Source organism: Vibrio sinus (assembly GCF_023634645.1).
Classification (GTDB): domain Bacteria; phylum Pseudomonadota; class Gammaproteobacteria; order Enterobacterales; family Vibrionaceae; genus Vibrio; species Vibrio sinus.
In genome coordinates, this window is sequence record NZ_JAMKMR010000001.1 from 173,014 (window position 1) to 288,356 (window position 115,343).

Genomic DNA, 115,343 nt, shown 5'->3' on the forward strand with positions numbered 1-115,343 from the left:
TGCAGATGCTGCACAGACTGCTGCTGACACCGCTCAAGCAGAGGCAGATACTGCACAGGCTGCTGCTGACGCTGATCCAACAAATACAGATCTCGCTGATGCTGCCGCTCAAGCTCAAGCCGAAGCAGATGCTGCTCAAGATGATGCAGACGCTGCACAGGCAGCTGCTGACACCGCTCAAGCTGAGGCAGACACAGCAGCCACAGCCGCTAATACTGCGGCTAATGAATTAGCTGACGCTCAGGTGGCAGCAGATACCGCACAAGCAGAAGCTGACGCTGCTGCTCAGGAACTGGCACAGGCTGAATCTGAAGTTGATACTTTAGAAACTGATCTGGCAGCTGCCGTGGAAGAACAGGCTACCACACAGGAAGAACTTGATAATTCAGCTCAGTTAGAAGCAGATACTCTAGCTTCAGCGGCTAATAAGCAAATTACCGATGAAGTGGTTGCTGCGACCCAAGAACTATTAGGTATCGAATAACAACTTCCACTCACCAAAACCGTACACAGTCTATTTATTAACTTCTGTGTACGGTTAGTTTAAGTCTAGGACGCATAACCATGATTTCTCTTTATCGAAATCCTATAAGCATTTTAATCCTGACAAATCCCCACGAATTTCTACTTCTAGACGTATTGATAAAAACTGAGTTATTACGATGAAGGCTTACCAAGCACCAAAAAATGATATGGTTTCTGCTTTTCCCGAGTTCCTTGCGGCTAGGCTATACGCGGTATGTACTTTCGTTGAATCAGGCATGACCGACCAACGGATCTCTGTTACCTACCTTGGCCGTAGACTAGAAAGCAGCTCTGATACTCACAAAAAGCACGATATTAAAAGTGCAGAGCGATATGAGGAGCTATGATGAAATTCATGGGGATTCCTCAGATTTTAATCATCATCTTATTAATGCTAAGTGGGTGCACTACCTTACCCAAAAGTGTTTCACACAATATAGAAATGGCGAAGAAAGGTGATGCACAGGCGCAATATAAATTAGGCCTGGACTACACGAACGGTTTTGGCGTGACTCAAAATTATGCAACAGCAACTTACTGGTTTTTAAAGGCAGCACAACAGGAACAGATCGATGCTCAGTTCATGGTGGGTGTTGCCTATGCCTCTGGTCGGGGTGTCGAACGTAACGAAAAATCAGCCTATGAGTGGTTTGATAAGGCAGCAAGTCAAGGCCATAGAGCAGCCTTATTTCAAAAAGCAGAAGCCTTAGCAAACGGACGTGGTACAAGTAAAGATATGGCAGCAAGCCGGAAATGCTACAGAAGGGCAGCGCAAAAAGGTCATCTGGAATCTAAATATGCACTTGGTGTTTTTATGATGACCGGACGAGGTGGTAAAAAAGATATAATCTCAGGTAGCGCATGGATTTTAGCTGCAGCGAACGATGGTCATACAGAGGCGCAAACCTTGTTTAACACAACAAAGAAAAACCTTTCTCCTTCTAACTTAGCGAGAGTAAAAAAATTGGCCCAAAAATTATAATCTGGGAACTACTCGGACACACACCATAAATGCTGAGCAAGTATGACTTATCAAGCGTTTGGGTGTATGTCTTTTTTAATTTCGTTCTCTAGTTTAAACCGAAACGACTTTCTGGGAGGAGGTCAATTACTGTTTGGTTAGTGACTTGGACCTGTTCTTAGTGAAGATTTATAGCTCTCTGGCATAGAGACAAAGAAAAACGCACTCAAGGAAAGGATAATGCTGCATGATAGCCAGCTAAATCCAATTCCATAGTGCTCAGAAATAAACCCAAATCCAACTGAAGCAATCACGCCGCCCAAGTTCATAACAAATGAACTCACTGATTGCATAGTGGAAAGGTACCGGGCATCCGTGTTGTCGTTGACTAATATCTTTTCTGAATTGTTTCCCAGTGTGAACAAGAAGAAAAATGCTAGATAGTACACTAGGAATGCGCTGACCCCAGACGTATTCGCTAGCAACGCCAATGTAATTCCAGCTAATAACCGACTGCTAATCATCAACTGCTTATGAGAATTGCCGAACAAACGCAGTACATAAATTGAAGCCACCGAAGAAAGTGCCGACACAAGAAAATATAATGCCGAGACAAGCCCATAGAAAGGTAATGCATCTTTCGATGAACCGTAAAGGGACGCTAAGTAAGGTTGCCATAAATTCTCTACACTGCTTAAAGTGATTCCGAAAACCAATATGGTAGGAAACATCCTTTTTAATACGCCATTTTTACAGGTGCTATCAAGTACCGAAACAAGGGTATGCTTATCTTTAGTCGCATTTCCCAGCCGCTTTGATGGTTTCTGCTCATCAATCAATACAGCACTGACAATGATTAACCCTATCGTCAATACCAGAACCAAGAGTATATTGCCCTCATAGTTCCCAGAATGATCAATGAATGGTATGTAACTTGAGTACTTGGCAACTTGCCCGCCAATTAAGCTTCCAGTCGCTAACCCAAGCGTCGTCATAACGTTAACTAACGCTAAACAGCTAAAATAGGTACGATTTCCGCTTGTGTTCTTAAAGGCGTCGTAAAACCAAGCATCGAGTGTGCCTGTATAAACAGCCCTAGACATACCCAATAAGCAAACTGAGATTGCAAGCTCTGTAAATCCTGAAGAGACATAAAACACCGAGTACCCAAGTATGCTTACGACCAACGATATCAAATAGGTGTGTTTTCTTCCGAATGTATCCGCAAATCGGCCTAAAGGGATGTCCAATACCGTTGTAGTCCCAATCCAAATCGCCATCAATACACCCACTTCAGATAGATTTAATCCACGGGCTTGAAATGCCAAAACAGTAACAGGAACCATAAGTCCTGTCGTAAACCAATGCAGATATTGCTGGAAACCAAATCGAATTGTTAGCCCTAACCCACTCATTGTAATCCCCTTGAAGATAAGTCGATTTCTACATGTACCATCGCCAAGCAGAATCGCATTTTGACCTGATTTTTCAATGGATTAATAAAAGGGATAGTTTTATGATACCAACCAGGTCAACCTAGGTAGCCAAGGAAAGAATATGAGCGAACAACTTCATAAGGAGATATGCCGGCTAGTGAAACAAGAACTTCGTAAGAACAATATCTCTTACCGAGATTTAGCCGTGCAATTGGATATATCAGAAGTAAGCGTAAAGAGGTTACTTAACAACGTTCAGCCATTATCACTAGATAGACTTATCCGCATCAGTGTACTTTGTGATATCCCGATCTCTTCTTTGATCACCCAAGCGGAAAAAAATATTGCAATGGTGCCAGTCTTCACCCATGAACAAGATAAAGCATTTGCAGATTGCCCTGCTCTTTATACCCTGTGGTTTAGACTGTCCGAACACCTGTCAGTTGAACAAATTATTGATACCTATCATCTAGACGTGGCATCCATGCATATCTATTTACGCAAGCTAGAGAGTGTCGGTTTGATAGAGCTTGGTATTAACAACAAAGCTAAACTATGCGTTCCTTCACATACTGCGTTTAAGAAAGGGGCGGTATATCCAAGTGCTTATAAAAATCAAGTACTAACGCGCTTAAAAGACAGAGTCGTGAATCTGCAAGAAAACGATACGAAAGCTTGCATGATGACGTTAAAAATAGAGCTGACCGAACGCGAATTTACTGAGCTGGCGATTCAATTAGATGAGTGGATGTTTAACAAACTGAGCGATAGTAAACGACTGCCAGAACAAGCGAGGCAAAAAACACGCCCGTATACTTTGGCGTTTATGGCTGCGCAAGGAAGCTTTTATGACGAGTTACCCGATATTCCAAGATGTTCGTTAATTAGAAATAAAATAGAGGTAAATGACAAGTGACTGAACAATTTGAAAACCAATTTCTCGCTTTTATCACAAACGAAATGCAGCAAGATCCTGCGCACGATATCAACCATGTCATCCGAGTGGTAAGTATGGCAAAATCGCTCTGTTACGAAGAAAAAGCCAACATTGACGTTGTCCTGCCCGCGGCTTATTTGCATGACTGTTTTACCTTTCCCAAAAACCACCCTAATCGGGCCCTAAGCTCAGTGAAAGCAGCAGATAAAGCATTGAGCTTTCTTAATTCATGCGGTTATCCAAAGCAGTTTGATAGCGAGATCCACCATGCAATCGTAGCTCATAGCTACAGCGCTAATGTAGTGCCTGAAACACTTGAAGCCAAAATCGTTCAAGATGCCGATCGCTTAGATTCTCTAGGTGCCATTGGTATTGCTCGGTGCATACAAGTTAGTGCCAGCTTTGGTTCTCAGTTATACAGCGCTGACGACCCTTTCTGCGATAAGCGAGAGACCCAAGATAAAGCCTTCACTGTTGATCATTTTTTCACAAAATTGTTTAAGCTCGAGTCCTTAATGAACACCGACTCGGCCAAAGCTGAAGCGAGCCGACGAACGCAATATATGAAGGGCTTTCTCAATCAATTAAAACAAGAAATAGAATGATAGGTTACTGTTGTACATCTAATACCTGAATAGCAGTTTGTAATGCATTAAACAAAATTCTCCAAGGGCGAAACCGACTACAATTAAGACAAGCAGGTCAATTCTAGGACTATGGATGTTAAATAAAGGGTGTGTTTGGCCAATTATGTTCGGTCAGTCATTGAATTTAAAAATGACGTTAACATGGCTCATACTAAGTTTCGTTATTTTGCTGTCTCTGCCCGGCAAAGCATACTCTGAGTCGATGACTGTAGCCATGGGTAATGTTTACAGAAATCCAGAACTCATAAAACAAGTTGGCGTTAAGTTAGAAGATGACCTCAGATACATCTATAGCTCTGCAGGTATAAACGTTGACTTTGTATACCTGCCTAGCGCAAGAGCCGTGAGAGGTACGATTCAGGGAAAATATGACGCGTTGGATCTACGAATAGGCAACATTGAGAACGAACCTGATTTAATTAAACTTGATGTACCGCTAGCTGATATAGACATATTTCTGTTCAGCACAGGCTCAGATTATTACTCAAAGCTATCAGACATAGAAGATAAAATTATTGTGGCTAACTTGGGTAACCAATATGCCGAGAAATTGAAGAAATACAAAAGGATGTATCGGGTTAACACTAGCATTCAAGGTGCCATGATGCTTGCAAAAGGAAGAGTCGACGTATGGGTAGCATCTAAAGTCATGTATCTTTCTTTAAAAGATCAATTTCCTGAAATAAAGATTGCCAGCCCTGTTATATCGCATGAGCCTCTTTACCATTATATCCATAAGTCTAAGTCTCACTTGTTGCCGCGGTTAGAAAAGGCAGCAAAACAGTTGGTGCAAGATAAGCGGAACAAGGCCAGCCAAAACTCTACCCCCCGACAGTAGTTATGGCTAAATAGCCATACCCTATCAAACTAATAGATAGGTTTTTCTTTACTTAATGAGAATGATTATCAATAATATTTATATATCGGAGAACACTTGACGAGGACAGGTTGATGATCAAGACAATCACTTTTGCGACTATTCACTTTTCTATAGCGACACTGGTTGCTTTTGCTTTGACGGGTGACTTTTTACTCGGCAGTTTGATTGCCATGATAGAGCCTTCAATCAACACTGGCGCTTTTTATATACACGAGAAAATCTGGCAGAGCGTTCCTGCTTTACAGAATCGGGAATCCATGACTCGTGTGAAAACGGCAAGCTTCGCGAGTGTTCACTTTAGTGTAGCGTTTATGGTTTCCTACATCATCACTGGTGATGCTTTCATAGGAGGCCTAATGGCCACCGTCGAGCCTGCGATTAACTCGATTGCTTATTTCTTCCATGAGAAAGTGTGGTTACGTAGAAGTCAGGCTATGAGTAAACAAACCGCCTATGCGTAGTTAGCGAACAGACATTTTAAGAAACGCTAGATAAAGAAAGGCCCCTATAGCCTAAGCCATAGGGGCATTTTCTACTGTGCAGCAATCCGGCTACTTAAGTGCTCCCTGCATCTATTCCATGATATTTCCGCTTATCCTTAAGCGCTTTCCATATCATCGCCATCCTAGCGGTGTCCTTAGCATCCAATGCTTGCCGATCTTCCTGATCAACGCTTCACTTATCCTTAAGTGATGTCCTTGCACCATCGTCCTGATGATGTGTTCTTCCTTGATTTTCCAACAATACGATAACACCATCCTAGTGACTATCTGTTGGAGATTCTATCCATGTTGATTATTCATCCCCTTTGAATAATCTCCCCCTCATCCCGAAGGTTGTCCCTTGTGTCCGCATCCTGCCGACACCTTTAATGTACCCCAACAAGGGAAACTTAACATCGCCATCTGTATATACTTGGCAAAGAAATGCATATCACAGTTTATTTTTTCATTAATTATTCAATAGGTTATGTGGCACTAGAGAAAATGGCAGTAGTTTCCAAACGTGAAACACTCACGACTTTGTAAGAGATATCTCACAATAAAACAGGCAAATATGGAAATTTACATACTTATAGCTAAATTAACTCGCAAGCAGGATCTAACTTAAAATTGTGGCATAGTAGGGCTAAGCCCATGTTCTTAAAGTTTTAATTAGGAATTCACTATGATCATTTCATCTCCTAGCGATTACAGGAAAGCAGCAAAAGCGAAACTACCCCCTTTTCTTTTCCATTATGCTGACGGTGGTGCCTACAGCGAACACACCTTGGTAAGTAATACGGCAGAGCTTCAGAAACTCTCACTACGACAACGTGTACTCAATGGCGCATCGGATTTAGACCTCAATATCGAATTACTTGGTGAAAACCTTTCTATGCCTGTTGCTCTTGCACCTGTTGGCCTGACTGGAATGTATGCGCGTCGTGGTGAAGTACAAGCCGCGCAAGCTGCTTGCAATAAAGGGATAGCCTATACCATGTCATCGTTGTCGGTATGCCCCATCGAAGAAGTCGCGCCAAAAATATCACGACCGATGTGGTTTCAACTCTACGTACTCAAAGATCGTGGTTTCATGAAAAACGTCCTTGACCGTGCAAAGCAATCCGGTGTGACCACTTTGGTATTTACCGTAGATATGCCCTTAGCTGGTGCACGATATCGTGATAAACACTCGGGCATGAGCGGGCCTGGTGCGCCTGCCCGACGGATTTTACAAGCCGTTTGCCATCCCAAGTGGGCAATCGATGTCGGGGTGTTGGGTAGACCTCATATACTTGGAAATATTTCCACTTACTTAGGCAAGCCAAGCGGTTTAGCGGATTACATGGGTTGGATCGGCAAAAATTTTGACGCATCTATAGGGTGGAAGGACTTAGAATGGGTCCGTGACTATTGGGATGGCCCCATGATCATAAAAGGAATACTCGATGTTGAAGATGCTAAAGATGCCGTCAGATTTGGCGCTGATGGGATAGTAGTATCAAACCATGGTGGGCGTCAATTGGATGGCGTTCCAGCAAGCGCACAAGTACTCCCTGATATTGCCAACAGTGTAAAGGGACAGATTAAGATATTGGTTGATTCTGGGGTTCGCAGTGGGCTCGATGTAGTAAAAATGCTAGCACTTGGCGCTGATTGTACGTTAATTGGGCGCTCTTTCTTATACGCCCTTGCCACTCATGGTAGGCAAGGCGTTGAAAATCTACTCGACATGTACGACAAAGAAATCAGAGTGGCGATGACCTTAACCGGCGCAAAACAGCTCAATGACTTATCCCTTGATTCCTTTGCACAGATCCATACTTATACCCAAATTACTTCGAGATGCGAGTTTCAGCGAGATAGATAAGGCTTCAATGCTAGGCAGGGATGTGAGGCATAGTCATTCTACGTCGAGCAGCCCTAACAACGCAGTGAAGCCTTATCTACTCGCCCTTTGGGAGCGGTGTGAGTGGCCCACTTTCGCGTCAAAGGCCTTTGAAATGGATGGCCATTCCTGCAGACCTTTCCCTTAAATTGGGCCACTCACATCGCTCTGAATCCTGCATCTTGAAGTAACTTGGGTATAAACCGTAATATCAAAGCCAGTCGGAAATTTTATCGATCAGTAACGCCCCTTCGGCAGGCTTAATGATGTAGTCATTCATGCCTGCTCCCTGAATTTTGTCTATCGAAATCTTGGAGCTATCTCCAGTATGAGCAAGAATTGGAATGTCAGAGTACGAATGAGCCGAATGTCGAATGGCATTAGTGGCTTCAATGCCATCAAGCCGAGGCATTTCAATATCCATTAGAACCAGATCCACTGGGTGCTTCTCTAGCTGCTGAATGGCCTGAGCACCATCTTGAGCTTGAATGACCTGATAACCTTGTTTCTCCAAGAAAATAGCTGTATATGTTCTCAACGAGTGATTATCGTCAGCAATCATGATGGTTTTCCCATATATTGCTTTTTTTCTCGGCACAAGATTTCTATCGGCGATGGGAGACTCAAACATAAGCTCGTCGAATACCTGTTGGCTATCTTGCATAAAACGAGACTTTTCAACAGGAAAAATGATCAGATGACGATCAAAATCGCTATGATAGGTATGATGCTCATCAAACAAATACACTATTCTGGCTTCAGTAAACGTTAGCTTAGACTCCAGTACTTTGAACTGATCCCGTTTACCCTTCATTGTATCGAGGTCGATTAAAATAATGTCAAACTCAAATTCATACTCTTGCTTTGCAAGCGCTACGCTCAAGTCAATACTATGTAATCGATACCCCTTGTAAAAAGATTGTTCAAAAAGATGGCGCTCCAACATGGATGTATTGCCAATATAGAGGATCGATTTATTTCTCATTAAATCCATTTTTAGCTTGCCTACGGTTGCTGAGTCATACCTTGGAAACGATAAAGTAAACTCAGTCCATTTACCTAGTTCGGAGCGACAAGATATATCCCCGCCCACTGCATGCATGACCTTTTTACAAAAAGGTAGCCCCAAACCGTAACTGTTACTCTTTCCTACTGTATAGAAATCTTTAAAAATGTGTTCCATCACATCATCTTCTATGCCAGCGCCACTGTCTCTAAAAACCAGTTGATTCCAGCCTTTAGAGCTTTTCAGAGTGATAGTAATATAAAAATCAGCAGACGTTTGATAATAAAACGCATTTTTCAACAAATTATACAGTGAATACCTTAAAAGGGTCTCGCTACCTAAAAACTCAAAGTCGTTGAGCGTGACCACTTTCACTGCTTGCTGATCTGAGGCTTTTTTATATGGGAAAGAGTGGATCGCACCATCGACCACTTCTTTCATTTGGTGCTTTCTAAATGTCGAGGTGGATACTCTGGTTTCATCGATAGACGTCAATAGCAAGTCGATGGTTTGGTTTGCATTTTGGATCGTATCACTCGCGTCATGGAGGATTTCCTCTATCAGACCTAGCTCTTGACTCGAGAGATGATAATAAGCACCGGCGGCTTTACCTTTACTAGGAATAATTGACTCAAGCACATCAAAGGACGCTTTTAACGCGCTGAGTGGATTACGCATTTCATGGGCAATCCCAGCACCAAACGATTTTGCGATGGAGGCTTTCGTCTCATGCTCCACTTGGTTTCTGAAATAAAACAGAGTTCCAAAAATATAAGTGAACGAAAATATAGGCAGATATTCCCAAACAACATGGATGACTGGTGGGTGTGGGTTGAAAACATACGCGAACAAATAGGCGATAAATATGCACAACGCAGCTTGAATCGCCATGACTTTTGTATCGTGCACTAACAAGATGTGCAAAAAGATAGAGGCCATAAACGACATTGTCCAGATGGTCGACCAATCGTTCATAAACATCATATAAGAAAAGAAAAACGGCAGGCAAAATCCAACCGTGAACAAATAATATATTGGTGTGTATTTTTGCAGTGGCTTAGGAAAGCATTTGCGAAATGCGATACCTGAGAACAACAATGCCCCAAGGCCACGCAGAAACAAACTTTCATAAGCCTGTGGGAATACATAAGACCACACGTAGTAGTACAAAGGAAAGCCGATGAACCCCATCCAGCCGACCAACGTCAAGTTGGGCTCGGAGTATTTATAAATTTTATTTATGACTTCCATAGGAGATTTAACCACATACGGCTTTTTACTAGCCAACAAACCAAATGACAACTTTCTTTCTTATCTAAGTATATCAAACAACTTGAACATGCAGGTTTCAGCAATGTAAACAACACCCCAAGTTGCCCGAGTATAAATCATACGCTCCAATAATCTATTATGATTATTGAGATTTAGTACACTTCCTATTATGCATCTTATTTATTTAGCTTCAGTGATAAGATCAGCTCAAAACTTTGATTTCACTTCCGTAACGACCAGAAATCACATCTACTCTGAGTGCAAGCTGCTCCTTGAGTTCACTTACATGAGAAATTATCCCGATTGTTCTTCCTCCTTGCTGTAAATCGATTAAAGCTTGTATCGCTAAGTCTAAAGATTCTTGATCCAAGCTGCCAAAGCCTTCATCAATAAACAAGGTATCGAGTCGAATTCCCCCACTGTAGGATTGCACCACATCAGATAACCCTAACGCTAACGATAATGCGGCCATAAACGACTCTCCACCAGATAAAGTAGCGACATCACGCCACTTTCCAGTATAACCATCTTCGACCATCAGCTCTAATCCTGAGCCCGCATTGCCTTTCGACTTTTCCCGTTTACGTTTCAAATTGTACCGGCCTTGCGTCATTTTGTTCAGCCGTTTCGAGGCCAAAATCAATACATCATCCAGCAACACGCCCAAAACAAATCGGTGAAGGCTCACTTTCGAGCCCGTTTTGCCATTTGCAACATCACTAAGCGTACCCACTACTTGATACGCTTTTTCTAGCTGAGCATTCTCCTGCTGAAGCTTTGTTAAGCTTTGCCTAGCATCACGTAATCTATCAACTCGAGATGACGCCGTTGTCACCTGCAGCAGCATGTCTTTCTCTTTTTGCTGACACTCGTTTCTCGTTTGCGAGATAGCAGCAAGTTGTGGCCTTTCTATTCCTGACAGCTCTTCACTCAAATTATCTTGTAAGGCATTTAAGGATGCTAAGGTATCCTGATATTGCCGTAGATACTGATCGATAGATTCCAACTCTTGCTGCGTTAAGCAGTAAGCTTGGAATTGCTGAACATCATCGAACGGACTATCGTTTAACTTGTTCTCCCATATTCGTGCAAACTCCTGTAGCTCCTCACCCGCTTTCTCCATTAGATTATCGAGCTGTTGCTGTTTTGCACATACTTGGGTTAAGTTGGATGTTGCTTGTTGAAACGCTTGCTCAGCTTTTTTATGTTGCTCTTTTATGCGGAACAGGGTTTGCTCAACGACTTGCAATTGATTTTGCAATGCTTGTATAGACATCCACTCTTTTGGTACATCTCTTCTTAACTCTATAAGCTGAGCTTCAATGGCTGCGGCCTCATGCTCTTTATTTTTGACGGTTAAGGCAAACCGCTCTTTGTCTTGGTTTTGTGAGTCAAGCTCAGCCTGTATGCGATGTAACTCTTTCTGTAATTTTGGTATAAGATCAGACTCAAGTTCATTGACCTCAGCTAAAAGCTTGTCCAGTTCGCGTTTAACGTGTTCATCAGAGCCATTCGAATTGCTCTGCAGATACTCCTCAACTGAAGCAAGCTTTTGCTCAACGGTTGCCTGAGACAATCGTTGCTGATTCAAAATTTCCCTATGTTCTGACGCTTGTTTCAAAAGTTCTTGGTATTGTTTTTTGGCTTGCTCAACCTCTGGCAATGAGACTTCCTCACCAAAAAACTCGGCGACTGAGGGATGTTCAGCACTCCCACAAACAGGGCACGCTTCACCGATTTTTAGCTGGCTAGCGAGTATCGCCGCCTGATTACAATGCCAGGAGTATTCCAAATCATTCGCCTTGGTCAATGAGTCCTCAACTTTAGCTTCGAGCGGTATAAGCTGAGTCGCTAGGAGCCGTGTTTTTTCATTAGCGGCATCTCGTTGGCTACAGAGTTCATGTTTCCTATCAAACTGAACAAGAATTGCGTTTAAGCGTTCCACCTTGTGCTTTTTTTCCGGCAATTGGCTCATTGCGAAATTCGCCAGCTCTAGCTGTTTTTGTTTCTCATTGAGTCGTGTATTTAACCCCTCAATCGTTGAGTTCGCCTCTTGTAAAGAAACTTGAGCGCTCTCTAAAGATGATGTCACCGCTTCCTGATGCTTGGTTACCTCAGATATACGCTCTAGCTTCTGTTGAATTGCATGCAAGAAACTGAGCTCTTGCTCATGCTTACTAAGGGTTGAATATTCCTCATTCGCTTTATCAAGGCTGGCTTGTGATTCGCCTACCACGCTGGTTAACATAGAAACTTGGTCGGAAAGGTTCGCTTGTTCCGTTTGATAACTAAGAATTAAACGTTCTGCATTTTGCACTTTCTTATAGGGATCCGTTAAATACTGTGCAGAGCGCGCGTTTTTCTTGAGTATCGTTTGTTTGTCGTATTCTGCCTTCGCATCTAAATGCGCTTTCAATTTCAGTTTGATTTCATCAAGCTCAGAAAACTTGCCAAGCATTTCTGTCGCGTTTTTCTCTTCAAGTATCGCTTGTTCATGACGATTTTTACTGTCGACATATAACTTTTGTAACTCATCCAAGTTCGCTGCTGCGCTGTTAGTTTGTTGCTCTAGGTCCTTTTCACTTTCAACTCCAGCGGAGTTTAATGCCCCTTTTATCTGATTATCGAAGCGTTCTTTTTGGTTTCGAATCTCTGATGTTTGGTCATACAGTGCTTTTTCGATGGAATTGTAGATATGCGTTTGAAAAAGCTGACCAAAAATGACCTCACGCTCTTTAGAGCTCGCCGTTAATAACTCACGAAACCGCCCTTGCGGAAGCACCATAACCTGCCGGAACTGCTTTACATTTAGGCCAATTAACTCTAAAAGGTGCTTGTTAACTTCCGTAGTACGGCTGGAAATAAGCGATTCATCGCCATCATTCATCTGAACTAGACTTGCTTTGTGAACGCGCTTGGTCTTTCCTTCACCACGCTTTTTAGGCAACCACTGTTCTGGAGAGCGTGTGACTTTCAATACTTTAGAGCCCAGAGAAAATTCAAAGCTTATTTCTGTGACCAAATCTGGCTTCGCGTAGTCACACCGCATTTGGTCACCGGTTCGTTCATTGCCCGTCGTTTCACCGTATAACGCATAACACATCGCGTCTAAAATAGAGCTTTTTCCAGATCCAGTCGCACCGTTGATGAGAAAAAGGGGCGCACTGCCAAGTGATTCAAAATTGATAGTTTGTGTATTAGAAAATGGACCGAAAGCCTGTATGGTTAGATTATGTGGTTGCATGTTATTGCTCGGTATAACTGGTTAACTTCTCAATGATATTTGTGACAATAGACTCTTGCTCTGTCGTTAGTCCGTCTTTTTGGACTTCCTGGTAGAAGTCTTGAAACATATCCAATTCATTGCGTTTCAACGAAGCAGCGCCTAGCTCTTCCTCATCCTCATCCTCCACCAACATACCCGGTTTTTCTAAATGCAAAACGTTGGGGTAGACAGACCTTAGCTTTTCCATAGGTTCGAGTATCGCGTGCCTATCCATTAACCTCACCAGCAAATAATCTTGGTTATTCTCGTCTGTTTTTCCTTGTTCAAGTATCTCTTCCATATAACCCTCAATCACTCTCATGTCATGAGGTGAGATAAGATTGATATGCTCGGCACTTTTGAAACCGTTCTCATCCAACTCCACTAAGGTCATGCCTTTTTTATGATACTGCTCAGAAAAGCTGTATTTCATTATTGAACCAGAATAGCGAATATACTCTTCCCCTTTCTTTTGCGGCTGATGAAGGTGCCCCAAAGCCACATAATCGAACTCAAGAAAATGGTGGTGGCTTATCCTATCAGAACCGCCTATGGACAATGGCCGCTCAGAATCTGACTCCATAGCACCATCAACAAAACAATGCCCGAGCAGCACATTGTGATGAGTGGCATTAACTTGTTGTTTTATTTGACCGATAAGAAACTCATGCGCTTCATCGTAGGTAGTAACCGATTGTTTAAAGTGATATCTGACGCTTTCGGGATCGTTAAAGGGCATAGCAAAAAATGATACTGGCCCTGCTTTCTTAGACTCTATCGTAATCGGACATAACATATCTTCAAATGAGCTGATAATGTGCAAGCCTGCATTTTTCATCTGTTTTGAGCCAAAATTCAACCTTGAAGCACTATCATGGTTTCCAGAAATCATAATCACTGGCGTTTCCAGTTCAGCACAAATAACATTTAACGTACTACTAAGCAGCTCAATCGCTTTTGTTGGTGGGACAGAGCGATCGTAAATATCGCCGGAAATAAGTAATGCATCCACCTCATTGTTACGAATGTAATCCACAATCTGTTGAAGTATTACTGACTGATCTTCGAGTAACGAAACATGATGAAACTGACGGCCAAGGTGCCAATCCGAGGTATGAAGAAACTTCATCGATAGCCTTAATGAAAATTAGAGTCAAGTACTGCCACATAGTATCAGTAATCGCAGTGGCCCACTCATTTTTATGCCAACGTAGCTGCAAAAAAATCAACACTTCCAGCCCTCGCTGACTTTTTAGACTGATTGAATGTGTCGAGCCCAAGACTATGCCTGGGCTCGATATTATTTACGCTATATAAATCCGCTTAAAATCGACGATTTTAGGTTCTCGCTGTTAAGCTGGTTTTCCAGTCGTGCATTTTTCTATCGCTTGTTTTAGCAATGCCAAGGCTGGCTTATCGCACTCAGGTAGGGTGATATTAGACTGCGATATTGGCGTAACACGTTCTCCCCAACGTACAATCCCGGCTCCCCAGGTAAGACCGGCACCAAAAGCGGCCATCAACATGTGGGTGTTAGGTTCCACTTTCCCCAGCTCCAGCGCTTCACATAGCGCAATGGGTACGGTTGCTGCCGAAGTATTACCGTAGCGCTGAATGTTAACAAACGCTTTTTCTCTATCTATTCCCGACATATCACACAGTGTTTGGATGATACGAATGTTCGCTTGATGCGGAATAACAATGTCAATATCCTCTTGCGACAACCCAGCTTGACTAAGTACCGTTTCTGCAGCGGTACCCATGCCTTTTACTGCTCGCTTAAATATCTCTTTGCCGACAAAATTGAAGTCCCAAAAGCCGTTATCTGCCGCGAACCGATCCATAGCAGTACCAAGTTTACTCACTGCCAATATCTCTCGCCCTTCAGAGTCACAACCGATTTTCGATTGTTGTAACCCCACCTGCTGAGTCGTTTTAGACAGTATCACCGCACCAGCACCATCGCCAAACAACACTGCCGTATCTCGTTGGCTCCAATCGATATAAAACGACAGCCTTTCAGCGCCAATCAATAGTATATTTCGATAGCTTCCTGATTGAATAAGCCTGGTGGCTGTCTCTAAACCATAAAGGAAACCAGTACAGGCAGCATTGAGATCAAAAGCTGCAGCATTTTCTATCGAAAGGCTCTTGGCTACATTTGAAGCGACATTAGGAAGTTGTGAGTCAGCAGAGCAGGTAGCAACAATGACCATGTCAATTTGATTTGCCGACACTCCGGCACAAGCAAGGGCATTTTTTGCAGCAACCGTCGCCATCTCGGACGTGTTAACATGGCTTATGCGTCTCTGTTCAATCCCAGTGCGTGACACGATCCACTCATTAGACGTATCCAAAAATGTACTCAAATCATCGTTGGTCAGCACTACTGGAGGAAGACACTTACCCCAACCAGTGATTTCTGCATAGTATTGTTCCATTTAATCCCTTATTTTTTTAGAGCTTACATACGACAAGTATACGATGTATTACCTAGAAATGGTTCTATGTAGTACCACTTTTGCGAATTTAATCGACGAAAACGTATGCGCAGCGTATTTAGTGAATAGTTAATTAAAGTAATAACAATAATATTAATTAACCAAATATTACGTATCGATTAATTGCTTATACCAAAGACTAAACTTCAAGTGAATATTTATCACCTCATTGCTTTCCTTATGCCTAATTTTATTCCAACCAAGATTTAAAATTCCAACAAAACATAGCTAATCTAGCTCGTAATATTTTATTTATCACCCTTAAATCTGAGTAAAAAACGCTAAGCAATGGAAATCTTCATCCAAAAATAAACATTATAACCAATGACTTATATAGCAAATGAGATTTAGATCACTTTTGTTGATCTGAATCAATTACGCTTAGCAGCCTTAGTTTCAAACTATATATAAAAGATAAGGGATTGACGAAAAAACATAAAAAGGAATTATGCTTATATAGTGAATAAAATCTCAAAATAATAAGATGGGATTTATAGTGAGGTCAACATGATTACTTTTTTTCAAATATTTATCTTATGTAAACCTTACTACTCTTTAATCATTCGCAAACACTTCGCTGCACAAAGAGCCGCCAGATGCATGTACCACCGCATCCAAGCTGTACATAACCTATCTGCTGGCTCTGTATTCTCAATGTTAAGTGCACCCAATATTGGTCCTCCAAAATAGTATTGGTCTAAACCTAAATATCTTAACTAACTGAATTATACGGATTACGACTCGATTCCTACGAATACTTTATTTGTCGTAATTGGCCCCGTGATCCTCGAAAAATATAAATGAGGCATAAAATGACTACTCACAGTAATAAACATTTAGCACTTGTTCTTCATGAATCCCAAGAAGAAGGTGTAGTAAAAAATTCGCTTAATCGATTAATTGAAGAACTCTGCACAGAAGGCGTTGAAGTAATGGTCGCCACGTCTTTCGACGACTGCTATTCCATTCTTAATGCAAATACAGCAGTGGACAGCTTACTGTTAACCTCTTCAATGAGCGGATCGCAAAAGGAAGAAAATCAACGCTTTTATACATTAATCAAAAAATTAAAACGTCGCCAAGAAAATGTGCCCGTTTTTCTACTGGCTGAACGTAAAAAAATTACGCTAAGTGTCAACAAAGAGCTTATGGAAAATATCGACGAGTTTGCTTGGCTACTCGAAGATACGTCTGACTTTATCGCTGGACGAATTGTTGCAGCAATGCATCGTTATAGAGATCATTTGCTACCTCCGTTGGTCAAAGCAATGATGAGTTATGACGATGTACACGAACATTCATGGGCCGCTCCTGGCCACCAAGGAGGCGTGGGCTTTACCAAAACACCAGCGGGTCGCCATTTCTACAACCATTATGGCGAAGGCCTGTTACGCAGCGACATGGGTATTGAGCGTGGTGCATTAGGTTCGTTACTCGATCACACAGGCGCATTCGGAGAGAGTGAAAAATATGCAGCGCGCGTCTTTGGCTCTGATTTTTCTTACTCTCTTGTCACCGGTACGTCAGGTGCAAACCGAACCATCATGCAGGCATCAATGAAAGAAGATGACTTGGTGATTTGTGACCGTAATTGCCACAAATCTATTGAGCAAGGTTTAATGCTCACCGGTGCTCGCCCTGTTTACATGGTTCCGACTCGAAACCGTTATGGCATTATTGGCCCTATCTATCCAGAACAAATGCAAAAAGCCACTCTACAAGCTGCAGCAGATGAAAGCACACTGACCAAGTCTTTTGCGGATCAACGCCCTGTGTACAGTGTATTAACCAACTGTACCTATGATGGCCTTTGTTATAACTCAAAACGAGCGGAAAAAATCCTCGAAGAAAGCTGTGACCGACTCCACTTCGACGAAGCATGGTACGGATATGCTCGCTTTAACCCAATCTACAACAATCACTATGCAATGCGTGGTGAACCTCAAGCAGATTACGAAGGGCCAACGGTATTCGCGACTCACTCTACTCACAAATTACTGAACGCGCTTTCTCAAGCTTCTTGGATGCACGTAAGAAATGGTAAGGGAGCCATTAGTCAAGAGCGGTTTAGCCAAGCCTATATGATGCACGCAACAACGTCGCCACTGTATGCGATTAGTGCTTCAAATGACATTGCAACATCTATGATGGATGGACAAAGCGGTTTGTCATTAACCAACGAGGTCATCCGAGAAGCCATCGATTTTCGCCAAGCCATGGGCCGTTTATACAAAGAGTGCGATTGGTTCTTTAAACCTTGGAACGCAGAAACAATTACTGATCCAGAAAGCGGCCAAGTCTACCCATTTGAAGAAGCCCCCGCTGAGCTATTAGCAACCAACCAAGACTTTTGGAAAATGCACCCAGAGGATACTTGGCACGGATTTAAAGACATGCCAGCAGACTGGTGTATGTTAGACCCAATCAAAGTAAGCCTTTTGTCTCCCGGTATGGGCGACGATGGCAACATCCTTGACTCGGGTGTTCCTGCATCGCTCGTAACAGCCTACTTGGGTCGATTTGGCATTGTTCCAACTCGTACCACGGACTTCCAAGTGATGTTCTTGTTCTCTATGGGTATCACTAAAGGAAAATGGGCCACACTGGTCAACACTCTACTTAAGTTTAAACAGCATTACGATGCCAACACACCACTGACCGAAGTGCTACCAAACTTAGTTGAATCACACCCAGAAGTCTATGCAGAGCTTGGTCTGAAAGATCTTGGTGACAAAATGTTTGCTTACCTTAAAGAAAGAGATCCTTCTAAACACTTAAACGAAGCGTACGAAATGCTTCCTGAGGCTGTCATCACACCGCGCAAAGCGTTCCAATCTATTGTCGACAATAACGTGGAATTGGTTCCCTCTACGGAACTCGTTGGCCGGGTCGCTGCGAATGCGGTTATCCCTTACCCACCTGGAATCCCAATGTTGATGTCTGGTGAAAGCTTTGGTGACGAAAATAGTCCTCACATCAAATACCTACAAAGCTTAGAAATTTGGGATAAAGAATTCCCTGGATTTGAGCACGAAACGGAAGGTGCTGAAGAAGAAAACGGTGTGTACCACGTGTTGTGTGTTAAAGCGCTTAACAACGACTAAAACAGGCCCCCGGAAGGATGCACCTATCTCGATACGTAAGTGCTCCTTCCCTAATTCATCGATTTTATACAGTTAAGGTTACATTATGACAGTCTCTAAAACAGCCAAACAAATCGGCGTGATAGGTGCAACAGGGGTCGTTGCTGGAAACATGATGGGAACAGGTATTGCACTCCTTCCATCGAGCTTAGCCAGCATTGGTTCTATCACTATCATTTCTTGGATCGTGACCACCATTGGCGCGTTAGCGCTGGCTTACGGTTTCTCTGTTCTAGGTAATAAAGATCCACAAGAAGGTGGCCCTGTCGCCTACTCTAGCGAATTATCGCCAGCATTAGGCTATCAATCTGGGCTTTTATATTTTCATGCAGGTTGGGTGGGCAACTTAGCCATGGCACTTGCAGGGGTAGACTACCTATCCGTTTTCTTCCCATCTTTAACTCAACCTTTATATGGTGGTATTGCCACCATCGTGGTTATCTGGCTTCTATCTTTTGTAAACCTTTTGGGTTCTGCTTGGATGAGCCGCCTTATTACAATTGCCATTGTCGGGATATTAACACCTGTCGTGTTAACGGGAACCATAGGTTGGTTCACCTTTGATCCTGCCACTTTCTCAGCTAACTGGCATGTACAAGCTCACGTGTCTTCAAGCTCAGCAGTGTTATCTGGCGTTATCCTATGCATTTGGGCGTTTCTCGGTGTAGAAAGTGCCTCAGTCAACGCTGGTTTGGTGAAAAATCCACGTCGTACGATACCAATGGCAACCATGCTCGGCACAGCTATTGCCGCATTGGTATATATCGCCTCATCTACCGCCATATCTGGCATGTTCCCAGCGTCAGAAGTCGCAGCTAGTGGCGCTCCATTCTCCTTAGCGTTATCTCATATTTTTGATAGCTTGGCCCCGGCTGGAATTTCTGTCGCAACCGAGCAAACCATCTCAGTGTGGATAGGCTATGTTGTGTCTGCATTAACGGCATTTGCATGTCTCATCTCCCTCGGAACTTGGATCATGATGATTGCCCAGGCCGCATCACGCTCCGCCAAAGATGGCGTGTTGCCTAAAGTCTTTAGCGAAGTAAATGAGAAAAACATTCCGGTGAAAGGCATTTTCATCCAAGCGACATTATCTACCGTACTTATGGCTGTAGTGAGCTTAATCGGGATTATTTCAAACAAAAATAGCCAAGATATGTTTGGTATGATCGCCTCTGTAACGGTTTTATTCTCCGTCTTCCCTTACTTCTACTCCATGATTCAGTGGATAAAAATTGAAAGGATGACCGCGAAGACAGTAAAACAGGCAATCTTCCCTATTGTTATGGCTGTCGTGGCCATCGCATGGTGCTTCACCGCCCTAACTGGTGCCAGTTTTGCCATCCTTGTCACTGCTATTTTGCTTATCAATGGAATGTTTATCCTCTATGCCGGTAAGGACAGAACACAGCTTGAGAAAAATATGGCTGAGTTAAGAAATCACGCCAGCACAGCATCTCATTAACGACATGCTAGCCCTGCCATTACACGGCAGGGCCAATATTCAGAACGATGGAGGAACGAATTTATACGTAAATAGTCACTCCCGCTTCAATTACTCTGTAGCTTGGATCCACGACAACAAAATGAGAAGGTAAATTATGGGGTCTTTATCATTACCCGTACTGATTGGGCTGATCGTTGTCTCAGTCGATAGTGTTAGAAACATCCCTTCGCTAGCAATATTTGGCAGTCAATTACCCATTTTCTTCGTGCTTGCCATATTGCTTTTTCTCCTACCCATTACTTTCGTTTCTGCTGAACTAAGCGCGTCTTTTGCAGGCGACAAAGATAATGGTGTCTATCATTGGGTTAAAGCGGCATTCGGTAACGATATGGGGATGTTTGCGATATGGAACCAATGGATAAATAGTTTAATCTGGTTTCCAGCCAACCTGCTTTTTATATCCAGCACTTTTTTCTCGATATTCTTCCCATCTATGTCAACTCACAAGCCCCTTATTGTTGGCACGATGATCACGATATTTTGGCTCATCACATTTCTCAATTTGAAAGGCGTAAAAGAGTCGGCCCGCGTTGCGTTTGTATGTATGTTCTTGGGTGTTATCCTACCCATTGCCACTTTGCTCATCTCTTCTCTGCTTTGGCTCTATCAGGGACTACCCTCTCATTTTTCTTTTGATGTAAGTTTTAATGTTGGCTCAGCATCTCATAGCCTTTCAGCGCTCACCGTAATTATTACCTCATTTCTTGGTGTTGAAATTTCTTCGGTGCATATTAACAAAGTCATTAATCCCAAACGAACGTTCACAATCGCCATTCTCATTGCCTCGCTTTTAATTGTTGCGATCATGTTCATCGGCTCTATCGCAATGGCGATGATGATTCCTGCTAGTCAATTGAACCTTTATGATGGTTTAGCGCAAACCTTTCACGTCATTTTTAATCGATTTGATATCGGCTATTTCTCGCCCATTTTACTCGGCATGGTAGTATTCGGCTCCTTAGGTGCACTAATCAGTTGGACCATTAGCCCTGCGATTGGTATGGCTCAAGCCGCTAGAAATGGTTATATGCCAGAGGCCTTAGCCCGAAACAACAAAAATGGTGCACCCAAAAATATACTCTTTATTCAAGCTAGTATCATCACTATCCTGTGCCTAAGCATGAGCTTATTTGAAGATTTGAATAACTTTTACTGGTACTTAATATCACTGAGTACCGCTATTTATCTTTTGATGTACATAGTGATGTTCCTTGCTGGTATCAAATTAAGACGACAACGTATTAGCACAGGAGCACTGATAAAAAACCATTTAACGTTCTATATAATTTCAGGTTCAGGGCTTATTGGTGTCATCGCGACATTTATTGTAGGTTTTTTACCATCGAAGCAAGTATTGTCTGGGACAAATATTTATCAGTACATTATGCAGTTCGGTGGAGGGATAGTAGTCATTTCTATGTGCTTCTTCTTGTTTATATGTTTCAAAAAACAAAGGCAATATAAGCGGCAAGAAAAAATCATGCTGTGAGCCTATCCTTAAGTTACTCACGCATATTTAGTCAAAATCTAATATTGCAAAAAAAGTCCGCAGCCGAAGAATATCATCAATCTTGTTTCGGCTGGTTCTTTTTAAATACTCATTTACCTTTTAAATATATTAATTACTTCAGATTCAATCTTTTCCAAAGTGTAAAAATTTAGTTTAAATAGTGTGATCAACTGTATATAAATTGAAGCACGTATATACTATGCTACAAAACGCACACTTTATCAGGGAATTAATATTCATAAAACTGGAATTTATATTCATTTATTCTTTCATTGTCCCTAAAATGCTGGTAAAGTGGCGTCCTGTAGAGTTTGGCGAGAAGGAGTTCACCGACTTATATTGACAACTGTTTAATATTTATAGGTAATTTATGGGCTCTCTTTCTCTCCCGGTTCTTATCGGCTTGATTGTTGTCTCAGTCGATAGCGTTAGGAATATTCCATCACTAGCCATTTTCGGTAACCACTTACCCATCTTCTTTCTTGCTGGCATTGTGTTATTTCTCTTGCCTGTTTCATTTATCTCAGCAGAACTAAGCGCAACATTCTCTAATGACAAAGATAACGGTATCTACCATTGGGTAAAACGTGCATATGGCAAAGACATGGGCATGTTTGCAATCTGGAACCTTTGGATAAATAGCCTTATTTGGTTCCCCGCTAATCTATTATTTATAGCCAGTACTTTTCTAACCATTTTCTTCCCAAATGTTGCTTCTCATCAGTCAGTGCTGATAACGCTAATGGTTGCCATATTTTGGTTTATTACCCTGTTGAATTTAAAAGGAATTAAAGAGTCTGCTCGCGTAGCCTATGCGTGTTTATTACTCGGTGTCATTTTGCCTATCCTTATACTGTTGGTATCCGCAGCGATCTGGCTTTTTAAAGGGCTACCCACTCACTTCACATTGAACCATGGCCTTGAGCTCGGTTCTGCGTCTCACAATATGTCTGCACTGATGGTCATCATCACCTCTTTCTTGGGTGTGGAAATTACCTCAGTTCATATTAATCGAGTTGCCAACCCAAAACGTACGTTTACCATTGCCATCTTAGTTGCAGCCATTTTGATTGTCGCACTGATGTTTATTGGTTCCATTGCCATGGCGATGATGATTCCTGCCGAGCACCTGAGCCTTTACAATGGCTTAGCGCAGACGTTCCGTGCCATCTTAGGTCAATTTGGATTGGGATATATGGGGCCAGCTATTCTTTGCATGGTAGTACTAGGCTCCGTTGGCGCGTTGATCAGTTGGACAATTAGCCCAGCGATTGGTATGGGTCAGGCAGCGCGAAACGGCTACATGCCTAAAGCGTTAGGTAAGTTCAACAAAAACGGTGTGCCCACTGCGATACTGCTTATTCAAGCGGTGATCATTACTGTATTTTGTCTTGCTATTACCCTGTTCAAAAACATGAATGACTTCTATTGGTATCTCATTTCGTTGAGTACTGCTATCTATTTGCTTATGTATATGGCGATGTTTTTCGCCGGCATGAAATTACGGAAACAAAGCACTCAAGCAGGAACTCTGCTAAAAAACAATGCGCTCTTCTATCTGATTTCCATCGCTGGCTTAGTCGGTGTTTTTGCCACCTTTATTATTAGCTTTATTCCTTCAAGCCAAGTGTTGCAACAAGAAACACTATCAAGCTATCTACTGCAATTTGGCTCTGGCGTTGTTGTTGTATCACTATGCTACTTTGGATTTGTATTCTATAGAAAACGTAATATCAAAAACCAAGGCGTTGAAGTTAGAGTGGTTGAAAACAACCTTTAATTAACGCTGATATACACCATTAAAGCCTCTTCTTAACTTGAAGAGGCTCTAATGGCTTAGAAATAGAAATAAAAAAACCGAGTATCAATATAACTCGGTTTCAAAAGATTCAGGTTTAGTATCTTTGGCTAATTAGAATCAAGCCCACGCTGGTGAGCGTAGCTCACTAAGTCCGCGACATTTCTTAGGTCTAGCTTGTCCATGATATTAGCGCGGTGATTTTCTACAGTTTTGAGAGTAATGCATAACTCTTCAGCGATCTCTCGGCTCTTATAACCAGTCGATATAAGCTGAACAATCTGACGTTCTCGTTTAGTGAGTAGAGCAGTATTCTCTCTGATCAACTCTTCCCGTCCGCCCTCTAACTCAGGCGTACAATAAAACTTACCGCCTAGCATCACTGTTTTTAATCCCGCCAGCAACGTCTGCTCATCACTATTTTTAGAAATAAAAGCAGATGCTCCCGCATCTATTGCTTCTTGTATAATGTGTTTGTTGCTAAGTGATGAAATAACGACGAAATTGATGGATTCCCACCTTCTTTTGATCTGGGTAATCACATCTATACCGTGCATCCCAGGGAGCATTAAATCTAATAAAATAAAATCTGGTGTTTCACGCAAGCAAAAATTGTATACAGCGCTCCCGTTATCTAACACACCAACGATATCAATAGCCGAATAGTTATCCAAAAGCTTACTTAGCGCGTCGGAGATTAATGGATGATCATCCACAATGAGAATTTTTGTTTTCGTCATTTGTATGGCACATATGAAAATGGATCTATATCCGAAGTATATCATGACAAAAAGAACTCGTTATAGGTATAAACCCCCACTCCCGAGTCAACACTATTTATTCTTTCACTAGCAAAATGCACGACAACGTCATTGTTCTTAAATTCAAGTATTTAAACGTACAACTTGGTCAATCAAATCAGTGGCAATAACACCCTGTTTTATCTGATTTTCTATTTGAACTGATATTGTATGTAAATCCTTCATTCCTGCGCTACCAGAAATACCTTTCAAAGCATGATTCGCCTTATCAAGCTCTTCTAAATCACCGCTTTTACGGGCCTCAATTAATTGGTGAATTACTGAGTCTATTTCCAACGTAACCTTATCTTTATTCAACATGGTACGTTGAACTTGGCTTCTTGGAGGTAAATCAATACCTCTTTCAATTTGATAGCTAATTATTCTCTCAACAATTTCAGATAGGTGAGTTAAGGACACGGGTTTAACCAGGTAGTCACACATACCGGCTTTAATGACCTCATCTCGTTGCCGTTTGTCAGCGTCAGCAGATACCGCTATTACCATACAGTCGGGATCAAGAATTTGGTTTATCGTATCTTTCCACTTTAAATACGTATCCCAGCCACTTATTCCCGGCATGCGCAAATCCAAGAAAACTGCATCATAAATACACTGTTGTCCCTGTGTTAATGCCTCTTCACCACTCGATGCCATATCACATGTATGTCCCAATTGATGTAATAAGGAACTTAGTAGAACTCGGTTTGTTTCGAAGTCATCGACCACAAGGAGTTTCAATGACCATGGTTGAATATCTGAGTCACCACATTGGAATGAAGGAGTACAGTTCAGCTGACCTGTAGATAAAAGACTCGCATACAACTTTCCTGGCTGAAGCTGGTTATTTTTCCCAACAGCACTAGACTCAGCCACTTCAAAGTTCACTTCCCACTCCCTTAATTGATGAGCAACTTCCTGGTGAACAACCACCTTATCCTTTTGAACTGACGAGATATTATTCTCTTGGATAGAGTTTGTTGGTATCACTGCAATAAATATGCTGCCAACACCAAGCTTACTTTCCACCGAAATAGAGCCCGACATAAGCTCAACCAGCTTCTTGGTTAAAGATAAACCTACACCCGTCCCTATGCTGTACTCATTTACCTTCTCATAACTCTCAAATATTCGTTCTCTGTCTGATTCTGCGATCCCTACACCTGTATCCTCCACAGAAAAGATAAGCTTTGAGTCCCTAAATGAGACTACTATGCGAATGTGTCCCTCATTGGTATATTTAACGGCGTTGCCAAGCAAATTTATAAATATTTGCCGAATACGCACTTCATCACCGGTAATAATCACAGGGACACTTTTTTCAACCAAGCAGCTGAGTTCGATCCCTTTTTTTCTAGCACTATTAACTATCGTGTTCACAGCTGAGTCGACAGCATCTAAGATATGGAAGTTTTCATTAGAAACTGACACCACACCCGACTCGATTCTTGATAAATCTAATAGGTTGTTCACGATATCCAACAATATTAACGATGACTCACTCGCGGTCGTGAGTGGGTAGTCATAACGACTTGCCAAACTTGAGCTCTGTAGTAGTTCAAGTGACATCATGACACCGTTAAGTGGGGTCCTTATTTCATGGCTAATATTCGCAATATGTTCGCTTTTTCGAGCATTCGCCTTTTCTGCTTGTTTTTTAGCGATATAGAGCTCATTCGTCCTCGATGCGACTTCTTCTTCTAGCTTTATACTTGATTTATCCAGCTCATTTAAAAGGTTGTTAAAGTGTCTGGCGAAACGCCCTAACTCATCACTACGATTGGTTGGCAGTCGCGTTTTAAACTTGTTGTCATTGGTGAAAGAGATCTGCCGGGTGAAAGAATCTAACGGTTCACTCAAGTCTCTTTTTATCTGGACATATATGTATATTAACAATATGACCGCGAGGCCAGACAAAAGAAATATAATATGTGATACAGAATTAAAAGCAGGTGCTATGATCTCTTCAACTGGATAAAGAATAATAACATAGAGTGGTGAACCTCTGATTTTCCTTTTTGCAACAAGATAGCTTTCTACACTATACCATTCATCCTTCGCCCTTATTTCTCCTTTTGTTTTAATTAATGATAGCTCCTTTGCATTCAACTTATCACTAGTATCGTCAAACTCTACCACCTGATGCCCTTTATAAAGATAAATAATATTAAACTTAATACCTCCTTTTTTACCCTCATCACTATTAGCTATATGGTTATCAGATTTATAACGATCATCACCACTAAGAAGTATGGATATTCCAACCATTATCCCATCCTTATTTTTGATATACATAGTAATGAGATTATTGTTATTGGTATCTTTACTTATGTCTCCCCAAGATAGGCCATAGCCGATTGAGTTATACGTCTTTATGATTTTATTCTTTCTGGTTATCGTTTTTTCTTGGCTTTCATCAGGGTCGCTAAACAAGTATAACTCGTTGTTTTCTTTGCTGTATACAAATGCATTATGATAATAGACGTTATGCGTGAGGCCAACTTCCGGTATAACGTAAATATCGGTCTTATTATTATCATCGACAAAGTGATTTAACATTACTTTCGAGTGCTTCGACAGTAACGTTTTCCAATGCTTTGACATCTGTTCTAAGCTTTCTTTTGCTGATATTATTTTCTTTTCTTCTTTGTTTCTTATTAACTTAGTCACTTCAGATAAGTTATTAATAGTATACGTTTTAAAATCAATATACGTATTTAGCATGATAAGAAAAGAGAAAACAAACAAAACAGAAAATGTAATAACAAGAGTTTTCTTTATGAGTTTTTTTGACAGTGAATTAGATATGGACATGGCCACCTTCAAGTACAAGAAAGGTTTACCACTTAATTATTAACATTGAAACTCAGAAGTCAATATCGAGTTATCACACCTTGATATGATAATAAATTGATACCAGGCTTTACCTAGATGCTTTATTTAGTGGTAAACACCTAGATAAAAAATAACCTGACATGTATATAATACGATTAAGGCTCTAGATAGACGATTGTTTATAAATTAAGACTATTTCAATAAGTATGAAAGCATGTGAGATAATTATTTACTCTAACCCAGATTGTGAATGGGCCTGGTTAAGCTGGGAGCTTATCTCATTGATAACACTTACTGAGAACATGCAAAATACCATTTCCTTAAAATGGAAACCTACCCTTTTAGAGAACTTAGAACAAGTTTTCCGTGAGCAAGAAAAGGTCGATACATATAACCCCCGCACGATTAGGCTCTATATATCCCAAGAAAACATATTTGTCCTTGATCAAGATGAGTATGATAGTTCTGGGGTATTGCTCACCAGATATTACAAAGAGTATTTTGCTTCAAGTTTGCCATCGGTAAGAGGTACCAGCAGAATAAAAATCATAAACACTATCAGTCAAAACTTACTGTTAGCAAGTTAACTGATTTTCAATCAATTCTAGTTAATATCTGTTCGAGCGTAGGCTGGCCTACGTTTAGCTCAGTTAAGAGTTGCAGCTGGTGATAATCCATTAAAAATTATCACCTCGCAACTTACACTTTGAATAAACTACAACTCTGCTTACTTACGCTTCAATAAAGAATATCCACCCAGCAACACTGAGGCACCAGCAAAGACTGCAAATACCGTAAATGAGAGTGTCATAACGTGCAGAAATGCGGCTTTGTGATATTTCAGCTCTCCGTCACCGATCATGATCGATGTGACAACCGTGGTAACTAGCATGCTCATCACCATACCGAGGCTTCTTGTTTTCGCAGCAATAGCGGAAGCGACACTGGTTTTGCTCTTGTCTACCGAGCTCATGATGATGGTCATATTTGGCGAGGAAAACAAAGCAAAGCCCACACCTTGAAATAACAATATAGCGATGATGTAAGTCAAGCTAGAAGTGTTGCTGATTTGCGTTGCCAGCAGCACGCTGATTAGAATACTCCCAGTCCCAACTGTGGCAAACACTCTTGGAGAATATTTATCGGACAAGCGGCCAGCAAAAGGAGCAAGGCAGGCCATCACGACAGAGCCAACAATAAGAATGCGCCCTGCTATCTCAGCGTCATAGCCACGCAAAATTTGCAAATATAAGCTGAATAAGAAAGTCGTACCAAATGCGCTTGAATATATAAGCATTTGTATTAATAGAGATTCTCTGAGTTTTACATTGTAAATAAGGGCACGAATATCAATCAGCGGATTGGCCGAATGACGTTCTAACTTTACAAATCCCGCTGCTACAACAATACCCGCGGCAATTAACCAATAGCCTACGTGACTTCTACTTAATAACGCTCCACCAAAGATTAGTAGCATTAAGCTAACGACGATCAAAACAGAACCTAGATAGTCAAAAATGGCTTTTTTCGAAGAGGTTTTCGACACAGCTTCACTGTGAATAGAGGTTGAGCTGAAAAACGTCGCAATAGCCAGTGGTATAAAGCTTATCCAGTAGACCCAATGCCAGCTAAGTGCTTGTGTGATAATGCCAGAAATAAAAGGACCACTTGCCAACCCTGCATATATCGCACCAATTGACATACCAAATGCCTTACCTCTATTTTGTGGAGGCACGACTTCGGTAATGATCGCCATACTGGTTGCTGCAAAGGCGGCTGAGGCTATACCTTGAAAAAACCGTACTACCAGCATCCAGGTAATACTTGGTACAAATCCAATCAGTAATGTACAAAGAGCAAAGAAACCTAATCCAAGTTTAAACAGGAGCTTTTTATCAAACATATCTCCAAGTTTTCCCATTGGAAGCAAAAACGCGGCGCTGCTACCTAAGTATATGGTTTCGATTAAACCTAGTGACACCGCATCTGCGTTAAAGTCATGGCCTATCGAGGGTAAGGTAACGCCAACACCAGAAAACATAAATGGGGCGGCAAATTGAGACAGAATAATGATATAGAGAAAGAGTGGGCTTTTATTATCGTTCATGCTAGACACCACAGAGAAAAGCATATTGTAACGTGTGGCAGGGTGATGTCGATGAGTTAGTTTAAGAAACTGATAAATTTCTGATATTTGATTGGAAAGCCCATCAAGTATACATACGAGATTCTCTGCACTACGTATTCCAAAGCAACCATTCAAAAGTAGCCATGCAAAGGCACAAAGGGAAGCTCAATGCTTCCCTTTGTGCATTAAACAATCAGTCTAAGGCAATGTTTTACGAGTAAAGATGTTAAGCACCACAGACAATATAAACCCGGCTAAAGCAATTAGGAATATCGTCTGGAAGACGTCATGATAACTGGCCGCAGCTTCAGTCAAACTCACTACTTGACCGTGCTCCGTTGCTACTGATGAAGCTGAAGCAATCCAGGCTGCAACGTAGTTCGCAATTGAACCACTGACTAACATGTAAATCCCTGCTAGCGTTCCGGTCGAGTTGGCCGGATTCAAGCGGGTAATGGCGGCTAAAGCAACAGGATCAATGAACAATTCCGCGACACCGATAAAACCAAGCCCAACGGTCACCCATAGCATAGAAGTGTGACCGGTTTGCATCGCCAATTTCGATGAGATATTGATAAGTAGAAAGCCCACTGTCAAGAACAAGAAGCCCGTGCCTAGTTTAGAGAGTGTTTTAGGCTTAACATTAAACCTTGCCAACAGTTTCCAGGCCCAAGCAACAATCACACCCCCAACGATAACGGCAAACGGGTTGATTGACTGATAAAAAGAAGCCGGAATCGCCCAGGAGAAAAGGTGCTTGTTAACCAACCTTTCGATAAACAGGTTAATAGAGCTTCCACCTTGTTGGTCAAATGCCCAAAACAAGGTACCAAATGCCATAAACAAGACAATTGCCCACATGTTTTTACGGCCTTCCGAATCACAGCGAGTGTAAATCTTTACCATCATACATAAGGCAGCCAACCCAACGATTGTTAGCACATAACCTGCCCATAAGTGAGCCAGCATAACAGCAAAGAAAGCAACACTGACGACCACACCCAATACCAAGATTAACGTGTTAGGTAGCCCAGCGGTCGATGACTTCATTGCAGCGGTATTGATACTTGCCACATCTTTAAAGGCTTTTTTACCCGATAAAAATACGACTAAACCAAGCAACATACCAATACCAGCAATACCAAAACCAGCATGCCAGCCATACACTTTGGCAAAATATCCCGTAGCGATAGGGGCGATAAATGCACCTATGTTGCTACCAACATAAGAAAGCGAAAAGCCAGAGTCTCGCATCGACTCGTGATTTTTATATAACTCTCCTAGAAGGCAGCTTGAGTTGGTTTTGAAAAAACCGTAGCCGACAATAATCAGCGCCAATGCACCGTACAAAGTCGTGTTATCCGTCGAAGGGATAGCAAGGACAGTATGACCCGCCACCATCAGTAAAGCACCAATGACAACAGACCAGTAGTTACCTAAATAGCGGTCAGCAATGATCCCACCTAAAATGGGCGTAACGTAAACCAGTGAGGTATATGCACCATAGAGTGCATAAGCATGCTGATCCGTAAACAATAATTTTTGAGTCAAATAGAGGATCAATAAGGCACGCATGCCGTAATAACTGAAAAACTCCCAGGTCTGTACACTGATGACGTGTAGGACACCTTTAGGATGTGAAGCATTGCTCATAAAGTAAAATTCCGTACTAACTTAAATTAATTAGGCAACAAAGTAATATGTGATTAAAAAATTTCGTTAGCGATAGGCTGACCAGAGGCTCACTTATCGCTATTTATTCCAAATCTCGGACATAAATAAGCAGCGATGGTTGCTGCACAATCTGAATGACATATCTACCCCAGCATTAAAGTGAATAAAAATTCAGAAAAGAAGAATACCGGATTTGCTGATAATTCCAAGGAATAATTTGAATTATTCACCTACTAATTTGCCGAATGATAAGATAAAAATACAAGGAACGGATTTTAAACGATACATATCAATAAATTAGAGCTGTAGCACACAAAATTCACTCTATATTTAGATCATTAGTGGATTCTAACTTTCTGATATTGATAAATAGCACAGGACAATGCATGAGTAATATTCATGCAAAACTGGAGAAGGCCTAGCAATGCTAGGCGCTTACTTATTCAAAAGGAAATCTTCGGTGATAGGGATGAATCGATCCGCGACATCGATCAAGTGCTGTGCTGTGAGGCCAGGTACGCCATAGACTTCGACTTCTTTGCTAAACTTCTCTTGAATTCTCTCAACAAGAATTTCGAAATCTCCATCACCGGAGACTAAAACGATGAGATCAACATCAGCTGCTAGTTCAAAAGCGTCTAGCGCAATACCAACATCCCAATCCCCTTTGCAACTTCCATCTCTTCTTTGAATAAAGGGTTTTAGCTTAACATCAAACCCTACGCCTCGAAGGATATGGTGAAATTGCCTTTGCTTAGGATCCTTACTAGAAATCGCATAAGCATTGGCCTGAATCACTTGGCGGTCTTGCGTCGCAACGTACCAAAATTGGTTATAGTCAAAACTGGAATGATATTTCTCTCGCGTTGTGTAGTACACATTTTGTACATCAACTAAAATCGCTACTTTTTTCATATGATTATCTTTGAACACGTTAAGATCAGCAATGTGTGTAGGATAATCGCAGAGACCTTATACATCAAACAAGTTTATCTTCTCAATCTACCCCAAGAGGTGAGTGTCTACGATAAAAATCCATGCTGCATTACTTTAATATTATGTTCAAACAGCTTATCTAAGAACTCTTCATTGAGGTCATAATTATGCATCGATAACACTGAAGCGGGAATGTTGAAAGGAAAAATCATCAGACTAATATAAGAAATTCGACAAAAACTTGGATCCATCCCCTCTTTCAACACCCCTTTATTAGATAGTTTAACTAACAAGGTTTCTCGGATTGCATGACTAAACTCGAGAAAAACCTGTTTGACTATTTGAAATTGAGCATTGGTTGCAGGTAGCTGCAGTGATTGAATCATTAAACGAGTAAAATAGGGAGATTTCTTCATTTCTCGGTAATATATTCTTAGCATTTCAATAAAGCTATCCTGATCACTTTCTTTTAACACCTGCTTAATTCCGACCCATATTGGCTCTAGAGTCTCTCTTATCATTGCCTCAAACAGGCCTTCTTTTGTCCCAAAATAATAATTGATTAAAGAGGGATTTAAACCGGCCATTTTTCCAATGAGCCTCACTGATGATTTTTCATAGCTATCTTGAGTGAATAACTCTCTTGCGCTATCTATGATTCTTTGCCGAGCTTTAAAGTCAACACTGGGCCGACCTACTTTTCTGATTTCCTGTTCCATAACCAAAATACCATTAGCAAACTACTACTTTATATGTAGTATCGTTTTATATTTAAATTTATTTTTGCCAACTTCAACTCATATATGCTCGGATCACCTAACGATGTTGAGCCTGAGTTTAACTACTCACTCGGAGTCGAACTAAATGTTTTACTTACATCCATTACCTTAACGGTATACGTTCTATTTGAATTGCCAATACCTGAAAGATATATATTTCCTTTTTTATCGGTAAGATAACTCTTTGTGCTTTTATTTACCAAAACGATCACTGGATACTCTTCTAACGGATGATCGTTGACTGAAAAAAACACTCTAGTTTCATTCTTCTTTGGGGATACTTCTATTTTTATCCGGTCATCTAGTGAATAAGTGCCAAGAAATATAGCAAAAATGGAAAATACAATAATTATGACTATCAGTAGTAGCTTATTAACTATTCTCATGGACATTTATTAATCAACAGATAATTCATAGTAGGATACGATCATATTGTTTAACGCAGAAGTTAACCACGATATTTTTCCATATAAAAACCATCGCACTAAAGAATAATTCAATGATAACTTTACATAGATGAATATATTCTGAATAAAACATTCAACTTCCGGTTACGCACATTGGCATGTATACCCAAGTTACTCAGGTCGAAAAATTAGATTTTAGATGAGGGTCACTTAACAAGCCTTCGCAGCTGTTGTTTTCATCAATAATTTTTTGAAAAGCCCAAATATGCACCTAGTATTATAGTTGCGTATGGCAATCGTTGGCTTGCCATCGAGCACATAATAATAACGAACAACTGGAACAATGTATGAGACACAAGGCTTGGCTAGTCGTAACCCTCACTTCTATCCTGATAATAGTTGGGGCTTTTATCATTGAAGTCGTAACACCCCCTCCTCAGCAAACAGCGGAGACGTCTTTTTTTAAGAATAGCAATGAGAACAGTGACACTTCTTCGCAATATACTGCCCCTTCAACTTCAGGTTATCCATCCGTAATAGCCCAAGATTCCTTTCGGCATGCAATTAGCCCAATACCTAAGACCCCGAATATCAACAAAAAATTGGCGAAAATCGGCTGGTTACTTTTCAGAGATCCAAACCTATCGTCTAATAGAAACATAAGCTGCGAAAGCTGCCACAGCCTTAATACTAATGGCGCAGAATACACTAATGTTTCCACTGGTGTCGGTGGTAAAGGAAGCCGTAATTCACTCACCGTATTTAACACTGCCTACAACTATCGCTTTTTTTGGGACGGACGCGCTAACAGTTTATTTGATCAACTTGATGGGCCAGTGCACGATATACGGGAAATGGATTCAAACTGGGCATTTATAGCAAACTATGTCACTCGCTCTCAGCTTTACTCAAAGTTATTCGAACAAGCAAACCTAGACATCAATGAACAAAATATAAAAGCGACGTTAGTCGAGTTCATGAAAGGATTGACCACTCCAAGTTCCCCATTTGATCAATATCTTCTCGGTAACAAATCTGCGCTCAATGAACAACAGATTCGAGGATGGGAGAGTTTTCAGAAAGAGGGCTGTGTCAATTGCCACCGAGGAGTCAATATTGGTGGTGGCATGGTCATGCGCTTTGGTTACTTTGGTGAAGATAAAATAGGAAAGCAGAGAAGCTCCGATACAGGAAAACACCGTACCACCAATAGACAAAAGGATATGTATTTATTTAGGGTTGCGAGTTTGAGAAATGTCGCCAACACCCCACCGTATTTTCATGATGGTAGAACTGAATCATTGCGAGAAGCGATTCAAATCATGGCAGAAAGCCAACTTGGTAAAACCTTTGATAAAAGCACTACCGAGGACTTATACGCTTTTCTTACCACCTTGACTGGACAGCGACCTGCTATTTTAGAGGAGTTTTCAAATGACGCGAACCACTAAGGCACTCTTTGCTGCGACTATTATTGTAAACTCCATACTCATCAGTGCATCCGTACTGCTTTACATGGAGTACACCCAACTGTCTAACTACCGCTCCGTCGTCGTAAATCTTGGCCATAAGATTATTGAGCTTAGAGATCAGGTGACTCAGCAAGCGTTGACCCCTACCTCAGATCCTTACCAAATTGCATCAAGTACAGTCAAGCTTGAGAAGCAAGTTGAAAACATGATGGAAAGCCACCAAACTTCCAGTTTAAGCACATTTGGTTTACATGACCAAGAAGCGTCCACCGCTTTGAAAAGTTTCGGCAATTCGTCATTAAAAATTGTCGATGCCATTGACCATGTAATTGGCTTACTTGTTGTAAAAGAATCAGTGTTGTCGTCTTTGGTGAAAAATATCAATGGTTTAGATTCGTCCAATACGTCTAGTACGCTAGCACAGCGCCAAGTTATATTAAGAACGATTACCTCTGAAAGCCTTAATGCAAACACTCATCCCGATCTTGCCCCACTACTAAGAACGTTTCGCGAAATTGAGTCGCAGAAACAGCGGCTTTTTGGCTACTTACTCGCTCCAAAAGTCACGGATTACGTGAACCGAACTGAGGAAACATTAGCTCAACTTTCTGCAAATGTGAGAAGTACGCTAACACAACTATTTGCAACGATTGGCCTGTTGATTGCAGGTTTTATCGCGTCGCTGTATATCGTCCGCATGAAAGAATTGCGCAAACACAATACTGCCTATCAAAAAGCAATGGACCGGGCTGAAAAAGCGAATCAAGCCAAGTCCATATTCTTAGCAACGATGAGTCATGAGTTACGAACACCAATGAATGGCGTCCTAGGAATGGCGCAGATCATGAAAGATGACTCAAACAATCCCAAAACTCGCGAAAATGTTCAGGTGATCATTGATTCTGGCCAACACCTTGTTTCCTTGCTAAACGACATATTGGATTTCTCTAAGATTGAACAAGGAAAAATGGATCTGGAGAAGGCCCCATTCTCTATTGATGATGTGTTAGAGCAGTCGAATCAAGTACTGAAACCGCTAGCAGAGAAGAAAGGCATTGAATTCATAGTGTGCAATCTCATTCCTCATGACCTCCGATTTGTTGGCGATGCATCTCGTATGCGGCAAATACTGTTTAATATTGCGGGAAATGCCATTAAGTTCACCAATAAAGGATCGGTGGAAGTACGTCTGATTCTTTGTAAAACACCTCAAACCCACGTTGAGTTAACCATTGCAGATACAGGGATCGGTATTGCTGAAGACAAACTCAAACATATATTTACACCTTTTGAACAAGCAGAATTGTCCACTACAAGAAAATTTGGTGGTACTGGTTTAGGGCTAGCCATCGTCAAACAAATCACGGATTTGATGGGTGGCACAGTCAGTGTCACTAGCGAGCTCAATGCAGGCACAACATTTACCTTGTCACTACCGCTGGAAGTGGAAAACCTGAGCAAGGGCTCGGAAGTACCTCGTGTTGAAAACCAACAAAACGAATCACATCATCAAGCTTTGGAAGTATTGTTGGTGGAAGATAACCAGGTGAATGCAATTGTGGCGCAAAAGTTTTTGCACCCATTGGGGCATAGTGTTGACTGGGTGAGCAATGGTGTGGCAGCGCTGAATGTGCTTGAAAAGAAACAGTTTGATCTCATTATTATGGATAACCATATGCCAAATTTAAGTGGTGTGGAGACAATCAAATCTATCCGCCACGAATTGCAACTCGATACCGTTATTTTTGCTTGCACCGCAGACGTGTTCGCCGAAGCTCACGATAAGCTTATTGATGCTGGCGCGAATTTTGTACTTACTAAGCCACTGCATAAAAATAACCTAGAAAGAGCAATCAAACAATTTGAGCCTGAATTTATAGAAAGCCAAGCGAAGCGCTCACCAGAGTCTAATGTTGTCACGTTAAAGCGTTATCCAATTGAAAACCTAACCTTAACTGAAGAGGAAATTTCAAAGAGCCCTCTCCTAGCCGACATGGGCTTCTCAATAGAAGAAAAAGTGAAGTTGCTTACCTCGTTAAGTGCAGAGCTTGAAAGCAAATCCGTGCGTTTAATCGAAGCTTATGCGGACGCCAATCCAGATGATGTACATAAGCTTGTACATGCGATTAATGGTATGGCGGTCCAATTTAATCTTCGGGAGATGGCAGCATTGTCTAAAGGGGCAGAAGATATCGCCAAGGATCACCTGATACCAGATCCAGAGTCGATGCAGAAACTCATCAACCTTATGAATGTGAACTGCCATCAGACCCACCGTATGCTCAAAGCATTGCAAACTCAGCAACACAGGGCTCCAAAAACGCCAGCCGCCAACAAACGCATATTAGTCGCTGATGACAATAATGTTAATGTCATTGTTCTCACGAAATTATTGGAGTCGATGGGTTTTGAACATTTTGATATCGCAAAAAATGGTGAGGAAGCGGTCAACCTTGTCAAACAGCACACCTACTACGCCATACTCATGGACAACCACATGCCCGTCATGACGGGTGTCGAAGCGACTAAGATTATTAAAAGCCACATTGCACCAACCGCGAATATCATTGCTTGTACTGCAGATGCAACCATTCAAGCGAATCAGGAATTTTTAGAATGTGGGGCTACAGACGTCATTCTCAAACCCATTAATAAAGAAAAACTGCTTGGTGCGTTAGCGAAGATAAACCAAGAAGAGAATGCAATCGGGGGAAATTAGTTGAGAAGAGATGGTGCCCCGGGCCGGACTTGAACCGGCACAGCGCGAACGCCGAGGGATTTTAAATCCCTTGTGTCTACCAATTCCACCACCAGGGCACGCAAAATTCTTTGCGATGCTGTGAACAATTAAGTCAGACACCATCTGATATCGTTAGTCGATATCTCAAATTGTGGAGGCGCGTCCCGGAGTCGAACCGAGGTCCACGGATTTGCAATCCGCTGCATAGCCACTCTGCCAACGCGCCAAGCTATATGCTTTTATGTAAGATGGTGCCCCGGGCCGGACTTGAACCGGCACAGCGCGAACGCCGAGGGATTTTAAATCCCTTGTGTCTACCAATTCCACCACCAGGGCACGCAAAATTCTTTGCGATGCTGTGAACAGTTAAGTCAGACACCATCTGATATCGTTAGCCGATATCTCAAATTATGGAGGCGCGTCCCGGAGTCGAACCGAGGTCCACGGATTTGCAATCCGCTGCATAGCCACTCTGCCAACGCGCCTTTGCTTTCAACACGTTAGCTAGCCAGCCCCCGTGTGCGGTGCATACTTTAATGATTCGCGGCCAGGTGTCAAATAAAAATATGAAATTTGCTTTCGTTTGCTGACAATTAAAGCAATATGATCGTTCTATAGTCGAATTTAACTATCTCACCACGTTTTGACTAGCCTTCCAACAAGCGTCGGATGATAGGACCAGCAGTGGTCAAACATAGAAATAAGCTCCGGATTACCATACTTAGACAAGCAAACGGCATGAAAGCGATTGCTCTTTCTCTTTAGCAGCTCGACTTGTTGCACGATTTCTTTGGGTTGTTTTGGCGCGATGAAGTCAGAAACCACGACTAAGTCAGCGTTTTTATATCGTGAAGAGTACATAAGCTCCACAGATTTAATCATCACCGGCTCTAAGTCTGTACCACCATGAAAGCTATAGGTTAAAAAGTCTCCAGCTTCTCTCAAACCATCTTGCTTGGTTAATTCATAGGTGATGAGTTCAGTTGAAAACAGCACGACGTAGCAATCCCTATCGTCTGCTAACGCAATTTGCATGAGTGCGTAGGCAATGGCTTTAGCACATTGCTCAGGAAACCCACTCATCGATCCCGATGCGTCAACACAAACAATAAATGGCCCTTTATCGATTTCCACTTTTTGATGACTCGGTTTGCTTGATTTCACTTTGCGTAACGTCCGAGATTTCCCTTCCATTCGGTAGTTCATCAAGCGCTTGTCTGCCAAATGCTTATAAAAAATGACTTCCAACTCTGGATAAGCCAAAAACATGGTTTCGTTCGGGAGCAAGCGATTCAGATCATCGCTCGGATGAATCCCAACAATATCATCTGTCGCTTCATCAGATTTCTCCTCAACCATTTTAAGCTCTTCGATGGGGGTGAGGTTTAAATCTGGATCCTCGACTTGACTTGCCATGCGGCCTAGCTTTTCAGCGATCTCTTGCAAAGCTTGATGTTTCTTCAAAAACTCGGCGTGACGTTTCATCACTTTAATATCGGTTTTACTCAATTTGGCAGATGCCATATCCCACAAGCGACCAATGCTTTTTTCATCTCCCGACTCGGAAACCTTATCCATGCTCTTCATGGTTTCCATGCGTTGATATAAATCTTTGAGCACTTTTTCCTTGCTGGCTTCTAATTCGGTGACTTGAGCCTTTCTGACGGCCTCAGACAGGGTTTGATACCACTGATCACAAAAATAATGCGGGAACATAGGGTTATTCACCCCTTTGTTTTTTTCTAGCAGCCGCCTCGCTTGCATGTAAAATGCCGAGTGCCACTCCAACTTCTGCACAACTTCATGAATGCTTTCGAAGAACTTCGCTTCATCCCAGTGGATGACCTCTTGATAAAGCGCCAGCTCTTTTTGAAAGCGCTCAGTTTCACATACCTTGGTGACACGCGATTTCACTCCGATTCGCCATCGTCTTAAATGTGTCTTAACTGAAGAACGAACTCCCCGATTTTCACTCATCATCATCACTTGGGAGCGGCCCATTAAATCATGCACCGCTGCATCAATGATTCCCGAGTCTGCGATTGAAATAATTAAGTTTAATCCATCAACGCCTAGCATTTCGTCACCTAAGAAAAGTAGTTATCAAGGTTCTTAATGCGGAAGATGGTTTTATCTGATGTCCCTTTAATTGATTCCAATTGTTGCTGAAGCCCTTGCAGACTTGCTTCCATCAAGGTGAGATAACTCGGTTCAATAAAACTATGGGGCAACGCGCCATGAAATTTAAGCCGCGCATCTCGTAGCTGTTCTTCTGCAACATTGAGCTGAGTCATTGCCATTTCTGCTTTTGTTAGCCATTCGCCATGTAAGGTTTTATCCAACCCTTCGTTCGTCACAATCCCTACAAGAATCGAACGATTGGCAATATCTTTGATAACCAAGCGATCCTCAGAATCTCTGTCAAACTTTAAACGAGTTAGGTTAGCATTGTGGTTAACGTAACCATAAGCCTCACCCTGCCCCTCTTTAATGACTTTGTCTAAATCAGATTTCGCCACATAAACCCAGCGGCTATCTCCTTTCTCTTTTTCAGAGACCGACATGTTGCTTTGCAGTACAACTAGCTTAATGAGATTCGATGCATTACCTACCTTGTAGAATTTTGCGTCCGCTAAGTTAAAGGAGTAAATCTGTTTCTTTCTGATCCCTGAGATAGATTCCATAGTCAGCAACATGCCATACTGTTCTTCAAGTTGACACTGAACGTCATCTAGCTCTTCCCCACTTTGCGAAAGGCTAATTTCTACCGCTTGCTGATTGAATGCGTGTTTTAGCGCGAACTCACGAATAACATTTCTCACTACATCACGAGAATCAGGACTGTTCCAAAGGCAATCTTCTAGCAGCAACAAGTCGAGTGGATTGATGCTGTCTCGACCATTAAAATACGCACTTGCTTTAAGTAATTTCGTCGCTTTCTTCCAACGTCTATCCGATACATAAAGCTCGTCATTGGAAAACTGCTCATCTGATTTTTCTTCGAGTAATGATTTGAGTTGGTAAAGCTTTTCAAAAATATCATCACTAAGTGGGAGCTCTTCTAGCTCTTTTTGCCACTTATGATATTCCGCATCAGTTATGGCCAACCCTTGTGGTATATCCGCCTCTTGCGGCGTACCGACCGTAAGCATTGATTTAAAATTCTGTTTGTTTTGGATACGATTAACAAAAACACGTACTAACATTCGATCATACAGTGCCTCTAAACCGCTATCTTCATCGGGCAGTTCATTCGATGCAGAGACCAATAGCCGCATCGGAACTTTCTCCACATCACTCCCATTTTTAAACGTTTTTTCGTTTACCACGGTTAGCAATGTATTCAAAATGGCTGGCCCCGCCTTCCAGATTTCATCGAGAAAAACCACTTGAGCTGTCGGCAAATACCCTTCCGTCAAACGTAGATAACGACCATTGTCTTTTAACTCCTGAATACTAAGGGGGCCAAACACCTCTTCAGGGGTTGAAAATCTCGTCATCAGATATTCAAAATAGCTTGAATTATCAAAAGCTTGAATCAAGCGCTTGGCGATTAAACTTTTGGCGATTCCCGGAGGACCAAGAAGAAATACACTTTCACCAGAAAGTGCAGCAAGTAAACACAATTTAATCGTATTTTCTCTTTCATACACACCATCGGACAGAGCGACGGATAATTTGTTGATCCTTTCAGAGAGCAAAGCTTGCTGAGAATGGGAAGCTTTGGAAGGGTTGATCATCTCTGCTCTCCTTGAAATAGAAAACCTTGTGTTCTTGTTTTCAACATATACATTTGTTACCACATTGTTACAAGTATAACAGCTAGGCCAACACGCGTTACCGTATGCATGCCAGTCCATCCATGAATAAGGGCCCGTTTACGATTGGTAAAGGTAAACAGGCCCCCGTGGTTATTTTACAGCTTTCAATCAAAAGTCATAGCCGTTAAGGTAGCTCAACAACACAAATAACAAAGAATCGCCATGAACAAACTAATCCATACATGGAAGCGCATCTCTCTAGTTGAAAATCAAATTATTCTCCCCAATAACAAAACTATCGAGCACACAACAATTGTCCACCCAGGAGCCGCCGTTATTCTTCCCATTACAAATTCAGGTGATATCGTTTTGGTGCGTCAATTTCGCCCTTCGCTACGCAAATGGTTGTTAGAACTGCCTGCTGGAACATTGGAAGAAAACGAAACAACCACAGAATGTGCAATGCGAGAGCTCAAAGAAGAAACGGGCTTCACAGCATCAAATCTAGTGGCGATTGGCCAAGTGACACCCATGGCTGGCTTTTGTGATGAAATTCAACACTTGTTTGTGGCAACAGAGTTAACCCACTCTTCAGAATTAAACTGCGACGACGATGAAGTTATCGAGGTCGTGACAATGTCACTTGATGAAATTGAACAATGTGTCATTGAAGATAAAATTACGGACGCAAAAACCATAGCGTGTATCAGCAAAGCCAAGCTATTAGGCTACCTATGAGGAGAATATGATGGACTTTAGATCAGACACCGTTACCCAACCTACCCAAGCCATGAGAAATGCCATAGCAAATGCAACCGTTGGGGATGATGTCTATGGAGACGATCCTACCGTTAATGAACTAGAGCAATGGGCAGCACAAAGGCATGGTTTTGAAGCTGCACTCTTTACAACCTCAGGTACCCAAGCCAACTTGCTCGGCCTTATGTCTCACTGTGAACGTGGCGATGAATACCTTTGTGGTCAACAAGCGCACAATTATTTGTACGAGGCGGGCGGCGCGGCCGTATTGGGCTCCATTCAACCGCAACCGATTGAAAATAACCCAGATGGGACCTTAGATATCGAAAAGTTGAAAGCGGCGGTTAAACCTGACGACAGCCATTTTGCTCGCACAAAACTACTGAGTTTAGAAAATACGATAAATGGTAAAGTTCTACCGCTGTCATACTTGCAGCGCGCTCGCGAGTTTGTCAACGAATATGGGCTATCCATGCACCTTGACGGCGCTAGAGTTTATAACGCAGCGGTTGCACTTGATGTAGACGTTACCGAGATTGCTAAATATTTTGACTCCATGACTATCTGCCTTTCAAAAGGGTTAGGTGCTCCTATTGGTTCACTACTCCTTGGCTCAAAAGAGTTGATTAGTAAAGCGAGAAGGCTGCGTAAAATGGTTGGTGGTGGCATGCGCCAAGCTGGCTTACTCGCCGCAGCAGGTAAAATCGCGTTAACCGAACATGTTCAACAATTAAGTGTCGATCACCAAAATGCAAAACTGTTAGCTCAAGGTTTGGCTACCCTGCCCGGCTTCAATATTAAAGCTGATCTTGTTCAGACGAACATCGTGTTTGCGAAATTAGACGACAGCGTCAACATTAAAGCCATCGCCGACAATCTAGCGGGAGATGGGATCACCATCACGCCAAGTAACCCACTACGCCTGGTTACACACCGAGATATTAGCAAACAAGATGTTGAGCAATTGATTCAAAAGCTTAATCAATATCTATAGTCAAAAAAGCACCCCTTGTCAGCGATTTTCCCACATCGGCTAAATTGCTGACATTTCTCTTACTTAGAACCAATATAACTTGTGCTGTCTTTTTCATGGTTTCTTTCTTTGCGAGAGTAAGAGGTATTTTCAATGGGGCATTCAACACCCAAACTCAGCTTCACTACACTAAAAGTTTCACTTTTATTCAGCGCGCTTTTTTCCATCAGCGCACCCAGCTTAGCGTCTTCTACACCATCGTTAAAAACTCAGATTGGGCAAATGTTGATGGTAGGCTTCGATGGAATATCCATCAATAGCCACTCTCCTATAGTTGAAGAGATGCCAAAATACGGCTACGGTGGCGTCATTCTATTTGATCACCAAGATGGTAAAACAAGAAACATCGCCAGCCCCAGCCAACTTCGCACGCTGACTCATGATTTACAGCAACAGGCGAAGCAGAATCAACTCCCACCATTATTTATCGCAACCGATCAAGAAGGTGGCCTTATCTCTAACCTAAAAGCGAAGAAAGGATTTCGATTTTTCTCAAATTTCAGCGAACAACAGCTAGGAACCACCAACTTCCCTCCTCTCACAAAATACCAAGCTTACACACAAGGGAAGCTTCTCAAAACGTCTGGTATCAACCTCGACTTTGCTCCTGTCGTCGACTTGAATATCAACCCTAATAATCCAGCGATTGGAAAACTCCAACGTAGCTTCGGTAAAGAAGTACCACGAGTGGTAACCATGGCTCAAGCGGCGATTACTGGGTATCATCACGCTGGAATTATGTGTACGTTAAAGCACTTCCCAGGCTTAGGTAGCGCTTCAAGTAACACCGATTTCAACTCGGTAGATGTCACCAAAACCTGGTCAAAAAAAGAGCTAATTCCATACAAAGATTTGCTCTCAACCCCACACCCATGCCAATTTGTTATGGTTACCCATCTTGTGAATAGGAAGCTCGACAATACAGGTCAACTTGCCAGCCTATCTTATCCAATTGTGACCGGATTACTGAGAGAACAACTACACTTCAAAGGGCTGATTATCACCGATAATATGGACGCTAAAGCGATCACCAATAAATATGAGATTAAAACTGCGATACAAAAAGCAGTTCTTGCCGGGAACAATATTATTTTGATTGGGGGCGCACAAGGCCACAGCCCTTATGCCGATGCAAAAATCGCATTTAATGCCATTTATGAACTGGCGAAATCATCTCCAACGGCACGAAAACAGATCGAGGAAAGCTATCAAAAAATCATGGCTGTTAAACAAGCCTATTTTGAGTCCAAAACTATTGACTAACCTCAAATATAGTCACCTCTTATGTGGAGGTGACTTTTCCGATACTAAACAAGAAGTCAAATCAACTTGATTGCTTAGCTTTTATATACAGGTTCTTGGTGTATATATAGTCTTGGGCATTGTGCATTGGGTAGCCACCAATCGAAGGAGACACCAAACGTGCTGTGACATATTGATATATCGGTGCTACCGGCATGTCACGAGCTAAAAGCTGTTCAGCTTGGTGGTAAAGTTTATTGCGTTCTGCGTCATTGGTGACCGTCATAGCTTTCGATATTAATGCATCATACTGGCTGTTATGATACTTAGAATCGTTTTCGGCGTTACTTGTCGTCATCAAGTTTAAGAACGTAGAAGGTTCGTTATAATCCCCAAACCATGATTGACGAGCAGCGATAAAGTCCCCTTGGCTTAACGTTTGCAGATAGGTCTTCCATTCCTGATTCACTAAAGTGACATGAACATCGAGCTCTTGTTTCAGCATCGCTTGAATGGCCGTGGCTATCTTCTTATTGTTGCCAGATGTATTGTATAACAAAGAGAAAGATAGAGGATGAGCCTTGTCATAACCTGCGGCTTTCAAAAACGCTTTCGCTTTTTCTACCCTCTCTTCTTGGCTCATTTTCTCCCAATTTGGGGTAATTGGTGTAAACCCTGCGACTATGTCAGGCGTTAAGTTGTAAGCAGGTATCTGCCCTTGCCCTAAGATGCTTTTGGTAATGATATCACGATCTATAGCATATGAGATTGCCTTACGAACTCGCACATCATTAAAAGGCTTTTTGGTGTTATTTAACCCGTAATAATAAACGGCTAAGCTTCCTGTTGTTTTAACGTCTTGAGGGTGTTCTTTTTGCAATCGCTTAAACTGATCAATAGGCATGGAATACGTCATTTGTTCTTCGCCCGCCAAAAAGCGATTCATGGCCGACGTTTGTTCCGTGTCAGACACATAGGTGACCTTGTTGATGACAGTGTTCTTGTTATTCCAGTAATACGGGTTGCGCTTCAATACTATGCGCCCACCAACTACTCGTTTCTCTAGTTCGTAAGCCCCATTTGACACCATATGGCTTGGTTGCGTCCATTTATCACCCCATTTCTTTATAGCAGGAGGATAAACCGGCATCATGACACTGTTCACCAACATTTTGACAAAGTAAGGTAGTGGTGAAGCCAGAGTAATTTCGAGAGTATGAGCGTTTAAGGCTTTCACGCCTAATGTATCTTTATCTTTTTTCCCATCAATAATTTCGGAAGCATTGGCGATGTTGCTTTCTTCCAGATACCAAGAATACGGTGAGGCTGTTGCAGGATCCACGGCTCGCCGTAGCGAAAAAACAAAATCCTGAGCCGTTACAGGTTTACCATTGGACCACTTTGCATTTTTTCTTAAATGGAATATATAGGTTTTGTTGTCTTTTGTTTCCCAACTCGATGCAACGCCAGGTATGGTATTGCCGTTGGCATCTAACGTGACCAGCCCTTCAAAAAGATCATTGGCCACATTGGCTCCCGGTATGCCTTCGATCAAATCCGGGTCAAGCGTAGCGGGCTCTGCACGATTGCCACGCACTAGCTCTTGAACTTTAGCAAGCTTGGTTCCCGCTGGCACTTCTGCCGCCCAAGATGATGTTGACGCTACGACAGCACCTGCACCCAATAATATACATGATGCGATCTTTTTCTTGTACATGCTCTAACTCCCATATATGAGTACTGCGTCCTTGCATGTGTAATTTTGCACATTCACGTTTGCTCATTCAGAGCAAACTATGTCCGTATGTCCTAGTATGTTTATGTTGTGTTTTATATATGTCGCTCAGTTGTAAACAATAACCGAATTGGTTCGGTAACTTCCGTGAATCAGTAGACTATTTTATACATACTGTTTGACAGGGAGTTGAGAGCAATTAGCGAGCCAAACCAAAAGCCGCTCCAAGATTTATGCTAAGAAAAACACTCATCATTATGATTATTAATGATATTTAATCCATTACTTAAGCTAAACAAGCATCGTCGCTCTCATGGTGCAGCACCATTTTGGTGCACATTGACTGAGAATGAAGCTGGTTAGTTTATTCTGGGTAACCTAGGACCACACTGTTTGGTTTTGTCGGAACGGGGGGAATTACTATGTATGGGTAGTTGTTAACCGCGTGGCAAGCGTTACACTGGCCAGCCATTATCGAGGTGGCTTGTTGCACTTTCGCCCATTGTTTAGATTCTATTGCCCTATACGCCACAGGAAAAACGGCCTGACTAAATTTTTGAGCGGTGGGCTCTCTCTTTGGCCTTGCATTTCCAACCCTGCTCATCATTTTCTCCATTGACTCTATTTGGTATTTGGCAAAATCCCATTTTTCTTGTTTGGCTGCCCAATAAAAGCTTTGGTATCGATAAGCAATCTCTGGCATCCAGTGATGCGTACCCGGGGTCACTTTCACCAACGCCTTTAGCTGTTCTTCAGGTGTTCCCGTTTTTCTCCAATCAGCGATATTTTTGGCACTTTCTGGGTTATTGGACGCATAGACTTGGGTAGACAATATACCCATTACCGCCATGGTTAGTATTGATATTTTCTTTAGCATAATCATCTCCGTATGACCTATTCTTGCCGCAAGAAAAAAGATAACAACCTAACAACATGGTGTTAATAAGAATAATTAAACGATGCCCGTAAATCATTTAATTTATGAATAGGCATTGGGTTTAAATATTGTGAAAAGTTACACAAACGATAGTTTAAAATATTGTTAACGTACCAGGACTTAAAGGATTACGTAATATAACCAAGTTACCTCAATAGGGAGATTACACGATGAAGAAGTTGCTTTCATTCATAGGCCTTGCTGCGGCGCTCGTTTCTACTAGCTCTTTTTCCAGTGATAAGTATCAGTTGGACCCGAAGCTCTCATCAATAAATTTTGCGACAATAAAAAAGCAGTACATCGTCGAATCTGCAACGATTAACCAACTAGCGGGTACACTTGATGATAAAGGCACATTTCAAATCACTGTTGACCTAAATAGCGTACAAACTGGGGTTCCAATTAGAGATACTCGCCTCAAAGAGATGTTTTTTGAAACAGCCAAGTATCCAAGCGTGCAAATAGCCGGAAACATCAATCTGACTAAATCGCCAAAACAACTTAGTGTCCCAGCCAAGGTGACATGGTTCGGCAAAACGCTTCCAATAGATTTTCCAGTGGTGATCGTTGATGGTGATGACTATGTGATGGCAAGCTCCTATTCACCAGTCATCATAAACGCTGCAAGTTTTGGTATTCCTGCTGAAAACCTAGCAAAGTTATCCAATGCTGTGGGTGGCATTAAGATTTCAAATCAGGTGCCATTAAACTTCGTGCTGGTTTTCAAAAAGTAGTCCAAGCCAACAGAGCGCTAGAAAAGCGTCAACACAGCGCAGTGATGAGAAACTGACCATTCTAGGTTGCTCATCGCTCGCTCATCACTACTTGATAACATCGTATTTCGTGAATATTTCGTCCGTCAACGGAGGGGGAGAAATATTGAGTGGAAACAATTTTTTCTCTAAATAGCCATCTTTTGTGATCACTCTAAGCGCCGCTTGGTTAAACTTCCTCACCACCTCTACGTCTGTAGTGGCTTTGGGAAACACGACAAAATAGTGAATTTCCATATGCTTCCAAGCATACTTTAGCTTTTGCGCCTCAAACCGATTAGCACGAAAGTAGCCGACCGCTTTGTTGACGTAATAACCATCGATTCGATGTAGCTCTAGCATTTTAACCAGCTCTCCGGTCAAATCTTTGCTCGCATGAATATCGAATGGCGTTAAGCCATCTCGAACCATTTGTGTTCTCACTTCATCTAAACGATGGTACATATTGGTTTTGGGACCGAAAACACCTAAAGTCAGGCCTTGAAGATCGGCAGGACCATTAATCGCCTTATCATTATCACCCGAAATAAATAACCCATACTCAGTTTCCAGTAAGGGAACCGAATAATACAAATACTCTGCCCGTGCTTCGTTCCAACCATATGGAAATCCGCCATCGACTTCACCAGTGCGGACTAGGTGCTTAAGCCGTTTGTTCGGTAGCAAATCAAACTGGCATTTTTCATCCATTTCTTCACAAATATCTCGAACAATTTCAATCACCGGACCTCCAATGTCACCATTGGGCAATCTCATTGAAAACGGTGGAAGTTCAAGAGTGGAAATGGTTAGGGCATTAGCAGAACTCAATAAGCAACTTGAAATGATGATGGTCCCCAGTATCACCTTACTCATGCTACTCACAAACATATCGACGTTCTCCTTACCTTTGCTCTCTCAATTAGCATAGACGATATTTAGTCGTGTCGATGAACAGGGTAAATATGCACTAATGGTAGGGTATTATTCGAAATTAAGGCTAAATCTGTTCACTTTATTCAACAACGCCACAATATACGTTTAATTAACAATTAGTTCACAAAAGTAAAGTCTCAGATTAATAGACGATTCTCCATTGACTGAAGACATCAAAATCGGTAGGATTCGTTGCAAATAGGCTGTATTGAACAGTGTCCAAAATAAAATATCAGTGACAGGATTCATATTAGTAAGTAATGAATCAGCTTCGACTGACGAGTATAGTATCGCTTATTTTTGACACATTAATGACACTATCGATATAGCGTTAACTGGACCAAATAGACAGCTGCGTCAACGTATTCGCCAAAATGCTAACCAATTGGTTCGTAAAGTATTTATTGCTGTGTGCTTTTCCACGTTCAGAGCATATGGGCATCAGAAGAAAATAAGAATATGTCAGATATAAACACGTTAAAGGAGTCAGCGGACGAAATTGCGCTCAATAACACCGCCGGTGTTTACAAGCTTATTAAGGATAATACAACTTACTGGGTTAAAGTGTGTGGCGAAAATAAGTCGAATTTCGTGCGATACATTTCATCTCTAATAGCGAAAGTAGAATCGCTGTCTTTTTTAAAGACCAATGCGCTGCTCACTCCAGAAGATAGATTTGAGCATGAAAAACTCATTATTTCTCACCTTAAAGAGAAAGGTTTTCCTGTTCCAAATATTATTGATGAAAATGACGACTACTTCATTACCCTAGATGCGGGGACTCCATTTGAACAGGTTGATCCTAGTTTAATTAATGAACAGTTGATTGAGCAGTTGCTACTAATATTCTCAGTATTACACACCAATAATATTGCACACGGTAGACCTGCATTACGAGATATTCTCGTAAACGATGAAAACGAAGTTCAGCTCATCGATTTTGAGGAAGCCACATTAAAGGCAAACTCTAAATTGAAAGCACGCGATATCTTCTTGTTGCTGATGGATCTGCACCGAATCGAATCAATATCGCAAAGTGCCATAATCAGTGCCTTGTTCCTTTGGAAAGGGAAAGTGGATGATCAAGACTGGCAAGCACTTATCTCTATGGGTAACAGACTTCAGAAACTAGCCTTTGTAGGACGATTAATTTTGAAGTTTAAGCCAAGAAACAAGACCAGTATCCAAATATTGAAAGTGCTGGAGATCCTCAAAATTGCTCAAGCGCAATGTACGACTGAAGGCTGATTAGCTGTAGCTGAGTCACTATACAAAAAGTCCATAATGAAAGAGATTCATTATGGACTTTTTGTTTATGTGCGAACATTTGTTAAGGCAATTCAGAGTGCACAACTGGGGTGGTACTGGCTAGCCTATGAGGCTTCGGCCCATGATTTGGTGGTAAGTGACACCCTGCTAATGCAACCATAAGCACCGATACTAACACTATTATTTTAAAATTTTCGTTCATACCTCAGCCTCCCACTATTCCTTATTTACTATACCCAGCTCCTGAGTCTGTTTAGACACCGAAGTCTGAAAAAGTCTCAATTATTAATTGTTAATTCCTTAACTTTTTAGCAGAGCGCCATTCTATATCCTGAAAAACCAGTTTACCTCATGTACGATAACCGCTTTTTTATAAGTGGTTCCACAATGATAAATAATAAACCTATCCAAATGAATCCAAAGCTGACCGCTTTTACATAATCAAACGCTTCTCCAAAAACGATAACAGCAAGTAAAAACTGCAACGAAGGTTCAATGTATTGCATGAGGCCAATATTGGACATATCCGTCATCCTCATAGACATCGAATACAAAGCTAACGGCAAAATAGTCACTGGCGCTGCGCCCAGATACAGCATAGCAGTTCCCCAGCCTGATTCTGTGAATTCCAAACCAGTATTGTGCTGTTTATACAGCAAAAACAACAATGCGAACGGCACTAAGGTCAACGCTTCGACAAACAAGCTTGTTTCCCAACTGTAGGATATTTTCTTTTTGAACCAACTATAGATAGTGAAACAAACTGCCATGCTTAATGCCAGATAAGGCACATGACCGAACAAGACGAGTTGATACATGACGCCTACGATAGCAAAGGCAACCGCCAAAAACTTACCAAGGGAAATAGGCTCGCGATAAGCAAAATAACCTAAGGCCACCATAGTTATTGGGCTAATGAAAAAGGCCAAACTTGCCTGCAAAACATGTTCATTGGTAATTGCCCAAGTAAAGGTATACCAAGAGACACAGTAAATCAGACTCGCTAAAAAGGCATACCACAACGATCTCTTATCAGCGATAATTTGTTTGATATTCGGCCAACTACCACGAAGTAGCAGCGTTAGTAGTGCCAACAAAGGGACTGAGGCAATAATCCTAACGGCCAACATTTCTTCAGTTGAAGCGTTGGGTAAGAATTGGTAGTACAGTGGGGTTAATCCCCACGCAACAAATGAAAGAGCAGCTAATATGTTGCCAAAGCGTACTGTATTCATGGGTGACCTACATTTAATAGCGTATTACAACGAGACTCAAGCACCTAATAGAAATAGGCTCGAATTGCTTGAAGTGGTTCGGGTATATTAAACAAGGTGTGATAGTCGAGATAAATTGAGGTTTTGTCAACCAAATATCTATGTATATACCCAAGTTATCTCAAGATGCAGGATTCAGAGCGATGTGAGTGGCCCAATTTAAGGAAAAGGTCTGCAGGAATGGCCATCCATTTCAAAGGCCTTTGACGCGAAAGTGGGCCACTCACATCGCTCCCAAAGGGCGAGTAGATAAGGCTTCACTGCGTTGTTAGGGATGCTCGACGTAGAATGACTATGCCTCGCACCCCTGCCTAGCATTGAAGCCTTATCTATCTCGCTGAAACTCACATCTTGAGGTAACTCGGGTATATAGTGTAAAGAAAACACCACTATTGGGCAGAATTAAGTTGATTCAGTATATTTTTTAAAGAAAAGTCGTAGATCCGTAACTCTGGATTATGCGCTTTTGAGAACCGTTTAAAATCGATGCCGCTGAAATCGCCCTTACCAAAATACTTGATGTACTCAGCCACATTGTCATCAGTTAGCATTGAAAATTTCGATTGACCCAATACGTTTTGGATGGGGTACCCTCGGTGGTAATCATGAACCATGACAATCCCCCAGCCACCATCCATAAAATGACCACCAACCGTAGATGAAAGAGTTCCTTTATTAACCTCATCAACAGCCACAGCTGCCCAGTCGATACCCCCCACTAACACATCTTTATTCGGCACTTTCCCCATACCAACAATGGCTTCTGCAGCCCCTAAGGCCATCCCGTCACTGGCATTCCAAATTACACTGAGTTTAGGCGTTTGTTTGAGCACTTGCTCAGCAATAAACTTCGCTTTATCTTTCTCCCAATAGCCGTAAGCAAGTTTGACTATTTTTACATTTGGGTATTCCGACACAGCGCGGCGAAGGCCTTCAATTCGAAGCTCAGATGTGGTTTTTCTCGTGCCCCCAATGCCTGCGATATAAAGCGTGCCATCTTTATCAGTTAACCCTTCCGCAAGCGCTTTATCGATAAGGTTCTTAGCAAGTATATAGCCTGCTTGTATTTCATCTGGCACATATTCGGCGATCCAGTTAGGGTATTTACTCTCGGGAAAGCCATATTTTTCCCTATCCTCAGCGAGCAAACCACCATTAAACATAAACACTTTTACACCTTGTTGGTTCGCTCTAGGAATCACATCCAACATGTTCTTTTTAATATTAATCAAAAATATATAGTCAGGGAGCTTATCTCGAAGCAGGACTTTTAACGCTTCGTTCTTACTTAAAATATGATTCCTTGAACCATAAATAACTTCTAAGTGAATACCCAAGTCTTCAGCGGATGCTCGCATAAATCGATCGACCAATCGATAGAATGGATCCTCCTTTGAACCTGGGTTAATGAAGACCACATGAGGAGAGGCAGTTTGTTGGTCGGCGTCAACTTGATTCGATAGGGCTGGGAAGCTGACTAAAGCCATGACGATAGCCAGCCACATTGGCATTTTGGCTACATATTGATTAACGACACCCATTTGCTATCCCTTGCAAAAACACCAACAATCCCATCACTGTAACTAGTATAGGTGACCATCAGGGGAAAGTATGAATTGTCAACATACCACTGTCTCTAGAAGCCAGCCGAGCAATCGCGTTGTTATTTGAACGACAAAGAGTGGGAGCAAACCCTAAACTTGTTTGTAAGGCGATATCGAATTCTTTCGCTTACCTGACTTTGCTTCTATAGTAATCAGAAGTGAAAAAGATGCTAAGACCACTGCAGTAGCAGTTAAACCTCTCGGGATCAATTCAAGATAATTGTGATCATCAGCATGTAAAGGCGAGTAAATGTTTAAAAAAGTCTTGGACGCTTTATTTAACGCTTCCTCAGATTCAGAAAAAAAACAGTTCCACAATATCGCGCCAACTCAATTTCAGCGGCAATCAATATCGCCCTTAGACGATATTGTCATGAACGCGCATGATACGGCCTTCCTTGATCACCTATTTGGTGAGTCGTCACTTGATTCCGATACCGATCCATTCAGTGACTATATTTCTGGCCTACTTGAGCGAATTTTGGTTTCACCAGAAACCATTCTCAATGAGTTGCCCGTAATGCCCGCATCAGTGACAACTCTGATTACTGAACTTCAGAATGAAGAGTTTAACATTGATGCTTTGCTTGAAGTCATCGAGTCTGAGCCTTGCATGGCCGCGGATGTGATTAAGCTAGCAAACAGCTCACGCTACAGTCGCAGCGATAGGCAGGTCGCGGATCTCAAAAAGGCCTTTATGAATATCGGAGCTCAGGGGCTTATCGAAGGTGTTATTAACGCCTATATTCAAAACTTTACCCCTTCATTTAACCTTTACTGGCGTCATTTGGGAGAAAATATCTGGAAACACAGCCTCCAGACTGCCGAATTTTCTAAACAATTGGTCAAAGATACGGATTTAGAGCATGAAGAAGCTATCGCTTACTTCATCGGTTTAATTCGAAATTTGGGGAGAATGGTCATCTTCCAACTCATGCTTGAAGCTTTCCGTCATGTCGACCCTAATGCCAGCCACAATTCAAGTGAATTTAAAAAGCTCATTCACAAATATGACACTATAGTCACCCTTTCCATTGCTCGCTTCTGGAAATTACCTGAAACCGTACTCGTCGCACTGGCTTTTCAAACCTCCCAGTCATCAAAAAGTACACCTCTTGGTGTCGTGGTTCAGGAAGCGAACTATTTAAGTGAACTAAAGTGCGTGTTATTCGAAAAGTCTATTGATATAGAGACTCTAAAACAACAAAGTGAACTCATGTTGAGTAGCGCCAATGCTCGTCAAATTGCTTCGATATTATTTGACGAGGAAAGAAAAGAGCCAGATAAACTGGCCCTTGTTTCTAAAAAATAACACAGGATTATTTTCGCAACGCGTTCAACTTGGCCTGGGCAATGCCAAAAAGGGTATCCGTCGGATACGTCCCCTCTTCGCTCGGCACACCAGCCTTCAAACCGGTAAATATCTCGATCGCCTCAGTGACATGATCAATGGCCCAAATATGGAATTCGCCTTTTTCTACCGCTTTGACGATATCAGAGCGCAACATCAAGTTATGCATATTTGACCGAGGAACAATGACGCCTTGTTCGTGAGTGCGTCCTTTTATCTTACAGACATCATAAAAGCCTTCGATTTTCTCGTTCACCCCTCCAATGGGTTGCGACTCACCAAACTGGTTCATCGAACCGGTGATGGCGATATCTTGTCGATTTGGCTGTTTGGAAAAGGCCGATACGACGGCACAGAACTCCGCCATACTCGCACTATCACCATCAACGCCACCATAAGATTGCTCAAACGTGATCGTAGTAGTAAGTGGCACTTTTGCCGTTTTACCAAATACCGAAGATAAGTAAGCCGTGAGTATCATCACCCCTTTAGAGTGAATGCTGCCGCCTAAATCTACGCTACGCTCAATGTCTATGACTTCGCCGTCACCATAAGAAGTGGTTGCCGTGATGCGATTCGGCAAGCCAAACATATGGTCACTGGTACTTAACACAGATAGAGCGTTGACCTGGCCTACTGCCCACCCTTCAGTGTGGAGCAAGGTTGTCCCATTTATAAACGACTCCATGACATTATCCTGGAGGCGGCTTACTCTCATTTCTTGATTGCTTAACGCTTCTTGTACATGATTCAGGCGAATCATGTTTGAGTTGGCTTGGCGTGCTACGTAGTTTGACTCACGTAACAAGATCGAAATATGCGCCGAGTGAAGTGAAAGCTTATTTCGGTCGCTCGCAATTCTAGAGCTGTGTTCGATTATGCGTGCAATCGCCTTACGATCGCAATGCAACATGTTGTTATCATGAACAATACTGGAAATAAACCGAGCATAATGCAACTCTGAATCCGCCGTTCTTGGCATGTCTTCTTCGAAATCAGCGGTAACACGAAATAGCTCGCTAAATTCAGAATCATAATGCTGAAGTAGCTGGTAGGTTCGATAATCTCCAAACAAGATAATCTTTACATCTAATGGTATGTGTTCTGGGTCCAGTGACACTGCGCCCGTTAGAGTAAGCTCTTTCTCTAGAGAGGTAAAACTCAACTGGCGAGAGCGTAACGCCCTTTTTAACCCATCCCATACATAAGGTTGTTCCAGCACTTTAATGGCGTCCATAAGTAAAACACCGCCGTTGGCTTTGTGTAAACTTCCTGGACGGATTAATGAGAAATCCGTAAACACCGTACCTTTATATGTGGCGGTCTCAATGGAACCAAATAGAGTGTGATAATTTGGGTTGTTTTCAACCACTATAGGTAGGTCTTGATTTTCACGGCTTACCAGTACGTTAACTTTGTAACGACGTGGTACTTTTTTGTCTAGTGATGCTGTAGCGACTTCTCCTTGTTCAGTCCCTTCATCCAAGAAGATATCAGCATTATCTACGATGTCTTTTTGCAGTTCGGTTAAATAGGATTTGATTTCAGAATAAGACGAGTAGTCCGATTTCAACTGCTTGATAAAGTGGGTAATGACATCAAGTGTTACTTCATTATTGAGCTTCTTGATTTTTTCGCTGTAGGCTTCTTCCCATTCCGTTAACTGGCGGACCATACCGCGTAAATTAATTTCCAGCTCATCGATAGTGTCGCCAAAATACTCCTGTTCTTTCTTCGACAGAACATCAAAGCTCTCTTCGGTATGCGGTTCTTCACCATTCATCGCGACAAATTGGTAATCACCCTGAGTGGTCAACGTTAAACTGATGCCTTTTTCTTTCGCTTCCTTACTGATGTGATCTAGCTCAGCTTGCTGCTTGTTAGCCAATTGGTTTTTTAGCTTCTCGGCACGGGAGTAGTACATTTCATTATCGAAGGCCAAAGGAATCGCGTTCACCAATTTGGTCATCAATTTTTCTATGTCTTGCTTAAGTTGGCTACCAACACCACATGGAAGCTTCAATACACGCGGCGTTCTCATATCACTGAAATTCGCCACGTAACACCAATCGTATAAATTGTCATGGTCGTGCTTGTGTCGGTTCAGGTAACGTAGAATCATCGTACGCTTGCCTAGACCATTTTGCCCTATCGCGTAGATATTGTAGCCTTTCTCCTTGATAGACATGGCAAACTCTACTGCCTTCTGGGCTCTTTCCTGTCCAACAATCTCATCGATAGGAGCCAGTTCCTTGGTCGATTTACACGGCAACTTTTCAAGTTCTGCACTATGATAGAGTTGCTCTGAACTCAATCTTTGTATCGCCATTCCCACCTCCATTCATTTATAATTTTCCTACGACTTTTCAAGTGTATACGTAATTTGTAATCTTTTAAGTGATTTGACGCGAAATCGGGCCTAAGTGGGCAAATATCGTACGATTCATACCGTTGCAGTTGCACTTGAAAATATTTTCATGCACTGTGGTTACATCACAGTTAAAGGGAGACATCAATGCCTGTAGAAGCACCGGAAGAATTTGATTTTATTGTGATTGGTGGAGGTATTGTCGGCATTGCAACCGCGTGGCAGCTCATTCAAAAATACCCAGAAAGAAGGATCGCACTACTTGAAAAAGAATCGTCCTTAGCAAGCCATCAAACTGGACACAATAGTGGTGTGATACATGCCGGAGTTTACTACACACCTGGAAGCTTAAAAGCCGACCTATGCAAGCGTGGAAACATGCTCCTGAAACAGTTTTGTACACAACACCAGGTCCCTATCAAAAACTGCGGCAAGCTTTTGGTTGCCACGAATAAGATAGAATTAGAGAGAATGAACAGGCTGTATCAAAGATGTTTGGACAACGGTATCAAAGTCAGCAAAATTGATAAGCTTGAGTTACAAGCTCTGGAGCCCAATATTCAAGGCGAAAGTGCACTCCATATTGAAGCGACAAGTATTGTTGACTTTCGAGTGGTGAGTGAGAAGCTTGCAGAAAGCTTCATTGAAATGGGTGGTGAAGTGTTTCTCAATACTGAAGTCACCAGCTTGAATGAATGTGAAGACTGGATAACTATCGCAGCAAGTGAGCAAGGAAATACAAAAACCATACGCAGCCAATTTTTAATCACCTGTGCAGGGTTGATGTCAGATAGAGTGGCAAAAATGCTCGATATCGACATAGACTTTCAAATCATTCCTTATCGAGGAGAATATTTTAAACTGGCAGAGCATCACAATAGCCTAGTCAACCATCTAATTTATCCCATCCCTGATCCAGATTTACCGTTTCTCGGTGTGCATATTACTAAAATGATCGACGGTAGTGTCACGGTCGGCCCAAATGCCGTGCAAGGCTGGAAACGCGAGGGTTACGGGGATAAAAACTTCAGTGTTTATGATGCATGGGAAATGCTGACGTTTTCCGGTTTTTGGAGAGCAACGTTAAAACATTTCGTCACCGGATTAAAAGAATACAAGAACTCTTGGTGCAAGAAGGGCTACTTAAAATTGGTACATAAGTACTGCCCCACGATTTCCCTCGACGAGCTACAGCCACATCCAGCCGGAGTTCGCGCCCAAGCCGTCATGTCAGATGGCTCATTAGTGCATGATTTTTTATTTGCTGAATCTCGCCGAAGTTTACACGTTTGTAATGCTCCTTCACCAGCAGCCACATCATCGATAGCCATTGGCGAGCATATTATGTTGAAGCTCGGCGAAAAAGTAAAAACAAGCGAATAGCATGGAGCAGTCATGTTAAACCCCCAGCCCGATGAACCATATACAACCTTAGAAAAAAATCTTCTTAGTCAGTTACAACCGAATCAGATAGTGACTCAAGAAGAAAAAAGGCTAGCCTATGGAACCGATGCAAGTTTCTATCGACTGATACCAAAGATAGTGCTCAGGCTAAGTTCACTAGATGAGGTGATTTTTTCGATAAAACAGTGTCGAAAACTCAACCTACCATTCACATATAGAGCCGCTGGGACCAGCTTGTCTGGTCAAGCCATATCCGACTCAGTGCTGATTACTTTAGACGATAACTGGCGAGACTACAAAATATCTGAAAATGGTGAAAAAATCACCCTACAACCTGGGGTCATCGGTGCCGATGCCAACAAATACTTGGCACCGTATAAACGTAAAATAGGTCCAGACCCGGCTTCAATAAACGCTTGCAAAATAGGTGGCATAGCCGCCAATAACTCCAGTGGTATGTGTTGCGGAACGGCGCAAAACACATACAAAACCGTCGAGAGTATCAAGGTTGTTCTTAACGATGGGACTTTACTCGACACGTCTTGTGAGCAAAGTATCGCGAACTTTCATGTGGCCAGGCCCGATATTATCGAAGGCATCAATCAGCTTCACCAAGAAACCAACGCCAATCATTCGCTTGTACAAAAAATTCTACATAAGTATCGCCTAAAAAATACAACAGGGTATTCACTTAACTCGTTAGTCGATTACCAAGACCCAACCGATATCATTGAACACTTAATGATTGGCTCTGAAGGCACACTTGGGTTTATCGCAGAGATCACCTATAACACCGTTGTCGAACATACCGATAAAGCCACCTCTCTGTTTGTGTTCGCAAATATTGAACAAGCGAGCCTCGCGGTGAGCGCAATCTCCCAAAGCCCAGTCGCAGCTGTGGAGCTAATGGATGGGCGAGCTCTACAATCCATTGCAGACAAAGAGGGTATGCCCAGCTTTATCAAGTCACTCAACCAAGAAGCCAGCACGATACTAATAGAAACGCACGCTGAGTCCAGCCGCCAACTTGACACCAATATTCAAGCAGTATTAACAAAACTCGAGGGATTTGAAATCGTAGAGTCCGTGCCGTTTACCACTGATACAAAAGTGGTCACGTCACTTTGGGCGATGAGAAAAGGGCTATTCCCTGCAGTTGGAGCTGTTAGAGATGTTGGGACAACGGTCATTATTGAAGATGTCGCTTTTCCAGTTGAACACCTAGCCCATGGCGTACGCGATCTACAAGCCCTGTTTGACAAGTACCACTACTCTGAAGCCATCATATTTGGCCATGCATTGGATGGCAATTTGCACTTCATCTTCACGCAAAGTTTTGCGCAGGAAAGTGAAGTAGAACGGTATCGACAGTTTATGGACGACGTTGCTCAACTGGTTTCGTTAAAATACCAAGGTTCACTCAAAGCCGAGCACGGCACAGGGAGAAATATGGCGCCCTATGTCGAATTGGAATGGGGGAAAGATGGCTATGAGCTAATGAAGAAGGTAAAAGCCATTTTCGACCCAGACGGACTGATAAACCCTGGTGTAATAATTAATGAGAACCCACATGCCCATGTCGAAGATCTGAAACAAATGCCCGAGGCAGATCCCATTGTTGATAGGTGTATCGAATGTGGGTTTTGCGAGCCCGTGTGCCCATCTAAGTCTCTTAGCTTGACACCGAGACAACGTATCGTCTTGTATCGTGAGTTACGTCGTCGACAGTCCGATAACTTACCACACCAGAGTTTACAAGATTCATTTGAATACTTAGGCATAGATACATGTGCAGCAACTGGTTTATGTGCTGAGCGGTGCCCAGTTGGCATCAATACGGGAGAGCTAATCAAATCTCTTCGCAGCAACAAATACAGTAAATTTACTCCAATCGCAAAATGGTCTGCAAATCATATCGGGTTTGTCAGTGCTTCAACAAAGTTTGCCCTCTCATCCAACTCGGTGTTACGAAGAATGTTCGGGGACCGTATGATGCAATCATCAGTCAACGGCGTTAGAAAACTAACCAAAGGATCTACCCCTTATTGGATGCCTGAATACCCACGCGCTAATTCGCACCGACTTCCATCTAGCCCCACTTCGAAGGCGCTTTCTGATAAACCCACCGTTGTCTATATGCCCTCTTGTGTCAGTAGAAGTTTGGGCCAGTCCACCTCTGCCAAAGATCAACGTTCACTCACTCAGGTGACGCTTTCGGTTCTTAAGAAGGCGGGGTATGAGGTTATTATTCCCGAACAAGTTCAACAGCTTTGTTGTGGTATGCCTTTCGACAGCAAAGGAATGAATGAACTCGCTGATAGCAAGTTTCAGCAACTTGAAAAACGGCTATGGGAAGCGTCTGACCAAGGTCGATTACCTGTTTTATTTGACACTAGCCCATGTGTGAAATCCGTCTTGGAGCGCCTGAAAAAGCAACTTGATATTTACGAGCCAACACAATTTATCTGTGCTCATTTGGTAAGCAAGTTAAAAGTTACGCCCATTGATGAGCCTGTCATGCTGCACGTCACGTGTAGTTCAAAGAGGATGGGGCTGGCTGACGAGATGGTAAACCTAGCACAGCTTTGCGCCAAGGAAGTGGTCGTTCCAGAACATGTATATTGCTGCGGATGGGCCGGAGATAAAGGCTTTATGACCCCAGAATTAAACCGCTCTGCCCTTTCAAGCTTAAAGCAACAAGTGCCCAAAGGTTGTACACAAGGGTTCAGTAATAGCCGTACTTGTGAAATCGGGTTGTCCCACCATAGTGGTATTACTTATCAATCCATTATGTATTTAGTGGATGCCGCCACGAGCAAGTAATTAATAAGCTCCAGAGAAGAGTATTAACAATTCACTGGAGCTTATCGATCTCAACTAAAATACAAGATTCACATGCGTTAGTTGCACAAATATAAGTGATTCTCATTGGCTTTTTAGAATTGAATGAATGCATTACACGCTGATAGTTGTTATTTCCATATACTGACAGTGATAGTTTACCGCTGTTACATAGCTGTGACTTGAATTCCATTTGGTGAATGAATGGGTTTTTTATTTCATCCAACGTTTGGCCATCCGTCACTTTCTGTATGCACATTGTATTGGTAACTTCGAAAGCATTGCTGCATATAGGCAAAACTGAGCTCATGGCGGCCACCAGAACCCCTGCAAAATATTTCACTAACAAAAACCCCTATCATTAAAAATAATAATTATACGTGTATTTTATGCTCCCTAAAAGTTTATTGCTTACATAAAATCCTCTTATTGATTAAATACAAACTACTCCTTATTAATACTTCTCTTCCACATTATTTACACATTCGAATAATTATATTTACCAAGAGAAATACGGAGTGACTTAATAGTCGTTACATCTGAACTGAGTCACCCTTAAATATTGACAAATTACACATGTTACTTTTTGAGGGATTTATTATGAAGATTTTTGTAAATAGGCCTTTCTTTGCGGAGTTGATTGGTACTTATGCACTTTCATCAATTGTACTCATCACACTTACACCAGATACGCCCTTCCCCGTTGCCACACCAATAGCCGCAGCCATTACGTTAGGGTTATTTGTTTATTTGATTGGCAACACCTCTGGATGTCACATCAACCCAGCGATCTCTTTTGCTATGTTCGTTTCCAAACAAATTTCTGCAACAAAGCTATTCGAATATATCGTTGCTCAATTTATTGGTGGTTACTTAGCGTATCTTATGATCAGCTTGTATGTGCCTGCCGGACAAGAAACCTGGCTTATTCCGTCTCATGCCAATGAATTTACTGGTGTCGGAGAGATGCTAGGTGCTGCGTTTTTTGCCTTTGGAGTTTTCTCAACGTTATATATTAAGCTAGAGAAAAGTCTAATCGGAGTCATAGTGGGTGCATCTCTTTTGATCGGTATCACCATCTCTCACAATGCTTCTTTTGGTGTATTAAACCCAGCTGTTGCATTTGCAACGAAAGCGTGGAATTGGGATTACCTAGTCATGCCGTTTGTTGGTACTACGATTGGTGCGTTAATTAGCATGGCGCTACTCAAATATAATCCGACTCTAGAGTCGAAGAATATATCGGCGCGCCGCTCTTAATGCTTTATACCCAAGTTTCGTTCAAGTAGAGAAATTACGCTTTTTCTTGCTCTGCCAATAACTTAATAGCTGGAAGCGCTGCATTCCAGCTATTATTAAACATGCTGGAGAAGTCCGGGTGAGTTTCTACGGTTACGCTTAGTAAGACATTTTCACCATCTTGATCCAATTCCAGTTTTTCTTTGCAACCGATCCATTTCTTTGCAACATCACTGTCAATATCTTGGATATGCTCTGGATTAAAAATCGCGACATGATGGTATTCAACAAGTTTTCCGGGCTCAATGTTATCTATGATCGCTTTCGTTCCACCTAATGAAGGGTCAAAAAAGATCACTTCTTCTCCTTCAAGCCAACTCCCCTGAAATACCGGATCAGGAGAAAAGGCTTGAGCCCAAAGTTGATAATACTCTAATTGCGTTATCACCTTCCAAACCAGATCAATGTTGGAGTGGATTTGAATTTGAAAGTTCAGCGTTAACATTTATTGGCCCATAGTGATTATTTCCTCTTATAGGTATAGGGTATTTTCAACGTAAGTTAATGAGTAGATTCTAATTTCGGGACACAATCGATAAGAATTGACAACATCTCTGGAATGAAACGTCAAAATAGATCAAAAAAACAACTAGACGACTGGTCTATTTTTATCTATAGTACCTCCATGAACAAAAAAACAACTGATACAAAACAACACATACTCGACATTGGATACCAAATAGTGGTAACTAAAGGCTTTAGCCGTATGGGTTTGTCAGAGTTACTAAAAACGGCAGAAGTACCGAAAGGTTCGTTTTACCACTACTTTAAGTCCAAAGAGCAATTTGGCGAAGCTCTGATCCAAGATTATTTTCATCAATATATGAAACGCTTGGATACTCAGCTGCACCAAGACAGCGACAATTATTTGAACAATATCGTTCGGTATTTTGCGGGCTGGATAGAAGTCGTAGATGGTACTTGCAATGCGCATAAGTGCCTCATTGTTAAGCTCGGAGCTGAAGTATCTGATCTATCCGACCCAATGCGTGAAGCACTTCGTAAGGGCGCAAATAAGATTATGGTTGAAATTGGAAAATGCATTGAAAATGGCATTAAGCAAAAGCAAATTTCACCTCAAGATAGTTTCGTTACCGCACAAACTCTGTACCAGTTGTGGTTAGGTGCTAGCTTAATCAGTAAGCTCAGCAACGATTTATCTGGATTAGAGCAAGCGTTAGAAACGACAAAGGGCCTATTGGCACCAAGTTAAACTGTCTATCTCACAACGAAATCGCCCGCCGGCATGGCGGGATTTTTTGAAACACACACTAGACGACTGGTCTAATACAAATAACAGGAAAACTCATGAAGAACACGAATCGCAAGATTGTATTAGCTTCTCGACCAAGCGGACAACCTACAACGGACAACTTTCGTTTAGAAGACTCCGATATTCCTTCTCCCCAACGTGGAGAAATTCTGTTGCGCACTATCTATTTATCGTTAGACCCATATATGCGTGGCAGAATGAATGATGCAGAATCGTACGCCGAGCCTGTAAAGTTAGATGATGTCATGGTCGGCGGTACAGTTGCTCAGGTGGAGCAATCTCAACACGATGATTTCGCTGTCGGAGACTGGGTTCTGTCCTATTCAGGTTGGCAAGACTATGCCATATCTAACGGTGAAGGCCTCATTAATCTAGGAAAAAACCCTACTCAGCCCTCTTACGCGTTAGGCGTGATGGGAATGCCTGGCTTTACTGCCTACATGGGCCTTATGGATATTGGTCAACCGAAAAAAGGCGACACATTGGTCGTTGCAGCCACAACCGGTGCGGTAGGTTCCATCGTCGGCCAGATTGGTAAACTCATGGGCTGCAAAGTGATTGGTATTGCTGGCGGAAGCGAAAAATGCCAATACGCCATCGATAATCTTGGATTTGACCACTGTATTGATCACAAAGCACCAGACTTTGCTGAACAACTTGCGGCGACGGCGGAAAACGGGATTGATATCTACTTCGAAAACGTCGGTGGGAAGGTCTTCGATGCCGTTCTTCCTCTTCTTAACACTGGCGCGCGTATTCCAGTTTGTGGGCTCATCTCCCAATACAATGCAACCTCACTACCAGATGGCCCCGATCGCATGTCATCGCTTGTGGCAACACTGTTGATCAAGCGTATCAAAATGCAAGGCTTCATCATTTTCGATGACTACGGCCACCGATACAACGAGTTTTCTCAAGCCATGCAGGAATGGCTATCACAAGGAAAAATCCAATATAAAGAACACGTGATAGAAGGCCTAGACAAGGCACCTGAAGCCTTTATTGGTCTCCTCAATGGCGAAAACTTCGGCAAACTCATTATTCATACGAATCAAGCAAATTAATACTAGGAAAATACTATGTCTACTCATCCAATTATTGCTGACCTAAGTCAGCGCTATACAGCAAAACGTTACGACGCCAACAAACGTGTGTCCCCACAAGATTTAGACGTCATCTATGAAGCGATGCGCCTTTCTGCCTCATCAATCAACTCTCAACCTTGGAAGTTTATTGTTATCGAGAGCGACGAAGCAAAGCAGCGCATGCACGATACGTTTGCCAACAAGCATCAGTTTAATCAGCCGCATATTAAAGCTGCTTCACACATTATTCTGTTTGCTCATAACCCAAGTTATACCCGTGACGACTATGCCAAAGTGGTAGATAAAGGCATTGAAGATGGTCGTACCGCCCCAGAGCAGCGTGAGCAAGCGTTTGGTGGCTACGCATTTGCAGAGCTCAACACCGATGAAAATGGCAACAATGCCACTTGGACCAAAGCTCAAACCTATATTGCTCTGGGTAATACTTTGCACGTACTCGCGCGCCTAGGCATAGACTCAACCACAATGGAAGGAGTTGACAGCGAGCTCATTGGTGAACTCTTTAAAGACGAGCTTGGTGGGTATCAATGTGATGTGGCTCTAGCCATCGGCTATCACCATAAAGAAGAAGACTACAACGCGCAGTTACCAAAATCTCGCTTAGCCAGAGAGCAAGTGCTCACCGTGTTATAAACAAAGTCCCTAGTGGAGGCCAAAGCTCATGACTTGGCCTCCGTTTTTCCTTCCCAATTCCCCCAGAATTAATTCAAAACCCAACATTTTTGCATCGCTAGGGCGTGTTGACCTTTTGAGGCTAAATTTTGTTCGAATTCTAAGCCTTTTAATCGCGGCGCAGGCTAAGTAGCTTAGCATTCTAAGTAATTAGCCTGTAACAAAGAGTAAAAGGCTTAGAATCGAACCCTTCGGGCAACGCCTTGGCGTCACTTTCTGCGTTGTTAGCGTTTATTTGTGTAGATGGCTACACGGCATAAACACTGCCTAGCATAAAATAACGCCAAGGCGCTGCAAAAATAGTCGCAAAAGGTCAACACGCCCTAATAGATTGAACAATACTTATAGCGAAAGACGTCGTTAGCCCAACTATGGAGACTCCATGAAAAAAAGGCGGTATTCGTTAAGTATACATATCACTAGTTTATTCTTGGTCTTGACGACATTAATTGGTGTCATTCTTATCGCTATTAGCTATCAACACTCGCAAGACCTGCTTTCTGGCAGCGTAAAAGAATTAAGCAAAGAAAATAGCCTCAAGCTTGAATCAGCGTTTCGTCAATCGGCTAACCCTATCTTAACCACATTAGATTTTATGGCATTTAACCCGATCGTTGACCAAATCCACCCGCCGGTTAAAGAAAAACGATGGCTTGCCAGCATCAGCTTAAGGTTTCAACGCAACGCCAACCTGGTTGCCTTATTTTATGGTAGCGATAGAGGAAATTTCACCTTATTTCGCCCGTTAAAAACGAACAAAGAAAGAGAAAGATTTGGCGCGCCAGCCAAGGCAACCTTACTGCTAAACTATACTCGCGTATCCGGCCTCAATGAATTTTACTATTTCGATGGCAATTTAAATCGCATTGGTTACAAAAAAACCAATGACAACGAGTTTGACCCCCGACTTCGCCCTTGGTACACCAATGCAGAAGTTGACGGCTCCATTCGACTCACTGATCCTTATCTGTTTTACTTTCTCAAAACCCACGGTGTCACACTTTCCAAACGCTCTTATGACAATAAATCGGTGGTGGGAGCTGACTTCACACTCCAATCACTGTCGGATCAAATCGCCAATATTGGCTACTCGAAAAGCTCTAAATTGGTCTTATTCGATAGCAACTTCAAAGTACTGGCATACCACCAAATCGGATTGGGTGAAAAAGGTTCCAGCCAGAACATATCGGCGCGACTCAAACAGAATGTATTTAGCAGCATCCTCAATCGCACCAGCCTAACACCTTTGTATGAAATGGTGACCTATGCGGGCGAACCTTGGTCTGTCACATTAACCCCGGTTTCACTCAACAAAAATGTTCGTTTATTTCTCGCTGAAGCGACGCCTCGTTCCGACCTTCTCGCTAACCTGCTATTGATGAGAGATAAACAGGTTTCTGTCGCCGTTTCTATGTTGATTATTTATTGTGTCGTCGTCTGGCTTATTGCGAATAAAATTGCTCAACCATTACAGTCGTTGGTAAGGTCGACGAGTAATATTACAAGATTTGACTTCCAAAAGGCTCGCTACCCAAAAAGTCACATTAAAGAAGTCGCCAACCTAACCCGTTCCATCGAGCTGATGGAGCACACGCTGCATGATTTACTGCGGTTATTGCGAGATACAGCCAGCAACCAAGATTTTTCACTGCTAGCCAAAACCATCACCCGTCAAAGCTACCTTGTGACCAAGGCAGAGACCATTGTCTTATATACCTATAAAAAGGAAAACAATCGCTTTGAGTCTTCAGCAAACCACGCCATCATTCCATTTAAAATCGATCTCAATGAGCTACTCACCAATACAGCATGGCTTAGTAATCAACTCAAGACCGGAGAAGTCATTCACTTAAACAATAGCGATAACGTTCTCACTCGCTATGAGGACAAACTTTACAATTCAGATATCTATATGTTTCCTTTAGTTAATCGGGAAAAGTTACTGGTTGGAGTGCTACTGCTTGGCTACGAACGTCCGATCACTCTGGAACAACTTGATAAACACGATTTTTTAAAAGAGCTACTCAGTTTTGCCGAGATCGCTAAAGAGAACATAGATCAAATACAGCAGCAAAAGCAGTTGTTGAAGGTCTTTGTTGAGTTAATCGCCTCAGCAATCGACCAAAAGTCACCGTATAATGGCGAGCACTGCCAGCGCATCCCTGAACTGACCAAGCTTATCACCAAAGCTGCTCAGGAAGATGATAACTACTTTCCTCAGTTTGGTTTAACCAACCAGCAATGGGAAGGCCTCTGGCTTGCATCCTGGCTTCATGACTGTGGCAAAGTCACCACACCGGAATATGTCATTGATAAAGCCACGAAATTAGAAACGGTTTACGACAGGATTCATGAAGTCCGCATGCGCTTCGAATTACTGAAAAAACAAGCTGAAGTGGATTATTGGCAGGGAGTCGCTGAGGGTGAAGACGCATCCTACCTAAAAGACCAACTCGATAGCTTACATCGGACACTCGATGCAGAGTTTGCCTTTATCGCTAAATGCAATAAAGGCCAAGACACCATGACACAAGACGACCTGGCAAAGTTAAATCAAATTGGTCAAAGGACGTGGAAGAGAACATTGGATGACCAGCTAGGCACTTCTGATTTTGAAGTCCAACGTGCTGGGCAACAAGCAAACTTACCCACAACGGAGACGCTCCTATCAGATAAAATGGTTCATCGCATTCCATGGCCAGCGGGCCACTTACCCCAAGAAAATTGGAGCGAGAAGTTTATTCTCACACCCGGAGAGATTAAGTTTAACCGTGGAGAGCTGCACAACCTATCGATCCCCAAAGGCACTTTGACGCAAGAAGAGCGTTTTATCATCAATGATCACGTCATACAGACCATTACTATGCTAGATCACCTGCCCTACCCTGAACACCTAAAAAACGTTCCAGAATTTGCCAGCGGTCACCATGAAAGAGTGGACGGACAGGGCTACCCACGAGGTTTGGCAGAAGATGATTTATCTATCCCAGCGAGAATAATGGCCATTGCCGATGTCTTTGAAGCCCTGACATCGAGCGACAAACCTTATAAGAAGTCGAAATCCCTAGAGGAAGCGATAGGTATTATGACCAAAATGGCGACATCAGGTCACATCGACCCAAAGATCTATCTACTTTTCCTAGAAAAAGAGGTGGACAAAACCTATGCAAGAATGTTTCTTTCCCCCGATCAAATTACCGATATTGATAGAGAAGCGCACATTCAAAAGGTGAAAAGCTATTTGAAAGAGCAATTTTGAGCCTTTGGTGAAGTATTCTCACTCTGGAGGCTCAAACTTTTACTGATAGCTCAAAATCAAATGGTATGAGTTAAAAAAGAACCCACCACTGATCATGATAACAAACAGGGCTAATAAGATAGTTTTAATGTTTACTTTCACGTCGTTGTCTCAAATAGGTTAAAACATTAACCGAGTAGAAAGCTTGCAAACATTGCAAGTAAGCAAATGAATTCAACTGCTTAATTAGCAAATTACTCGATCATCATCAACTATGAGGGTGCAAGCATATCGGGATTTATACCGGATGTATATAGCCGCTCGCTTCCACGCGTCTACCCGAACAATATGTTGGAAAAATAATTTTTCAAAAACAATCAATTAAACGTCATCATTTTGATACATTTACGAATTATTTTATTGCATTTTTTTCTAGTGACTCGCGGCCAATTCACTCTTACTTCTAATTTATCAATAAGTTACTAGGTATTGATTTGAATTTAGTAAATTAGACATGTAGTAAACTTTAAATGATTCCGCGCTTAGGTATTGATGTAAGTCAAAATGTCATGGACAATAGCACCATGTTGGAAGTGATCTGCATCACTGTTGTGCAAGACAAAGCCGCTAAGAAATCACTCATATATTCTTCGACTATTAGATTTGCACTATCAGATTAATTGGCATTTTCTACTATCAAACACACAGTCGCGCTGATAACGTTGGCGCATTAGTTTAAAGTCGCTCTCAAAGGAAAGATGATGGTAATACCCGAAAACAGCAGCATCGTTATATTCGGTGCCTCTGGTGATCTGACTTACCGCAAGTTGATCCCTGCCCTCTATCACTTATACGCTAGCAACCAGCTACCAAAATCTTTTGCAATCTTAGGCGTCAGTCGAACGGAATACAGTGACGAATCATACAGAGACAAGCTAAAGCACTCTCTACTTGAAATGGAAGAAACTGAACCTGAAGCGCTAGAAAACTTCATTCAGCATTTGCATTATCAATCGATCAACACCTCTGATGTGCAAGATTACGCAAGACTTGCCACTCGCCTTGATCAATTATCTCAGCACTACCAATTTGAAACTCGCAACACGCTTTTCTATCTCGCAACACCTCCAAGTCTCTATAGCGTTATTCCAGAAAGCCTTGCCGCTCACGGTCTAAATGATGAATCAGATGGTTGGAAACGACTCATTGTTGAAAAACCCTTCGGCTATGATTTAAAATCCGCGCAAGAGCTAGACCAGTCTATCCATAAGCACTTCCAAGAACATCAAATTTATCGTATCGACCACTACCTAGGTAAAGAAACCGTACAAAACCTTCTTGTATTCCGTTTCTCGAACGCGATGTTTGAACCGTTGTGGAACCGCAATTACATCGAATATATCGAAATCACAGGTGCTGAGCACTTGGGCGTAGAAGAACGTGGTGGTTATTACGATGGCTCTGGTGCTGTCCGTGATATGTTCCAAAACCATCTTCTTCAAGTTCTCGCGATGGTCGGTATGGAACCACCAGCGCAAATCAATTCAGATTCTATGCGTGATGAAGTGGTGAAAGTACTGCAATGCTTAAAACCTCTTGATGAACACGATCTACGTAATAACCTAGTGCTTGGACAATACACCGGTTCTGATGTTCGAGGTGAGTTCTTACAAGGCTACCGTGAAGAACCTGGCGTAGCAGATGATTCAAGAACAGAGACTTATGTCGGCTTAAAAGCTTACATCAATAACTGGCGTTGGAACGGCGTACCTTTCTATATCCGCACAGGTAAACGTCTGCCGACTCGTGTCACAGAAGTCGTGATTCACTTTAAACGCACACCTCACCCAGTATTTGGGCTCGACGCACCTGAAAACATGCTGGTGATCCGCATTCAGCCAGATGAAGGTATTCAAATGAGCTTTGGCCTTAAAGAGCCAGGTGCAGGCTTTAAAGCCAAAGAAGTGAAAATGAATTTCCACTACGCGTCTCTAGAAGAAACGCAAATGCTAACTGCGTATGAGCGACTTCTGCATGATGCCCTAAATGGTGATGCTACGTTGTTCGCACGTACTGACGCAGTTGAAGCTTGTTGGAAATACGTTCAACCTATCTTGGACTTCAAACAAGATCCACAGTCCTTGTTTGGCTACGCTTGCGGTACTTGGGGACCAAAAGAGTCAGACCAATTGCTTGAACGCGACGGAAAAGCTTGGCGATTCCCTTGTAAAAACTTAACAGATACGGATTACTGTGAATTATGATCAACCATAAGATTTTCGACACACCAGAACAGGTTGTAGAAAGCCTAGCGAACGACTTAAAAACCATCAGTGAACAGCCTAACGCGGCTCATATATCACTGTCAGGTGGCAGCACGCCTAAAATGCTTTTCAAGCGCCTTGCCCAAGAAGACTACGCAAAGGCCATTCGCTGGAACAACTTGCATTTTTGGTGGGGTGACGAGCGTTGTGTTGCTCCAGATGATGAGCAGAGCAACTTCGGTGAAGCCAAAGCGTTGTTGTTCGATCATATCGATATTCCTGCTGAAAATATTCACAGAATCTTGGGTGAAAACGATCCTGAAGGTGAAGCGCTACGCTTCGCTGAAGAAATGACAGAAATCGTCCCTTGTGAAAACGGCACGCCTGTCTTTGATTGGATTCTGCTTGGTGTTGGTGCAGATGGCCACACCGCATCCCTGTTCCCAGGAAAAACCAATTACGATGAAGAAAAGCTCGCAATAACAGCGGTACAGCCTGAATCTGGCCAGATTCGAGTGTCAAAATCCGCACGAGTACTAGAAGCGGCAAAACGCATCAGCTATCTCGTTCTTGGCAGCGGAAAAGCAGATATCGTACATGAAATTCATACCACTCCAGCCAATGAACTGCCTTATCCAGCAGCCAAAATTCAATCTAGCGCTGGTGAAACGGAGTGGTACCTTGATTTAAATGCAGCAAGTAAAATTGCCTAAAAGTTTTAACGGAGATACATAATGAAAGGTGATATTGGTGTAATTGGCCTAGCCGTAATGGGTCAAAACCTAATCTTAAATATGAACGACCACGGCTTCAAAGTGGTTGCTCACAACCGAACCGCTGCTAAAGTTGACGAGTTCCTAGAAGGCCCAGCAAAAGGCACAAACATTGTTGGCGCTCACACACTAGAAGAGCTAGTGGAAAAACTAGAGAAGCCACGTAAAGTAATGCTAATGGTGCGTGCTGGTGATGTGGTTGACGCATTTATCGACAAGTTAGTCCCACTACTTGACGAAGGCGACATCATCATTGATGGTGGTAACTCTAACTACCCAGACACAAATCGTCGTGTCGCTGAACTGAAAGAAAAAGGCCTACTGTTTGTTGGTACTGGTGTTTCTGGTGGTGAAGAAGGCGCGCGTTTCGGACCTTCTATCATGCCGGGCGGCTCTCCTGAAGCTTGGCCTGCAGTAAAACCAATCTTCCAAGCCATCGCTGCAAAAACAGACGAAGGCGAACCTTGTAGCGACTGGGTTGGTAAAGATGGTGCAGGTCACTTTGTGAAGATGGTTCACAACGGCATCGAATATGGTGACATGCAGCTGATCACTGAAGCTTACCAGTTCATGAAAGATGGCCTTGGTATGAATGCTGAAGAAATGCAAGCGGTATTCAGCGATTGGAACAAAACTGAGCTTGATAGCTACCTTGTTGAAATCACTGCAGACATCTTAGGCTACAAAGACGAAGATGGCGAAGCATTGGTTGAAAAAATCCTTGATACTGCTGGCCAAAAAGGTACGGGTAAATGGACAGGCATCAATGCGTTAGATGTCGGTATCCCACTGACTCTAATCACTGAGTCTGTATTCTCTCGCTGCCTATCGGCGCTAAAAGAGCAACGTGTTGCCGCTGAAAAACTGTTTGGTAAAACAGTCACACCAGTTGAAGGTGACAAGCAAGAGTGGGTTGACGCTCTTCGCCAAGCGCTACTTGCTTCTAAGATCATCTCTTACGCACAAGGCTTTATGCTAATGCGTGAAGCCTCAGAGCAAAACGGTTGGGATCTAAACTACGGTAACGTTGCACTCATGTGGCGCGGTGGTTGTATCATCCGTTCAGCGTTCCTAGGTAATATTCGCGATGCTTACGCAAACGATCCTGAGCTAGCATTCCTTGGCTCTGATGATTACTTCAAAAACATCTTAGACAACTGCCTAGCAGCGTGGAGAAAAGTAGCAGCTAAGTCTCTAGAAGTCGGCATCCCAATGCCATGCACAACTTCAGCTCTGACTTTCCTAGACGGTTATACTACCGCTCGCCTACCAGCAAACTTGCTGCAAGCGCAACGCGATTACTTCGGTGCTCACACGTACGAGAGAATCGATCGCGAACGTGGCCAGTTCTTCCACACAAACTGGACAGGTACAGGCGGTAACACATCATCAACTACTTATGACGTGTAACTGAATCGCTCGCGATTAACAGCTAACAAAGGCCAGTGGTATTTTCACTGGCCTTTTTGTTTTCCAGCGAAAAGTTATGAAGTGTCACTGAGTGGAATATCAGAGCGCGATGTCGTAAACCCTCTTCTCTTTATCATTTAAGCTCAAATGGTCTAGGAATCCACCATTTTATGATGGGGTCACCTTTATGACGTGGTTTCAAATACTTAGGTGCCTCATGTAGCCTATTGGAGCTTCCTCTGGCTACAGTATGAGAAAAATCATTTTCGTAATCTCTACCAAGCCTAGTGAATACAGACCGTATTTTTTTTACTATCTTCACAGGGCAACCAATAGACGACTTGTTAAAATTATAGTCAAAAGAATACATTGGCTGTAAATGTATTATTACGCTCTTCTGCTTTTCTCCACCACAGTATCTAGAATGCCACTCTTCGTACAATGGTGTTGTAGTTAAGACAAAAAATCTGACTCCACTATATCTAAATTCCCAACCATCGTCTTCATAGCTTCCATCCTTCATGGGAACCAAGGTTTTAAGCTTATCTATACTTTCAGAAGATATCGCATTCAGTACTCTATATAACCACTCTGCAACATCACCCATTGTTTTACTATAATGTTCTGCAGGTGCTTCAATAACAAAGCTATCTATAGGCTCTATATTATTTTCCTGAGAATAAATTATATGTTCAACATATTTATCAAGATCACTCCTAACTGAATGTACATTTTCCTCTATGGATACCTTGGTGTCCCACTCCGATTCATTTTTCCAAAAGGTTGCCTGTGGTGCAAATATACAATGTGTTTGTTTTCTAAATAACTCTGAGTCGCAATTATTCATAGTCATACCACAAATCCTTCGTATGTATCTCTCACAAGCTGCACTGCATGATCATATATTTGCTTATCTATATCCAAGGTCAATGTATCAGTGGTATGGAAACATGAAGCACGAACAACGTTGCCATCACTTGACTTTATTGCATCGGCAATAATTTTTACACGTTTGAAAATGAACTCTTCAAACAGAGCAACCTCAACTGTTTCAATTGGGTGACAACTGTCATCAACAGTATAAAATGGCTGAATAGCATTGTCTGTAAATGTAATTGCTACCCTAACTAGTCGCTCTTCAAACTTGCTTAGCTCTGGTGTAAAAGCCTTAAATATCTTCTCCACAATTAAATATAGCTGGTATGTTCTCCACCTAAACACCATATTTTCTCTGTATGTTCTGGCTTCCCCGATGACATTATTTATCGATGACAATGAACATATAATATACTTGGCATAACTATCGAGTATACTCTCCGACTTTCTAAGTGTAACTGATAGTAATTTATCTCTATTTTCACAAGAGTAATCATCAGACTGGAGTTTATGAACACGCTCATTTGAGAGTAGGCATACGATATTCCTAGCCCATAACTGATGCGTACTCTTTATATACTCATAGAATTCAAAATTAATTCTCTCTGACATTTCATTAATTTCTGAATCGTTCATTAGCATATCATCAACGCTAAAGTAGCAGAAATACCTCCTGATATTTTTCTTTAGAAAATTGATGTCATTGAAAACCTCAAACCCCCAAGGGCATATGCCTTCAAACTTCTTGCCATACTTAATGCTAATTATATTACAAAATTCATTTATGGTTTCACGCCACATATGATTATTAAAGTAAGTATTTCCATTATTAACTAAAGCTAATTCATTCATCCTAGATCAACTTATATTTATTGTTTATTTAAACCCACTGAATACAACTACAAGCATCAACTTTCTCTTTCATTTCCAGAGAGTTTATAAAGGGAAACTTTGCTTTTCTTTCCTGCTATCGCACCCAAGAAAGTCCAAATTAAACAGGCAACTATCATTAATTGGAGAATGTTCTTCCACCCACCCCCCTGTTCCAAAAAACCACCGAATATAACTGGACCAATCGCAGCAAATAAATAGCCAACAAATTGAGCCAATGATGACAATGCCACTGTTTCCTGCGGAGTGTTGGTTCTTAACCCAATAAAACTCAAAGCCATTATAAATGCACCGCTATTCCCAACACCCATGGCGATGACCCATACTAGAGACAGTGATGGCAATAAAAGAAATCCAACTATACTTGCTAATACTAGCAAGGTAGACATAATGCAAATATAACGCTTGTCAAACTTGCCTGATAAAATAGGGAGGAGTATTAAGGATGGTAGAACACCTGCCAACTGTAGCCCTCCATGAAGAAAACCTGAGTACTCCGGTGAATACCCCATATCTACTAGTATGCTAGGAAGCCATGTAATAAACGTATAGTTTACAAGTGATGTGAAGGCTAGGAATAACGTTACCTCCCATGCTACCCATGACTGAGCCATTGTAACTAGGCCAACAGACTCACTTTTATTTTTACTTATATCTTTGTCATCATTGAGTCTAATCGACCAAAGTATGAGAGGGATAATCGCCAATATCAATGTTGACAATAGAGCAAGCTTCCAACCAGAGAGCCCTAAGATAGACACATCCTGCGATATAGGAATATACACTGAAGAACAAACAGCACCTCCTATACTTATAAATAGCACATATAAAGAAGTAAGTTCTGAAACTTTTTCTGGAAAGTATTTCTTCACTATACTTGGCAGCATAACGTTAGAAAGAGCAATTCCAATTCCTATTAATAAGGTACCCAAAAAAAGAAGATCAATCCCTCCTAATGACCTAACTATGATACCCAGCGTAATAGTGCATATCCCTAGAAATAACGTAGATACGATTCCGATTCTTGAAGAAAAATAAACTGCGATAGGAGAGAAGAAAGCAAATGCTAATAGGGGTAGAGAGGTGAGAAAACCAGCTTGGCTAGCGGACAAGCTCAGCGAGGATATTATATCGTCAATAAGCGTTGCTGCACCTGTAACTGGACCTCTCATCAACATAGCAACAGCAAATATTGATACCGATATAAGTACATTACTATTTAGTTTTTTGTTCACACGTCTATACTCGGTTGGTTGATTATTCGTAAAAATACAAAGTAAGTTACACTAAAAAATCGTATTTTTAGTGATATAAGAATCTATGGTTTTGATGGTGATATCTAAGCGCTATCAAGTAATTCATTGAAGTCTACTTGCTGCTTTTCCTTGTTATAGCCAAGCACTGAGTGATTATGATCAATTGCGCAACAATGCTAGCTTATCTAGTGTTTTAATTAAGAATAAATTAGTTTTATCACTAAGATCTCTCCAGATAATAAGTATTTTGATGAGCAATCTATCTTAGGTTTTGAATTCTCAATCCTATACCATACAAATGCAACAATATGTCTAATAAAGTTGATCAGTATCAATAAATAATATGTATATTGTTCTTTTTTTAAACACGCACACTTTATATAGAATGCTTATGGTTTCCAATTCATATAGTTCTTGTTATTTATAAAAACGACTGACGAGCCACTTTATGTCGTCGTAACGCTAAGTTGTGACAAATGCTAGTTTTTTAAATCTGCATCTATTGATGCCTTTTCTGAACACCCACTCTTTAATGCACTCCTCCATTTGAACTTGTTGACATGTCAGTCAACCATTGATGTCCTCCGCCACATTTTTTACAACGACACAAATCAGCCCTAAATTCTACGCCTATAATATTCTTGACATGGACGATGAAAAATCATCTGACTGGTCATACAGTTAACGGATAAGATGAACGACGGGTGTATGAAGATGACAATAAATAAATATTATGTTTTTGCTCCCACGGAGCTTGAAGGTTTTCACTCTTATGCTAAACACGAACAACCTTACAAAGAACATCAACGCATAGTTATGGTTAAGCATGCGCAGGAGCTAGGTGGGTATAAAGCAACACGCTCAAATCGACATAAGGTGTAAAAAGGCTATTCCATGCTTCGTACTAGAATGAGCAGCTAATTTCTATCGCACTACGACATGCAATTGACAGGCATAGTAATCACGAACTCGGTCCCTTTACCGGGTTCGCTTTCGCAACTAATGTTACCTTTTAAGTTTAGATGGACAATGTTATAGACAAGATGCATGCCTAAACCCGTACCACCTGCATTCCTTGCTGTGGTAAAAAATGGTTCAAATATATGCGTTAAGTTTTCCGACGAAATCCCCTGGCCATTGTCTTTAACCGTGATCTGGATATGCTCCCCTAACTCAGCGACTTCAAGTTTTATTACCCCACCTTTTATGTCTTTATAACCATGCTCGATCGCGTTTGACAATAAGTTGTCGATAACCCGAGATAAATTGTTTGGATCGCACGTCACGAGCAAAGGTTTTGGACACTCATACTCAATAGACATGTCTTTTTCTATTAAAGTTGGCTTTAAGGTTAAGACCGTCAGTTCTAAGTGGGAATAAAGATCAAACGTTTGAATTTGCTCTGTCGACTGAGAAACGGCTAACTGCTTGAAGCTAGTGACGATCTCAGAGGCTCGCTTTAAATTAATTTGCAAAATCTCGCCAGACTCTTGCGTCTGCTTTAAGAACGTCATCAGATCTTGCTCAGACAGTGTCTCATTTTCTAGGTCAAGAATGACTTCTTTAGACTCCCCTGACAAAAATGAGGAAGCCGTGACGCTGATACCAATCGGCGTATTGATCTCATGGGCTACACCCGCCACCAACCTACCTAGTGAAGCCATTTTTTCCTGTGTAATTAACTGCTCCTGAGCTTGCTTCAGCTCAATGATGGATTGGTTTAACTCATCGGTTCGCTCCGCGACACGCTTTTCCAAGTCAGTATTGAGTAAACGAACCTCTTTTTCAGCACTCTCAACCTTAGTTACAGATTCCTCTAACTCCCTCATGGTATCTCGAGTCCTTTCTGCCATTCTGTTGAACGACTGGGCGAGCATCTCTATTTCATCATTAGATTTAATTTCCAGTTTTTCAAATGTCTCACCTGCCTTATACTTCAACACAGCTTTTGTCAGCTTTTTCAATTTTCCAGTAATGATTTGCGTGAGCAACAGCGAAAACACGACAACGATTCCCACAATAGCCGTCGCAAGCCACAATGCCTTATTTTGCTGCTCCATGATAGGCTCATCAAATATATCTTGCGGCTGTGCGCCGACTAACGTCCACGGTTGGTACTTGAGCTTTTTAACTACCACGTAATTATCCGAAGTCTTGTGAATGTCATGCAATGAGGTAAGTTGCGTGGCGAATATCGCGTCGTTTTTTGCATTCGCCAGCTGATTTTTAAATGTGCTCAATTCAACGTTCGGCCTCACATCAAGGGTTGAGTCAATCCTGTTCTCTTGAAATAACTTACCCAACAAAGAAGGCTCTAGCTTAGCCAGAGGTTTGAACACCAGCTCTGGCAAGGCGCTATGAGCGATCCTAAGGTTATTCTCATCAATCAACATGAAATAAGGAGTCTTGTTGACCGAAGCCTTGCTACTTATCGAATTAATGACCGCAGCAGCATTATACCTAAGCCGGATGATACCCACCTTCTTGCCCCTAAAGCGCACCATGGCACAAAAATCAATCGTACTGACACCGGGGAAGTTTCTAGAAAAGGTGATGCCGGACAGGGAAGGGAAATTGGTTTTGAGCAACTCTTGGACACATTCTGATGACGCTTCACTTTTACCCACATTCGGGCGATAAGAGTCCACCAAAATGATGCCACTCATATCCAAAAGCGCGTAAGACAATATATTAACGTGATCTTGTCGGCTTAGAGCGATAAGGGTATCCCTTACCATTTTACGATGAGATGCGTCTTTCGGATTGGTCAAATATTGCTTAAACTCGGGTAACAAGGCTTCGACTCGAACCACATCCAAATTGTCAGACATAAACGCATTTAGGTTGTCATACACCCGATTAGTGACATTAACTAAGCTTTGATTGGAATACTTAACGAGGGACTTTTTCGTTTCCACCTGATTGTAGACTTGCAATATCACGATTGGCACAACCGATACCAACAGAAAAGCAAGCACATACTTAACTCGGATGGAAGTCCTCATGTTGTTCTTTACTTATCAGTCGTTAAGATGACTGAGCTAATCATTTTACTGGTATCAGGCTTCCTAGATAAGGTGCCATTGTTTAAGTAGAACTCACTGTATATATCGGCATTTTTATACACTGAGTTTTCATAGTTCTTATCAAATACTTGCTGATTATCTTGCACGGTCAGTAACTTAATACCATCTAAGAAAATATCGTCCTCAGAGATGTTTAAGCTTTTCATCAGTAGTGCTTTGGTTTTCTCTGGATTAGCGAGCCAGTATTCAATCGCTCTATCGCAGGCTCGAACAAAGGCTTTCACATCTTCCGGCCTTTCGTCTACTATCTTGCCTTGAAAAGAAATGACATCAACGATCAGCCCTGGCGTTTGTTTGCTAGTAAAGATAACCTTACCACCCGCTTTTACCGCCCTACTAATATAGGGTTCCCAAGTATGGCCCGCGTCAATTTCACCCGCTTTTATACGTTCATAAACTTGATTCGCATCAGCGTTAATGAGCGTGACATCGTCACTTGTTAATCCTGCCGATTTCAGCATTTCAATAACAAACACTTCCCCAAATCCATCGAGCGCTGTCCCAATCGATTTACCTTTCAAGTCAGCGACACTTTCGATACCTGCTCGCGCGACCACAGCGTCACCACCTACAGAATCGTCAATGGCATACACCACACGGACATCCGCATCGGGATACTTTCCGCTCGCGCTAACAATGCTGCCTAAGGGTAAGGCTAATACATCGTATTTTTTGGCATAAAATTCAGAAACGGTGGGCAATTGGTCTTCGGAAAAATGAGTCGTAACCTCGATTCCTTCATCTTTGAAGAAACCCATCTCTTTGGCAATTGTGATAGGGTAATATCCAGGCCATAGGTTGTGGGAAACACTGAGTTTGCCAGCAGAAGGGCTCGGTGAAGTTTGCGCAGTTTCTTTCGGGCGCTCACTATCATACAGCACCGAAACTATGCCGAGTAAGATCACAACAATGATGATCCATAATAGCTTCTTATTCATCCATGAACCCTCGCCATATCACATCTATTGAGCATAGACGACCACTGGACAGCGTCAAATGATGAGAGCTAACGCCCAAAAAAGCTATTGGATTAACAAGAGTGCAAATCTCACGACATTAGGTCAAAGATATCCCGCCATCAATAACCAATGTGTGCCCGATAATGTATTGGGCGCTATCCGACAACAAGTACATGATTGCATCGACTACTTCGTCAGGGTGTGCAAAGCGCTGTACCGGGACAAGCTTCGACACCTCTTCTCTGATCTCCGGCTCTTCTTGCTGCTTTCTTTCCCAACGAGAAGTCCAAGTTACACCTGGAGCAACAGAATTGACACGAATACCGTTTTTAATCGCATCTAAAGCAACCGAACGAGTCAACCCTTCTAAGGCGTGCTTGGAAGCGCCATACATCGCCGCACTTGGCGTCGGTCGCAACCCATTGATAGACGATATATTTACGATTCTGGCACCTTCTGACATCATGTTAAGTTGATATTTCATGCATAGTGCGTAAGCCCAAAAGTCGTTGGTCATCGTACTACGCAGATCATCATCGGAAATTTGGGCAAATCGGCCCGCAGAAGCAATATCAGGAGAGGCGTTGTTCACGGCAATATCTAGCTGAGAATACTTTTCTTTGATATGACCAAATGCTTCTTTCAGAACCGCTTCATTGGAGATATCCATGCGCATATAGTCAGCTGACGTTAACTGTGGGTGCTGTTCTATCGCCTGCTTCCAAGCGTCAGCATCTCGAGAACAGGTAATCACCCGGTGCCCCTCCGCCAATAACCTCAATACCGTGGCTAACCCTATGCCTTTACTTCCACCCGATACAAATGCGACTGCCATACGATTCCCTCATACAATCAAAAACACAGAAAAGGCCAATATTATCAATAATCTTGGCCTTAAAATGTGGGCATAAGCCAATATACTTATACCCAGTTACTTCAAGATGCAGGAATCAAGGGAATATTATTTGATGTGCGACGCGGTGTAGGCTGGATGAGTACTACCTGGCGGTTTATCCCAAATTTGCTCAAGTTCTTCAAGCGATTTACCTTTCGTTTCGGGTACCCATTTCACAACAAAAACAATGGTAACGACACCAAAGAGGCCATATAACCAGAATGGAAAACCGCCATGATAGGCTTGATATAGATACGAGCTCTTCGAATTCATCATAGGGAAAGTTTGAGAGACAAGATAATTAGCAACCCATTGAGCGAAGACAGCAATAGACAGAGCTTTTGAGCGCACTTTATTGGGAAAGATCTCCGACAATAATACCCAAGTAACAGGGCCTAAGGACAGTGCGAAAGCCGCTATGTAACCCAAGACAAAAACGACAAGATAACCCCCAACAGCATCTAAATACGCAGCAGTGCCAATGGCAAACATAGAAATTGACATCACAGCTGCTCCCACAATCATTAAAGGCTTGCGGCCAAACTTATCCACGGTGAAAATAGCTATTACAGTGAACAACAGATTCACCGCGCCAACTAAAATCGTCTCAAACATAGCGACATCCGTGCCTGATGAGGTAAGGCTCTTGAAGATAACCGGTGCATAATATAAAAAGACGTTGATCCCCGTAATTTGTTGAAAAACACTCAGCGCAATACCAATCAACAAGACTCCAGTAAGCCCGGTTTGGCGGATACTTACGGCCTTCTTATTGGCTGACAACAAAGACTGCTCTATCTCTTGCCACTGCTCATCGATAGGCTCGCCTTTATTGATTTGGCGCAGCAACTCTTTCGCCTCTTTATCTCGCCCTTTCATGGCAAGCCAACGAGGAGTATCTGGAATGAAGAGTAATAAGATAAAGAAAAGCGCTGCAGGTACCACACCACTCGCGAACATCCAACGCCAGCCAACCGTGTTTAACCAAACATCATTACCGATTAGAGCAATGCCATAGTTGACGAAATAGATGAGCAACATACCAAATATAATGGCGAATTGATTGCAAGAAACCAGTGCTCCGCGCTTGTTGGGTGGCGCAATTTCAGCGATGAACATTGGCGATACCATGGATGCGATACCGACTCCAACTCCACCAACAATTCTAAAGAATACGAAGGATTCAAATGAAAAAGGCATCGCCGCCCCTACGGCAGAAACAAAAAACGCACCAGCCGCCATCAAAAGAGTGCCTTTTCGGCCATATTTAGTACTTAATCCACCAGCAATAATGGCCCCTATCACACAGCCTATTAGTGCAGAAGAGGCACCAAACCCTAACTCTGCTGGTGTTAAGTGAAAATAAACCTGTAGAGACTCAGCGGCTCCAGCTACCACTGCTGTATCATACCCAAATAATAAACCACCCAACGCGGCCACCATGGTAATCAACAGCAAGTTTGTCGACTTCTTCATTTTAGTTCTCCCCTTATCATTCTGATAATATTTTCATCAATTAAGGAGTGTCTCTGTATTACGTAATATGCTTTTATAATCGTAAAAAGCGCTTTGTGTGAACTAAATCTAGCAAGTAATATATAGAGTCAGTTAAATGGTATTTATAAATACAAAAGGATGGCAAAGTTGCCATCCTCATTAATAATAAATAAACTCACTTTGTAGAGCATCAACGGTATATAATATGACTCACCTTATTTTCAAGCATTTCTTGACTACCTGACACTTCTTTTGGATTTAAATTATTTTCCAGTGCGTAATTAGTAATATCTTCTAAAGAAAAGGACTTATTAAGAATTCTTGAACCTAATTCTCCATTCCAACCAGAATATCGCTGCGCGACATTTTCTGCTAACACATCGTCTTCTATCATTGCCGCTGCCCGCTCCAATGCCAGTGCCATGGTATCCATTCCACCAATATGACCGATTAATAAGTCTTTCACATCGGTAGATTGACGACGTACTTTTGCATCAAAATTCAACCCTCCAGTCGTAAAACCACCCGCTTTTAACACTTCGTACATGACAAGTGTGTTTTCTTCCACACTGTTCGGGAACTGGTCAGTATCCCAGCCAAGCTGGGCATCCCCGCGATTCGCATCAATCGAACCAAAAATACCTAACGAAATCGCGGTTGCAATTTCATGTTGAAAGCTATGACCCGCAAGCGTTGCGTGGTTGGCTTCGATGTTCACTTTGATTTCTTTTTCCAACCCATATTGCTTCAAAAAACCATAAACAGTGGCAGTATCATAATCGTACTGATGTTTGGTTGGCTCTTGTGGTTTAGGCTCGATCAAGATGGTGCCTTTAAAGCCGATTTTGTGTTTATGCTCTACGACTAGCTGCATCATACGTCCAATCTGTTCGCGCTCTTGACGGAGATCGGTATTCAACAGTGTCTCGTAGCCTTCTCTACCACCCCACAATACGTAGTTTTCTCCTCCAAGGCGATTAGTGGCATTCATTGCATTGAATACTTGCGTTGCCGCATAGGCAAAGATTTCTGGGTTCGGGTTACTTGCAGCACCAGACATATAGCGTGGATGAGAAAAAGCATTAGCCGTTCCCCATAACAGTTTAAGCCCGGTTTCTTCTTGCTTTTGCTCTAGGTAATCCACCATAAAACCAAAGTTTTCCACGTACTCCCTCAAGCTACTGCCCTCTGGAGCAACATCGGTATCATGAAAACAGTAATATGGCACGCTTAACTTACTAAAAAATTCAAAGGCCGCGTCGGCTTTGTTGGTTGCGACCTCCATAGGGCTTGAACCCTTTAACCATGCTCTGTCATAGGTGGGGTTACCGAACGGATCGGATCCTAGACCACAAAAGTTATGCCAATAACATGCAGCAAAACGCAAATGCTCTGCCATTGTTTTACCCAAAACAACTTTATTGCCATCGTAAGCTTTAAATGCAAATGGATTATTTGACTCTAGCCCTTCGTAGATTACTTTATCGACACCGTTGAAATATTCAGTCATGATGATCACCTTTTTTGTTAGTGGTGATAGGTTATCTTCTTTATTAATTCCAACAATTACGATATGTGTTATTAAACTTAAGCCTAGTGTTTAATGTGGTCAATCTCTCAATTTAAACTCAGAAAAATAAGCAACTCAGATGATTACATTGACCTTAAAAAATAGTCTACCCTTCTTTTTCTCGATATTCTTTTGGTGTCATAGACAAGTTTTTTGCAAATACCGAATACATATATTGAGTGGTTGGATAACCAGAAAGCTTTGCTATTTCTTCTATTGATTTATTTTTAGATTTAAGTAATTGGCAGGCCTTTTTCAATCGAATTGTGAATATTTGATCATGCACTGTCGTCCCTAACTCACTTTTAAATAATACTTCTAGTTTTGAACGAGAGACATTCAGCGCGTCGAACACATGGTAAGACTTTATACCTTTTCCAACGTTAACACGTATAAAATGCAATGCCGTCATAATCAATGGATGGTTTACCGCATGAAAATCACTACTTTGGCGATCATACACGCGCAGCGGGCCGATTTTAGTCAGGTCTGACACATTGGTGTCTTTCTCCAACATCTGACTGAGCTTTTTGGCTGCCACAAACCCCAGCTCGTTGCCGTTTTGTGCCACAGATGAAAGCGAAATACGATTTAAACTGCGTGCTACATCATCGTTATCAATACCAATAACGGCAACGTTCTCTGGCACGTGAATATCGGTGTTTGCGCACGCTTGGATAATATGTCGAGCTCTTGAGTCTGTCACCGCAACAATACCGATGGGTTTTGGCAATTGTTGAATCCAATCAGTAATGCGGTTCATACAAAAGGTCCAATTCCTCGCATTGGTATCAAACCCTCTAAATACGGAGCTGTTGTATCCACGCTCTTTCGTGAGAGAAAGAAATGCTTTTTCGCGCTCTTTCGCCCATCGGTTGTACGGACTGGGGTTGGCACCATAAAATGCTAAGGACGTTAATCCACGTTGAGTTAAATGATCAACCGCAGATTCAATCAGCGCTCGATTGTCTGTGGCAACATAGGGAAAATGGGGATAGTCTTTATGATGCTCGTAAGAGCTGCCGACACCCACTGTTGGAATCGTCGAGCCAGCCAAAGCGTCGGCAATATCCGGATCATCTAGATCGGCAATAATGCCATCTCCGTACCAATCATCAATAGACTTTCGATCAATCAAATAATCATCTTCCACGTAGACTTCCCAACAAGCACCAGTGGAAGCAATATACTTTCCAACCCCTTCAATTATCTCTCGGTCGTAAATCTTGTTGGCATTAAACAGCAGAAGAATTCGGAAAATTTTGCTCATATGGGTATCAGGGTTTTTCATTGTTCTACACGCTCTGGATATACTATGCCTCAATCGTCACACGGTAAAGCCTTTGAGGCGTGTGTACAATTCGCTAAACTTCTCTCGCCTGAGCGTATAATACGGATGTTTATCTTGATTTGGCTGATAGGTTTGCACCAATGACGTGGGCGGACAAATCACAGCAATATCAACGTCTGGTTTTACCCCTGCATGCGCCAATCTTGCCGCTCCTAGCGCTGGTCCAACATCCCCCCCAGCTCGGTAAGATACAGGCAAACCAAATATATCAGCCAGCATCTGACGCCAGAAAACAGAGCGTGCTCCACCACCGATTAAAGAGATATCGTTCGGACGGCCACTTGCGCTGTGCAACACATCCATTCCGTCAGCCAAGGCAAATCCCACCCCTTCTAAGATGGCCAACGCCATTTGTCCTCGCGTGGTCTCCGGTGTCAGTCCAAAAAATACACCTTTTGCTTCAGGGTCATTGTGTGGCGTTCTTTCCCCAGTTAAATAGGGTAGAAACAATAAAGAGCCAGCGGTCTCACATTGCTCTGCTTCTTCAATCATGTCTTTAACATCGAGAAACTGAGCCGTTTTAGTAAACCATGAAAGGCAAGACGCCGCACTTAGCATGACACTCATAGTGTGCCATTTGTCAGGAATCGCATGACAAAATGAATGCAGTGCGTTTTCAGGATCGGAGGTAAAGGAATCTGACACAGAAAAATACACGCCTGATGTTCCCAAAGACAGCATGGCTTGCCCTTGCTCGATAATCCCCACACCAATGGCACCCGCAGCATTATCGCCAGCTCCTGCAACTATAGGAACACAGGGCATCCCCCACTCAGACGCCACATCGTTATTCAACACACCTGTTACCTCAGTGCCTTCGTAAAGTGTCGGCATCTGATCTATGGTTAGCCCTGTTGCAGATAGCATCTCTTCACTCCAACACCGAGTCGCAACATTCAACCAACTGGTTCCAGCTGCATCCGAGACATCAGTGGCAAAGTCACCCGACATACGAAAGCGTAAATAATCCTTAGGTAATAAAACCTTATCAATTCGAGCAAAATTGCCTGGTTCATATCGCTTTATCCAAAGCACCTTAGGGGCAGTAAATCCCGGCATGACCATGTTACCTGTTATCTCACGGCAACCCGGCACCATTTCCTCCAGCTCAAGACACTCCTGAGCACTACGACCGTCATTCCAAAGAATACATGGGCGTATCACTTCACCGTCAGCATCGATCAATGTCGCTCCATGCATCTGACCTGATAAGCCTATTGCAACGACATTGGACAAATCTACCTGTTCTTTTAAGCTAAGCATTGCCTTATTCAGGGCACTCCACCAATGTTGTGGATTTTGCTCTGACCATAACTCTTTAGGGCGGGAAACCCTCAAAGGTTCTGTTTGTGACGCTACAATCACTCCTCTACCATCCAAAACAATGGCCTTTAATCCAGACGTGCCTAGATCGATTCCAATATACATGTTCACTTCTCGCAAGTTTTTAGTAGACAGTAAATTCACAGGCCGATCTCGGCAATTGCGTAATGTGCCAATAAGTTAAACAGAACTGTTTTTTGTGCGCTGGATTACGTCATATGGGGTGAAGAAGTGCTGTCGCTTCGAGTGCTCAAGAACAGATTATGCACATAAATCAAATTTCTCCTAAGCCTGAGTTAAATGATATTGTTTTCCTGGACATGACAAATTCAAAGAGCTTTTTATTTACAACTATAAATAATATTCAAAACGTATTGTTCTATTACCTAAAGGAAAGCAACAAAAATAGGACAACCTTAAATACTTTAACCGTACACCACCCTATTTTTAATCAGCTCGAATTTTCTATTGGGATAAATTATCTAAAACTAGGGTTTACTATTTCAAAAATGATGAATTTTAACTTTGAGTTCCGTCAGTTTACGATAAGAATTTTGGGTAAACGTTCTGACTTGACTGTGTGAGTACACAGCACAAGGTTGTATTTTACTGGAGTGAGAAACATAAAATGAGAGCCGGTTTTGTCGATGTAACAGGTGGAAAAATATTTTGGCGCAGTGTAGGTGAGGGTTCAAAAACACCTATATTGGCGGTTCATGGAGGTCCAGGCGGGTCTCATGATATTCTCCTAGAGCCTTTATCAAACCTTGCTAAAGATAGGCAAGTGATATTTTACGATCAGCTAGGAGGGGGACGCTCAGACAGACCAAATGACAGATCATTATGGACCATTCCAAGATTTGTAGAGGAAATTGCCATTCTAAGAGAGGCTCTAGGGCTTGAAAAAGTAATATTGGAGGGAGGGTCTTGGGGTACGACAGTAGTTGCCGAGTATCTGTTTACCAAACCAAGCGGTGTCGAGGCAGCAATTTTCTCAAGCCCTTGTTTAAACGCTAAAATGTGGAAAGAAGACGCTGACCGATTACGCTTAAAGTTACCAATCAATGTGCAAGAAACATTGATTAAACATGAAAGTGCTAAAACGACTCATAGTTCAGAGTACAAAGCGGCAATGTGGGAATACATTAAACGCTATGTATGCCTTATTGATCCTATTCCAGAGAAAATATTAGATGTATTTAACGATACGAATCATGATATCTATGAGTACATGTGGGGACCCAGTGAGTTTTATCCTACAGGAACTCTCAAGAATTATGATGCTACATCTAGGTTACCTGATATAGATATTCCCACTTTATTTATCTGCGGTAGAGAAGATGAAGCGACTCCTGAGTCAACAACATATTTTTCTAGTCTAGTCCCAGATTCGAGAGTCGAGATAATTGAAGGGGCTTCTCATCTCGCTCTGATTGAAAAAAGCGAAGAATTTGTGAGCGCCATTGATTCCTTTTTGATCAAAAAGGGGTAGCCGTTTACACAAGGTTTTGTTGAAAAGTGATGCTTAAGCTCACCTCGCACAGAGTTGCTCGATATCTATTCAAAGCTGGATGCATCAATGCAGCTAGTCTTCATAGGCGAATTCTATGGCGCTCTTTTCACATGTGCAATGTCCAGTAGCTCATCACCTGAGCACTGAAAAGCCTGTCCAAAACCTTTTACAAATAGGCCTTGTTTAGGATGCAGTTGATATAAATTGAAATCACTCAACTGCTTTAAGTCATCGATAATGTCACCAAATCGCTGTGCCAGCTCATCGATTACCTGTTGCCACATCTCCGTGTCTCGCATTACTGAATTGGCCGAGGCTTCAAAGGTGAGCCTTTTACGAGCGTAGATTTGAGTGGACTTACTCTCATCTTCAATCATCATAAAAGAAATTGTGGGGTTGTTATCTATATTGCGAGCATGTCGAGCCAGAGTTGAAATAAGAATGAAATATCCGTATTGGTTATGAACAAATGGTGCGTAACTAATATTGGGTTGTTGCTGTTCGTTTACGGTTGCTAGTTGAAGAGATTCGCAGTGCTGGATGAATTCTTGAATTTCTGACCTTACATGTTCTTGGAGACGCGTCTCCTTAGCTTGAGCCGGGTCTTGAGTTAGCTTATTCGTTAAGGGATTTGATGTCATACCAGCGGTCCATTGTGGGCATACTCCTATTTTAGACAATAAAAAACCCCGCTTTTTCAAACGGGGTCAAATACTGTCTCAAATAATAACTATTTGATTAGCTTTCGAAGCTGCGTGCGCGGCTGTGACCACGTTCACCGCGATGTGCACCACGGTTATCGCCACCACGGTTGCGATCAAAGCGACGCTCACGGTTACCACGGTTTCCATCTCGGTTACCATCACGACCACCTCGGAAGTTGCCATCACGGCTTCCACGATGCCCACCATCACGTCGTCCATCTCTGCGGCCACGTGACTCACGGAAATCATCGAAATCACACACTACCGCACCCACCTCTTTCTGACGAATGCGAAGCTTGCGTAATTTGCCTGATGCTTCAGAGTTCATAGACTTAGGCAACTGAACAAAAGTGTGTCCTTGTGCTAGTTTGATTGCACCAATAGACCCTTTGGTTAGGCCAAGTTCGTTGGCTAGAGCACCTACGATGTCTTTCACTTGAACGCCTTGCTCACGACCAACTTGTAGTTGATACGTTTCCCAGTCAGCATTGTTACTGTAGCCACGACGACCACCGTCACGTCCGTTTTCACGACGCTCTTTACGACGTTGCTTGTCACGCTCAATAGCTTCGATCATCGGATCTTGACCGACATAGAATAACGGACGTTTACCTTGCTGGCGCTTTAATAGCATGGCAGCAAGAGTTTTGGTATCGAGCTCTAGAGAGTCTTGCAGCTTGTCGATAAGCTCAGCAAATTTCTCTAACGATTTGTGTTCTTTTTCGGCTTCAAGCTCAGCACCGAGTTTAACAAGGCGAGCTTCAGCAACTTTATCACGCAGTGGCAACTGAATTTCTTCCATAGAAGATTTGGTTACACGCTCGATAGTGCGAAGCATACGGATTTGGTTAGTACGAACCAAAAGGATCGCCTTACCTTTACGTCCAGCACGGCCTGTACGACCAATACGGTGGATGTATGACTCAACATCAAATGGGATGTCGTAGTTAAATACGTGCGTAATACGCGGCACATCAAGACCACGAGCTACTACGTCAGTTGCAACCAAGATATCGATGACACCTTGTTTGATATGGTCAACCACACGCTCACGTAAAGACTGTGGAATATCGCCGTGTAACGCTGCCGCTTTAAAGCCGCGAGCAGACAACCAATCGGCTAAACGCTCTGTATCTTGACGAGTACGAACGAATACAATAGATGCGTCCGTTTCTTCAGTCTCTAGAAGACGAGCCATCGCTTCGTCTTTCTCAACACCTTTTACCACCCAGAACTGTTGTTCTACTTTGTCGACAGTGTGGTTCTTACCTGCGACATCAATGTGCTCAGGGTTACGTAAGAAACGCTCAACAATGTTTTTTAGCATTGGAGGCATGGTCGCAGAGAAAAGCACACGTTGTGCAGACTCAGGCGCTTGTTCCATAATCCAAGTTACGTCGTCAACGAAGCCCATGTTTAACATTTCGTCAGCTTCGTCTAGAACAAACGTATGAACTTCATCTAGGTGTAGGCGGTCACGGTTGATCAAGTCTTGTACACGACCAGGTGTACCGACCACAATGTGAGCACCTGATTTTAGTGCACGCATCTGATCAACAATGGAAGCACCACCGTAAATCTCTAATACTTTTAGTCCACGTACATTCTGGCCCAAGTTTTTGATCTCGGCTGCGACCTGAATCGCTAGCTCACGAGTTGGTGCAAGTACGATGGCTTGTGGTTTACGTTGCTCTAAGTTGAGCTTGTTTAGGAGTGGTAAAGAAAACGCGGCAGTTTTACCTGTACCAGTTTGCGCTTTACCAAGTGCGTCTTTACCTTCCAAAAGGTGTGGTATAGCAGCAGCTTGAATAGGAGTCGGGTTTTTGAAGCCCATTCCGTCTAGAGCTGAAAGAATAGAATCGTTTAAAGCGAGTTCGCTGAATTGTATTGCAGAATCTTGCATTGGGTTCCCACTAATATCATTTAACAAAAGGTCCCACGTGCTCTACCAATTCCAATACCAATCCAGTTTAGAGCTGAATCCATCCAGATGCGGACAAGTGTTAAAACGCATCAAGCGACTAGGGACTTACTTAGGGAGGCGGATTATTCCCTAAATACACAAAAAAAGCCAGAAAAAATTGAAATTCATCACAAATATTACGAAGAATAGTTAAAATTGCCTATCCGTTGTACATTAACCACATCATTACTATGACTATTACGGTCTTCAACAAATCTAAGCGGCATTATTTCAATGATAAAAATAATGCTTTCTGTAGTAATCAATGGCGGCAATGTTTATAGTGTCGTCAATTAAATACAGTAGACTAGAAGCCATGTTCCAAGACAACCCCCTACTCGCTCAACTCAAGCAGCAAATTCAAGAAAATTTACCCAAAAAAGAAGGCACGATAAAAGCCACGGACAAAGGCTTCGGATTTCTTGAAGTAGATAGTAAAACCAGCTTTTTTATCCCACCACCGTATATGAAAAAGTGTATGCACGGTGACAAGGTTATCGCCATTATTCGTACCGAGAAAGAAAAAGAAGTCGCTGAGCCAGAAGAATTAATAGAACAAAACCTGACTCGATTCATCGGTCGAGTGAAGATGTTTAAAGGCAAGTTAAACGTTGCTCCAGACCATCCCCAACTTAAAAAGCAGTCACTTAAAGCAAAGGTTAAGAAAGGATTAAATCCTGAGCATTTTGCCGAAGGTGATTGGGTAGTCGCCAACCTAATTCGTCACCCACTAAAAGGGGATAACTCTTTCTTCGTTGAAATCACGGAAAAAATCACCGATGCAAATGACAAAATTGCACCTTGGTGGGTAACACTGGCGGAAAATGACCTGCCTAACAGTGAACCAGCAGGCATTGATAACTGGCAGTTAAAAGATGATGAGTCACTGACACGCGCCGACATGACGCATATTCCTTTCGTGACCATTGATGGCGAAAGCACCAAAGATATGGATGATGCATTGTATGCTGAGTCCACTGAGTCTGGTGATATCAAGCTTACAATCGCTATTGCAGATCCCACTGCCTACATCACGCCAGACGATAAGATGGATAATGTAGCCCGTGAACGCGGTTTTACCATTTATTTGCCAGGCCGAAACATCCCGATGCTACCAAGAGAGCTTGCCGATGAAATGTGCTCGTTGCTTGAGAATGAAGTACGCCCAGCGCTCTGCTGCTCAGTCACTGTACATCATGATGGTACGATTGGTGAAGACATTGAGTTCTTCGCAGCGAATATCAAATCGCACGCTCGTCTCGTTTACGATCACGTTTCGGATTGGTTAGAAACAGGTTCATCGAATGAATGGCAGCCGAACGAACAAATCGCTGCGGTCGTAAAAAATCTACACAGACTCTCTCAAGTTCGCGCTAACTGGCGTGAAACCAATGCGGTTGTGTTCCCAGACAGACCAGACTATCGATTTGAGCTAAGCGAAGACAACGATGTTATCGCCATTCATGCAGATTTACGTCGCACAGCAAACCGCTTGGTTGAAGAAGCAATGATCACGGCTAATATTTGTGCTGGCATCGCGCTTAACAAGGCGTTTGAGTCTGGTGTGTTCAGCTCACATGCTGGCTTCAAACCTGAAAAACTTAAAGATGTCATCGAACTTGTCAATCCAAACGGCGAATTGCCGTTTACTGAAGAAAGTATCGCCACTTTAGAAGGGTTTGCAGCACTACGCCGTTGGTTAAGCCAACAAGATACCAGCTATTTGGACAATCGTATTCGCAAGCATCAAACCTACAGCGAGATGAGTGCTAAGCCGCTACCGCACTACGCAATGGGTCTAGAGCTCTACGCGACTTGGACATCACCTATTCGTAAATATGGTGACATGGTGAACCATCGCATGCTTAAGTCCATGATTTTGGGCAAAGCGCCGCTTCAAAAGCCAGATGAAAAACTTGGTGAAGAGCTAGCTATCCATAAAAAGCATCACAAAATCGCAGAGCGTAGTGTCTCAGATTGGCTTTATGCGCGTACGCTTGCTGAAGAGCCGAAAAAAGGCACTAAATTCACTGGTGAAATCTTTGATATTAACCGAGCGGGGATGCGCATCCGTTTACTAGAGAATGGTGCTTCCGCTTTTGTCCCTGGCTCTCTCATCTTGGATAACAAAGCGCGCATTAGCATGAATGCTGAAGAGGGAACCATTAGCATCGATAACGATGTCAATTACAAGCTAGGTGATACGCTAGAAGTCGTATTGGCTGATGTTAACATAGAAAACCGCAGTCTAGTGGCAAAGCCAACGTACGTCTTTGCAGAAACGAATACTGAAACACCGTCTGATTCATAGTGGTGTAAACTCACCGCAGCAAACTTCTCGCACCTCAGTCATAGAAATGCAGTAGGTGCGAGTACGTTCGCAAAGAAAGAGCGGTGTTGCGCGTCATTGATTACCAGAAAGACGCATAAGGGTCTTTTTCAATTTCGCGCATGATCTCAGTAAGATCTTTGCTCTGTGATAGGTGGGGGTAAGGGAGCCAATGATCGCCTGCATCATCTTCTCTAGGCACTGATAACAACCAACAGCCACGAGTGTCATTCCACTGGACACGAGCAACTGCGCTCATGTAGTCACAATGAGCAGAATCGAGTAAATAGTGCTGCTTTACGAATTCGACGCCATTATCAATCGTTTCAAAGTTAGATCGCCCGCCTAATTCTACAGGTACACCTTTATTTCTTTTCGAGCAAACCACCAACGCCCGGCTTTCCACCTGACGTTGTAGTATACTGACCAAACTCATAGGTAAGCCTCAATACCCACTAGCCCCTTAATACAGTATGTATTAAAAATCAAATTTGCTGTAGTAAAATTCACAAATTTGTCATTAATCTGGCATAGTAATTATAAAACTTACTTTTCAAGTTCGAAATTGGCGTAACAGAACGTGAGTTACTGTGTGTATGAATTGATGTCAATTACGAAGGGTTGGCCTTCGTAATCGAGAATGAGGGCATGCTAGCTTAAGTAGAGGAAGTGTTTAAAAACGGAGTTGAATAACTGACACTGCGATACAAGCGGGTCGTCTTACGCCTTCAATTTCAACTCGAATTTCTCTTTCGACTTCTAGGCCTTTCTTAATCGGCGTCACTTTTGTCAACGTACTTTTTGCTCGAACCTTGCTGCCAGACTTGAGAGGATAAGGGAAACGCACTTGGTTCAAACCGATATTGACGACCAATTTTGCCGTCGGAAAAAGTGGCTTATCTGGGTCTACGCTGTCGGTCAATTTAGGCAATAGAGCAAGGGTCAAAAAACCATGTGCAACTGTTGTTTTAAATGGAGACTCTGATTGAGCTCGTTCTGGGTCCGTATGAATCCACTGCATGTCTTCAGTCACTTGACCAAATTGGTTGATACGCTCTTGATCCACCAATATCCAATCGCCTGTATGAATTACCTCGCCTATTTTACCACTCAGTTCATCGTGTAGCAGCTGTGCTTCCGTCGTCAAACGGATAGGCTCTTGAATCGGTCCATCTTCATTAATTGCAGGTTGCTGAAAGTCTCTCACCCAGGAGAAAAACTGCCTACTATGAGTCCTATTTAAAAATTCTCCCCAGTATCCACGTAGCATGGGAGACATTTTCTGAACAAGTTCAGTGTGGTGTTTAGAGATAGATTCACCATGATGCTTTAATAGATTCGCGACTTTCATAGAAACCCTCAGAAATTAACCAAACAGTTGGCAACGCACTAATTTTGAAGCAGTTCACAGATATTAGCAACAACTTTCGAGCGTACACTCGTTAACTATTTGATGATATTTTTATACAATTCAATTAGTTATAAATAAAACATCATTTTATTAACGCGCCCAAGTTAGAGTTCTTACTCTAACCATAAAAATTAAACATGGTTGCTGTACGCCACTAACTTAACCAAAAATGACAAGTCTCACGTGTCAAAACATAATAAAAGTTAACTTTCAATTTTGGTGCCAATACAGATACACAGTTATCGTCAGGCTTTCTCTGCTCTTTAGCCCCGCACCGGACAAACAGTTAACTCAATGGTTGTTGAGCTTTTCTTCCACCCGGGCGATATTTGTCCATAACCTTGTCCAACGAATCGTTCGTTATTGAAGGGTTAGCCTGCTTAAGGCAACTTAATAGTACTTTTTTGTTTTCGAGAACTCGCGCGGAAGACTCAGGGCGATGCCCTCCTGGCGTAGGGTTAACATGGCGAAAGCAATCAACAAATTGCTGCTCAGTGACCCCCAAATCGTGGCTAATCTGTTTAACCGGCCGCTTAGGATCATTTTTCAAGATAGGTGCATCAGCTAATGCATAGGTAGATAAAAGGCTACAGACAAGAAGACTTAAGACTTTAAATTTCATTCACTCACCCTTATGTACAAGATTGACAATGAACAAATTGTCGTAAATATTTTCCGCTCAAATGACAGCTATCGTTTGAGGACATAATACTAATTTACCTGTTGATAGCTCTTTTGCTAATAAAACCATGGTGTTGTATAGCTGAACTTACAACTGGATCACATTCAGAAAATCAAAGCATAGCAACAGGTACAGAAATTTTGGACAACTTATGAACCCCGTAATCGATACCATTCTATCTCACCGCTCTATTAGAAAATTCACCGATCAACCTATATCCCCTGAGCAACTCGAGGCAATAGTCCACTCAGGCATTGCTGCTTCATCGTCAAGCTTGCTGCAGGCGGTTTCTGTTATTAGAGTCACTGACAAAGAAAAACGAGCGCAATTATCGGTCTTGGCTGGTAATCAACAGTACGTTCAAACCGCCGCTGAATTCCTTGTCTTTTGTATTGACTTTAACCGCCATCAAACACTTTGTGCAGAGTCGAAGCTTGACTTTACTGAGCTAACACTAATCGGAGCTATTGATGCCGGTATTATGGCGCAAAACTGTTTGATTGCAGCTGAGTCATTAAATCTGGGTGGGGTATACATTGGTGGCTTGAGAAACAGCGCTCATGAAGTGGACGCTTTGTTAGGGCTCCCGCAACATAGTGCAGTGTTATTTGGTTTGTGCCTTGGCCACCCAGATCAGAACCCTGAGAGAAAACCAAGATTGCCAGCAAACCTCATCTTGCATGAAAACCACTACCAACCGCTTAATGTGGATACCGTCAGAAAGTATGACGATGAAACCATGAATTACTATGCCAACCGAACAGGTAACAATAAGCAGCTAACTTGGTCAGAGCAAATTAGCGCTAAGCTAGGCAAAGAGTCTCGCCCTCATATCAAGGGCTACCTGAATGGCAAAGGGCTTGCTGTGAAGTAGTCCATATAGCCAAATGGCTTAAAGAGCGGTGTTGAGTGGCTTAACTTATTCTTAAGCGAAGGTTGATTAGCTTTGTAAAGCTAATATCAGCTCATGCCACTCAAGCAGCTCTTCTCTCAAATGCTTGGTTTGTTTCTCGTCCATTGAACGAATGATCGTGACAATATATTTGTTGGCCACCGACAAATTGTGGGCACGTTTTTTCTTCAGACCTGCTGGATAATAGGTTTCAGGAAAATATATAAGCTGATTAAAGTTGGTCATCAAATAGGTTGGATTTTGTCGATTCGCGAGTAACTTTTCAATCTCAAGCCGCAAATTAGATTGGTATTCTATCCACTCATTACTCGTAGCTAGAATATCTTGCGCCCAGCTCTCTATCGCCTGCTTCTGATCTGAATTTACCGAGCCGAGCCACTCCTCCGTGGTCTCTTGAATCCTGATAGCATAGCGGTTTCTAGACTCACTTTGCTCTCTCTCATTTAACCTTGCCGCCGTTTTGCGATGCTTTTCTGTTATGTGCGCCATAAAGTCATTCACTTGGCTATCGGATAAACTGCGCGTCAACGTCAAGATATCCGGCGCTGCTTTTTCAACTAATACTTGCACGCGCTCTTTTATACTCGCCTGAAGTGACAGCAAATCCTCTTCAGTGAAGTGTTGAGGGCTTATTTGTGCAACATACTCAAGCTGCTCGCTATAGAGTGGGAGCTCGTTTTGTTGATGCCATTGAGCATAGAGTCGAGTTTTGCGTTTAATTATCTCTTCTTGTTCGCCAGTCAATTCTACATATTCTTCTAAGTAGCGAACGGTTAACCAGTCGGCATTGCTATAGACAAATTGAGACGCAATTTGGGTGCTGCACCCAAAACAAAATAGACTCAATAACAAACCTATCCATTGTTTCAAAGCCTATCCCTACCCTAGATATTTGAATTCCTTTAATTACAATATATACCTAAGTGAGCTCAGGTGCTGAAATTAGAACATTGGAAAATAATTCATACAAGTCTGACAGCCGCTGACGGACTCCTTACATACATATCAGTATGATTGCCTTTCTATTCTATACGTTAAAAGATATGCAGAGGTAAACTACTTGTTATTCCAAGTACTCTTCAACTCTACCTCTTGGGTCAGCTGACCTAGTAATTTATGGACTAAATTAAGATGAAAAAAATTATTGCCCTCACATTCGTTACTCTGGCTTTAGCCGGCTGTGGCCAAAAAGAAGTAAAAAAAGTCGAGACACCGAAAGTAAAAAGCCCAATTTGTGACTCGACTGCCAATATGCCCGGAGGCTGGCAAGCAACGGAGGTCACCCCTGATATACACCAAGCATTAAAATTGGTCATGTCTCACATGGACACATCCAGCAAACTGGCGGGTATTGTTTCTGTCCATTCTCAAGTCGTGAATGGAATCAACTATGCAATTGAATATCGACTCAGTGACAATACGGTTTGGCACGTTATTGTCTATCGCAGCTTGAAAGGTGAATACGCCATCTCTCAACCACCGCAACCTGGGCCAATTTGCCAATAGCTAATGTTCATATTGCTTCAGTCAATGACTGAAGCAATTTTCTAACGCTCACATACCCTACCATTTATAGCTCATACGAAATCCAAACAAATTCGAACAAATAGTAAACAAAATCTTACTGAGTGGTAATTTTTGACCAATTAGGTTCAAAAATATGTAACTATTTCTTCATTTTCCAGCATTATTGCAATACAGATCACGGTAAATTACGGCGGTTTTTAACAGAATCCTTACACTTTCGTACGAGCATAATTTCTATAGATAATACGATGTAGTCAATTGATGCCTTTCGTACATCATCTTGGGTCATATTGCCCCTAATTACCTCTTCAAATATTGACAATAAAAAGGCAAATTTATGTTTGGTATTTTCAAGCCTAAATCACACGTTGCACCGTTGGATTCGGCAAAAATCGATGGTACCTATTCAAGACTGCGGTGGCAGCTATTTCTTGGAATCTTCTTTGGTTATGCAGGCTATTACCTGGTAAGAAAAAACTTTAGTTTGGCCATGCCTTACCTGATCGAGCAAGGCTATAGTCGCGGTGACTTAGGGGTTGCCCTTGCAGCGGTCTCTATTGCTTACGGCCTATCAAAGTTTCTCATGGGCAGTGTTTCTGACCGCTCGGATCCAAGATATTTCTTAAGTGCAGGCTTGCTGATGTCTGCTGTTGTGATGTTCTGCTTCGGGTTTATGCCGTGGGCAACAGGTAGCATCACAGCCATGTTCATTCTCTTGTTTCTTAACGGGTGGTTCCAAGGTATGGGATGGCCAGCCTGTGGCCGAACCATGGTGCACTGGTGGTCACGCAAAGAACGGGGGGAGATAGTCTCGGTTTGGAACGTCGCTCATAACGTCGGTGGTGGTCTAATCGGACCGATGTTCCTTTTAGGCCTATGGCTTTTCAATGACGACTGGCACACTGCGTTTTATGTCCCCGCCTTTTTTGCCACTATCGTAGCCTTGTTTATTTGGCTAACCGTAAGAGACACCCCGCAATCATGTGGCTTACCTTCCATTGAAGAGTACAAACAGGACTTCCCTGACGATTACGACTCGACACATGAGAAAGAAATTTCAGCCAAAGAGATTTTCTTTAAGTATGTCTTCTCCAACAAGCTATTATGGTCAATCGCAATCGCTAATGCCTTTGTTTACCTCATCCGCTACGGGGTACTCGATTGGGCTCCCGTCTACTTAAAAGAAGCGAAGGATTTTAACGTCGATGAGTCTTCTTGGGCGTACTTCTTGTACGAATGGGCTGGCATTCCTGGCACATTATTGTGCGGCTGGATATCGGACAAACTGTTCAAAGGTCGCCGTGCCCCCGCAGGCATTTTATTTATGTTGCTCGTTACCGTATCGGTATTGGTGTATTGGTTGAACCCAGCCGGAAACCCAACCATAGATATGCTAGCGCTGATCTCTATCGGTTTCCTCATTTACGGCCCAGTCATGCTAATTGGCCTTTATGCTCTTGAACTGGCACCGAAGAAAGCTGCGGGTACCGCTGCCGGATTAACAGGCTTGTTTGGCTACCTAGGCGGCGCAGTCGCGGCGAACGCCATTTTGGGCTACACCGTTGATAAATTTGGCTGGGACGGTGGGTTTATCGTGCTAGTGGCTGCGTGTATTGCCGCCATTGCCTGCTTACTTTATGCCTTCGTTGGCGAACGAGCACATCACAAACAAAAAAATGAAGCACTAAACACTGCAACTTAGATAAGGAAATCCTAATGAGACCGCTAAGATTGATATTTGCGTTGATGGCTTTTGCATTTGCCTCAATGTTATATGCTAACCCTGTTGTCATCGCCCACCGAGGAGCCTCAGGCTACCTACCCGAGCACACGATGGCGGCTAAAGCGTTAGCTTATGCAATGAAACCAAACTATTTAGAGCAAGACGTAGTAATGACCAAAGACAATCAATTGGTCGTATTGCATGATCGATACTTAGATCGTGTCACTGACGTCGCTAAGAAGTTTCCAGGCCGAGCACGTGCAGACGGCCGCTATTACGCAATAGATTTCACGCTAGCCGAAATTAGAACCCTTCATGCTACAGAAGGCTTTAATGTTGATAAAAACGGAAAGCAGGTGCAAATTTTCCCTGACCGATTCCCAATGTGGAAATCCGACTTCCGTATCCATACATTTGCCGAAGAAATTGAGCTAATACAAGGGCTCAACAAGACACTTGGATATAACATTGGCATTTATCCTGAAATCAAAGCACCATGGTTCCATCGTAGCGAAGGTAAGGACATCAGTTTAGCGGTTCTCACTACCCTCAAAAAGTATGGTTATGACTCGAAAGATAGTAACGTTTACCTACAATGCTTTGACCCAATTGAGTTAAAGAGAATCCATAAAGAATTGCTGCCAAGCTTACATATGGATCTTAAACTCATTCAGCTAATGGCCTACACAGACTGGAATGAAACCATGGTGCAAAAAGACGGCAAATTTGTACCGTACAACTATGACTGGATGTTCAAGCCGGATGGCATGAAAAAAGTGGCTCAATATGCTGATGGTATCGGCCCGTGGAAATCGATGCTTGTTGACGATAAATCGACAAAAGACCATATCATTATTTTGCCACTGGTTAAGGAAGCAAAAGCGGCTGGGTTGCTTATTCACCCCTACACGTTTAGAGCAGACAAAGGGCGCATCCCTCCATATGCGTCAAGCTACGATGATATGCTAGACATATTCATTAATAAGGTAAAAGTTGACGGCCTATTTACTGACTTCCCAGACAAAGCCGTACACTTTATCAACTCGAATAATACGCATAGCTAACAAAGCGTTATATTCAGTGAATTCATGGCCTCTTTTGCAGAGGCCATTTTTATACCCAAAACCCCTATTGGTATTGCCGCAAATTTCCGTTAGTTTTACGACTCCTATATATTCAATAACATTATTAGGTTTATTTATGCTAACGGTTAAGAGATTATTCACATCTATTTTATTAGCAACACCACTTGTCGCCCAAGCTGCTCCAACCATATATGCTCAAGCATCAAAAGGCAGTTTTAATGATGCTGCGTTACACCAGCTATTACAGAAAAAGCCAGAACTTAAAGCCAATATCATCTTCTCAGGTACACCACTAAACACCTATATGCAAGCTGAAAAGCATGACGGCGTTGCCTTTACCGCTATTGCGAACTCAACAATTAAAGGCAAGCTCGTCAGCGCCACCGTGAAAGCAATCGAACAATATAAAGTGACCAAACCCATTGCTTTTATCACCACACCGATTGATATGTGCGCGTTTATGAATAAACAAGACGTAAAAGAGAAACTGCCTGTCAAAGCCATTGCATCCCATCCCGCAGCGCTTGCCGAGGTCAGTGAATGGAACAAGAACCTGAAGGCGACAGAAATTGCTGTACCACAAGGCACTGCATATGCCGCTAAAGAAGTCTCTCTACACAAACTTCCTCAAGGTACTGCCGCGGTAGGTTCCTGTGTACTTAATGAAATTTATCCTAACCTAGTGAAAATTGGCACAAATATCCAAGATAATAAATCAAACCGCACCAGCTTTATGTTAACGGAATTATCCAAACGAGCACAGCCAATATCAGAATCCCAAGCTAAAGTAGAATTGCAACAAATTATTAAAACTGAGAAAAATAATAATAAGGATATTATCTGATATAAAACAATAGCCTAGGAGAGGCACCTAGGCATCCATTTACAAGAACAAAGATTTTATTATTGTAAAAGTCAATATAAATAACAAATTGTGTTATATACATTCCATATTTAATATGCGTTGTTACACATAGTGACGATTTGCTTGCAAAACGTGAACCTTTTTTATGCTAGATTTACTATTGAGTAACAACTTAATAAGCTAGCCATACTCGTAGAGATCGAATCACTGTCATTCAGTTGATGAAGAAAAAGCAGGACTACCACTGGCTAATTTGGACGTAATGATTTTTTCATCCCACATTAGAGGTAACCGTTATGCCTAGAGAAAGGTCAAATGCGATAAGTGAGCCGCCACGCACGACTCAGTCGGTTTTACCCCCAACCAATAATACTAATACACTGCCACCTATGTATAAGGACATGTTACAACTGTTCTCCAATACCAACATAGAAGGCCTTACCCTCATTGAAAAAGTGCAAACTGCGGTTGATGGTTTATCCACAACCAATGATTTAGCTGACTCCATTTCTCAGGCAACATCAGGTAAAGACTTCTACCTCACACGGGGTAAAGAAGCCGCCCAATCTGGCATCCAAAATTCCAAGGCTTATAAATACATACAGAAAATAATTACTGCGGTTAAAGAAAAACTAATAGAGTTTTTTAGACGCCATGGAGGAGATATTCTTGAACACATCAAGAATAAAATAATCTCCATGGTACCCAAACTGATTTTTAAGGTATTGCAGGACGTCGCACCCATTTACGGTGATATCAAAAAAGCCGCTACTGCGATTTATCCTGTATTACAAAAATCCGTTACTTACTATAAAACTCGTAACCTAAGTTCAAATACTCGTTACGCAAGTGCATCAGATGTCATTGAAACAGTACGTTCAGAAATTAAATCTGTCGCGATCGAAAAAGGGGTTGTCGCGTTAACGTCTGTTGGCACAATATTCATTGATGTGGGTAGTATGGGCATATCATCAACCGTGACGACCATATTAAAAGCTGTGAAAGCCGTGTTTGATTTCTTAAAAGGATTATATGACCGCTATGTAATGGTTAAAAACTTTAAGCAGTTTAAGAAAGAATGTACCCAGCTTAGACTTAAAGTCGGCACGCTGACCGCTACACGCTTTAAAGAATGGCTGAGACAACAAATGGAAACCATCCCTATTTTAGCCAGCTACATAGTTTGTATGCCCTGCTATAGCTCGCCATACAATTTCTTAGATATCGTAAATGCGAAGCCATCTCCACCATCAAGGGTCACTAAGCTCTATAGAAGGATTAAGAAAAAGCTTGGTCGTGGCGGCCCAGTTGATCCTGTTTTCTCCAACCAGAAAGATCTGCTGACTTCATATCGTTCGTTGCAAGATGAAGCAAGAGCATTTATCTCGGATTGCCCAATTCAACTGACCAGTGAAAAACCCGGAGCAATGCAAGTGTTGAACGCCGCAAGAGGCGAAACCAACTTCATCCCCGGTACTAATGAAGACGCTTTCAAAAAAGCAGTCAGGAAGCAAAAGTTCAAAAACCTTGTCGATGGCACAACGATAAAAGAGAAAATTCAAGATACCTTTACCGTCTCCAATCTGGGGGCGACGGCATTCGGGCAATTTGATTCCTACATGGATACCTTGAATGAAGAAGCTTAGCTAACTTATGTGAAATAAGTCCTATTGAAGCTGCGATGGCCCCACCACCGCAGCTTTTTTTAATACCTGAAATCTTGGGCCTGTTGACTCAACCAGGACGACACACCCAACATCTTCAGCGTGTCTTCGTGTACATTAGTTTATGGATAACATAGACTAATTGGGACTTCTAGGATTGAGAAAGGAACTCTCGGCATGAAAAGACTTCTAGTACTGGTATTTCTATCAGCTATTTGGACTACCCCCGCTTTGGCGGAAAAATGTGGCACGGTAACAATTGCTGATATGAATTGGAACTCAGCGAGTTTGATCGCCAATATCGACCAATTCATTTTAGAAAATGGTTATGGCTGCGACGCCCAGCTGATCCCTGGAGACACGATGCCGACTGGCACATCAATGATTGAAAAAGGCCAACCCGATGTCGCACCCGAATTATGGACAAATAGCCTTAAGGAAGCGTTAGATAAAGGTGTCAGTGAGAATCGACTGCGCTATACCGGACACGTATTGATCGACGGCGGTGAAGAAGGCTTCTGGGTCCCTGCTTATATGGTAAAAAAATACCCTGAGCTAAAAACCATTGAAGGCATCAAAAAACACGCAAAATTGTTTAAAAACCCTGAAGATCCTGACTCATCTGCCTTCTATGGTTGTCCTGCAGGCTGGGCATGCCAAATCTCAGCAGAAAACCTCTTCAAAGCATTAAAATTAAAAGATGCAGGCTTCACCTTGGTGGATCCAGGCTCTAGTGCTGGTTTGTCCGGAGCCCTAGCGAAAGCCAACGAGCGCAAAGAACCTTGGTTTGGCTACTACTGGGCACCCACAGCAATCCTTGGTAAATATGCCATGGTGAAAGTCGATTTCGGTACAGGCGTTCATGAGAAAGAGTTTGTGGATTGCATCACTCAGGCCGACTGTGAAAACCCGACCGTTTCCATGTACCCGGTATCCCCTGTCTATACCGTTACCACTGAAAAATTTGCTTCACAGTATCCAGACGTGAATCGCTACTTTGTCAAACGTGGATTTACCAACCAAGAGCTAAACAAACTGCTCGCTTGGATGGAAGACAACCAAGCTGACGGTAATGAAGCCATGCATTTCTTCCTCGAAAACTACCCACAAACTTGGCAAAGATGGGTGCCTGCCGATGTAGCAAAAAAAGTAGAAAGCGCACTTTAATCCAACAAACCACTCTCACGCAGTAACCCTTTGGGTTGCTGCGTTATTATAAGGATATTGATATGGCCAGTAGTGCTTGGATGAGCTTTCCCGAGATGGATCGCGCTGATCTTCGGTTGATTCGAAAAACATTAGACGGTGGATACCGCGAATTCTCTCGAGCGTATGGTGACGCCATTGAGTCTTTTTTTCATCCTCTCCAATCCTTTCTAATTTGGTTTGAAAAGCTACTAATTTCAACCCCTTGGTGGATTGTTCTCGCCGTATGCGCTTCGCTTATTTATGCCGCAAGTCGTTCGTGGAAATTAACACTAGGTGGCATCGTATCATTACTTCTGATTGGCTACTTTGGTATGTGGGAAGACACTATGCGAACGCTAAGCATCATAACGGTGTGTACTATGCTCGCCATAGTAATCGGTATCCCAGTTGGCATTGCGATGGCCCGTTCAAATCGCGTACAAGCAGGAGTCACACCACTACTTGATATCATGCAAACCATGCCTGCTTTTGTCTATCTGATTCCGGTGGTCATGCTGCTTGGCATAGGAAAAATACCAGGTCTTATTGCAGTCGTCATCTATGCCATCCCTCCAGTCATCCGTTTAACCAACCTAGGGATACGATTAGTCGACAAAGAAGTGTTGGAAGCGGCAACGGCATTTGGTGCCAATCGAAAGCAGCGCTTATGGGGTGTACAGCTTCCCCTAGCCATGCCCACTATTATGGCAGGCATCAACCAAACCATTATGATGGCCTTGTCTATGGTGGTGATCGCTTCAATGATTGGTGTAAAAGGGCTTGGCCAACCCGTACTGAAATCGATCACCAACCAATACTTTACCCTCGGACTACTCAATGGGTTTGCGATCGTCGCACTTGCTATACTGTTTGATAGGGCTTCTCAAGCTTACGCCAAGCGTGTGCAAGCACATCTAGGAGACAACAAGCATGACTAACCCCCTAGTCGAAATATGCGGTTTATATAAGATATTCGGACCAAGCCCCCTATCTGTCATTGATAAGATTAAAATTGGTGAATCCAAAGAACAAATTTTGTCAGAAACAGGCCACACGGTTGGTTTGAAAGATATTAACCTCAGTATCCAAAAAGGCGAGATTTTTGTGATCATGGGGCTATCTGGCTCTGGGAAGTCGACGCTCATTCGGCATTTTAACCGCCTTATTGATCCAACACTTGGGCAAATTTTTGTAGAAGGCGTTGATGTCACTGAACTTTCAACCAAAGAGTTAGAAGAGTTTCGCAGACATAAAATGTCGATGGTGTTTCAACGATTTGGCTTAATGCCACACCGCAATGTCGTAGATAACGTTGCGTATGGACTTGAAATTCAGGGCATAAAGAAAGAGCAACGATTACAGACAGCCAAACAATGGCTTGATACGGTAGGGTTAGCGGAGTATGCCGAGCAATACCCTTCGCAACTCTCTGGTGGTCAACAACAGCGCGTTGGACTTGCCAGAGCTCTATGTACAGACGCTGAAATCTTACTTATGGACGAAGCATTCTCCGCCCTAGACCCACTTATTCGAAGCGAGATGCAAGATCAACTCATTGAACTACAAAACGACCTACACAAAACCATCATTTTTATTACCCATGATCTAGACGAAGCCCTTCGACTTGGCGATCGCATCGCAATTCTGAAAGACGGAGAACTGGTCCAGCAAGGGACTCCGGATGAAATTCTTCTCAACCCCGCAAACGACTATGTAGAAGCATTTGTCAAAGACGTTAACCGAGCGAGAGCATTAACAGTGGAGGCGGTAATGCAGCCTCCTGCGCACCGGATTACGGCGGAGTCGATTGATGAAGCACTGAAACAAATGAAGAAACTTAAAAAGGACTACGCTTATCACGTTACTGACGACGGCTATCAAGGTCTTGTGACACGAGAAAACCTGCAAACCGCATTTGAAGATGTGTCCGTTGCTGGATTTAACGAAGAAATCTATGAAGAAATCCCTGCAATTTCCCCAGCAGCGGCGATTGAAGAAGTGCTACCAGACAGCATGTCCTGTGAATATTCTCTCCCTGTTGTAGACGAGGAAGGCAATTTGAAGGGTGAACTTCAGAAGCAAGCCGTTGCTGATATCTTTGCTGAAGGTACGGAATCTGAGCCGAAAAAAGCCGCGAATTAACGCGATTGTGATATCAAACTCGTATTGCTCAGAACCCTGCACCTTGGCGTAACTTAGGGATAGATATACTTATATTAAACAATATGTTAACAAGAAAAATTTATTAACACGATTAAAAAATTTTGTTTTAATTTTTGCTCAATTCGAACTAATTTCGCGTTGTCTCTACAACAACCGAATTGAGGACGATATGATAGATACTCAGCTACGAGTGGGTAGCACTATTTTTTATGATAATAAAACGTTCCCACGTGGCTTTGCTAAATCTGGCAACTTCACTATTTTAGAAGAAGAACTACTCATGCGGTATGGTCACACGATGGCAAAATTGGAATCTGGTGACCTAACACCAACGAACGAAGAGGAACAACACTTCATCAACACACTCTCCGACCCTACACTGGCCTCAACCAAACTCGAAAAAACCTGGCTAAAATACACAAAACTTGCGCGTGGTAGAAAACAATTTCATCCCTTAAACAGTAAGAAATCCGCTTCAGCGACACAAAGCCTCGTTCAGCTAGAAGATGAAGCGTCAGACGCTCTATTTGACGAAGATTAACGCGCAAAAGGATTCCCATCATGAGTTTTACCGACCTAATCAATCAACGCCTTGGCATTAGAGACACTTACATCGCTATTCGGCTGCATAACCACCAAACCGACCAATCCGAGCTTGTCACTAATATCCCTGACGACTTTCGAAACACCTACTACGAAAAGCGCTACAACGATATTGACGATTCATTTAGCTACACCGAACAAAACATAGGAAAACTATGTTTTCCAAATACGCTCAATCCAGACTATGAGTCAAAATTTCTACCTATCTTAGAGTCTCATGGATTTTTTAATCTCGCGTCTTTCTCCATTGGAGACGACATACAGCTGACTTGTATCATCACACAAACAAAACAAATTCAAGATGCGGCGCAAGAGTTTCTTGCTCTACGTGACAAGGTCATCCAGTGGTGCAGCATCATTGTTGATGAGTTTTGTGAGTTAGCAGATAGCAGCCATTTTGACTTTAACGCGATACCGAAAGCATAACGTTAGACTGGCATCAATTTCTTCTGTAGGCTAAACCGATCTGCATTCACCCCCTTTTTCCAATATCCTACAGCGAAAATGTTCAACCTATCGAATCCCATTTCCTCTTGTAGAATGGGGCGAAGTGAACGGATAGTCCGAGCCTCTAACGCTAACAATGTGTGAGTATCTTTAGACATATCTTGCGCAGTATCGGCAACTAATGCCTCTATTGTCGTCTGCGCTTCATCCTCAATAAACCAGTATGTGTTTTCAGTAGCGTCGTAATCTAGGTCAATAATATCTGCTCTTGTCGGCACCACGATAAAGGCTCTTACGTCCGCCTGCTGGCGAAACCTTGGGACATAACCATTAATCGCGTTGATTGAGGTCAAATCGCCTATCAACAAATAACTGTGGTGATCAAAATTAGTCAGTTTCATTGGCCCAGGCCCTGCGATGCCAACTTGGTCACCTACGCTTGCTTGCTTTGCCCAATCAGTTGCGGGGCCGTTGTGCCTATTCACCACAAAATCCAGCTCTAGCTCCAAGGTCTCAGGGTTAAACGCTCGAATTGTATAGGAACGCTTAACGCTACCGTGCTCATGATCATTTTGCAGTACAACCTTTACATAAGTACCTTCTTGCCCCACAGGGAAGCCTTTCAAACTCTCTCCTGTCACCGTAATTCTCCGAAGATGTGGCGACAAGTCGATTATCTTACTGACCTGAGTTTGACGCGCTTGTTTCTTAGATTTCATATATTGCCTCTGTTAAGTAAAAAATCAGATTAATTGAAAATTAGAAATAATGTTGATAAAGTCAACCATAAAGCAATATAGATGACAATGTCAACCATGTTGAGGGCAATAATATGTACAACGAACCATTAACAGAGCCGATCTATCACATTATGCGCTCATACAAAATGGCGATGCGCAAAACATTAAAGGCCAAGGAATTGGGTTTAAATAAGATGTATATCAAATGCTTATCATTTATATACACTTCAGAAAATTGTACGGCCAACGATATTGCTAATCACTTTCATCGCGATAAAGGACAAATCGCCCGTCTTGTTAAAGACATGATTGAGCGAGAATGGATAACCAAAGTGCCAAACCCAGAAGACAAACGAAGCCAAATTTTGATACTTACCCAGCAAGGAAATGATATAGCTCAGCTTGTCTCCGACACGCAAACTACTTTGCAAAAGAAAATGCAGGAAAGCTTAACTAAAGAAGAGACAGAGGCGTTTCGAGCCATAGCCAATAAAATATCCGCCAGTCTAAAAGTGTAACTGGCGGGAAAGTTAGTCCTTCTTTTAATCGTTAGGCGTGCAGAGTTTCACAGCTTTAGTCGCAATCATCGTCGACATAAACTGTTCAATCAGAAACCTTGGAGACGGGTGGTCATCTTCATAGAACCCTGCAATCAAGAAACCAGCATCTGTCTGCAAACCAATCTGTTCAGTCAATGTATGCCCGAACACAATCGCTTCTTGTTTGCTGATCTTTTGTTGGAGTTCCTCCGTACCTAGGCTACTAATATCTGAATAAGGCAGGCGATATTTCGGGCGCAGTATGCCTTGTTCAGCTAGAGAAGTATCTTTGTCAAACACAAACAAAACGGGGTTATAAAAGCTGGTCAGCAACACCCCGTTAACTTTCAAGACTCGATAACATTCTTGCCACAAGCCCTTGAGCTCAGAGATATATAAGTTCGAGATTGGCGAAATAATATAATCGAACGTTTGATCCGCAAATATGAACAGATCTCTCATATCACCTTTGATCGTCTCAAGCGTTAAGCCATCGCGTTGTGCGACAAATTCGTCCTTTGCAAGCTGCTCTTGGGAAATATCATAAACCGTAACTTTAGCACCAGCTGCGGCCAAAACAGGGGCTTGCTGGCCTCCAGCTGAAGCCAAGCACAACACATTTTTTCCTTTAATGTCTTTGGGAAGCCAGCTTGTCTTTAAAGGCGTTTTCGTTATATGAACAGCCCAATTCCCCAACTTGGCTTGCTCAATGACTTCTTTTAGCACTGGTTTAGACCAATCGCCTTCTTCTTTGGCAAAGCCATCCCACACTAAACTGTTATGTTCAATAACGTTTTGATTTTCTATCGGCATCACTATCTCCAATCAATTTTGATTGTTTTGCGCAAATATCCAAGTAAGACAAATACGTGAATATAGATTAAATATAACCATTGCAGGAAAACAGTGAGAGAGCAGAAACGGTGAATACAGCAACAACCAACGTGTCTTATATGTGCAATAGACACCCAAGTGTGCTGGCAAAGAAGCGCCTGACAGTAAACTACGCCTACTAACCCTGTTAATCCAAATAGTTAAAGTAAAATGGAAAGGGGGTTAGTTGTTCATGATGGCGATAGCTCCTAAAGTTGACGCGCACAGGCTAACAGATGATCCTATTGAAACGCAAGCAACCTACCCTCCAAACTAAAAAAATGCCCTTTGTCATCTACTACGCTAGAAAATTCGGTTATGAGTCTTTTATACCTGAATGTATAAAAAGACTTCAATCGATGTTGCAAACAAGCTGTACATAAAAAGAAAGCGGTTAATAAACCAAGCCAAGTTCAAACAAGCGCTTGGTTTATTCGGCACACATAGTCAGCAAAGTAGCTTGAACGCTATAAATTCCCTACTCCCCCGTCAACCAACATCTCGGAACCCAACATGTACGAAGAGTCATCGGAAGCTAAAAAGACTGCCGCTTTTGCTATTTCTACCGGATGTGCCATTCTTTTTAGTGGAACCAATTGCCTTACCTCGTCAATCAGTCTTTGTTGCTCATGTTCAGACAATCCAAATTTGCTGAATGCATCTGTATGGGTAGGTCCCGGGCTAAGAGTATTTACACGTATGCCACGACCTTTCAGTTCACTTGAAAGTGTTCGTGCGAGCGAACCCAAACCTGCCTTACTCGCTGCATACACACTACTTTGAGCTAACCCAATTCTTGCTGATACGCTACCACACAATATCATTGAAGCGGGATCAGACAGTAGAGGCAACAACGCCTTAATCAGGAAAAAAGGCCCTTTAACGTTGGTGTCCATCACTTTGTCAAAACAATGCTCATCCCACTGTTCAAGTGGTTTGTGCGTCACATCACCAGCATTAATATAAACGACATCCAACTTTGGAACTAGCTTTGATATCTGATTCACCAAGTCAGTTTGCTGGCCAACAACGCTTGCGTCATGTTCAATCAAAATAGCTGAATCCCCTAATGCGTTCCTCGCATTTGCTAAGCCATCTTTCCTACGACCGGTGATGATGACGGTGGCACCTTCATTCTGAAACTGACGCGCTGTTTCCAGTCCTATACCAGCACTTCCACCTGTAATAAGTGCGTATTTATTAATGAGCTTTTGTGTCATGAATCTATTTTCACTTGCTATTTACGAACGAGATATTCATTATTGCCACATTAGTATTATTTTGAAAGTAGGTACCTATTGGATACTAAAGAAAAAAATATAAATAGTGTGCAGCCTGTTAGCAGCTGCCCAATGGTCGACTTTGTCAATATCGTATCCGGTAAATGGGCCATCCCTATTCTCTATCGACTCATTGTGACTGATGATGTAATACGCTTTGGTGTACTACAACGAGCCATAGGAAGCATTACGCAAAAAGAGTTAACAAAACAATTGCGTGCTTTCGAAAAAATAGGGTTGGTGACTAGAAAGGTGTACCCTGAAGTACCACCGCGTGTTGAGTACAAAATCACGCCACTTGGGAAAACATTAAAGCCAACGTTAGATAGTCTGGCTCTCTGGATGGTAGAGCACAGAAATGAACTTATGGACGTGCATGATAACTAGTCACTGCCTTGTATGAGATAACGGATTTCTAATAGCATTTAAAATTTCAAAAATATAGACAATGAATAAATTAGAAAGTATGAAAGCGTTTGTAGCGGTATGTGAATTCGGGAATTTCACATCTGCTAGCCCAGCCCTTAACATGTCTCCAGTAATGGTCGGAAAACATATTGATTATTTAGAAAAACTGCTTTCTGTTAAGCTGATAAACCGGACCACCAGAAAGCAGTCCATTACCGAAGCAGGAAAAATATTTTTAAAAGACTGTATAGATATCATTGAAAGAGTAAGAAAAGCTGAGTCATTATATGACAGAGTTAATGATAAGCCTAAAGGCAAGATAAAAATAACTGCTCCTAGATTACTAGGTACTTCGCTAGTTACTCCAATCATCACCGAATATATTAGTAAAAACCCTGAACTAGAGATAGAGCTTGTATTGGATGATAATGTTGTTAATATCGTTGAATGTGGATTTGATATAGCTATTCGTATTGGGCAACTTAGAGATTCTTGTTATCTTGTTGCAAAAAAATTAGACCCTTATAGTATGGTGGTATGTGCTTCTCCAGAATATATTAAAATACATGGTACACCAACACATCCTACTGAATTAGTAAACCATCGTTGCTTAAACCATCTTAAATGGAATGATAAACTAGATTGGAACACCCTAATAAAAGATAGTTCAAAAAATATGGAGATAAAAAGCTCATTTTCTTCAGATAGTGGGTTAGCATTAAGTCACGCTGCCATATCTGGAGTTGGAATAGCTATGCTACCTTCTTTCTTAGTCCGTAGAGAAATTAAAAACGGAACCTTACTCAGTATTTTATCTGAATACCTCCCTAAAGCAAGAGAAGTGAATATACTAACTCAGCATGACAAAAATCCCGTTAAAAAAGTCAAGGATTTAGTTGGTTATTTAGAGAGTAGAATGAAAAATATTGACCCATGAAAATAAGGGGAAAATGAAAAGATAATTAAACATAGTCAGCCCACAGTTTTAAATAAATTAATGTTAGAATTTTAAAACACACTCTCTATTCACTTTCAAGCTTTTGACAGGTATTTTTATAAGCTTGAGAGTGAATAGAATTCTAGCACCTTAACAACCTTTAGTTCACTTTAATTGGTTGATCGTTTTTTATAGAAACATCAACTCTTTTTCTTCCAGCAGTTAAAGATAGAAAAAAGCCAACACCACTTACTCCGGCAGCAACAAGAGGTAATAGGTGTATCGACATCCCACTATTAATTGACTCTCCCCCCAACCATGCTCCTGCAGCATTTCCTAGGTTAAAGGATGCAATATTAAATGCAGATGCCAGAACTGGTGCCTTACCAGCCTCAGATAAAACATGGGTTTGTAATGATGGTATGGTTGCAAACGTTGCCGCCCCGAAAAAGAACATGGCAACAACTATGCTCAATGGCGACTCAATACAAAAATATAGCGCAACTAAAGTAGAAATTAGCATTAGCAGCGTAGCCCTCATTCCTGCTATAACATTCAAGTTACTGAATTTGGCGCCGATAGGATTTCCCAATGCCATGCCTACACCAAATATCAGTAATATCGCTGGAACATATTCACTTGGCATACCCGTTATTTTAGTCAGTATCGGTGATATATAGGTAAAAACTGTAAACGTACCTCCAAATCCAAATGCTGTTATTAGTAAAGCCCTTAGCGTATCTGGTTGTATCAAGGCGATAAATTCATCCTTTATATTTGTTTTCTCTTCAAACTCTATATTAGGCAATAGCTTAGATATCGAAAGAGCCGAAACTGCACTTATAATAGCGATGACATAGAAGGTACTTCTCCAACCTATTTCCTGGCCTAAGAAAGTTCCAATAGGAGCACCCAAAATATTGGCTAAAGTAGCTCCTAGAAACATAGCTGCGATCGCACTTGCCTGCTTGTTCGGTTCTACTAAACGGGCTGCAACTACTGCTCCCAAACCAAAAAAAGCAGCTTGAGAAAAAGCGGTAAGGAACCGAGAAACCAACATTGTCGTATAATTTGGCGACAAAGCACAGGCTACATTTCCTAGCATAAATAAAAGCATAAGCCCAATCAATACGGGCTTTCGTTTTAAACCCACTAGGAATGGTGTAAGGAGTGGAGCACCCAAAACCACGCCGATAGCATAGGCTGTGATCAGAAAACCTGATTGAGGAATAGTGATACTTAGATTCTGTGCTACTTCCTGTAACAACCCCATAATTACAAACTCACTAGTGCAAATGGCAAATGAACCAATTGCGAGAGCCCATATAGCTCTTGGCATGAAACTTTCCTTTAAAATTAAATATTATGAATTTGACGTTGGTCGGTATAATGCCGTTAATAATGGCTTGTTAAAATAGGGGGATTCTTTCTTCACTACAAACCTGTAGTTAGGAATACAACAATCTCGTTAGCACTTGATTAAAATCGCCTGATTGTTACTGATGGCGTAATACGCTTTGGTGTACTACAACGAGCCATAGGAAGCATTACGCAAAAAGAGTTAACAAAACAATTGCGTGCTTTCGAAAAATAGGGGTGATGGCTAGATAGGGGTACCCTGAAGTACCACCGCGTGTTGAGTACAAAATCACGCCACTTGGGAAAACATTAAAGCCAACGTTAGATAGTCTGGCTCTCTGGATGGTAGAGCAGAAAAATGAACTTATGAATGCGCATGAATAGGCACTAAACCACCGGTTCTTGATAGTGTAAACCGAGCATATAGATACAAATGCTCGGTTGACTCTTTAAATCACTTCTTCAAATATTCACCTTTGTTAGATGCTTCACGATATTGCTTTAACTTGCCTGCTGCTTGTGCTTTGGCTAAGCCTCGATTAAAGGCTTCTAGGAGTTCCTGAGCTCTAGGTGAATTTTTGGAAATAATGACGAAATATTCCCGAGCAGATAACTCTTTATCGTTAGGGACAATTTTTCCTGCTAGACCAAGCCTGTTGATCGCTTCAAAGCCGACATCCGTATCTTCAATCACTGCATCCAATCGGCCCGCCGCAAGCTTTTTATAGTTACTGTCTGACTTAGCAATGCGCTGGATTTTCAATACGCCTTGTTTTTCGAGCTTGTCAGTCACATAAGAATAACCAACCACGCCACCTATTTTATACTTTGCTAAGTCAGTCAATTGTGCCCAAACAATAGGTTTATCGGCTTGTTGAAACAAAGAGGAGCTAAGGGAGATGACTGGATTTGAATACAAAAATGATTTCTCTCGCTCGGGGTTTTTACTCCACAAAAAGGAACCATCTAATGCTCCTTTCTTCGTGTCTTCAAAGCCCCGCTTCCAAGGAAGGAAAACATATTCGACTTCATACCCTTCACCTTCGAACACTTCTTTAACAAACTGCGAGATGAAGCCATTTTCTTTCAATGTGGCAGACTGATAAGGTGCCCACTCTCCATTGGCGAGTTTTATCTTCTCAGCAGCGAAAGCTGAGAATGAAAACACGGTAAATGAGAGAAGAATAAGTATCCGTTTTATTACTCTAGTCATGAGATTCCCTTCCACTTTAGATGTAATGCTCCACATCTATATATTGGTGTGACCTTTCCTGGTCACTTTTTACTTTTCACCTACAATTATTGATAAAAATATTAGTTTTTGCCAAGTTATCATGTAAATAATTCATTTCACATTGGTAATAGCAACTCTAACTACGACGCTCTATCATTTTTTTGATCTTTTCTTTTAGCTCTTGGAACACACTCTTAAGTTCATCACTGGACGAAATGCGCATTTGCTGAGACAAATACGAATAAAAATCAACGTATGACAATTTCACTAGTGAATAGGCCGTGAATTGGCTGTTCCTCATCAAAACTTGCTGCTCCGCCATAGAAAAAACGTTATCGGGCACTTGAGCGATCACATCCCGAATGATGCGAGTTCGTTCCTCCCTAGACTCGTCTTGTGTTTTTTGTGTGTCTTTACTCGGTTTTCCGTAGAGTTTTATCATCAAAGAGTCAGCTAAATTGGTCCGTGCGCTTAGTTTTGCCTTGCTAATCGCCGTGTCAAGATTCAGCGCTACACCTGTGCCTACGCCATATACGCCCTGCCCGTCCGCGTCGGGATGCGTAACAGCCCAAGCAGGAATAGCCCCTGAGTTTGTCGAGTTCAATACTGGGGCACCAACAAACTGCGCACCAATGAGGGGCGAATCGACAGGTTTATAC

At 42.2% G+C, this 115,343-nt stretch carries 90 protein-coding genes and 4 tRNA genes (2 of these 94 only partly in view); 48 read left to right on the top strand and 46 right to left on the bottom strand.

The features are described 5' to 3' along the window. From M9194_RS00695 to M9194_RS00705, 3 genes are all read left to right on the top strand, one after another. Window positions 1-484: the final stretch of a hypothetical protein gene (locus M9194_RS00695; protein ID WP_250610306.1), read on the top strand. It extends 668 nt beyond the left edge of the window; the window shows 484 of its 1,152 coding nt (coding positions 669-1,152); its start codon lies beyond the left edge, outside the window; it ends in the stop codon at window positions 482-484. Between the two features lie 178 nt (window positions 485-662). Continuing rightward, window positions 663-872: a hypothetical protein gene (locus tag M9194_RS00700; RefSeq protein ID WP_250610308.1), complete on the top strand. Its 210-nt coding sequence runs from the start codon at window positions 663-665 to the stop codon at window positions 870-872. Further along, window positions 869-1,507 (top strand): tetratricopeptide repeat protein, encoded by a 639-nt coding sequence (locus tag M9194_RS00705; protein WP_250610310.1) that lies wholly within the window; start codon window positions 869-871, stop codon window positions 1,505-1,507. Before M9194_RS00700 ends, M9194_RS00705 begins: the two co-directional genes overlap by 4 nt. A 137-nt stretch (window positions 1,508-1,644) precedes the next feature. Here the strand turns inward: M9194_RS00705 and M9194_RS00710 are convergent, their stop codons facing one another. After that, complete coding sequence (locus M9194_RS00710; protein WP_250610312.1) at window positions 1,645-2,901, bottom strand: MFS transporter; 1,257 nt, start codon at window positions 2,899-2,901, stop codon at window positions 1,645-1,647. Between the two features lie 142 nt (window positions 2,902-3,043). Here M9194_RS00710 and M9194_RS00715 point away from each other — a divergent pair, with 142 nt between their 5' ends. The 5 genes from M9194_RS00715 to lldD all read left to right on the top strand — a co-directional run bounded on the left by M9194_RS00715 (window position 3,044) and on the right by lldD (window position 7,738). After that, window positions 3,044-3,838, top strand: coding sequence for a helix-turn-helix domain-containing protein (locus tag M9194_RS00715; RefSeq protein ID WP_250610314.1), 795 nt, complete (start codon window positions 3,044-3,046; stop codon window positions 3,836-3,838). Then, window positions 3,835-4,464 carry an HD domain-containing protein gene (locus M9194_RS00720; RefSeq protein WP_250610316.1) on the top strand — a complete coding sequence of 210 codons (630 nt, stop codon included), beginning with the start codon at window positions 3,835-3,837 and terminating at the stop codon, window positions 4,462-4,464. The genes M9194_RS00715 and M9194_RS00720 overlap by 4 nt, the downstream gene beginning before the upstream one ends. A 115-nt stretch (window positions 4,465-4,579) precedes the next feature. Further along, on the top strand, window positions 4,580-5,344 hold the full coding sequence (locus M9194_RS00725; RefSeq protein ID WP_250610318.1) for a substrate-binding periplasmic protein: 765 nt from the start codon (window positions 4,580-4,582) through the stop codon (window positions 5,342-5,344). Window positions 5,345-5,457: 113 nt separating this feature from the next. Then, a complete protein-coding gene (locus M9194_RS00730; protein ID WP_250610320.1) occupies window positions 5,458-5,847 on the top strand; it encodes a DUF2061 domain-containing protein in 390 nt (129 codons plus the stop codon). Between the two features lie 706 nt (window positions 5,848-6,553). Next, entirely contained in the window at window positions 6,554-7,738 is a 1,185-nt protein-coding gene (gene lldD, locus M9194_RS00735) for an FMN-dependent L-lactate dehydrogenase LldD (protein ID WP_250610321.1), read from the top strand. 229 nt (window positions 7,739-7,967) lie between these two features. Here the strand turns inward: lldD and M9194_RS00740 are convergent, their stop codons facing one another. The 4 genes from M9194_RS00740 to M9194_RS00755 all read right to left on the bottom strand — a co-directional run bounded on the left by M9194_RS00740 (window position 7,968) and on the right by M9194_RS00755 (window position 15,740). Continuing rightward, window positions 7,968-10,013: a hybrid sensor histidine kinase/response regulator gene (locus M9194_RS00740; protein WP_250610323.1), complete on the bottom strand. Its 2,046-nt coding sequence runs from the start codon at window positions 10,011-10,013 to the stop codon at window positions 7,968-7,970. Between the two features lie 223 nt (window positions 10,014-10,236). Beyond that, complete coding sequence (locus M9194_RS00745) at window positions 10,237-13,278, bottom strand: AAA family ATPase (RefSeq protein ID WP_250610325.1); 3,042 nt, start codon at window positions 13,276-13,278, stop codon at window positions 10,237-10,239. Window position 13,279: 1 nt separating this feature from the next. Beyond that, window positions 13,280-14,428 (bottom strand): exonuclease SbcCD subunit D, encoded by a 1,149-nt coding sequence (locus M9194_RS00750; RefSeq protein WP_250610327.1) that lies wholly within the window; start codon window positions 14,426-14,428, stop codon window positions 13,280-13,282. Between the two features lie 223 nt (window positions 14,429-14,651). Beyond that, the gene (locus M9194_RS00755; RefSeq protein WP_250610329.1) at window positions 14,652-15,740 is read right to left on the bottom strand and encodes a ketoacyl-ACP synthase III; all 1,089 of its coding nucleotides are present in this window, start codon (window positions 15,738-15,740) and stop codon (window positions 14,652-14,654) included. A gap of 872 nt (window positions 15,741-16,612) precedes the next feature. Between M9194_RS00755 and adiA the strand changes: the two genes are divergently transcribed. From adiA to M9194_RS00775, 4 genes are all read left to right on the top strand, one after another. Continuing rightward, window positions 16,613-18,904, top strand: coding sequence for an arginine decarboxylase (gene adiA, locus M9194_RS00760; protein ID WP_250610331.1), 2,292 nt, complete (start codon window positions 16,613-16,615; stop codon window positions 18,902-18,904). Window positions 18,905-18,989: 85 nt separating this feature from the next. Next, window positions 18,990-20,408, top strand: a complete 1,419-nt coding sequence (locus M9194_RS00765; protein ID WP_250610333.1) for an amino acid permease — start codon at window positions 18,990-18,992, stop codon at window positions 20,406-20,408. A 136-nt stretch (window positions 20,409-20,544) separates the two neighbouring features. Further along, the gene (locus tag M9194_RS00770) at window positions 20,545-21,939 is read left to right on the top strand and encodes an APC family permease (protein ID WP_250610335.1); all 1,395 of its coding nucleotides are present in this window, start codon (window positions 20,545-20,547) and stop codon (window positions 21,937-21,939) included. A gap of 391 nt (window positions 21,940-22,330) precedes the next feature. Continuing rightward, complete coding sequence (locus tag M9194_RS00775; RefSeq protein WP_250610337.1) at window positions 22,331-23,740, top strand: APC family permease; 1,410 nt, start codon at window positions 22,331-22,333, stop codon at window positions 23,738-23,740. Between the two features lie 128 nt (window positions 23,741-23,868). Here M9194_RS00775 and M9194_RS00780 read toward each other — a convergent pair whose 3' ends face one another. The 6 genes from M9194_RS00780 to M9194_RS00805 all read right to left on the bottom strand — a co-directional run bounded on the left by M9194_RS00780 (window position 23,869) and on the right by M9194_RS00805 (window position 32,850). Beyond that, entirely contained in the window at window positions 23,869-24,498 is a 630-nt protein-coding gene (locus M9194_RS00780; protein WP_250610339.1) for a response regulator, read from the bottom strand. 144 nt (window positions 24,499-24,642) lie between these two features. After that, a complete protein-coding gene (locus M9194_RS00785; RefSeq protein ID WP_250610341.1) occupies window positions 24,643-27,372 on the bottom strand; it encodes an ATP-binding protein in 2,730 nt (909 codons plus the stop codon). A gap of 748 nt (window positions 27,373-28,120) precedes the next feature. Then, the gene (locus M9194_RS00790; RefSeq protein WP_250610343.1) at window positions 28,121-29,500 is read right to left on the bottom strand and encodes an MFS transporter; all 1,380 of its coding nucleotides are present in this window, start codon (window positions 29,498-29,500) and stop codon (window positions 28,121-28,123) included. A 219-nt stretch (window positions 29,501-29,719) separates the two neighbouring features. Next, complete coding sequence (locus tag M9194_RS00795) at window positions 29,720-31,174, bottom strand: peptide MFS transporter (protein WP_250610345.1); 1,455 nt, start codon at window positions 31,172-31,174, stop codon at window positions 29,720-29,722. A 456-nt stretch (window positions 31,175-31,630) separates the two neighbouring features. Next, on the bottom strand, window positions 31,631-32,110 hold the full coding sequence (locus M9194_RS00800) for a LabA-like NYN domain-containing protein (protein WP_250610347.1): 480 nt from the start codon (window positions 32,108-32,110) through the stop codon (window positions 31,631-31,633). 107 nt (window positions 32,111-32,217) lie between these two features. After that, window positions 32,218-32,850 (bottom strand): TetR/AcrR family transcriptional regulator, encoded by a 633-nt coding sequence (locus tag M9194_RS00805; RefSeq protein ID WP_250610349.1) that lies wholly within the window; start codon window positions 32,848-32,850, stop codon window positions 32,218-32,220. A gap of 814 nt (window positions 32,851-33,664) precedes the next feature. On the opposite strand from M9194_RS00805, the gene M9194_RS00810 reads away from it, so the two are divergent. Both M9194_RS00810 and M9194_RS00815 read left to right on the top strand, forming a co-directional pair. Then, the gene (locus tag M9194_RS00810) at window positions 33,665-34,768 is read left to right on the top strand and encodes a cytochrome-c peroxidase (protein ID WP_250610351.1); all 1,104 of its coding nucleotides are present in this window, start codon (window positions 33,665-33,667) and stop codon (window positions 34,766-34,768) included. Further along, complete coding sequence (locus tag M9194_RS00815; protein ID WP_250610353.1) at window positions 34,752-37,508, top strand: response regulator; 2,757 nt, start codon at window positions 34,752-34,754, stop codon at window positions 37,506-37,508. The genes M9194_RS00810 and M9194_RS00815 overlap by 17 nt, the downstream gene beginning before the upstream one ends. Window positions 37,509-37,519: 11 nt before the next feature. Here M9194_RS00815 and M9194_RS00820 read toward each other — a convergent pair. From M9194_RS00820 to M9194_RS00845, 6 genes are all read right to left on the bottom strand, one after another. Then, a tRNA-Leu gene (locus tag M9194_RS00820) sits at window positions 37,520-37,606 on the bottom strand. A gap of 75 nt (window positions 37,607-37,681) precedes the next feature. After that, window positions 37,682-37,755 (bottom strand) — tRNA-Cys (locus M9194_RS00825). A gap of 23 nt (window positions 37,756-37,778) precedes the next feature. Then, window positions 37,779-37,865, bottom strand: a tRNA-Leu gene (locus M9194_RS00830). Window positions 37,866-37,940: 75 nt separating this feature from the next. Continuing rightward, a tRNA-Cys gene (locus M9194_RS00835) sits at window positions 37,941-38,014 on the bottom strand. Between the two features lie 148 nt (window positions 38,015-38,162). Continuing rightward, window positions 38,163-39,608, bottom strand: a complete 1,446-nt coding sequence (viaA, locus tag M9194_RS00840) for an ATPase RavA stimulator ViaA (protein WP_250610355.1) — start codon at window positions 39,606-39,608, stop codon at window positions 38,163-38,165. 8 nt (window positions 39,609-39,616) lie between these two features. Continuing rightward, entirely contained in the window at window positions 39,617-41,269 is a 1,653-nt protein-coding gene (locus tag M9194_RS00845; RefSeq protein ID WP_250610356.1) for an ATPase RavA domain-containing protein, read from the bottom strand. 243 nt (window positions 41,270-41,512) lie between these two features. On the opposite strand from M9194_RS00845, the gene M9194_RS00850 reads away from it, so the two are divergent. The 3 genes from M9194_RS00850 to M9194_RS00860 all read left to right on the top strand — a co-directional run bounded on the left by M9194_RS00850 (window position 41,513) and on the right by M9194_RS00860 (window position 44,345). Beyond that, entirely contained in the window at window positions 41,513-42,028 is a 516-nt protein-coding gene (locus tag M9194_RS00850; RefSeq protein ID WP_250610357.1) for an NUDIX hydrolase, read from the top strand. Between the two features lie 10 nt (window positions 42,029-42,038). Further along, window positions 42,039-43,043, top strand: a complete 1,005-nt coding sequence (ltaE, locus tag M9194_RS00855; RefSeq protein WP_250610772.1) for a low-specificity L-threonine aldolase — start codon at window positions 42,039-42,041, stop codon at window positions 43,041-43,043. 132 nt (window positions 43,044-43,175) lie between these two features. Beyond that, entirely contained in the window at window positions 43,176-44,345 is a 1,170-nt protein-coding gene (locus M9194_RS00860; protein WP_250610358.1) for a glycoside hydrolase family 3 N-terminal domain-containing protein, read from the top strand. 61 nt (window positions 44,346-44,406) lie between these two features. Here the strand turns inward: M9194_RS00860 and M9194_RS00865 are convergent, their stop codons facing one another. Then, a complete protein-coding gene (locus tag M9194_RS00865) occupies window positions 44,407-46,041 on the bottom strand; it encodes a peptide ABC transporter substrate-binding protein (protein ID WP_250610359.1) in 1,635 nt (544 codons plus the stop codon). Between the two features lie 382 nt (window positions 46,042-46,423). Next, a complete protein-coding gene (locus tag M9194_RS00870) occupies window positions 46,424-46,936 on the bottom strand; it encodes a hypothetical protein (RefSeq protein ID WP_250610360.1) in 513 nt (170 codons plus the stop codon). 230 nt (window positions 46,937-47,166) lie between these two features. Here M9194_RS00870 and M9194_RS00875 point away from each other — a divergent pair, with 230 nt between their 5' ends. Further along, window positions 47,167-47,730: a YceI family protein gene (locus tag M9194_RS00875; RefSeq protein ID WP_250610361.1), complete on the top strand. Its 564-nt coding sequence runs from the start codon at window positions 47,167-47,169 to the stop codon at window positions 47,728-47,730. 87 nt (window positions 47,731-47,817) lie between these two features. Here the strand turns inward: M9194_RS00875 and M9194_RS00880 are convergent, their stop codons facing one another. After that, window positions 47,818-48,639 (bottom strand): substrate-binding periplasmic protein, encoded by an 822-nt coding sequence (locus tag M9194_RS00880; protein ID WP_250610362.1) that lies wholly within the window; start codon window positions 48,637-48,639, stop codon window positions 47,818-47,820. Between the two features lie 504 nt (window positions 48,640-49,143). Here M9194_RS00880 and M9194_RS00885 point away from each other — a divergent pair. Continuing rightward, window positions 49,144-49,932, top strand: a complete 789-nt coding sequence (locus M9194_RS00885) for a BUD32 family EKC/KEOPS complex subunit (protein ID WP_250610363.1) — start codon at window positions 49,144-49,146, stop codon at window positions 49,930-49,932. 365 nt (window positions 49,933-50,297) lie between these two features. On the opposite strand, the gene rarD is transcribed toward M9194_RS00885, so the two are convergent. Continuing rightward, the gene (gene rarD, locus M9194_RS00890; RefSeq protein ID WP_250610364.1) at window positions 50,298-51,188 is read right to left on the bottom strand and encodes an EamA family transporter RarD; all 891 of its coding nucleotides are present in this window, start codon (window positions 51,186-51,188) and stop codon (window positions 50,298-50,300) included. A gap of 428 nt (window positions 51,189-51,616) precedes the next feature. Beyond that, the gene (locus M9194_RS00895; protein WP_250610365.1) at window positions 51,617-52,768 is read right to left on the bottom strand and encodes an ABC transporter substrate-binding protein; all 1,152 of its coding nucleotides are present in this window, start codon (window positions 52,766-52,768) and stop codon (window positions 51,617-51,619) included. 313 nt (window positions 52,769-53,081) lie between these two features. Between M9194_RS00895 and M9194_RS00900 the strand changes: the two genes are divergently transcribed. Then, a complete protein-coding gene (locus M9194_RS00900) occupies window positions 53,082-54,143 on the top strand; it encodes an HDOD domain-containing protein (RefSeq protein WP_250610366.1) in 1,062 nt (353 codons plus the stop codon). A gap of 7 nt (window positions 54,144-54,150) precedes the next feature. Here the strand turns inward: M9194_RS00900 and M9194_RS00905 are convergent, their stop codons facing one another. Then, the gene (locus M9194_RS00905) at window positions 54,151-56,511 is read right to left on the bottom strand and encodes a Lon protease family protein (protein WP_250610367.1); all 2,361 of its coding nucleotides are present in this window, start codon (window positions 56,509-56,511) and stop codon (window positions 54,151-54,153) included. 186 nt (window positions 56,512-56,697) lie between these two features. Here M9194_RS00905 and lhgO point away from each other — a divergent pair, with 186 nt between their 5' ends. The 3 genes from lhgO to M9194_RS00920 all read left to right on the top strand — a co-directional run bounded on the left by lhgO (window position 56,698) and on the right by M9194_RS00920 (window position 62,055). After that, on the top strand, window positions 56,698-57,933 hold the full coding sequence (gene lhgO, locus M9194_RS00910) for an L-2-hydroxyglutarate oxidase (RefSeq protein ID WP_250610369.1): 1,236 nt from the start codon (window positions 56,698-56,700) through the stop codon (window positions 57,931-57,933). A 12-nt stretch (window positions 57,934-57,945) separates the two neighbouring features. Next, on the top strand, window positions 57,946-60,777 hold the full coding sequence (locus M9194_RS00915) for an FAD-binding and (Fe-S)-binding domain-containing protein (RefSeq protein ID WP_250610371.1): 2,832 nt from the start codon (window positions 57,946-57,948) through the stop codon (window positions 60,775-60,777). 618 nt (window positions 60,778-61,395) lie between these two features. Then, complete coding sequence (locus M9194_RS00920; RefSeq protein WP_250610374.1) at window positions 61,396-62,055, top strand: aquaporin; 660 nt, start codon at window positions 61,396-61,398, stop codon at window positions 62,053-62,055. A gap of 34 nt (window positions 62,056-62,089) precedes the next feature. On the opposite strand, the gene M9194_RS00925 is transcribed toward M9194_RS00920, so the two are convergent. Further along, window positions 62,090-62,539 (bottom strand): SRPBCC family protein, encoded by a 450-nt coding sequence (locus M9194_RS00925; RefSeq protein ID WP_250610376.1) that lies wholly within the window; start codon window positions 62,537-62,539, stop codon window positions 62,090-62,092. Between the two features lie 180 nt (window positions 62,540-62,719). On the opposite strand from M9194_RS00925, the gene M9194_RS00930 reads away from it, so the two are divergent. From M9194_RS00930 to gnd, 7 genes are all read left to right on the top strand, one after another. Then, window positions 62,720-63,307 (top strand): TetR/AcrR family transcriptional regulator, encoded by a 588-nt coding sequence (locus tag M9194_RS00930; RefSeq protein WP_250610377.1) that lies wholly within the window; start codon window positions 62,720-62,722, stop codon window positions 63,305-63,307. A 95-nt stretch (window positions 63,308-63,402) separates the two neighbouring features. After that, window positions 63,403-64,431 carry an NADP-dependent oxidoreductase gene (locus M9194_RS00935; protein WP_250610378.1) on the top strand — a complete coding sequence of 343 codons (1,029 nt, stop codon included), beginning with the start codon at window positions 63,403-63,405 and terminating at the stop codon, window positions 64,429-64,431. 15 nt (window positions 64,432-64,446) lie between these two features. After that, the gene (locus tag M9194_RS00940) at window positions 64,447-65,106 is read left to right on the top strand and encodes an NAD(P)H-dependent oxidoreductase (protein WP_250610379.1); all 660 of its coding nucleotides are present in this window, start codon (window positions 64,447-64,449) and stop codon (window positions 65,104-65,106) included. A gap of 421 nt (window positions 65,107-65,527) precedes the next feature. Beyond that, window positions 65,528-68,404, top strand: coding sequence for an HD domain-containing phosphohydrolase (locus M9194_RS00945; RefSeq protein WP_250610380.1), 2,877 nt, complete (start codon window positions 65,528-65,530; stop codon window positions 68,402-68,404). Window positions 68,405-69,144: 740 nt separating this feature from the next. Next, window positions 69,145-70,647 carry a glucose-6-phosphate dehydrogenase gene (gene zwf / locus M9194_RS00950; RefSeq protein WP_250610774.1) on the top strand — a complete coding sequence of 501 codons (1,503 nt, stop codon included), beginning with the start codon at window positions 69,145-69,147 and terminating at the stop codon, window positions 70,645-70,647. Further along, a complete protein-coding gene (gene pgl / locus M9194_RS00955) occupies window positions 70,644-71,360 on the top strand; it encodes a 6-phosphogluconolactonase (protein ID WP_250610381.1) in 717 nt (238 codons plus the stop codon). The genes zwf and pgl overlap by 4 nt, the downstream gene beginning before the upstream one ends. A gap of 21 nt (window positions 71,361-71,381) precedes the next feature. Beyond that, window positions 71,382-72,830, top strand: coding sequence for a decarboxylating NADP(+)-dependent phosphogluconate dehydrogenase (gene gnd, locus M9194_RS00960; protein ID WP_250610382.1), 1,449 nt, complete (start codon window positions 71,382-71,384; stop codon window positions 72,828-72,830). A 133-nt stretch (window positions 72,831-72,963) separates the two neighbouring features. On the opposite strand, the gene M9194_RS00965 is transcribed toward gnd, so the two are convergent. The 10 genes from M9194_RS00965 to xylB all read right to left on the bottom strand — a co-directional run bounded on the left by M9194_RS00965 (window position 72,964) and on the right by xylB (window position 86,639). Next, window positions 72,964-73,683: a YqcI/YcgG family protein gene (locus tag M9194_RS00965; protein WP_250610384.1), complete on the bottom strand. Its 720-nt coding sequence runs from the start codon at window positions 73,681-73,683 to the stop codon at window positions 72,964-72,966. After that, window positions 73,680-74,558: a hypothetical protein gene (locus M9194_RS00970; RefSeq protein ID WP_250610386.1), complete on the bottom strand. Its 879-nt coding sequence runs from the start codon at window positions 74,556-74,558 to the stop codon at window positions 73,680-73,682. The genes M9194_RS00965 and M9194_RS00970 overlap by 4 nt, the downstream gene beginning before the upstream one ends. 56 nt (window positions 74,559-74,614) lie before the next feature. Beyond that, window positions 74,615-75,832, bottom strand: a complete 1,218-nt coding sequence (locus M9194_RS00975; RefSeq protein ID WP_250610387.1) for an MFS transporter — start codon at window positions 75,830-75,832, stop codon at window positions 74,615-74,617. A 953-nt stretch (window positions 75,833-76,785) separates the two neighbouring features. Continuing rightward, window positions 76,786-78,858, bottom strand: coding sequence for a sensor histidine kinase (locus tag M9194_RS00980; RefSeq protein ID WP_250610390.1), 2,073 nt, complete (start codon window positions 78,856-78,858; stop codon window positions 76,786-76,788). Window positions 78,859-78,866: 8 nt separating this feature from the next. Further along, window positions 78,867-79,877: an ABC transporter substrate-binding protein gene (locus M9194_RS00985; RefSeq protein ID WP_250610392.1), complete on the bottom strand. Its 1,011-nt coding sequence runs from the start codon at window positions 79,875-79,877 to the stop codon at window positions 78,867-78,869. A gap of 118 nt (window positions 79,878-79,995) precedes the next feature. After that, complete coding sequence (locus M9194_RS00990) at window positions 79,996-80,733, bottom strand: SDR family NAD(P)-dependent oxidoreductase (protein WP_250610393.1); 738 nt, start codon at window positions 80,731-80,733, stop codon at window positions 79,996-79,998. 126 nt (window positions 80,734-80,859) lie between these two features. Next, window positions 80,860-82,269: a sugar porter family MFS transporter gene (locus M9194_RS00995; RefSeq protein ID WP_250610394.1), complete on the bottom strand. Its 1,410-nt coding sequence runs from the start codon at window positions 82,267-82,269 to the stop codon at window positions 80,860-80,862. 211 nt (window positions 82,270-82,480) lie between these two features. Continuing rightward, window positions 82,481-83,800, bottom strand: a complete 1,320-nt coding sequence (xylA, locus tag M9194_RS01000) for a xylose isomerase (protein ID WP_250610395.1) — start codon at window positions 83,798-83,800, stop codon at window positions 82,481-82,483. Between the two features lie 166 nt (window positions 83,801-83,966). Next, window positions 83,967-85,130 (bottom strand): XylR family transcriptional regulator, encoded by a 1,164-nt coding sequence (locus M9194_RS01005; RefSeq protein WP_250610396.1) that lies wholly within the window; start codon window positions 85,128-85,130, stop codon window positions 83,967-83,969. 57 nt (window positions 85,131-85,187) lie between these two features. Further along, window positions 85,188-86,639: a xylulokinase gene (gene xylB / locus M9194_RS01010; protein ID WP_250610397.1), complete on the bottom strand. Its 1,452-nt coding sequence runs from the start codon at window positions 86,637-86,639 to the stop codon at window positions 85,188-85,190. A 523-nt stretch (window positions 86,640-87,162) separates the two neighbouring features. Between xylB and M9194_RS01015 the strand changes: the two genes are divergently transcribed. Continuing rightward, window positions 87,163-88,026, top strand: coding sequence for a proline iminopeptidase-family hydrolase (locus tag M9194_RS01015; protein ID WP_250610399.1), 864 nt, complete (start codon window positions 87,163-87,165; stop codon window positions 88,024-88,026). A 113-nt stretch (window positions 88,027-88,139) separates the two neighbouring features. Here M9194_RS01015 and hutZ read toward each other — a convergent pair whose 3' ends face one another. Both hutZ and M9194_RS01025 read right to left on the bottom strand, forming a co-directional pair. Further along, window positions 88,140-88,688, bottom strand: coding sequence for a heme utilization protein HutZ (gene hutZ / locus M9194_RS01020; protein WP_250610400.1), 549 nt, complete (start codon window positions 88,686-88,688; stop codon window positions 88,140-88,142). A gap of 97 nt (window positions 88,689-88,785) precedes the next feature. Beyond that, a complete protein-coding gene (locus M9194_RS01025) occupies window positions 88,786-90,654 on the bottom strand; it encodes a DEAD/DEAH box helicase (RefSeq protein ID WP_250610401.1) in 1,869 nt (622 codons plus the stop codon). Window positions 90,655-91,030: 376 nt separating this feature from the next. On the opposite strand from M9194_RS01025, the gene rnb reads away from it, so the two are divergent. Further along, the gene (gene rnb / locus M9194_RS01030; protein ID WP_250610775.1) at window positions 91,031-93,025 is read left to right on the top strand and encodes an exoribonuclease II; all 1,995 of its coding nucleotides are present in this window, start codon (window positions 91,031-91,033) and stop codon (window positions 93,023-93,025) included. Window positions 93,026-93,125: 100 nt separating this feature from the next. On the opposite strand, the gene M9194_RS01035 is transcribed toward rnb, so the two are convergent. From M9194_RS01035 to M9194_RS01045, 3 genes are all read right to left on the bottom strand, one after another. Further along, window positions 93,126-93,479: a DUF3024 domain-containing protein gene (locus tag M9194_RS01035; RefSeq protein ID WP_250610402.1), complete on the bottom strand. Its 354-nt coding sequence runs from the start codon at window positions 93,477-93,479 to the stop codon at window positions 93,126-93,128. 237 nt (window positions 93,480-93,716) lie between these two features. Next, window positions 93,717-94,394 (bottom strand): MaoC family dehydratase, encoded by a 678-nt coding sequence (locus tag M9194_RS01040; protein WP_250610403.1) that lies wholly within the window; start codon window positions 94,392-94,394, stop codon window positions 93,717-93,719. A 346-nt stretch (window positions 94,395-94,740) separates the two neighbouring features. Further along, window positions 94,741-95,076 carry a hypothetical protein gene (locus M9194_RS01045; protein WP_250610404.1) on the bottom strand — a complete coding sequence of 112 codons (336 nt, stop codon included), beginning with the start codon at window positions 95,074-95,076 and terminating at the stop codon, window positions 94,741-94,743. A 211-nt stretch (window positions 95,077-95,287) separates the two neighbouring features. On the opposite strand from M9194_RS01045, the gene nfsA reads away from it, so the two are divergent. Then, window positions 95,288-96,010: an oxygen-insensitive NADPH nitroreductase gene (gene nfsA / locus M9194_RS01050; RefSeq protein WP_250610405.1), complete on the top strand. Its 723-nt coding sequence runs from the start codon at window positions 95,288-95,290 to the stop codon at window positions 96,008-96,010. 66 nt (window positions 96,011-96,076) lie between these two features. On the opposite strand, the gene M9194_RS01055 is transcribed toward nfsA, so the two are convergent. Then, window positions 96,077-96,919: a DUF6279 family lipoprotein gene (locus M9194_RS01055; protein WP_250610407.1), complete on the bottom strand. Its 843-nt coding sequence runs from the start codon at window positions 96,917-96,919 to the stop codon at window positions 96,077-96,079. Window positions 96,920-97,180: 261 nt separating this feature from the next. Here M9194_RS01055 and M9194_RS01060 point away from each other — a divergent pair, with 261 nt between their 5' ends. The 10 genes from M9194_RS01060 to M9194_RS01105 all read left to right on the top strand — a co-directional run bounded on the left by M9194_RS01060 (window position 97,181) and on the right by M9194_RS01105 (window position 107,293). After that, complete coding sequence (locus M9194_RS01060) at window positions 97,181-97,555, top strand: cystatin domain-containing protein (protein WP_250610409.1); 375 nt, start codon at window positions 97,181-97,183, stop codon at window positions 97,553-97,555. 358 nt (window positions 97,556-97,913) lie between these two features. Next, window positions 97,914-99,278 (top strand): glycerol-3-phosphate transporter, encoded by a 1,365-nt coding sequence (gene glpT, locus M9194_RS01065; protein WP_250610411.1) that lies wholly within the window; start codon window positions 97,914-97,916, stop codon window positions 99,276-99,278. A 14-nt stretch (window positions 99,279-99,292) separates the two neighbouring features. Beyond that, entirely contained in the window at window positions 99,293-100,363 is a 1,071-nt protein-coding gene (gene glpQ, locus M9194_RS01070; RefSeq protein ID WP_431769382.1) for a glycerophosphodiester phosphodiesterase, read from the top strand. 136 nt (window positions 100,364-100,499) lie between these two features. After that, complete coding sequence (locus tag M9194_RS01075) at window positions 100,500-101,228, top strand: prephenate dehydratase domain-containing protein (RefSeq protein WP_250610413.1); 729 nt, start codon at window positions 100,500-100,502, stop codon at window positions 101,226-101,228. Between the two features lie 317 nt (window positions 101,229-101,545). Next, a complete protein-coding gene (locus tag M9194_RS01080; protein WP_250610414.1) occupies window positions 101,546-102,895 on the top strand; it encodes a hypothetical protein in 1,350 nt (449 codons plus the stop codon). 195 nt (window positions 102,896-103,090) lie between these two features. Beyond that, window positions 103,091-104,080, top strand: a complete 990-nt coding sequence (locus M9194_RS01085; protein ID WP_250610415.1) for an ABC transporter substrate-binding protein — start codon at window positions 103,091-103,093, stop codon at window positions 104,078-104,080. A 62-nt stretch (window positions 104,081-104,142) separates the two neighbouring features. Next, window positions 104,143-105,039: an ABC transporter permease gene (locus M9194_RS01090; protein ID WP_250610416.1), complete on the top strand. Its 897-nt coding sequence runs from the start codon at window positions 104,143-104,145 to the stop codon at window positions 105,037-105,039. Further along, window positions 105,032-106,243 (top strand): quaternary amine ABC transporter ATP-binding protein, encoded by a 1,212-nt coding sequence (locus tag M9194_RS01095; protein WP_250610417.1) that lies wholly within the window; start codon window positions 105,032-105,034, stop codon window positions 106,241-106,243. The genes M9194_RS01090 and M9194_RS01095 overlap by 8 nt, the downstream gene beginning before the upstream one ends. Before the next feature lie 190 nt (window positions 106,244-106,433). After that, window positions 106,434-106,805, top strand: coding sequence for a MaoP family protein (locus M9194_RS01100; RefSeq protein ID WP_250610418.1), 372 nt, complete (start codon window positions 106,434-106,436; stop codon window positions 106,803-106,805). Between the two features lie 20 nt (window positions 106,806-106,825). Next, window positions 106,826-107,293 carry an autoinducer binding domain-containing protein gene (locus tag M9194_RS01105; RefSeq protein ID WP_250610419.1) on the top strand — a complete coding sequence of 156 codons (468 nt, stop codon included), beginning with the start codon at window positions 106,826-106,828 and terminating at the stop codon, window positions 107,291-107,293. Window positions 107,294-107,295: 2 nt separating this feature from the next. Here the strand turns inward: M9194_RS01105 and M9194_RS01110 are convergent, their stop codons facing one another. Further along, window positions 107,296-108,033, bottom strand: coding sequence for a siderophore-interacting protein (locus M9194_RS01110; RefSeq protein WP_250610420.1), 738 nt, complete (start codon window positions 108,031-108,033; stop codon window positions 107,296-107,298). Window positions 108,034-108,146: 113 nt separating this feature from the next. Here M9194_RS01110 and M9194_RS01115 point away from each other — a divergent pair, with 113 nt between their 5' ends. Further along, a complete protein-coding gene (locus M9194_RS01115) occupies window positions 108,147-108,572 on the top strand; it encodes a MarR family winged helix-turn-helix transcriptional regulator (protein WP_250610422.1) in 426 nt (141 codons plus the stop codon). A 24-nt stretch (window positions 108,573-108,596) separates the two neighbouring features. Here M9194_RS01115 and M9194_RS01120 read toward each other — a convergent pair whose 3' ends face one another. Then, the gene (locus M9194_RS01120; protein WP_250610424.1) at window positions 108,597-109,406 is read right to left on the bottom strand and encodes a class I SAM-dependent methyltransferase; all 810 of its coding nucleotides are present in this window, start codon (window positions 109,404-109,406) and stop codon (window positions 108,597-108,599) included. A gap of 527 nt (window positions 109,407-109,933) precedes the next feature. Then, window positions 109,934-110,686, bottom strand: coding sequence for an SDR family oxidoreductase (locus M9194_RS01125; protein WP_250610426.1), 753 nt, complete (start codon window positions 110,684-110,686; stop codon window positions 109,934-109,936). A 78-nt stretch (window positions 110,687-110,764) separates the two neighbouring features. Here M9194_RS01125 and M9194_RS01130 point away from each other — a divergent pair, with 78 nt between their 5' ends. Further along, on the top strand, window positions 110,765-111,133 hold the full coding sequence (locus tag M9194_RS01130; RefSeq protein ID WP_250610427.1) for a winged helix-turn-helix transcriptional regulator: 369 nt from the start codon (window positions 110,765-110,767) through the stop codon (window positions 111,131-111,133). 61 nt (window positions 111,134-111,194) lie between these two features. Next, window positions 111,195-112,091 (top strand): LysR family transcriptional regulator, encoded by an 897-nt coding sequence (locus tag M9194_RS01135; RefSeq protein WP_250610429.1) that lies wholly within the window; start codon window positions 111,195-111,197, stop codon window positions 112,089-112,091. A 160-nt stretch (window positions 112,092-112,251) separates the two neighbouring features. Here the strand turns inward: M9194_RS01135 and M9194_RS01140 are convergent, their stop codons facing one another. After that, window positions 112,252-113,430 carry an MFS transporter gene (locus M9194_RS01140; protein WP_250610430.1) on the bottom strand — a complete coding sequence of 393 codons (1,179 nt, stop codon included), beginning with the start codon at window positions 113,428-113,430 and terminating at the stop codon, window positions 112,252-112,254. A gap of 198 nt (window positions 113,431-113,628) precedes the next feature. On the opposite strand from M9194_RS01140, the gene M9194_RS21790 reads away from it, so the two are divergent. Both M9194_RS21790 and M9194_RS21795 read left to right on the top strand, forming a co-directional pair. Then, entirely contained in the window at window positions 113,629-113,685 is a 57-nt protein-coding gene (locus M9194_RS21790) for a hypothetical protein (protein ID WP_431769386.1), read from the top strand. Between the two features lie 53 nt (window positions 113,686-113,738). Further along, window positions 113,739-113,834, top strand: a complete 96-nt coding sequence (locus tag M9194_RS21795; protein ID WP_431769387.1) for a hypothetical protein — start codon at window positions 113,739-113,741, stop codon at window positions 113,832-113,834. Window positions 113,835-113,904: 70 nt separating this feature from the next. On the opposite strand, the gene M9194_RS01145 is transcribed toward M9194_RS21795, so the two are convergent. Further along, on the bottom strand, window positions 113,905-114,663 hold the full coding sequence (locus M9194_RS01145) for a substrate-binding periplasmic protein (protein WP_250610431.1): 759 nt from the start codon (window positions 114,661-114,663) through the stop codon (window positions 113,905-113,907). A 157-nt stretch (window positions 114,664-114,820) separates the two neighbouring features. Then, on the bottom strand, window positions 114,821-115,343 hold the 3' portion of the coding sequence (locus M9194_RS01150) for a hypothetical protein (protein ID WP_250610432.1). Its footprint extends 68 nt past the window's final position; the window shows 523 of its 591 coding nt (coding positions 69-591); its start codon lies off the right edge, out of view; the stop codon is at window positions 114,821-114,823.

Bases quoted from the DNA above. Each gene is read 5' to 3' on its own strand.
- M9194_RS00815 (WP_250610353.1), top strand. From the start codon at position 34,752: ATGACGCGAACCACTAAGGCACTCTTTGCTGCGACTATTATTGTAAAC.
- M9194_RS00930 (WP_250610377.1), top strand. From the start codon at position 62,720: ATGAACAAAAAAACAACTGATACAAAACAACACATACTCGACATTGGA.
- M9194_RS01100 (WP_250610418.1), top strand. From the start codon at position 106,434: ATGATAGATACTCAGCTACGAGTGGGTAGCACTATTTTTTATGATAAT.
- M9194_RS00850 (WP_250610357.1), top strand. From the start codon at position 41,513: ATGAACAAACTAATCCATACATGGAAGCGCATCTCTCTAGTTGAAAAT.
- M9194_RS00885 (WP_250610363.1), top strand. From the start codon at position 49,144: ATGTCAGATATAAACACGTTAAAGGAGTCAGCGGACGAAATTGCGCTC.
- M9194_RS00870 (WP_250610360.1), bottom strand. From the start codon at position 46,936: ATGCTAAAGAAAATATCAATACTAACCATGGCGGTAATGGGTATATTG.
- M9194_RS00755 (WP_250610329.1), bottom strand. From the start codon at position 15,740: ATGGAACAATACTATGCAGAAATCACTGGTTGGGGTAAGTGTCTTCCT.
- pgl (WP_250610381.1), top strand. From the start codon at position 70,644: ATGATCAACCATAAGATTTTCGACACACCAGAACAGGTTGTAGAAAGC.
- M9194_RS00875 (WP_250610361.1), top strand. From the start codon at position 47,167: ATGAAGAAGTTGCTTTCATTCATAGGCCTTGCTGCGGCGCTCGTTTCT.
- M9194_RS00770 (WP_250610335.1), top strand. From the start codon at position 20,545: ATGGGGTCTTTATCATTACCCGTACTGATTGGGCTGATCGTTGTCTCA.
- M9194_RS00945 (WP_250610380.1), top strand. From the start codon at position 65,528: ATGAAAAAAAGGCGGTATTCGTTAAGTATACATATCACTAGTTTATTC.
- glpT (WP_250610411.1), top strand. From the start codon at position 97,914: ATGTTTGGTATTTTCAAGCCTAAATCACACGTTGCACCGTTGGATTCG.
- M9194_RS00860 (WP_250610358.1), top strand. From the start codon at position 43,176: ATGGGGCATTCAACACCCAAACTCAGCTTCACTACACTAAAAGTTTCA.
- M9194_RS01090 (WP_250610416.1), top strand. From the start codon at position 104,143: ATGGCCAGTAGTGCTTGGATGAGCTTTCCCGAGATGGATCGCGCTGAT.
- M9194_RS00730 (WP_250610320.1), top strand. From the start codon at position 5,458: ATGATCAAGACAATCACTTTTGCGACTATTCACTTTTCTATAGCGACA.
- adiA (WP_250610331.1), top strand. From the start codon at position 16,613: ATGACTACTCACAGTAATAAACATTTAGCACTTGTTCTTCATGAATCC.
- rarD (WP_250610364.1), bottom strand. From the start codon at position 51,188: ATGAATACAGTACGCTTTGGCAACATATTAGCTGCTCTTTCATTTGTT.
- M9194_RS01035 (WP_250610402.1), bottom strand. From the start codon at position 93,479: ATGAGTTTGGTCAGTATACTACAACGTCAGGTGGAAAGCCGGGCGTTG.
- M9194_RS01145 (WP_250610431.1), bottom strand. From the start codon at position 114,663: ATGACTAGAGTAATAAAACGGATACTTATTCTTCTCTCATTTACCGTG.
- M9194_RS00920 (WP_250610374.1), top strand. From the start codon at position 61,396: ATGAAGATTTTTGTAAATAGGCCTTTCTTTGCGGAGTTGATTGGTACT.
- M9194_RS00715 (WP_250610314.1), top strand. From the start codon at position 3,044: ATGAGCGAACAACTTCATAAGGAGATATGCCGGCTAGTGAAACAAGAA.
- nfsA (WP_250610405.1), top strand. From the start codon at position 95,288: ATGAACCCCGTAATCGATACCATTCTATCTCACCGCTCTATTAGAAAA.
- M9194_RS00765 (WP_250610333.1), top strand. From the start codon at position 18,990: ATGACAGTCTCTAAAACAGCCAAACAAATCGGCGTGATAGGTGCAACA.
- M9194_RS00750 (WP_250610327.1), bottom strand. From the start codon at position 14,428: ATGAAGTTTCTTCATACCTCGGATTGGCACCTTGGCCGTCAGTTTCAT.
- ltaE (WP_250610772.1), top strand. From the start codon at position 42,039: ATGGACTTTAGATCAGACACCGTTACCCAACCTACCCAAGCCATGAGA.
- M9194_RS01060 (WP_250610409.1), top strand. From the start codon at position 97,181: ATGAAAAAAATTATTGCCCTCACATTCGTTACTCTGGCTTTAGCCGGC.
- M9194_RS01080 (WP_250610414.1), top strand. From the start codon at position 101,546: ATGCCTAGAGAAAGGTCAAATGCGATAAGTGAGCCGCCACGCACGACT.
- M9194_RS00710 (WP_250610312.1), bottom strand. From the start codon at position 2,901: ATGAGTGGGTTAGGGCTAACAATTCGATTTGGTTTCCAGCAATATCTG.
- M9194_RS00925 (WP_250610376.1), bottom strand. From the start codon at position 62,539: ATGTTAACGCTGAACTTTCAAATTCAAATCCACTCCAACATTGATCTG.
- M9194_RS00990 (WP_250610393.1), bottom strand. From the start codon at position 80,733: ATGGCAGTCGCATTTGTATCGGGTGGAAGTAAAGGCATAGGGTTAGCC.
- M9194_RS01110 (WP_250610420.1), bottom strand. From the start codon at position 108,033: ATGAAATCTAAGAAACAAGCGCGTCAAACTCAGGTCAGTAAGATAATC.
- M9194_RS00895 (WP_250610365.1), bottom strand. From the start codon at position 52,768: ATGGGTGTCGTTAATCAATATGTAGCCAAAATGCCAATGTGGCTGGCT.
- M9194_RS00865 (WP_250610359.1), bottom strand. From the start codon at position 46,041: ATGTACAAGAAAAAGATCGCATCATGTATATTATTGGGTGCAGGTGCT.
- hutZ (WP_250610400.1), bottom strand. From the start codon at position 88,688: ATGACATCAAATCCCTTAACGAATAAGCTAACTCAAGACCCGGCTCAA.
- M9194_RS00995 (WP_250610394.1), bottom strand. From the start codon at position 82,269: ATGAAGAAGTCGACAAACTTGCTGTTGATTACCATGGTGGCCGCGTTG.
- M9194_RS01105 (WP_250610419.1), top strand. From the start codon at position 106,826: ATGAGTTTTACCGACCTAATCAATCAACGCCTTGGCATTAGAGACACT.
- M9194_RS00935 (WP_250610378.1), top strand. From the start codon at position 63,403: ATGAAGAACACGAATCGCAAGATTGTATTAGCTTCTCGACCAAGCGGA.
- M9194_RS00970 (WP_250610386.1), bottom strand. From the start codon at position 74,558: ATGAATGAATTAGCTTTAGTTAATAATGGAAATACTTACTTTAATAAT.
- M9194_RS00775 (WP_250610337.1), top strand. From the start codon at position 22,331: ATGGGCTCTCTTTCTCTCCCGGTTCTTATCGGCTTGATTGTTGTCTCA.
- M9194_RS00795 (WP_250610345.1), bottom strand. From the start codon at position 31,174: ATGAGCAATGCTTCACATCCTAAAGGTGTCCTACACGTCATCAGTGTA.
- M9194_RS01095 (WP_250610417.1), top strand. From the start codon at position 105,032: ATGACTAACCCCCTAGTCGAAATATGCGGTTTATATAAGATATTCGGA.
- lldD (WP_250610321.1), top strand. From the start codon at position 6,554: ATGATCATTTCATCTCCTAGCGATTACAGGAAAGCAGCAAAAGCGAAA.
- xylA (WP_250610395.1), bottom strand. From the start codon at position 83,800: ATGACTGAATATTTCAACGGTGTCGATAAAGTAATCTACGAAGGGCTA.
- M9194_RS01135 (WP_250610429.1), top strand. From the start codon at position 111,195: ATGAATAAATTAGAAAGTATGAAAGCGTTTGTAGCGGTATGTGAATTC.
- gnd (WP_250610382.1), top strand. From the start codon at position 71,382: ATGAAAGGTGATATTGGTGTAATTGGCCTAGCCGTAATGGGTCAAAAC.
- viaA (WP_250610355.1), bottom strand. From the start codon at position 39,608: ATGCTAGGCGTTGATGGATTAAACTTAATTATTTCAATCGCAGACTCG.
- M9194_RS01115 (WP_250610422.1), top strand. From the start codon at position 108,147: ATGTACAACGAACCATTAACAGAGCCGATCTATCACATTATGCGCTCA.
- M9194_RS00740 (WP_250610323.1), bottom strand. From the start codon at position 10,013: ATGGAAGTCATAAATAAAATTTATAAATACTCCGAGCCCAACTTGACG.
- M9194_RS01140 (WP_250610430.1), bottom strand. From the start codon at position 113,430: ATGCCAAGAGCTATATGGGCTCTCGCAATTGGTTCATTTGCCATTTGC.
- M9194_RS01040 (WP_250610403.1), bottom strand. From the start codon at position 94,394: ATGAAAGTCGCGAATCTATTAAAGCATCATGGTGAATCTATCTCTAAA.
- M9194_RS01120 (WP_250610424.1), bottom strand. From the start codon at position 109,406: ATGCCGATAGAAAATCAAAACGTTATTGAACATAACAGTTTAGTGTGG.
- M9194_RS00985 (WP_250610392.1), bottom strand. From the start codon at position 79,877: ATGAATAAGAAGCTATTATGGATCATCATTGTTGTGATCTTACTCGGC.
- M9194_RS00790 (WP_250610343.1), bottom strand. From the start codon at position 29,500: ATGAACGATAATAAAAGCCCACTCTTTCTCTATATCATTATTCTGTCT.
- M9194_RS01025 (WP_250610401.1), bottom strand. From the start codon at position 90,654: ATGCAAGATTCTGCAATACAATTCAGCGAACTCGCTTTAAACGATTCT.
- M9194_RS00965 (WP_250610384.1), bottom strand. From the start codon at position 73,683: ATGACTATGAATAATTGCGACTCAGAGTTATTTAGAAAACAAACACAT.
- M9194_RS00940 (WP_250610379.1), top strand. From the start codon at position 64,447: ATGTCTACTCATCCAATTATTGCTGACCTAAGTCAGCGCTATACAGCA.
- M9194_RS00745 (WP_250610325.1), bottom strand. From the start codon at position 13,278: ATGCAACCACATAATCTAACCATACAGGCTTTCGGTCCATTTTCTAAT.
- xylB (WP_250610397.1), bottom strand. From the start codon at position 86,639: ATGTATATTGGAATCGATCTAGGCACGTCTGGATTAAAGGCCATTGTT.
- M9194_RS00845 (WP_250610356.1), bottom strand. From the start codon at position 41,269: ATGATCAACCCTTCCAAAGCTTCCCATTCTCAGCAAGCTTTGCTCTCT.
- M9194_RS00780 (WP_250610339.1), bottom strand. From the start codon at position 24,498: ATGACGAAAACAAAAATTCTCATTGTGGATGATCATCCATTAATCTCC.
- M9194_RS00785 (WP_250610341.1), bottom strand. From the start codon at position 27,372: ATGTCCATATCTAATTCACTGTCAAAAAAACTCATAAAGAAAACTCTT.
- M9194_RS00800 (WP_250610347.1), bottom strand. From the start codon at position 32,110: ATGAAAAAAGTAGCGATTTTAGTTGATGTACAAAATGTGTACTACACA.
- M9194_RS01075 (WP_250610413.1), top strand. From the start codon at position 100,500: ATGCTAACGGTTAAGAGATTATTCACATCTATTTTATTAGCAACACCA.
- lhgO (WP_250610369.1), top strand. From the start codon at position 56,698: ATGCCTGTAGAAGCACCGGAAGAATTTGATTTTATTGTGATTGGTGGA.
- M9194_RS01045 (WP_250610404.1), bottom strand. From the start codon at position 95,076: ATGAAATTTAAAGTCTTAAGTCTTCTTGTCTGTAGCCTTTTATCTACC.
- M9194_RS00980 (WP_250610390.1), bottom strand. From the start codon at position 78,858: ATGAGGACTTCCATCCGAGTTAAGTATGTGCTTGCTTTTCTGTTGGTA.
- rnb (WP_250610775.1), top strand. From the start codon at position 91,031: ATGTTCCAAGACAACCCCCTACTCGCTCAACTCAAGCAGCAAATTCAA.
- M9194_RS00915 (WP_250610371.1), top strand. From the start codon at position 57,946: ATGTTAAACCCCCAGCCCGATGAACCATATACAACCTTAGAAAAAAAT.
- M9194_RS01005 (WP_250610396.1), bottom strand. From the start codon at position 85,130: ATGAGCAAAATTTTCCGAATTCTTCTGCTGTTTAATGCCAACAAGATT.
- zwf (WP_250610774.1), top strand. From the start codon at position 69,145: ATGGTAATACCCGAAAACAGCAGCATCGTTATATTCGGTGCCTCTGGT.
- M9194_RS00700 (WP_250610308.1), top strand. From the start codon at position 663: ATGAAGGCTTACCAAGCACCAAAAAATGATATGGTTTCTGCTTTTCCC.
- M9194_RS00805 (WP_250610349.1), bottom strand. From the start codon at position 32,850: ATGGAACAGGAAATCAGAAAAGTAGGTCGGCCCAGTGTTGACTTTAAA.
- M9194_RS00905 (WP_250610367.1), bottom strand. From the start codon at position 56,511: ATGGCGATACAAAGATTGAGTTCAGAGCAACTCTATCATAGTGCAGAA.
- M9194_RS01125 (WP_250610426.1), bottom strand. From the start codon at position 110,686: ATGACACAAAAGCTCATTAATAAATACGCACTTATTACAGGTGGAAGT.
- M9194_RS00705 (WP_250610310.1), top strand. From the start codon at position 869: ATGATGAAATTCATGGGGATTCCTCAGATTTTAATCATCATCTTATTA.
- M9194_RS01015 (WP_250610399.1), top strand. From the start codon at position 87,163: ATGAGAGCCGGTTTTGTCGATGTAACAGGTGGAAAAATATTTTGGCGC.
- M9194_RS01085 (WP_250610415.1), top strand. From the start codon at position 103,091: ATGAAAAGACTTCTAGTACTGGTATTTCTATCAGCTATTTGGACTACC.
- M9194_RS00725 (WP_250610318.1), top strand. From the start codon at position 4,580: ATGTTAAATAAAGGGTGTGTTTGGCCAATTATGTTCGGTCAGTCATTG.
- M9194_RS00880 (WP_250610362.1), bottom strand. From the start codon at position 48,639: ATGTTTGTGAGTAGCATGAGTAAGGTGATACTGGGGACCATCATCATT.
- glpQ (WP_431769382.1), top strand. From the start codon at position 99,293: ATGAGACCGCTAAGATTGATATTTGCGTTGATGGCTTTTGCATTTGCC.
- M9194_RS00810 (WP_250610351.1), top strand. From the start codon at position 33,665: ATGAGACACAAGGCTTGGCTAGTCGTAACCCTCACTTCTATCCTGATA.
- M9194_RS00900 (WP_250610366.1), top strand. From the start codon at position 53,082: ATGTTTAAAAAAGTCTTGGACGCTTTATTTAACGCTTCCTCAGATTCA.